A 115,343-nucleotide genomic window follows, 5' to 3' on the forward strand; every position below is an offset into this window, starting at 1 on the left:
CCGGCGGCTCCCGCCGTCAAGCCGCATCCCGCACCCAGCGCCGCTAAACACAAAACGGGCGACACCAGCATTCGTGTCGCGGTGGAAAAGGTGGATCAGTTGATCAACCTGGTGGGGGAACTGGTGATTACCCAGTCCATGCTGGCTCAGCGTTCCAGCGAACTTGATCCCGTCGCCCATGGCGATTTGCTCAATAGCATGGGGCAGTTGGAGCGCAACGCCCGTGATTTGCAAGAATCCGTGATGTCCATCCGTATGATGCCGATGGAATATGTTTTCAGCCGTTTCCCGCGTCTGGTGCGCGATCTGGCCGCCAAGCTGGATAAAAAGGTGGAGCTGACATTATTGGGCAGTTCCACCGAGTTGGATAAGAGTCTGATCGAACGCATTATCGACCCGCTTACCCACCTGGTGCGCAATAGCCTTGATCATGGCATCGAATCGCCGGAGAAACGCATCGCGGCGGGTAAATCGGAAGTCGGTAATCTGACGCTGTCTGCCGAACATCAGGGCGGCAACATCTGTATTGAAGTTATTGATGATGGCGCCGGGCTTAACCGCGAGAGAATTTTGGCGAAAGCGATTTCTCAGGGCTTAGCGGTAAGCGACAACATGTCTGATGAGGAAATCGGCATGTTGATCTTCGCGCCAGGTTTCTCTACCGCGGAGAAAGTGACCGATGTTTCCGGCCGGGGCGTCGGCATGGATGTGGTGAAACGAAATATTCAGGAAATGGGCGGCCACGTCGAAATCTATTTCCAGGCAGGAAAAGGCACGACGATCCGAATTCTGCTGCCATTGACCCTGGCCATCCTTGATGGCATGTCGGTGAAGGTTAGCAACGAAGTCTTTATCCTGCCGCTTAACGCCGTGATGGAATCGCTACAACCGCAGGCTGAAGATATATATCCTCTGGCCGGCGGAGAGCGTGTTTTGCAAGTGCGCGGCGAGTATCTGCCTTTGGTCGAACTGTTCCATATCTTTGATGTGGATGGAGCGAAAACCGATCCGACCCAGGGCATTGTCGTGATATTGCAAAGCGCAGGGCGTCGTTATGCGCTGTTGGTGGATCAATTAATCGGGCAGCATCAGGTTGTCGTTAAGAATCTGGAAAGTAATTATCGCAAGGTGCCAGGGGTTTCCGCCGCTACGATTTTGGGGGACGGTAGCGTTGCGCTGATTGTGGATGTTTCAGCGTTGCAGGCGCTTAATCGTGAAAAACGTGTGGTTGAAACCGCAGCTTAACAATAAATAGAAGGGTGATGAAAGGGTGGAAAACATGACTGGACTTGCAAACGTCACGAAACTGGCGGGTGAAACTGTAGGACAGGAGTTCTTAATTTTTACTCTGGGTGATGAAGAATACGGTGTTGATATCTTAAAGGTGCAGGAAATCCGCGGTTATGATCAGGTAACCCGCATTGCCAATACGCCTGAATTTATTAAAGGTGTCACCAATCTGCGCGGCGTAATTGTCCCCATCGTTGATTTACGTATTAAGTTCGCCCAGCAGGAAGTCGATTACGATGACAATACCGTCGTTATCGTTTTGAATCTCGGACAGCGCGTGGTTGGGATCGTCGTTGACGGCGTATCCGACGTGCTTTCCCTGACTGCCGATCAGATTCGTCCGGCGCCGGAATTCGCCGTCACGCTATCAACAGAATACTTGACCGGGCTGGGTTCTTTAGGTGAAAGAATGCTGATTCTGGTTGATATTGAAAAGCTGCTTAGCAGTGAAGAAATGGCGCTGGTCGACAGCGTGATGAAAGTCTGAGTTATTCGCTTATCCGTGGGGCCATCCGCCGGCCCCACGCTTTCCTTTCTTTATATATTCTCTCCGCGAAAAATCGTAAAGATATTCGAAACCATGCCGATATTACCAAGTGCTACTACTAGCGAAAGTTGATCTACTCAAGGGAAATGATATGTTCAGTCGTATAAAGGTTGTTACAAGTTTGGTACTTATATTGGCTTTTTTTGGAGCGCTTCAGCTGATTTCAGCCGGTTTATTTTTTAGCTCATTAAAAACGGATAATGAGATTTTTAGTTCAACGCAGGTTCTTAATCAAAAAAAATCAGAATTAGATGCTACATGGTCATTTTTGCTACAGACGCGAAATACGTTAAACCGGGCAGGTATTCGCATTGCGCTGGATAGGGAAGGACAGGGCGCCGGCGCGGCCTTTGATGAATTGCTCGCCTTGGCTAAATCACAATTGAATGCTGCAAACGAGCACTTTGCCAATTATGAGAAAACGGCGCTGGTTGCGCATCAGGATCCGGCTATCGCCCGCGAGGTGAAAGAAAACTATATGGCTCTGCATCAGGCTCTGGCGGAGCTGGCCCAATTTCTTTCCAACGATGAGTTTGAAAAATTTGTCGAACAACCTACCCAGGGATTTCAGGATAATTTTGAAAAGGCTTATTACGCCTATCAGGAAGACAGCGAGAAGCTATATCGCTTGGGCATCGCAGAAAACAGCGAAGCTTATGATTCCGCGCTTTGGATAATAGGCTCCATCATTGTTTTGGTTCTGCTTCTGGTGCTGATTGCCTGGTCCGGCGTGCAAAAGTTAATCATCCGGCCGCTTCATATTGTTGTTGAACATATTCGCCACCTTGCCCGAGGCGATCTGACGAAAACGATCGATTTTCACAGTAAAAATGAAATGGGGCTTTTGGCTGACAGTCTTCGGAATATGCAGAGCGAGTTTGTTACCACGGTAAGCGCGGTGCGTCAGGGAACGGACGCCATTTATACCGGCGCAACCGAAATTAGCGCGGGCAATAACGATCTTTCCTCTCGCACCGAACAGCAGGCGTCCGCATTGGAAGAAACGGCCGCCAGCATGGAGCAATTGACCTCGACGGTGAAACAGAATGCCGAGAATGCCCGGCAGGCTAGTCAACTGGCGTTAAGCGCATCGGAAACGGCGCAGAAAGGAGGGCGAGTCGTCGATAATGTCGTCAAAACGATGCACAACATCGCCGGCAGTTCGCAAAAAATTGCCGATATTACCAGCGTGATTGACGGCATTGCTTTCCAGACCAATATTCTGGCGCTGAACGCGGCGGTTGAAGCGGCGCGCGCCGGGGAACAAGGCCGAGGTTTCGCGGTTGTGGCCGGCGAAGTGCGTAATTTGGCGCAGCGTAGCGCTCAGGCGGCAAAAGAAATTAAAGGTTTGATTGAAGATTCTGTAAATCGTGTCGATGAAGGTTCTGTACTGGTTGAAAGCGCCGGGGAAACGATGGCGGAAATCGTCAGCGCGGTAACTCGGGTTACTGACATTATGGGCGAGATTGCCTCGGCTTCTGATGAGCAAAGTAAAGGTATTGATCAGGTCAGCCAGGCGGTTACGGAGATGGATAGCGTAACGCAGCAAAACGCCGCGTTGGTTGAGCAGTCTGCTTCCGCCGCCATTGCGTTAGAAGAACAGGTGAGAATTCTCAATCAGGCGGTTGCGGTATTCCGTATTGCTGACTCCAATGGGAGTGCGTACCAAACGCCGCAATCGTCACAAACGGAAAAACGTCAGAAACCCGCGCTGTTAGCCGTTTCTGAGGGGGCTGAGAAAAAGCCCAAAGAGAATCAGTCGGCCGGGAATTGGGAAACCTTCTGATAAGGCCATTGCTTTTAGGGACACGGAGAAAATGCCCGCCTTGGTTTTGTATAAGCGTTGGCGGCGCATTTGACGAGTTTGTCAGCCGTGTCCCGCATGGCTCTTTATGAAATTTTTTGTGGGTAATAGAGCAAGTCGTCAAGCTGTTGCTGAGATGGTTCGTACCACCCAACAAAATGCAGCATTAGTAGAATTTGTGTCGCGGTCGGCTCCGTTGGTGAACGGACCGCGACGCTGAGCAATACAGAGTCAGATTTTCAATCTTGCATCACGACAAGATGAACATCTGATAAATGAGAACAAAGACAAGCCTGCTATAGCTGTAAGGGAAGTTTAGATTGGAAAAGACCATAGCAAAAACAGAATGTTGGGCGGTTTAATATGAAAAGCACACCATCGCAGAATCGCCCCGAACCAGTTTCTATCTTGACGCAGATGGTAGACCGGTTGCCGTTGTCGGATGTTCATTTCCGGCGCATCAGCCAGCTAATTTATCAGCGTGCGGGGATTGTACTGGCCGATCACAAAAGAGAAATGGTTTACAACCGTTTGGTCAGACGATTGCGTTTGCTTGGAATTAACGATTTCGGCCAATATCTCGCGTTGCTGGAATCCGATCCGAACAGCGCCGAATGGCAGGCTTTTATTAATGCGCTCACGACTAATTTGACGGCGTTTTTCAGAGAGGCTCATCACTTTCCGATATTAGCCGAGCATGCCCGCAAACGTCCCAATGGTTACTCGGTCTGGAGTACTGCGGCATCGACGGGCGAAGAGCCTTATTCTCTTGCGATGACGCTTGCTGAGGTTTTTGGCAATCGGGCCGGCAGCAGTTGTCAGGTTGTGGCCAGTGATATCGATACGCAGGTGTTGGAAAAAGCGACGGCCGGTATCTATCGGCAGGAAGAGTTGCGTTCGCTTTCTCCGCAGCAGCTACAGCGATTCTTTTTACGTGGCACCGGCCCGCACAGCGGGCTGGTGCGAGTTAGACCGGAACTGGCGTCCATGGTGCATTTTCAACAGTTAAATCTGTTGGCTCCCGAATGGTCTATTCCGGCGCCATTTGATGCCATTTTTTGTCGTAACGTAATGATTTATTTTGATAAAGAAACGCAAGAACGAATTTTGCGTCGCTTTGTCCCGCTGCTTAAGCCAGGCGGATTGTTATTTGCCGGACATTCAGAAAATTTCAGTCAGATCAGTCGAGAATTCTATTTGCGCGGGCAGACGGTTTATGGACTGGCTAAGGAAAGATAATGAACAAAATTAAAGTGTTATGTGTTGATGACTCTGCCCTTATGCGTCAGATCATGACCGAAATCATTAATAGCCACCCTGATATGGAAGTGGTAGCGACGGCTCCTGATCCGTTAGTCGCCCGTGACTTAATTAAAAAATTTAATCCGCAGGTATTAACGCTGGATGTCGAAATGCCGCGTATGGATGGATTGGATTTTCTTGAGAAATTAATGCGTCTGCGCCCGATGCCGGTTGTCATGGTGTCCTCTCTGACGGGAAAAGGGTCAGAGATCACCTTACGGGCTCTGGAACTGGGCGCAATCGACTTTGTGACAAAACCGCAGTTAGGTATTCGCGAAGGCATGCTGGCATATAGCGAACTGATTGCTGAAAAGATTCGCATGGCCGCCAAGGCGCGGCTGCCGCAGCGCAGTAAAACCCATGAGCCGATGACGATTATTCAGCATACGCCGCTGCTCAGTAGTGAAAAACTTATCGCGATAGGCGCATCCACAGGGGGAACCGAGGCGATACGCCACGTGCTGCAACCTCTGCCGCCGACAAGCCCGGCATTGCTGATTACGCAGCATATGCCGCCGGGATTTACCAAATCCTTTGCGGAACGTCTGAATAAGTTATGTCAGATTACGGTGAAGGAGGCCGAAGACGGTGAGCGCGTTTTACCGGGGCATGCCTATATCGCTCCTGGAGCGCGGCACCTGGAACTGGCGCGCAGCGGGGCAAATTATCAGGTGCGGCTAAATGATGGCCCGCCGGTTAACCGTCACCGTCCATCGGTTGATGTATTGTTTCGTTCGGTCGCTCAGTTTGCCGGACGAAATGCAGTAGGGGTCATCCTTACGGGAATGGGAAACGACGGAGCTGCCGGTTTGTTGGAACTTCATCAGGCCGGTGCCTATACCCTGGCACAAGACGAAGCAAGTTGCGTGGTGTTTGGCATGCCGCGCGAGGCTATCGCTATGGGGGGCGTCGACGAAGTGGTGGATCTGCACCAGGTTAGTCAGCGGATGCTGACACAAATCTCTGCCGGACAGGCATTACGTATATAAGCAGCTCCCGGTGAGCAATAAATATTTTAGGAGTAGGTATGGCCGATAAAGAACTCAGGTTTTTAGTGGTGGATGATTTTTCGACGATGCGCCGAATTGTTCGCAACCTACTAAAGGAACTGGGCTTTAATAATGTAGAAGAAGCGGAAGATGGTGCTGACGCACTGAATAAGCTTCGTGCAAGTGCTTTCGATTTCGTTATTTCTGACTGGAATATGCCCAACATGGACGGCTTGGAGTTGCTGCAGACTATTCGTGCTGACGCTGCGCTCTCAAAGCTCCCGGTGCTGATGGTTACGGCGGAAGCGAAGAAAGAAAATATTATCGCCGCAGCACAGGCTGGTGCTAGTGGTTATGTTGTTAAACCATTTACTGCTGCTACCTTGGAAGAGAAGCTGGGTAAGATATTTGAAAAACTGGGTATGTAAGGGGATCTTATGAAGCCACATCCAATGCCGCCCGTAAATGACACCGCTTCTGCTACAGAGATTATTTCTCGTATCGGTCAATTAACCCGTATGCTGCGCGACAGCCTGCGGGAATTAGGTCTGGACAGCGCGATCGCGGAAGCGGCGGAAGCCATTCCCGACGCCCGCGATCGTCTTGACTATGTTGTCCAGATGACAGCTCAGGCCGCGGAGCGGGCGCTGAGCTGCGTTGAGGCAGCGCAACCGCGTCAGAACCAGTTGGAAGCCGATGCCAAGTCGCTGAAGTCTCGTTGGGATCAGTGGTTTGAGAGCCCGATAGAGTTGGCCGATGCGCGTGAATTGGTAACCGACACGCGTAAATACCTCGAAGGCGTGCCCGAACAGACTTCATTTACCAATGCGCAACTGCTGGAAATCATGATGGCGCAAGATTTCCAGGATCTGACTGGTCAGGTCATCAAACGCATGATGGATGTTATTCAGGAAATTGAGAAACAGCTGCTGATGGTGCTGTTGGAAAATATGCCTGAAAAACCGGCCGCCCCCAAACGCGCCAATGATGGCTTGCTGAATGGTCCCCAGGTCGATAAAAGCGCGGCAGGCGTTGTTTCCAACCAGGATCAGGTCGACGATCTGCTGGATAGCCTGGGCTTTTAATTCATTGCTATGTAGTGTACGGACTTTTTCTTACGGTGGCGGTCAGAGCATCTGTCCGCCATCTCTATTCATGCTCAATCCATCACTATCCGTGAAATAGTCGTTAGTTTCTCCTCTTTTTCTATCCATCGTAATCGCCGTGATTTGTCATGCTAGGCAGAAAATTGCTATCTCAATCCTAAAAATCAGGAAATTGTCGTGGCTGAAGAGAGTGACCTTGAGAAAACTGAAGCGCCCACAGCCCATCGAGAAGAAAAGGCTCGAGAAGAAGGTCAGATCCCCCGATCCAGGGAGTTAACCTCTGTATTGCTGCTGCTAACCGGCCTCTCGATCATGTGGTTCGGCGGTACGAACATGGCCCGTAAGTTATCCGCCATGATTGCTCAAGGATTCCGTTTTGAACATGAATTGATAAGCAATGATAAGCAAATGCTCATGCAGTTAGACATTTTGCTTAAACAGGCGGTTTCGGCTCTGCTGCCTTTTATGGGGGGCGCGGTTCTGGTGGCGATAGCGGCGCCAATGTTGTTGGGAGGCGTACTCTTTTCAACAAAATCGATCAAATTTGATTTAACCAAGATGAACCCACTCAGCGGCCTAAAACGCATGTTTTCATCTCAGGCGTTAGCCGAGTTGTTTAAAGGCATCCTGAAGGCTTTGATGGTGGGCGGAATTGCCGGCGGTTTTTTATGGAGCCACTGGCGCGAGATATTGCACCTGATTTCCGAACCGCCCATCACAGCGCTGGGCGATGCATTGGGCATGGTTTTCCTTTGTGGATTATTAGTCTTGATAGGATTAATTCCCATGGTCGCTTTTGATGTGTTCTGGCAAATCTGGAGTCATATCAAAAAATTGCGTATGACCAAGCAAGAAATACGCGATGAACACAAAGAGCATGAGGGGGATCCGCATGTTAAAGGACGAATTCGTCGGCAGCAGCGGGAAATGGCAAAGCGGCGGATGATGGCCGATGTCCCCAAAGCCCATGTGATTGTAACGAACCCGACGCATTATGCGGTTGCGCTGCAATATGACGATAAGAAAATGAGCGCGCCTAAATTGTTAGCGAAAGGTACCGATGAAATCGCATTGCGTATTCGCGAACTGGCAAAAGAACATCGTATCCCCATCCTGGAAGCGCCGCCATTGGCCAGGGCGCTTTATCGGCATACAGAGATTGGCCAGAATATACCGGCACAGCTTTATGCAGCGGTTGCTGAAGTTCTGGCATGGGTTTATCAACTTAAACGCTGGCGTCGGGAAGGCGGATTGATCCCGAAGAAACCTAAACATTTACCGGTGCCGGCTGAGCTGGACATTGCGAGAGAGAATACTACTGATGGCTAATTTGGCCGCATTACTTCGTTTACCCACAAACTTTAAAGATACGCAATGGCAGATTCTGGCGGGCCCGATACTGATCCTGTTGATTCTGTCGATGATGGTACTGCCATTGCCGCCTTTTATTCTGGATCTGCTGTTTACCTTTAACATTGCGCTATCGGTTATGGTATTGCTGGTGGCGATGTTCACTCAGCGTACGCTGGATTTCTCAGCGTTTCCAACCATCCTGCTGTTTTCTACATTATTGCGGCTGTCGCTGAATATCGCGTCAACGCGAGTGGTGCTGTTGGAGGGGCATACTGGCGGCGCCGCTGCGGGGAAAGTGATTGAAGCTTTCGGCCACTTTTTGGTCGGCGGTAACTTCGCCATCGGGATTGTGGTTTTCATCATCCTGGTATTGATTAACTTCATGGTTATTACCAAGGGCGCAGGCCGTATTGCCGAAGTGGGCGCGCGCTTCGTGCTGGATGGGATGCCCGGTAAACAGATGGCGATCGACGCCGATCTGAACGCCGGATTAATCGGTGAAGCCGAGGCGAAAAAGCGCCGGTCAGAGGTTACCCAGGAAGCGGATTTCTACGGTTCGATGGATGGCGCCAGCAAGTTTGTGCGCGGCGATGCGATTGCCGGGTTACTGATTATGGTGATCAATATCGTCGGCGGTTTGCTGGTCGGTATCCTTCAGCATGATATGACGTTAAGTCACGCAGCGGAAACCTATACCCTGTTGACTATTGGCGACGGATTGGTTGCGCAGATCCCGGCGCTGGTCATTTCCACTGCGGCCGGTGTTATTGTGACCCGGGTAAGCTCCGATCAGGATGTCGGACAGCAAATGGTCTCCCAGCTTTTTGATAACCCTCGGGTCATGCTGTTATGCGCCGCGGTTATCGGGTTAATCGGCCTGGTTCCCGGGATGCCGAACCTGGTATTCCTGCTGTTCGCCGCCGGGTTATTGGGGGGCGTCTGGCTGCTTAGAGGGCGGAATCTTGGCGTAAATAAAGCCGCGGCGGCGCCGGAAACTAAAAAAGAAAGTCAGCCGCTGGTTGATGCAACCTGGTCGGACGTACAACTAGAGGATGTGCTGGGCATGGAGGTAGGATACCGGCTCATTCCTATGGTCGATGCGCAGCAGAACGGCGAACTAATCGGCCGTATTCGCAGCATTCGTAAAAAGTTTGCCCAGGAAATGGGCTACCTGCCTCCCGTCGTACATATTCGCGATAATCTGGAATTGCAGCCAGCCAGCTATCGGATTCTGATGAAAGGCGTCGAAATCGGTCATGGCGAAGCATTCCCTGGGAAATGGCTTGCTATTAATCCAGGTAACGCGGTAGGAAAGCTAGACGGCGATGTGACCAAAGATCCTGCTTTCGGGCTACCGGCCTATTGGATTGACAGCGTGCTGAAAGAACAAGCGCAAACGCAAGGCTATACGGTCGTCGAGTCCAGCACCGTAGTCGCAACGCATTTAAATCACCTGATCACGCTTTATGCCAGCGACCTGTTTGGCCGGCAAGAGGCCCAGCAATTATTGGACCGTGTTGCTAAAGATATGCCGAAGTTGGTTGAGGATTTCATTCCTGATGTGGTTACGCTGACTACTTTCCACAAGGTATTGCAGAACCTATTGGCTGAGCGGGTTTCTATCCGTGATATGCGCACGATCATCGAAACCATTTCAGAACACGCGGCAGTGCAAAAAGATCCGAATGACTTGACGGTTGCAGTCAGGGTGGCATTGGGCAGGGCCATTACTCAGCAATGGTTCCCTGGCGGCGGCGATATCCACGTCATCGGATTGGGCGCTGGATTAGAAAAAATGTTGATGCAGGCATTACAAAATGGCGGCGGTTTAGAGCCAGGTCTGGCCGATCGTCTGTTGCAGCAGGCTCAGGAAGCGGTACAACACCAGAAAGATATGAATGCGCCGCCGGTGCTGTTGGTCAATCACGCATTACGGCCGCTGCTGTCGCGTTTTTTGCGGCGTAACTTCTCTGATTTGGTGGTTCTCTCTAATCATGAAGTCAGCGATAGCCGTCAAATCCGTATGACTTCAATCATTGGAGCAAATGCCAAGTGAGTCAGATGATGGAAGGCGTGCGTGATATCGCTGTCGTGGACGCCGTTATGCGGAAATGTTTGGGATATTTAAAACATCGCCGCTATGTGGTTCACGGAATATTGGCGGTACCTTTTCTCTTTACGATTGATGGCGTTGCGGCAAAGGAAAGAGGCGGCAGTTGGAGCGATGAGGGGAAGCAGTGGGTATTAAGCCAGCGCGGCAGGCCCGCGGCTTCCTTTGTTTTTAGCGCTGCGGAAAAACTTCCGCAGAGTGCGAGAATCACATCGGTACACTGGCAATACACATTGACGAGAAAGGCTTTCCCTTCGGGATTGAAAGTATTGCTATGTACGTCTATTCGCTGTATGGAATTACCAGGGGGGAAAGGAACCAGTTTGGCGTTTACCGGAGATTGGGCGGGAGATGAGTTTTACTTTTCGTTCTCTCTACCAGGCAAAGGGCCGATAAAACCGCCAATTCGCGTGCTCAACTCACAGTTGATCGTTAATTATCAGTATTAACGACCAAATTTATTGCTTTGATAGGACATGAATCGCGATGAATGCCCATCGGGACCGTACAGGCTATTATTACTTTTGGTTTTCAATAGCTCGAGCGTTTCGTTGGTATACTTCATATGCTGGCGCAACAGCAGAGCATTGCGGTGATTGTTTTGACTCAGTGCTTGAGTGAGCGCCTGAATATCTGACCACAGCATATGTAAATCACTTTGTTCAGCGTAAGGGGCGATCAGATTACTCTGTTGCTCTAATTCTTGCCGTTGGGTATCAAAATAACGCAGTGAGGTCAATTGCTCGCTCTTATTCTCGGTAATACGCTGCAAAAGCGCGCTATTGACTGCTCTGGCGCTAAGTTCGAGTTCTTCCTGTTTCAATGTTTCCTGTAACTGTTGCAGCAGGGCCAACATTTTCTGTAATACTGCGTTCATAGTCATATCGTGTATCAGTCTTGAGTTAAATCATCAGATAAAGAGATTAACTTATCGGCAATTTTGCCCACATCGATCTGTAATTCGCCTGCCTGAATGGCTTGCTTCAGGTCTTCGACTTTTTCCATATTGATGTCTTGTGTTCCAGGCCGCATGAGTTGCGCCTGAGCATCACTTAAGATGACCTGTGTTTCTTTTTCTGCCCCAGTGCTTACCGATGCCGCTTTACTTTTTTGCGTCTGAAAAGTATCAGCGTCTTTGTTTTGTATTGTCTGGGGGAAGCTACGGGTTTGGCGCCACTAATGCTCATAACATCCTCTCTATTATTCTGCTGTCGTAATCATGCAATAATTTTCTGGTTAGCACTAGTATCGACCGTTTTGGCGGCACCTTTAATTATAATTCATTGCACGACTGTCACCGCCCCCTCGCCGGTAACCACCCCCTCGATGATTTGCCCTGAATCCATCCTGATCCGGGTTTTGTCATTGATGGCGGCATTGTTCATGACCTTCCCTTGATTAGTAATGCTAAAACCTTCGCCGCTAATGGTAACCGAGACTGTTTGTCCGGAACTCACCGCCCAAGGATGACGCAGCATTCTATCGTTAATCGCCTGTCCCGCGCCGATTATCCGCTGGCTAATACTGCCAACGATCTGTTCTGTTTGGGTCATGGGCGCAACGGTCAGTTTATCTATTCTTCCTTCCCGCCATTTAATATCGGCGTCGGTAATTTTATGATTAATGGGAATACTCTTAGCCGCTACCAGATAGCGTCCGGTAATCTGGATTTCCGTAGCCAGGTAATATCTGGCGGCGCCGCACGTCATTTTTATATTGACGTTGCCGCCGGGCTTTTTGCGGGGAGGAAGGGTAAAATGCGGATTAGGGCAGTTGATGGCATTGTCTTTAGCGCTTTTTAATTTCACATCAACGACTGCTGAAGGAATGTTCACCTGCTGACGAACAAATGCAGTCACTTGCTCACTTAGCTCAATTGCGCTGGCTGTTGCATTAAGTGTGGTAAAACACAATATCGCTGTATAATATCGCGCAACGCAACGCATTAATCATTCTCCGCGGGTTTCCTGTGCAAAGTAGTTTACCTGCCTGCGTTTCCCACCAATGGCAAAAATAGCTCATCATTTCTTCTTTATTCCGGCGATAGGGTTTCCACCGCTACCTCTATGCTATCCACAACAAGATTTTAGCCTCACTTTATTCTGCTCTTGGGGAAGGGGATAGCATGCTTGATAAATTGGAGGAGAATTTTCGCTTTCAGCAGGAGGCGTTAAATCTTAGAGCCCAGCGCCAGGAAATTCTGGCGGGGAACATCGCCAATGCCGACACTCCGGGCTATCAGGCTCGCGATATCAATTTTTCCAGTGAGTTGACCAAAGCCATAGAACAGGGGCGCGCCGCCGGTAATTCATTGGCGATGGCAACCACTTCGGAGCGGCATATTCAAAATCAGACGACATCGAATATCGCCTTGGATCTGTTGTATCGGGTTCCAGACCAGCCGGCGTTGGATGGCAATACCGTGGATATGGATCGGGAGCGAACCAATTTTGCCGATAATAGCCTGCGTTATCAAACCGACCTTACGGTGTTAAGCGGTCAGATTAAAAGCATGATGTCCGTGCTAGAGGATAAATAGTTATGTCTTTGTTGAATATCTTTGAAATTTCGGGTTCTGCGTTGACCGCGCAATCACAGCGGATGAATGTCAGCGCCAGTAACCTGGCTAATGCGGACAGCGTGACGGGGCCAGACGGTCAGCCGTATCGCGCCAAACAGGTCGTATTCAAAGTGGCCGCCCCTTCAGGTCAGGAAGTCGGCGGCGTGCAGGTAGATAGCGTTATTGAAGATACATCCCCTGACAAGCTGGTTTACCAGCCGGGGAATCCGTTGGCGGATGAGCGAGGTTACGTGCGCATGCCTAATGTTGATGTCACGGCCGAGATGGTGAATTCCATCGCTGCCTCCCGCAGCTATCAGGCCAATGTCGAAGTGCTCAACACCACTAAAACCTTGATGCAGAAGACATTAACCTTAGGACAATAACAGGAGCAGGCCTATGTCAGTCGCCGTTTCACTTACTGAATCAACGAACACCAGCGCCACTACCACCACAAGCAGCTCCACGGCGTCAAGCAGCAGCGATCTGCAAAATGAGTTTCTGACGTTATTGGTGGCTCAGCTGCAGAATCAGGATCCGACCGATCCGATGGATAACTCCCAACTGACGACCCAACTGGCGCAAATCAGTATGCTCAGCGGTATTGAAAATCTGAATACCACACTTGGCTCCATCGGTACGCAACTTGATGAAAGCAATGCGCTGCAGGCGGCGTCGTTAATCGGCAAAGGGGTACTGATCGACGGCGACAGCATCGTGGTCGGTGAAGATGGCTCCAGCACGGCTTTTGGCGTTGAGCTTGAAGATAATGCCAGCAACGTAACGGTGACGATTTCCGATTCCAGCGGCAATGTTGTTCGCTCGGTGGATCTAGGCTCGCAGAGCGCCGGCGTTTTGGCCTATACCTGGGACGGCACCAATAATAGCGGGGAGAGCGTGGGGGCCGGTACCTATACCTTCTCCGTTTCGGCTACTTCGTCTTCCGGCGGTAGCGTGACAGCGACGGAGCTGACATATGCGCAGGTATATGGCGTCAGTACGGATGATTCTACGCTTAATCTTGGCCTGGCGGGAACCGCCACGTTGGATGATGTGAAACTGATTATCTAGCCTATTTTGCTAGAACAGCGGCATATCAACAGAATAATTTTAATCAAGGGGAACCAATATGGGTTTTTCACAGGCAGTCAGTGGTCTAAACGCGGCATCCAGTAACCTGGACGTTATCGGTAACAATATCGCCAACTCCGAAACAACGGGCTTTAAGTCATCAAGGACTTCATTTGCGGATGTGTTTGCCGCTTCTGACGTTGGTCTCGGGGTAAAGGTCGCCGCGGTAACGCAGGACTTTTCCGATGGCACGGTGGAAAGCACCAATGTGGGTTCCGATGTGGCGATTTCCGGTAACGGTTTCTTCCGCCTGACGGATGACAGCGGCAATGTGTATTACACCCGCAATGGCGAGTTTTCGCTGGATGCCGACAGTAACCTGATCAACACGACCAACGGTTATTATCTGACCGGCTATTCCGCCACCAACGGCGTGATCAATGCCGGGGCGGAGCCGACGGTGCTGTCAATCTCCACCGCAGGAATGGCGGCCTCAGCCACCAGCAGCGCGGATGTGGAAGTGAATCTGAACTCCAGTCTGAGTGCGTTGGATGCCGCTAATTTAGATACCACGGACTCAACTACCTATAACTACACCCAGACGCTGACCACTTATGATACCTTGGGCAATACCCATAATATCGCGATGTATTTTGTTAAAACTGCGGACAATACCTGGTCGGTATATGCTCAGGACACCAGCGACACCTCAGTAACTGAACCAACGAATATCGGCACCCTTAATTTTGATAGCAGCGGTGCACTAACAGGAACCACCGAACTTTCCGTTTCAACCAAGGCCCTTAATGGTTCCGACGGCAACACTTTTACCATCGATTTCAGCGGCAGCACCCAGCAGAACAGTTCCAATGCCACCAACACCAAAACGCAGGACGGCTATGCCGCCGGTACGCTGACTGAATATACCATCAACAATGACGGCACCATCAGCGGTACCTATTCCAATGGTAAAACCCAACTGATGGGGCAGATTGTGCTGGCTTCATTTACCAACACCTCCGGTCTGCAATCTAAAGGCGATAACACCTGGGCCGCAACCGCTTCATCCGGGGAAGCTATCCTGGGTTCGGCCGGCACCGGTACTTTCGGTTCTTTGACCAGCGGCGCGTTGGAAAGCTCTAACGTCGATCTCAGCGCGGAACTGGTGAATCTGATTGTTGCTCAGCGCAACTACCAGTCCAACGCGCAAACCATTAAGACACAGGATGCGATCCTGAATACGTTGGTTAACCTGCGTTAATTGATTAAAGAGGCCATATGGATCACGCGATATATACGGCGATGGGCGCCGCCAGCCAGACGCTGGAGCAGCAGGCTATTACCGCCAATAACCTGGCTAATTCGTCTACGCCGGGATTTCGTGCCCAGATTGCCGCAATGAGGGCCGTACCCGTAGAAGGTCTCTCATTGCCAACCCGCACTTTGGTGGTGGCTTCCACTCCGGGAGCGGATACTACTCAAGGGCCGCTTAACTATACATCGCGTTCACTGGACGTTGCCGTGCAGGATCAGGGATGGTTGGCGGTGCAATTGCCGGATGGCGGAGAAGCATATACTCGCAATGGCGCCATTCAGGTGAATGCCGACGGACAGATGCAGATTCAGGGGTATCCTGTGGTCGGCGATGGCGGTCCGTTGGAGGTGCCGGTGAATGCCAGTATCAGTATTGCTGCGGACGGCACGGTTTCTGCCTTGGGCAACGGGGATGATCCTAACACCGTCGCGGCTGTCGGAAGGTTGAAGTTGGTCAGCGCCACTAACGATCAACTGGTGCGTGGCGATGATGGACTGTTCCACACCACGACGACCGCCGATCAACAAGCCGGAGCCGCATTACCGCAGGATGATACGGTGCAGGTGATGTCTGGCGTGTTGGAGGGAAGTAACGTCAACACGGTAGAGACGCTGGTGGATATGATCAACAATTCCCGCCGTTTCGAAATGCAAATGAAAGTAATCTCGAATGCGGATGACAATGCTCAGAAAGCTAATCAACTGTTATCCATTAGCTAATTGGTTTGAGGAATAGAATATGATCCGCTCTCTCTGGATTGCTAAAACGGGCCTTGATGCTCAGCAAACGAATATGGATGTTATTTCTAACAACCTGGCTAACGTTAGCACCAACGGTTTTAAACGTCAGCGGGCCGTATTTGAAGATCTGCTGTATCAGACCATACGTCAACCTGGCGCTCAATCAACGGAACAGACTACGTTACCGTCAGGGTTACAGTTGGGTACTGGGGTACGTACCGTGGCTACGGAGCGTTTACATAGCCAAGGTAGCCTGGAACAGACTGAAAATAGCAAAGATATCGCGATTAACGGTCAAGGTTTTTTCCAGATCCAGATGACCGATGGTACAACCGCCTATACCCGCGACGGCTCATTCCAGCTCGATTCCAACGGCCAGTTGGTTACGTCCAGCGGTTATCCGGTTCAGCCGGCTATCACTATCCCCGATACCGCGCTGACCATGACGGTATCCAGCGACGGGGTGGTTAGCGTCACAACGCAGGGACAAACGGCAACGACTCAGGTCGGGCAACTGACGTTGGCGACCTTCATTAACCCGACCGGATTACAGAGTATGGGTGAAAACCTGTATCAGGAAACGGAGAGCTCCGGCGCGCCAACAGAATCAACGCCGGGTCAGAACGGCGCCGGGACGCTCTATCAGGGGTATGTGGAAACTTCAAACGTTAATGTAGCGGAAGAGCTGGTTGATATGATTCAGGTACAACGTGCCTATGAAATTAACAGTAAGGCGGTCACTGCATCAGACGCCATGCTGCAACGTTTGACCCAGATGTAACGGGCAATCGGACAATTCAGCCTGATGAATAAATAAAAAGGGTGAGGCATGTTGTGTTATCGCGGTCATAACTGCGGCTTTCTGCGCCAGCAGAAATGGATAATAGTACCGTTAGCGGTTATGACGTATATGGTTGGCGGTTGTGCGTATATACCACGTACGCCGCTGGTTGATGGTGAAACCACCGCTCATCCCGCGCCAGCATCGCTGGTAGCGACGAATGGTTCATTGTTCCAGTCCGCTCAACTAATGAACTATGGCTATCAGCCGTTATTTGAAGACAGCCGTCCGCGTAATGTGGGCGATATCCTGACGATTACCCTGCAAGAGGATGTCAGCGCGAGCAAAAGTTCGTCCGCTAATGCCAGCAGAAGCGGTTCGGCCTCGTCGGGGCTCACTACTTTGCCCAAGGCGCTTACGGGATTGCTGGGTAATGGCAAGGTGGATCTGGAAGCTTCCGGCGGCAATGATTTCGACGGTTCCGGCGGCGCCAGCGCTCAGAATACCTTTGACGGCACCATCACGGTGACGGTTAAGGAAGTGCTGGCTAACGGTAATCTGAGAGTGGTCGGGGAAAAACAGATCGCGATAAATCAGGGTACTGAATACATTCGTTTTTCCGGCGTGGTGAACCCGCGTACGATTACAGGTAGCAACTCTGTGGTTTCAACGCAGGTGGCGGATGCCAGGATTGAATATATTGGTAATGGTTATATCAATGAAGCCCAGAATATGGGGTGGCTGCAACGCTTCTTCCTCAATGTTTCGCCATTTTAAGGAGAATAGCATGAGAATTGTCAGCCTAATTGTGGCGTTATATTCAGTATTGCTGCTGATGACATCCCCAGCATCCGCTGAGCGGCTGCGTGACCTTGTCGATATTCAGGGCGTGCGCGACAACCCGCTAATTGGTTATGGACTGGTCGTCGGGTTAGATGGCACCGGCGATCAGACCACACAAACACCATTCACCACTCAGGGATTGAACAATATGTTGTCCCAGCTAGGGATTACCATCCCCAGCGGCACCAACATGCAGTTAAAGAATGTGGCGGCGGTAATGGTGACCGCCAACTATCCTCCTTTTGCCCGTGCCGGGCAGAAGATTGACGTCGTCGTATCTTCGTTGGGTTCGGCAAAAAGCCTACGCGGCGGGACATTGTTAATGACGCCGTTGAAAGGTGTGGATAATCAGGTCTATGCGTTGGCGCAGGGGAACCTGTTGGTTGGCGGCGCTGGCGCCTCGTCCGGCGGCAGTCAGGTGAAAATCAACCAACTGGCGGGCGGCCGGATTAACGGCGGCGGGATAATCGAACGTGAACTGGCCACCTCTTTTGGGGAGCATAATCGGCTGGTGCTTAACCTTAAGCAGGAAGATTTCAGCGTCGCCCAGCGCATCAGCGATGCGATTAACCGGCAAAATGTCTCCGGTGTGGCCCGTGCTCTGGACTCCCGTACGGTTGAAGTTTCGATTCCCGCCAATAATGACCAGCAGGTGCGTTTTTTAGCCCAGATTCAGGATCTCAACGTGGATGTAGGGGAAATAGATGCCAAGGTTATTATCAATTCCCGCACAGGCTCGGTAGTAATGAACCGCAATGTGATGCTGGATTCCTGCGCGGTGGCTCAGGGAAATCTGTCGGTGGTGGTCGATCAACAGCAGCAGGTCAACCAGCCTGACACGCCTTTCGCCGGCGGACAGACGGCCGTCACTCAGCAAACCGAGATTTCCGTTCGCCAGTCCGGCGGATCGTTGCAACGAGTCAACTCCAGCGCTAATTTGAATGCGGTCATTCGGGCGATGAATGCTCTTGGCGCGACGCCGATGGATCTGATGTCCATTCTTCAGTCGATGCACAGCGCTGGCTGTCTTAAAGCCGAAGTAGAGATAATTTGATGAAGAGCTGGGTCAACGTTGCCGAACCGACTTCCGCTGTATATGACGTCAATGCAGTAAATAGCCTGCGCCGCCAGGTCACGCAAAAAGACCCGGCGGCATTGGAAAAAGTCGCGCATCAGTTTGAAGGGCTGTTCGTTAACATGATGCTGAAAAGCATGCGTTCGGCATTGCCGCAGGACGGGATGTTAAGCAACGATCAGACCCGGCTCTATACCAGTATGTACGATCAGCAGATGGCTCAGGATTTATCGGCTAAAGGGTTAGGACTGGCCGATATGATCATGAAACAAATGGGGCGCCAGCATACCGACATTCCGCCTGATAGCGTGGGCAAAGTGCCGATGCCGCTGGATCAGGAACGACTGGCGACCAGCGCATTATCGCCCGCATTGATTGGCGAGTTTTTACGTCGTGAACAACGGCAAGATAATGCGGCTGAACAGCAATCGGCGGCGCCGCTGCGTCAAACGTCATCTCAATTCACCGATCGCCTTTCCATCCCTTCCATGATAGCCAGCTTACAGAGCGGTATTCCCCATCATTTGATTATGGCGCAGGCGGCGCTGGAATCCGGATGGGGGCGGCGGGAAATCACCACCGCTGACGGCAAGCCTAGCTATAACATTTTCGGCGTAAAAGCCAATGATAGCTGGAAAGGTAAAGTCACCGAGGTGATGACGACGGAATTCGAAAATGGTCGGGCATATAAGACTAAGGAACTGTTCCGGGTTTACGACTCTTATCTTGATGCGCTTAATGACTATATATCGTTGCTGACCAATAACTCTCGATATAAGCCGGTTCTGGACGCGAAGAGCGCGGAAGATGCGGCCTACGCGTTGCAACGTGCAGGCTATGCGACCGATCCGAACTATGGAGACAAACTGGTGCAGATCATCGGTCAGATAAAGCAGGCATCACAAAAGGCCATCAGCGCTTATACCCACGATTTGAGCAAATTATTTTAAAAATAATTAATTGCTGTGCTCTCAAGTTTTTGTTCAAACAGACGATAAAAAAATAAGTAAAAACGTTTATTCAGGCTGGCGTAGCCGCTTAGCCGATATAGAAGAATGAATAAGGAAACTTCATGGCGAGTTCTTTGGTTAATATTGCATCTTCCGGTCTGAAGGCTGCGCAGACGTTACTTAATACCACGGGTAACAACATTACCAACGCCCAAACAACAGGCTACAACCGGCAAACGGTTTCTCTTTCCTCGGCTATCGGCCAGTCTACCACTTATGGCGAAGTGGGAACCGGAGTGACGGTCAGTTCCGTCAACCGCGAATACGACAAGCTTACTGTTGCGCAATTGCGCGCTGCGTCGGCCAGTTATGCTGAAACCAGCGCTTATTACGATCAGCTTTCCCAAATTGATAGCCTGCTGGCGAGCAGCGTCACCAGCAGCACGACCTCTACGGCCTCCAGCATTGACAGCATGCTGTCAGACTTTTTCGCCAGCCTGAGTACGCTGAGCTCCGACGCCGGCAGTACGTCGTCCCGCCAGGCGGTGCTCAGTAGCGCAGAGGCGCTGGTTAGCCAGTTGCAAACGGCGGACAGCTACCTGTCGACGATGGATTCGGCTATCAATCAGGAGGTTACCAGCACGGTTGATACCATTAACAGCTATGCCGAACAGATCGCCAAGTTGAACTCCCAGATATCCAGCATGGGCAGCGCCGGCGCTTCGGCTAACTCGTTGCTGGATCAGCGCGATCAATTGATTAACAATCTGAACGACCTGGTCGGCGTGACGGTATCCACACAAGATGATTCGCTGGTGACGGTATCGCTTTCCAACGGCTTGACGCTGGTGCAGGGCGGTACTTCCTATGCGTTGGCGGCAGTAACCGACAGCGCCGATGCATCTCGTATCACTATCGCCTATGACAGCGGCAACGGCAGCTTGACCAGCATCAATGAGGATAACATTGATGGCGGCAGCCTGGCCGGCCTGTTTGCCGCCCGGGATGATATAGATAGCACGCGTAATGCACTGGGTCTGATCGCCCTGGAACTCGCTGGCAGTATGAACGAACTGCAAAGCGAAGGGGTGGATCTGAACGGCGATGTCGGTACGGATTTCTTCAGCTATAACGACCCATCGGTGTTAAGCAATAGTAAGAATACCGGCAGCGCGGAGCTATCCGCCTCTTATACCGATATCAGCAGCGTTACGGCCAGCGACTACAAACTGAGCTATAAAAACGGCAGTTGGAACGTGACGCAAGTTTCAGACGGTTCAACCGTCAGCTATACCACTTCCACCGACAGCGATGGTAATTCTACCCTTAGTTTTGGCGGTTTGACGGTTACCGTTTCCGGCGATGCCGCCGAGGGCGACTCGTTTAACGTGGAAACGGTGAGCGGTGTGATTTCCAGTTTGTCGGTCGCGTTAAGCGATGGCTCGCTGATCGCCGCCGGTCTGAATGATGCCGAAACCGGTGAAAGCGATAACCGTAACCTGGAATCAATGATTGATTTGCAAACGTCGAAGCTTATCGGCGGCAAATCGACGCTAGCGCAGTCTTATGCCAGCCTGATCAGTGAAATTGGGATTAAAACTTCATCGGCGAATAGTCTCAGTTCTTCCCAGTCGGCTATCGTGACGTCGCTGACCGAGAAACAGCAGTCGGTTTCCGGGGTAAACATTGATGAAGAATACATTAATCTTTATAGCGCACAGCAGTACTACACCGCCTGTGCCCAGGTATTGTCTACCGCGAATACCATTTTTGACTCCCTGTTGTCAGCAGTAAACAGCTAACTAATTCATGACAAATTATAAGGGTAAACATTATGCGTCTTAGCACTAGTGTGATAAATCAGAGACAGATCGCCAGTTCTCTGGAGATTCAGTCCGCAGTGACCACGGCCGCAGCTCAGGTGTCTTCCGGCTTTCGCGTCACCAAGCCCTCCGATGATCCCATTGCCGCCTCACAGGCGGTATTGGTGTCTCAGGCGCAGGCTGACAGTCAAAAATACACTACGGCGCGCCAGACGGCGGAAGCCAGTCTGAATCTGGAAGACACTACGTTGGATGAAGTCGTTACCACGCTCCAGAACATTCAGACGAAACTGATTCAGGCCGCTAACACCACTTATAGCGATTCCGACCGGGCCTCGCTGGCCACAGAACTACAAAGTTATAAAGATCAACTGGTGGCGCTGGCGAACACCACCGATAGTAGCGGTAACTATATTTTTAGCGGCTACGCCTCCGGCTCCGCGGCCTTTACCGTAGCGGACGACGGCACCGTGTCTTACAGCGGCAGCAGCAGCGCTGTTTCTATCAAAATATCCGACAGCCTGTCAGTGACTACCGGCGATACCGGTAATAGCGTATTTGGCGAAGATGGCAATAGTGTTTTTGACACCATCGATCAGGCGCTGGCTGCGTTATCCATGAGTCTGGATGACGGGGATTCGACGGAAGAGTACTCGTCGGCGATGGGGAGCGTGCTAAGCACTTTGTCGAATCAATTGGATGATGTATACACTGCGCAGACCAAGCTGGGCGGCAAACAGACGACAATTACCTCGTTGAAGAGCCAGCAGACTAGCATCGATGTGGTTTACTCCGATCGTAAAACCGATTTGGTGGAAGCCGATATTGTTGCCGCGACGGCGACTTACCAATCTTTGCAGGTAATGCTTCAGGCGAATGCCGCCGTGACCGCCAGCATGTTTTCCATGTCGCTATTCCAACTCAACGGCTAGTGGTTGGGACAACAGTTTAACGTGCTAAACCGGGCACGTTTTTTGGGTGTATCATTTGATTAATTTAATCATTGATGCACCATTTTTTATGGTCCTAATTTATCCTGCCGGCTGTATATCCTTATTGACCAATTTATTCTTGTGCAAGAAATTCTCTGATAATCATCGCAATCACATCAAATAACTCACTGAATATGTGCTCTGAAAATGGCGCAAACAGCGGCATCAGTAATCCGATGGTCAATATACCGATGGTGAGCGTAATTGGAAAACCGATCACAAAGACGGAGAGTTGCGGGGACATTCGGTTTAGAACGCCCAATGATATGTTAATAACCAACAGAAATGTGATTAAAGGAAGAGCGAGCATCAGGCCGTTAATAAAAATAAGGCTACCCGTTTGGGCAATGGACAGAAAAATATTGCTATTGATTAACCCCTGATTGATGGGAATAAGATGAAAGCTGTCGGCTAATAATGAAATAAGCCATAGGTGCCCATCAAATACCAGGAACAGCAGCATGGCAAACACATTGAAAAAACGGGATAGCACCGAGGTGTTGGCGCCGCTTGATGGATCGAAGAAGGTGGCAAAGGATAATCCCATTTGCAAACCGATAATTTCACCCGCCAGGCGAAATACGGCAAAAGCCAACTGCATAGTGAAACCTAAAGCAATGCCGATTAATACTTGCTTTATTAAAAGCCAAACACCGGGCACAGAAAAGATAGGCGTATTTTCAATTGTTATCTGGGGCGATATCAGGACGGTACACAGGAAAGCCAAACCGATTTTAACTTTACTATCGATTCCTTTTTCGTTAAATAGCGGTGCGGTGGCGATCAGCGCCAATAGCCGTACGAAAGGCCAAAAATACTGCCCTAACCAATAGGTTAAATCGGCGCTGGTGACTTCTATCATTATTATCCAATGATTATCGGTAAATTACTAAAAAGCGTTCGCATATAGTCTAATAGCAGATTAAGCATCCAGGGGCCGGCAATAACGATGGCGGTAAATACCGCCAGAATCTTGGGAATAAACGACAGCGTCATTTCATTGACCTGCGTAGCCGCCTGCAGCAGGCTGACGATCAATCCGGTCAGCAATGCGGCCAGCAATAAAGGCGCGGCAAGAGCCAGAGCGATTTTCATCGCTTCATAACCAAGGGCCATAACTGATTCAGGTGTCATGATAATAATCCTGGTCCGCGTTTCCTGATTGTAGAAACGCTAGCTGTAGAAACTCTGCGCGAGAGAACCGATTAGTAACTGCCAGCCATCGACAAGCACGAACAGCATCAATTTAAAAGGTAACGATACGGTAGCAGGCGGAACCATCATCATACCCAGCGCCATCAAAACACTGGCGACCACCAGGTCAATAATCAAAAAAGGAATAAATATGGTGAATCCAATTTGAAAGGCGGTTTTCAGTTCGCTGGTGACAAACGCCGGGATCAGTATCCGCATGGGAACGGATTCCGGCCCCTCCAGCGCGGGAATTTCCGCCAGCCGGGTAAAAAGCGCCAGATCGGCTTCACGCGTTTGCCGCAGCATGAATTCACGCAGGGGCTGCGACCCGGTTTCAAAAGCGGACTCCATGGTGATCTGGTTTTGACTGAAAGGGACATAAGCCTCTTGATAGATTTTGTTAAATACCGGCGACATAACAAAGAAGGTCAGAAATAAGCTTAAGCCCAGGATGACCTGGTTGGGCGGGGCCGTCGCGGTGCCGATAGCCGTACGCAACAGGCTTAACACGATTACGATGCGAGTAAAGCTGGTCATCATCAATAACACCGCTGGCAGAAACGTCAGCGATGTCATGAATACCAGCGTTTGCACCGGCAGGGACCAGCTTTGCCCTCCGTTAGGCAGCGGTTGACTGATAATGCCGGGTAATTGCGCCCATGCGGCCGGCATAATCAGAAAAGAAGCGCCAATCAGAATCTGGAATAACAATTTGAGGGGGAATCGATGAGCAATAACATTCATGCCGATGTATCCGGACGTTTTAATACTTTTGACAGCAGTTGGCGAAAATCCGTCGCTTTATCTTTATTGGCGTCGGAATTAGCGTCAGATGACTTGTCTATGGATTGAGCGGGTATGGTCAGTAATGGTGAAATATTCTGTGACGTTACACCCAGTATCAGCCAGTTTTTATCGACCTCAACAATAACGACCCGTTCCCGCTGACCAACCTGACAGGTCGAAATCACTTTTAATAAACGATTGTTATGCGAATAACCTGTTAAGCCCAATTTACGGATAATCCAGGCAATCAACAAAATAAACAATAGAATCCCAACCAGCATGCCGCCGACTTGAGACAGCAGCATCGTGTTGGATATCGGCGGCGCGGTAGCGATAGTGGATACGCTCTCGGTCGCCGCGGAGGTTACGGTTTGACTCATCAACGGCTCAATCGACGCATGCGCTCGGAAGGGGTAATGATATCCGTGATACGGACACCATATTTATCCGCAACCACCACAACTTCTCCCTGAGCAATCAGGTAGCCATTGATTAGAATGTCCAACGGCTCGCCGGCTAATCCCTCAAGAGGAACGACCGAACCTTGGGAAAGGTGTAAAAGTTCCTTGATGGTCATTTTCGTCCTTCCAAGCTCAACCGTCAGCTTGACCGGGATATCCATAATCATGTCAATGTCCTGCAGGGAATTAGCTCCTTGCTGGGCGGAGAGATTATCGAATACGCTATCGGCCGTGGCTGTGCCTTTTTCCGCAGTCTGTTGCTCATTAAATGCATCAGCCCACAAATCGTCCACGGATTCCTTTTCATCGGACGGTTTCTTGCTGTCACTCATTGGGCTGTTCCTCATCGTTCAGAGAATTCAATATAGGATTAATTAAATGTTCGACTTTCAAGGCGTACTGTCCGCCGGATGTACCATATTGGCAGGTCAGGACGGGGACGCCATCAACATGGGCGATCAAACGCTCGGGTTTGTCTATCGGCAGAATATCGCCCGGTTGTAATTGAAGGAGTTTGGAGATCCGCAAAGGAATATCCACAAAACTCGCCACCAGTTCCAGTTCCGAATGCTGCACCTGTTTCGCCAACGCTTCCCGCCAGTTATGATCTTCCTGACGAGAGTTTTCCAGCGGCGGATTGACCAAGAGTTCGCGCAGCGGCTCTATCATGGCGAAGGGAATACAGATGCTGAATTCCCCGGTTAATGAGCCTATTTCCACATGAAAAGGCGTGGTCACCACGATGTCGTTAGGCGAGGTGGTAATGTTGGTAAATTTTACCTGCATCTCCGAGCGGACATATTCTATATCCAGCTTATAGATAGCCTGCCAGGCATCGCTGTAGGCTTCCAGCGCAAGACGGAGCATGCGTTTAACGATTCTCTGCTCGGTATGGGTAAACTCCCGGCCTTCAACTTTGGTTGGAAACCGGCCGTCGCCGCCGAACAGGTTATCGACCGCAATAAAAACCAGACTGGGTGAGAAAACCAGCAGCGCGGTTCCACGCAACGGCTTCATGTGGATCAGGTTTATGTTGGTCGGAACCGGCAAATTTCGCGCGAATTCGTGATAAGGCAAAATTTTAATGGGGCCTACCGTAATATCCGGACTACGGCGTAAAAGATTGAATAGCCCCATTCTGAACTGGCGAGCAAACCGCTCATTGATAATTTCCAGCGCCTGCAAACGTTCACGGACAACACGGCGCTGCGTATTGGGATCATAAGGTTTTACGTCGCCCGCTACGGTGGCTACAGGGGTATCATCCCCATCGTCGCTGCTGCCATTTAGCAGAGCATCGATTTCGGCCTGAGAAAGAATACTGTCACCCATAAATAATTACCGTAGTATGAACGCTGTGAATAGAACGTCATTAATCGTTTGCTCCGCCTGCCCTGGAACTAAAGGGGGAGCAAGTACTTGTTTGATTTCTTCCACCAGCTGCTGTTTCCCTTGTTCTGTACTCAGGGAAGCTGAGTTTTGGCGGGATAATAGCAAAAGCAAACGACTACGCACTTCCGGCAAATAGTTACTGAGCTGTTGGTGTGTAGCTTCATCCGGCAATCTTAGGGTAAAGCCGACGTACAAAACCCGATCCAAATCGTTGTCGGGGTTCTGCAGGTTAACGGTAAACGTATCAAGCGGCATAAAAACCGGCGCCGGTGGCGGCGTAACTTTTTGAGTTTGAGCTGTGTCGGCCGGTTTATACAGAAACCACCAGGCAGCGCCTCCCGCAATGGCCGTCAGTAATGCGATAACGATAAGCACGACTAGCCAGATTGAACGCTTTCGTCCGGAGGTGAGAGCTTGTTCAGACATAAGTAAAGATAATTCCTGTTACGTATTTGAAGGATGGCATGAAAAAGACATCACCGACCTCATTTAACCCAAGGTCGATTATCCCGTCTATTTTCTTCATCAATAGGACGAATAGACAAGGAAAATTAGGCTACCTTGGGTATTTATTAGCATCTTAAGCGAAGATGTTAACCCCTGTAACGCCAGAAGCCATCTGTTGCAAAGATGTGGGTACGTTCAACGGCGTCGCTAATCCGTCTGATGATGAGCTATCAGACGGTTGAGCAAAACCTGGATCGGCGGTTTGCTGATCTTGCGCCCAACTCTGCGATGATTCGCTGCCCACGCTTGCCTGCCCTAAATCAATGCCGCTCTCCGCCAATGACGTGCGCAGATGGGGGAAGGCGGCTTCCAGAGCCGCTCTGACCTGACTATGCGCTGATACAAAGTGGAGCTGGGCTTCGTTGTCGTTATTCAGCGTCAGGCTAATCTGCAAGGAGCCCAGTTCTTCCGGGTGAAGACGGAGTTTGGCGTTCTGCTGGCCATCGCGGGCAAACATGATAATTTGCTGGCCGAGCGTCTGTTGCCAGGCTTCGCTACCCATTTGCGCGTTCAGCATGGCGGTTGATGTAGTAACCGTGCTAGTCGTCGCGCTTGTTGCCTGGGCCGTCGCCGGCACTGCATGGGAAGATGGAGCAACTAACGGCGATGTGTTGCTGGAGGCGTTGGCGGTGATAGACTCGCTGCTTCTGGCGGTGGTCGCCGCAAGCGCGGTATTGCTAGTAAAAGAGTCATCGCTGTCAGTGGATAGTTCGGTTTTCTTACTAACCGTATCTACCACTATATCATCCGCGCTATTCGCCTGGCGGCCACCCTTACCGGCGCCGGCCAAGGTAAACGGCGTTAATGGCGTATCCACTTCGCTTTCAGCCGTTGTATTCGGTGTTGCAAGTTGATCGCTCAGCGTTAAGGAAACGGCCGCGGATTGAGCCGGTGCCAGCGTACCGTCGATTACAATTGCATCGGCGTCAGGTGCCGTATCGGTTTTTGCCGTTTGCGTCTGGTTTATCATCGCCAACAATGACAGGGTAGCCGCATCAGGCGTATCGCTGGTAAAGTCGCTCTCGTCCTGGTGGACGGTCGTTTCTTGAACGCTTGATAAAAAAGCATCGTCAACGACGGGGTCGCTCGGTTCATCCAACGCCAACTGAATATCCGTCTCGGATGGAATGCTTTTTTCTTTATCCGTTATAGATGCATTGGCATTTTTTAATGCGGAGGAGCCGGGGAGCGAATCGGTTTCAGCAGAAGCACTTTCTGTTTCAGTGGCGTTGCGCTGGTCGTTATTGGCATTGTCCACGCCATCTTGATTTTGCTGAGAAGCTGTTTTATCCGCCGGCTGCTCTCTGGAGGGGGACTGCGCGGAGGCTGATTCTGTGGATTCTTTGTTGGCGACAGAAGAATCGGCATTGGATGCCGCGCTATTAGTCGCAGAAGAAGTCGTCGCTGTTGTTGATTGCGCGGTATCTCTGCGCGCTGATAACAATTGTTCAAAACTACTGCCGGACTCAGACTGGCGCGTAGACGATGAGTCTGCTGAGACATTGTTATTGACAACAACATTGTTGACGCCGGAAAGATTCATGGATGCTTCCTCAGTGAGGCGCGCTGTGCAAATTCGTCCATCAGTTTCTGATCCTGTCGGTTGGCATGTATCAGGGCTTTTTGTGCCGAGCGATCCTGTAAGGTGATAAAGGCATTCAACCTTTGATATTTAGATCGCCAGGTCTGGGTCGCTTGCTGCAGCTGCTGACTCCAGTGGGCAAGTTGTTTTCGATGCTGCTCTATCGCTTTTTCCAGCGTCAGCAGAAATTGTTGATAGTTATACCAGTTGGCGGAGTTAATACCGCTACTCATGGTAGATTGCAATTGCTGACGGTAATCTGTTTCGTAGCCGAGCAACATCTCTAACTGTTTTTGGACATTCAGATGCGACTGACGAATTTTTCCCAGCAGTACAGCAGCATCATCAGCTTCTTGTTGAGCTAAATCGCGTAATGTATCCAAAGGTGATTGCGTTTTCATCTGACCCCACAGTGAAATGTTAAGACTAATCCTAATAATTAACGTCAAAAAAATCCGTTAGCTTATATCTCCAGAAGAAAAAAGAGCAAAAAGCTGATTCTGGGCGTCTTCGTAGTTGCAACGTTCAAAAATTCCCTGTTTTAAAAACTTTTCCATGCTGGGATAGAGACGAATCGCACGATCGAGTAACGGATCGCTTCCCGCCGCGTACGCCCCCACGCTTATCAGATCATGATTGCGCTGATAGCTGGAAAGTAACTGCTTAAACTGTTGCACGATGGTGTAGTGCTTTTCATCCACCAATGCCGTCATTGCCCGGCTAATCGAGGCTTCAATATCAATCGCGGGATAATGGCCTGATTCGGCCAGATGCCGGGACAAGACAACGTGACCATCGAGAATCGCCCGCGCCGCATCGGCAATAGGGTCTTGCTGATCGTCCCCTTCCGTCAGCACGGTATAGAAGGCGGTAATGGAGCCGCCGCCATTAATACCGTTGCCGGCTCTTTCCACCAGCGAGGGGAGTTTGGCGAAAACGGAGGGCGGATAGCCTTTGGTCGCCGGGGGTTCGCCAATCGCCAGCGCGATTTCACGCTGAGCCATTGCGTATCGAGTGAGCGAATCCATAATCAGCAACACATGATGACCGCGATCGCGAAAATCTTCCGCAATACGCGTTGCGTAAGCCGCTCCTTGCATACGCAATAGCGGCGATACATCCGCCGGAGCGGCGATAACTACGGAACGGGAACGGCCTTCATCGCCGAGAATGTTCTCAATAAAATCTTTAACTTCGCGACCGCGCTCTCCGATGAGACCGACGACAATAACATCCGCCTTCGTATAACGGGCCATCATGCCAAGCAGGACGCTTTTCCCCACCCCTGAGCCTGCAAACAGGCCCATTCGCTGTCCGCGTCCCACGGTCAATAACCCATTGATGGCCCGAACGCCGACGTCGAGCACGCTATTTATCGGCGTTCGTTGCAAAGGGTTATATGGCGCAGAGGTTAACGTTGCCCGGTAGCCGGTTTCCGGAGCAGGCAATCCATCAAGCGGTTTGGCCGTACCATCCAGCACCCGCCCCAGTAGTTCCGGACCTAACGGCAACTGTTTCCCCTGCGTGCTTCCATCGGCTGACGGGCTTGCATACACTCTTGCGCCTGGCGTGATGCCTTCCATTTCTTCCAACGGCATCAGGAAAAGTTTTTGTCCGTTGAAACCAACAACTTCGCTTTCTAATTCTTTAATGTCATTGCCATTTTGACGTTCTATCAGGCAAGTCGCACCCAGCGGGAGATGCAAACCTGTAGCCTCCAGCACCAAACCGGTAGCGCGAACCAATTTGCCGTAATGCCGGACCGATGGCGTACTGGCAATGCGCTTTTCATAAGCATCGATGGTAGACAACCAGCGGGAGAGGCGTGATGTCATCATAGTTCTCCCGGTGCGGCCAAACGGCACAGCTCACGCCATCGGGTCGCCAGGCTGGCGTCGAGATCGCCCTCATCGGCGCTGACTTTGCATCCGCCCGGGTGTAGCTGATTATCTGCTAATAAACTCCACCCATGCGCGCTGAGCGTAGCGCCAAGGTGCTCTTCCACCTGCGCCAGATCGGAGGGATGAACCCGGAGTTGCGGCTTGCCGCTAAACATGGGTTCTTGCTGGATAAATTGTTGAATTTGGTTGAGTAGCGCCGTGCCGTCGCAAACAGGCGCCTGACCCAGAACCTGCTTGGCGGCGGTTAACGCCAGTTGCATTAGTCGTGCAGGAATAACCGTGTCCAATGAATCCAGCGTCTGTTGGAATTCAGTCACCATCTGTTGCAATTGGGCGACCATCGGGGATTGCTGTTGCTGTATTTCTTCCAGCCCTTGCTTTCTGCCTTCTTCCAATCCGCGTTGATAACCGGCGTTATACCCTTCCTGCTGACCCTGATTGAATCCGGTTTGCTGCGCTTTGTTCTCAACCCTCTGACGTAATTCAGCCAAATCCTCTTCGGTGAAGGATGGCGTAGCGTCAGCGGATGACGAAGCCTCGTCTTCTGCTGATGCCGGATGCAGTTGGAACTCCTCGCGTGAGGACAGATCGTCTAAAGACCAGGGTTGCCAGTTCATTCCTTTAATTGCATCAGACATAGGCATCCTCACCGCCGCCAATCACGATCTCCCCGCTGTCAGCCAAACGACGGACAATAAGCAGAATGGCTTTCTGCTCGCTTTCCACCTGAGACATACGGACCGGACCGCGAGTCGCCAAATCATCGCGCAGAATTTCAGCGGCACGCTGCGACATATTCTTGAGGAATTTCTCGCGCAATGGCTGTTCGGCGCCTTTCAGCGCAATAAGCAGGGATTCGGATTCCACTTCCTGCAACAGACGTTGAATACTGCGGTCGTCCACATCCACCAGATTTTCGAACAGGAACATTTCATCAATGATTTTCTGCGCCAGTTCGCCGTCGAATTCGCGTACGGCATCAATAACGGCTTCTTCCTGCTGGGTTTTCATCAGGTTAATGATCTCAGCCGCAGTACGGATACCGCCCATCTTACTGCGCTTGAGATTCTGACCGTCTAACAGACTATTCAATACTTCCGTCAGCTCGGCCAGTGCCGCGGGCTGTACCCCGCCGAAGGTGGCAATACGCAACATGACATCGTTACGCAGGCGTTCATCAAACAGCGCCAGAATATCGGCGGCCTGGGCCCGCTTCAGATGCACCAGGATAGTTGCGATAATTTGCGGATGTTCTTCCTGGATTAGCTCAGCCGCACTCTGCGGTTCCATAAAGTTGAGCGTTTCCATTCCGCTGGTGGTTTCGCGGCTTTCCAGAATATCTTCCAGCAGACTGGAGGCGCGCTCTTCGCCCAGCGCCTTGATCAGCACGGAACGCAGATAGTCGCCTGCATTAATACTCAGCGCCGCATACTGCTCGGCATCAGCTTCGAATTCTTTTAAGACTTCAGTCAGTTGCTGATTCGATACCTGCTTCATACTGGCCATCGCGGCGCTTAAGTGTTGTACCTCTCTGGTCGAGAGATGGGTAAACACATCAGCGGCCCGATCTTCACCAATGGTCATCAGCAGAATCGCACTTTTTTCGGTTCCGGTCAGACTCATATTTCACTCCCCATCCACTCACGGATTACCAGCGCAACAACTCGGGGGTCATTTTCTGCCAAGTCACGAATTTTCTGACTTTGAAGCTCGGCACTGACTCTCTGCTGAGAACGTTTCTGCTGTTCTTGTTCATCTTTGCTCAATTTTACGACGACATCATCGTCGTTGTTTGGCATCGCCGCCGCTGCCGGAGCGCCCGCTGCGGCAACCTTGTTTTTATTCACCAGCGGCTTGAGCAGTTTCCGCCACAGAATAAAGGCGACGAGGGCGACAAGCAGCCAGCGTCCCGCATTCATTAGGCGATCAAAGAAGCTTTGCTGTTGCCAGAAGGGGAGATCGCCCGCAACATTTTCCGTTTGCGTAAATGGCGTATTGGCGATATTCAGCGTATCTCCGCGTTCGCTGGAATAGCCCATTGCTTCCCGGGTCAGAGACTCGATCTGTTTAATTTGATCATCGGTCAACGCTACCGGAGTGCCTTCTTCCGACTGGCGATAGTTGACAACGACAGCAACGGAGAGCCGTTGCAGTGAGCCGGCGCTTTGTTTGGTATGGCGAATGGTGCGATCGACTTCATAATTGATGGTCGAGTCGTTCCGCGTGCTAGAAGGCGTAGCGACCGCGTTATTATTCGTTGCGTTGGTATTTTGCGCATTGCCCGCATTGGCGTTGTTGGCATTTGCATTCGCTGCATTGGCGTTATTAGCCGGGGCCGTTATCGGAGCCGTCGGGGCAGGGGCCGGTTGGTTTGAAAGCGCGCCTGGCACACCGCCTACCATACCGTTGCCGCGCTGCTCGCTGTTGCTGCTCTGTTGCGAACGTACTGCGGCTTGGTTAGGCGCCTGGTTCGGCTGATATTGTTCGTCGGTCTGCTCCCGGCTGGAAAAATCAAGTTGGGCGGTTACCTGAGCATGGACATTGCCAAGGCCGACGACCGGAGTCAGGATAGCTTCAATGCGGCGTTGATAAAGATTTTCAACGTCAGCGGTGTATTTCAACTGAGCGGTATTCAGATCTCGGCCGCTACTGTCGGATTGCGTCAGCAGACGCCCGTTTTGATCGACTACCGTGACATTGTCAGGGGGTAAGCCCGAAACGCTGCTGGCGACCATGTAGACGATGGCGTTGATTTGACCATCATCCAACGCTCGGCCTGGTTGCAAATTTAGCGTCACGGACGCGGACGGGGATTTCTGTTCGCGAACAAACAGCGACGGTTTGGGGATAGCCAGATGGACGCGCGCGTTGACGACGGGGCCCAGCGTCTCTATGGTCCGCGATAGTTCTCCCTCCAGCGCCCGCTGATAATTGATCTGTTCGCTGAATTGACTGATACCGAACTTTTCTTGATCGAGTAGCTCAAAACCAACGGCTCCGCCTTTAGGCAGTCCCTGTTGCGCCAGGCGCAGGCGGGTTTCATGTACTTTATCGGCAGGGATCAGCAATGCGCCGCCGTTATCCGCGAAGCGGTATGGAATATTCATTTGCCCAAGTTGAGCAACGATGCTTCCACCGTCACGATCGTTCAGGTTACTGTATAACACCCGGTAATCAGGGGATTGTGCCCATAATATCAATGCGGAAACAATGGCGAGCGCTGCAGCGGCAGCAACCAACAATGGGATTCTGGGATTAGCGCGCAAAGAGGAAAACATTGCAGTAAATCCGTTTTTGTTAGCCGCGTTCAAACTGCTTTTCACGGTGCTCATTCGTATTCCCTGCTAGAAATTGACAAATTGATAATGAATGTTGATAACAAAACAAACTCCAAGATGAGCAATGCCCCAATACGCATTAAAATGAATGTCACCTGTATGGCGTGGTTTTACATTATTTCCTCGGGCCGGAAAATTTGATTGCCGAATTAGCTGGGTTTTTCATAGCTATTTAACGGCTTAGAACCACCTTGATTCTGATATGTTATCCGCTGGTAATTTACATATGCGGAGGTGAGAGATGGCGGTGGAAGGCATTGCTTCGGTCGTGGCGCAATTACAGGCCACAGCGCTTCAGGCCACTGGCAGCGAGGCTAAGGCTCCGGTTGCCGCGGGCGCGGGGTTTGCGGCGGAAATGAAATCCGCGCTGGGCAAAATCAGCGACCAGCAACAGGCTGCCCGTACGCAGGCGCAGGACTTTGAATTGGGCAAACCCGGCGTCGCGCTCAATGATGTGATGGTCGATCTGCAAAAGGCCTCGGTTTCATTGCAAATGGGCGTTCAGGTTCGTAACAAACTGGTTACGGCGTATCAGGATATCATGGGTATGAGCGTTTGACGGTTGTGCATTTATATCTGAGACTCTGCTAATGAACGTATTAAGAGTTGCTACAGTTTGCGTGTCAGCCTCCCTGTTTTCTGCTGGTTGCGCCGCGGCGGATAGCCAGCAGTCAGTTACAAAAATCACCTCGGCCGTACAAAACGTAGCCACAGACTGGTGTGAGAAGAAAGGCGGCAAGGTGGTGACCATTAAAACAAACGTCAAGTCGGCCACCTCAACAGGCCGTACGACCAAGTGTTTGTTGCCGAGCGGCGAACTTATCGATCAGTGGAAACTCTACAAGCGTGATAATAATAGATAAGGAATTAATTGTATTTAGGCTGTCATCCTCAGCCTGTTGATTCCAAGGCTTTATTGTCCTTATTCTTCGTTTATCTTACCTGGCAACATGGATTGTCTGTCTGCGAACTTGTTGTAAGCGGAATTAACCGAGTGCTGTTGAGTTGAAATACTCATTAGGTCTTTCAGATCGCTCATCCTTGTTTGCAATAACTCTTTTACCTCTTGTTCATTACTCAGGATCCGCTGCAGGCTGATTTTGACTCTTTGCTGTTCATCGGTTGATAATTCGATAGAGTTACTCTCATTCAAATAAGAAAGTTTCTCAACTGTGGTGATATAGCGGTGCGAAAAATCGATCAGTTTGTCCCATTCGGCCTTTTTAGCCAGCAATAAACATTCATTACTTAAGGCAAGTAATTGCTGGTACAAAGATAATATCGGTTCGCTGGCATTCATCAACGTGATCTCAAAAATATTAGATAGACAATCAAAGGCTCTATGGTACTCAGGCTATAATCAACAAAAATTGAACAGATTGTTTGTTATAGCAACTGAATGATTATAAAAATATCCGCTGTATCATACTGCCTGGTCTGTATTGGCAATATCGGGTGATATCTGTTTCCATGAGTCGGCAATACCACGCAATAAACCAAGAACTTCATTTATCGCCTGCTCATCATTATGCAGATTGGCATGCAGCAATCTGCGCACCATATAGTCATACAAGGCGGCCAGATTATCAGCAATTTCACCGCCTTTTTCCCGATCCAGACTGGCAAGCAGCCCGTTGCTGATGATATTGACCGCTTTGGTAATGGCTTTACCTTTGGCAACAGTCTCTTTCTGTTGTATATGGATTCCCGCCCGAACAAGCGCGCTGATAGCACCCTCAAACAGCATGGTGATCAGTTTGTGGGGGCTGGCGCTCATCACGCTGCTTTGTAACCCCACCTGGGCATAGGCCTGCGTTCCATAAATCATCGTTGTCATAATCAGCTACTACTGGTTAGTTGGTCAAAGACATTGGTCAGATAGGTACTGGTGGAGTCCAGTTCCGAAACCAGCACATCCAGAGCGGTAAATTGCGTGGTATAACGCGCCATTATCGCTTCAATACGCGCTTCAGTCGCGGTTTTCTTGGCGGTCAGTTTTTCCTGGATCTCGGTAATACCGTCTAGGGCGTTATCAATAAGGCCGTCGTCCGCGGTGTAGGTTTGGATAGCAGATACCATCTGCGTGGCCAATCCGGTACTGGAACCATCGCCAACAAAAAACGCCTTAACGTCATCCGCATTTTCACTCAGCGCAGTGCTTAACTTGGTGGAGTCGATGGACAGCGTACCGTCGCTGTTGCTTACGGAGATCCCCAATTGGCTAAGCACCTGAAAAGTATCATTGCTTTGCCCTGAACTGAGCAGGGATTTCAGTTTGTTTTTCACTCCCCGTAAGAGTGAGTCGCCCACCAATGCGCCATTGTTCGTACTGCTATCGTCATCAGTAGCGTAGTCTTCATTGTAAGCCGTCAACGTGGTAAAAGTGCTCAGCAGACTATTATAAGAGTCTACCCAGGTTTGGATTGCTGTCGTAAGATCGTCGGTAGCGGCGCTGATGGTCAGGGTTTCGGTTGACGTAGACACGGCGGTCAGCGTTAGCGTAACGCCTTCGGAGGGCACATCGGTAACGGTATTGCTGCTGCGGGTAACGGTCACGCCGTTAACGGTGAGAATGGCATCCTGCGCGGCCACCGCCTGAGTCATAGCGCCGGAACCGGTGCTGCTGTCATAGCCAAGAATGCCGTTCAGCGTATCGTCAGTGCTGCTGATCGTCATTGTGGAGGCTTCACCAGTATCATTAGAGGTCAGCACTAACTGATAGCTGCTGTCGCCGGATTGGATCACACTGGCGGTAACGCCTGCATCGGCGCTATTGATGGCGCTGACTAATCCGTTGAGACTGGTTTGATCGGCCGTTAGGCTGATTTCGGTAGTGGTGTCTCCCACGCTGATGGTCAGCGTACTGTCTGAACTGCTGAGCGCGGTAGTTTTATCACTTTGCGTACTGCTCACCAGCGACTGGGCGGTGGCGAGTTGAGACACATTAATACTGTAGGTGCCGGTCGCCGCATCTGAAGTCGCGGTGGTTGAAAACGCCGTATTGGTGGACGTGCTCTTACTGCTGTAAAGATCGCTGCTGGTTAGCGCTTCTGTCGCGGTGGATAAGCTTTCCAGCGCGCTGTTGAGCGTATTATAGGCGGTGGTCTTGGCGGTATAAGCCGTTTGCTTGTTTTCGATCACCGTCACCTTCTGATCTTCGACAGCCTGTAGCTTTTCGAGAATAGAAGTGAGGTCCAACCCGGAACCGACGCCGAGTGAGGCGGTAACTGATGCCATAATCAATACCCTTTAGTTAATCGACCTTAAGGAATGCGTTTTTTGGTTATCGGCGCGATGCAATAAAAGTTTATGGTTTTTTACCTATATCTGTTTCTGCGGTTTTCTGCGGTAATGCAACAGTTATCTGATAAAATAGAACAGCGGTTCAATTGGTAATAATTGTATTTTGGCAGCAGCAAAAATTTTAAAAGAAATTGCTAAAGGTTGGATTAGGAGAGCCGATACATGTCAGTGACGGTGGTTGACACCGTAGGCAATTCGGCCTGAACCTTTAATTTTGAGCATCCGGTTTTCGCTGGGTGGATAAAAGGAACCTATTTTATGGCAATTTCAGTATTAACTAACAGTATTTCTCTGAGTGCACAGAACAACCTGAACTCCTCTCAGTCCAAACTGGGTCAGGCTATCGAACGTCTGTCTTCCGGTTTGCAGATCAACAGCGCTGCCGATAACGCAGCCGGTCAGGCGATCGCCAACCGTCTGCAATCCAGCATCAACGGTTTGAACCAGGCCGCTACAAACGCCAACGACGGTATCTCTCTGGCGCAAACCACCGAAGGCGCGCTGGACGAAATCAACGATAACTTACAGTCTATTCGTACCCTGGTCGTTCAGGCGGCTAACGGCACCAACTCTACCAGCGATCTGACCTCCATTCAGGAAGAAATTACCGCTCGTTTGGACGAAATCGATCGTATCTCTTCGCAAACCTCTTATAACGGTAAGAGCCTGTTGAGCGCAGATGGCAATACGATATCACTGCAGATTGGCACTAACGATGGTGAAACTATCAGCTTTACGCTGAATAGCGCTTCTTCGGGAGATCTGGGTGGCGGCGTTCGTGACATTGATGTCACCACTGCTGATTTTTCCGGCGGTACTACTTTGTCAGACATTGATGCTGCCATCGCTGAAGTCGATTCTCAGCGTTCCAGCCTGGGTTCTATCCAGAACCGTCTGGAATCCACTATCAACAACCTGACTTCCACCACGACTAACCTGAGCGATGCGCAGTCCCGTATCCAGGACGCCGACTATGCGACGGAAGTGTCGAACATGAGTAAGGCGCAAATTCTGCAACAGGCCGGCGCTTCCGTGCTGTCTCAGGCCAACGCCGTACCGCAGATCGCTCTGACTCTGCTGCAAGGCTAATCGGCTATACGCCCATAGCTTACATAAGACCCTGCTACGGCAGGGTTTTTTTTACATATAAAGACTGGCCGCAGGATGCAATCGGTTTACTGATGTTGGCGGATGACGATGCTTCGTATTGGTCGTTGAACCTTTGATTTAAGCCTGTAATAAACCACTAATCAGTGGATTATCGTTGCTCCCTATTTGTTATTTTAAACAAAATCTGTTTATCCCACTTAATGGCAAGGATATTCGCTTTTGTCTACCACTATACCGTCCTCCCCGCAAGCTGAAAATGATGTGGCGTCTTCTACTAGCGAGACCGAATCAATTTATCAATCGCTGGATTATCTTTCACCACAGGGGTTGCAAGCGGCTGCCTGGCTATATGGCGTACAGACGCCACCGCCAGCCAATTCCAGGATATTGGAGTTGGGGTGTGGTAATGGCGCCAATCTACGACCGTTTGCGCTGGCGCATTCCGGAGCAAAGGCAGTAGGCATCGATCTGAACGCTGAGGATATTGCCGAAGGCGAGCGCTGGTTGGCGCAACATTCGTTACCCAACCTGACGCTGGGTGTGATGGACCTCCCTACCTTGTTAGCAAGCGATCTCGGCGCGTTCGACTATATTGTGGTGCGTGGGATATTTAGTCTGGTCAGCGGAGAAAGCCGCTCCGCGCTGCTGGCTTTTTGCCGGCGTCATCTGTCGCCGCAGGGAGTGGCCTGTTTCGGTTATAACACCTATCCCGGTTGGAAAAGCGCTGAAGTTTTGCAGGATGCGCTGCAGGTGCATCTTTCACTGGCAAAAAATACGCCAGAGGCGCAAAGCGCCAGCGCCCGGGCGATGTTGGTGTTTATGTCGCTGGGGCTGGATAAACACAATCCGCAGCAAGCGGCGCTGCAGGAGTTTATCCATCAGGCGAAGCAGCTTTCCGATGTCGATTTGGCGCTAAACTACTATCAAGGGCTAAACCAACCCTGTTATTTAATGGATTTTCTGACATTAGCCAGCGAAGCGGACCTGGCCTGGCTGGGGGATGCGCAGCCCTATACAGAATTGGCCGAGCACTATAGTGACAATGTTGCGCAGCTTCATCAAACCATCTGTCCTTATGAGCATAAGCTGCTAAAGCAGCAGTATCTGGATTTTGCCGTCGGACGTAAATACCGTTACAGCCTGCTGGTGGCGCAGGCGCGCGCAGCCGAGGTTCTGCCCGCGCCAGACCTTGACCGCCTGGCGGATTTTCATTGGGCGGGGAGTTTTAGCCGTCGCCTAACGGAAAAAAATATAAATATAAATGCAGAGCATTTTCTGGCTGATGGGCGGTCAACTTTCATTTCTCAGGATGCATTAGCAAATAATTTGCTGGATGTGATAGGTGACGCATGGCCTAACAGCGTGTCGCTGGATCAATTAGTCTATAACACGCGTCCGCCAGAGGACGAGCAGCCCGATCATAAAGAAGCGGTGCTGAAATCACTCGGTTTTCTGTTTAGCAAAGGCGTGCTGGGGCTACATGGTTGTTTAGATGAGAGCGTCTATAACCGCCAGTCCTCGTCATCATTGACGTTGTTGCCGGGGATAATAACTGATTACCGTTTACGCAATGAAGCCGATGCCGCTTTCCGTTGCGTTAATTTCTGGTATGAACACCGTACCTTCACGCCTGGTGAGGATGAATTAGCTCATTTAGCTCTTATTGCGCAAGGGGGCGAATCCTCTTGTCAGGTCGATTATCCGCTGATGACGCGGTTGCGAGACTATGGACTGCTCTGGGGCGGCGTAGCAGCCTGGCGCAGCTGTTTACAGCAAAGTATTGTCTCGCTATCTCTGGATAAGGCGCTTGATAACATTCCCTCGCTGCTGTTTTATTCGACCAGACGAGAGAATGGCGGAGCATTACTGGCGCGGGATGTCGCCAGTACTTTAGGCCAGACCCGGAAGAGTGGCAAATTGGTTCCATTAGCGAAAAAAATGCATTCCCAATTGCAAGAACTGGTCGCTCAGGGAGCCTTTTCAGAAGCTCGGGAGATGGCGCAGAAATTAGTTGATAGTCAACCTCAAAATGTCTACGCATGGAATGCGCTAGTGAATATTTGTATGAGAACCACAGATAGGGAGAGTGCGCTCAAGGCGTTATTGCAAACGTTATCCCTCAACCCGCTATCTTGGGATCTCTATGAGACGCTGGCCGTGGTTCAGTATCGTCTAAATCGTACTTTTTATGCCGGAAACCTGATAAAAAAAGTGCTGCGTGCCTACCCTGACGGGCGTTATGCCTGGCAGTTGCTCTCGGCCATCTACGTCGATCATCGCAATTTCAGGTTAGCGGAAAAATGTGTAAGAGCGGCGTTGGCTATTGAGCCGAATCACCCGGAGCTACTGAATAATATAGCGAGTTGTCTTGATGGTCAGGGGAAACAGGCCGAGGCGCTGGGCTATTTTAAACAAATGGTGGATATAAATCCTGAAGCAACAGGGTTTCATAGCAATATGCTGTTTACCATGTTGCATGTCGGTTCGTTATCTCCTGAAGAGATCTTTCTTGCCCATCGCCGTTATGGCGAAGTGGTGGAGCGAATGGTCAATAGAGCCCCTATCCATTTGCCATTCAATAATATCAAAGATCCGTCCCGGCCATTGCGAATCGGCTTCGTATCGGCGGATTTACGCAATCATCCGGTGACCAACTTCCTTGAGCCTATCTGGCGTAATATCGATCGCGACGCTTTTAGTTTGTATGCCTATGCCAATAGTGAAGCTTATGATGCTAAATCACAGGAATTGCACGCGCTGAGCGCGGGTTGGTCCAAGGTGTGCAACCTAAGCGATATTGAGCTGGCGCAACAGATTAATCAGGATGGCATCGATATTCTGTTCGATCTTTCCGGCCATACCAGAGGCAACCGCCTGCCTGCGTTTGCTTATAAACCCGCGCCGATACAGATTGGTTGGATCGGTTATCCGGGAACCACGGGCTTAACGGCGATGGATTATTGGTTCTGCAATAATAATTTTGCTGAACCGGGCGTATTGGATAACCAGTTTACCGAAAAACTGATTTATTTGCCGTCAACCCAAATATTTGAACCGGTAAAAGACTGCCCGGAAATTAACCCATTACCGGCATTGTCAAATGGTTATATCACCTTTGGTAATTTCAATCGGCTAAATAAGATAAACGATGAAGTATACGTACTGTGGGCAAAAATATTGGTTGCGTTACCTTCTGCCCGTATGTTGATCGGCGCCATTGATGACTGGGATATGGAGAAAGAAATCCGGGGAAAAATGGCGGGATATGGTGTTAAACCTGAACAGTTGCTTTTTCAGAAAAGAACCTCAATGGGCGAATACTTAAAGCTGCACCATAAGGTAGATATTTTGCTGGATACTTTCCCTTACTCTGGGGAACCACCACCAACCATGCCGCCTGGATGGGCGTGCCGACATTGACGTTGGCGGGAAAAACTGCGGCTTCCCGACAGGGCGTTTCCGGGGAAGAGCCTGGGGACTGGATGAGTTTATTGCCTATTCACCGGAGGAATATGTGCAGAAGGCGCTTAGTTGGCCGCATGAGTTGGAGCGACTTTCCCAGCTCCGGGCTGGTATGCGGGAACGAGCTTCCGGTAGCCAAAAGAGTAGGGCTATCACCCCAGCGACCTATTTTGAAGAGGCATTGAGAACCGCATGGAAAATATATTGTAGCGGAGAATCTCCAAAAAGTTTCTCTGTCAAAGGGTAAGCGCTTTCTTTTATCAGAAGGCGTTGCCTTAGTGTTAAGAGCATCTGGTGGCGGTAAATCAGGAGCGGTAGCGTGCTTAAATTTGTTGCGGGGTATAAAAATAATTATGTCGAGCGATATAGAAAAGAATATATATGTTACCAGCCCGCTGCTTCCGCCGCTGGAAGAATTTATACCCTATCTTGAACAGATATGGGGCAATAAACAATTGACCAATGGCGGACCATTTCACCAACAGTTAGAACAGGCGTTAGCCGAGTATCTGGGCGTAAAGCATCTTTGTTTATTTGCCAATGGCACACTGGCGTTGCTGACGGCGCTGCAGGCTTTACGTATTACTGGAGAGGTGATCACGACTCCCTATTCATTTGTCGCGACGTCTCATACGCTGTTATGGAATGGTTTAAAACCCGTATTTGTCGATATTGATCCTGTTACCTGTAACCTCGATCCGGAAAAAATAGAACGGGCTATTACCCCGATGACATCGGCGATATTACCCGTACACTGTTATGGTATTCCAGCTAATGTGAAACGTATTCAGCAAATAGCGGATATCTATGGCCTGAAAGTTATTTATGATGCGGCGCATGCCTTCGGTGTGAAAGAGGACGGCGTCAGCATTTTAAACCATGGCGATCTCTCTATCCTCAGTTTCCATGCGACTAAAGTGTTCAATACCATAGAAGGTGGCGCCATCATTTGCCCGGATGCGAAAACTAAAAAACGTATCGATTACCTAAAAAATTTCGGTTTTGCCGATGAAGTGACGGTGGTTGCACCGGGAATTAACGGCAAAATGAATGAGGTTCAGGCTGCGTTCGGTTTACTGCAACTGCGGCACATAGATCGGGCATTGCAAGAAAGAGAGCGTATTTACGCCCGTTATAAACAGGCTTTTCAGAATATATCGGCCATTCGTTTGGTCGACGTGTCTGAAAACGTTAAATGGAATCACGCCTATTTTCCGATTTTTATCAATGGCGCTGATGCCGAAATTCGTGATGCGCTTTATGATGCGTTAAAGGCTGAAAATATTCTGCCGCGACGTTATTTTTACCCTCTTATTAGCACATTCCCCATGTATCGCGGACTTTCCAGTTCTCAAAATGAGAATCTTTCCGTCGCTATGAATATTGCTGATTCAGTACTGTGTCTGCCGATTTATCCCGGTCTTATGGAAGACGAGCAGAATAGGGTAATTAGCGTAGTCAACACTTTCATTACGGAACAGTTGCCGGCTGTAATGGTGAATTTTTTGGATAAATCGGCGTAATGCCAACGATATATCCAAAGTTAAATATGCTGCACCTTGCGATTTACACTTGGTTTGGTCGCATTCGTTCACACTCGCTTTCCCGTTATGATGGGAAAAGCGCTGATAATAACGTAATTACACATCGGAGAGCATCTTGCCTGATATTAATACATTGATCCTTGATGCAGGGTTCTCGGCTACTCCTATAATTCATTCTGCTATCGATATGGGCGCGATAGTTGGCGTGTGCAGCGGGAAAACCGCCGATCCCGGCCACCGTATTGCGCATCGCTCTTTCGTCATGGATTACTCTCAAGTAGATCAGATTCTATCGTTGGCGCGGCAAGAGAATATTTCTGCGTTGTTGCCCGGCGTGACGGATATCTCTTATTTGAGCGGGGCTAGTGTCGCCGCTCAACTGGGACTACCCGGCTTTGATGCCCCCGATACAGCGGATATCTTGTTTAAAAAGGATCGGTTCCGGCACTACGCCAAGCGCCAGGGGTTGCCGATTCCGAAAGCTGTAATGTCATTGGATCAGATTGACGAACTGAGTTTCCCTGTGCTGGTTAAGCCTGCCGATTCCTATAGCGGCCGCGGTATTGTCATGATTGACGATGCAGATTTGATTGGCGCGGCTTACCATTCTGCGCTGGCGGAATCAATGTCGGGCGAGGTAGTGGTTGAAGAGTTCAAGCAGGGGCAGTTGCATAGTCATTCCGCATTTGTGCGTAATGGTCGTATCGTTTGTGAGTTTTATGTTGATGAGTTCTGCACGGTATACCCGTATCAGGTAAATAGCAGTTGCCTGAGTGCTCAAATGAGCGAGTCGCTTAAGAGCCAAGTCAGTGAATGTATTCAGCACATTATTACCGATTTGCAATTGTGCGATGGTCTGGTGCACACACAATTTATTTCATTCGGAGAAGATTTTTGGCTAATAGAATTGACCCGTCGTTGCCCGGGGATTTATATAGCCTACTGATTCAATACGCGACGGGCATACCTTACGCAGCCCTGTTTGCTGCGCCGTTCCTCGGTCATGACTTACCAATTACTATGAAGCGTCCGCCCATAACGCGGTTTATTGCCAGACATACGGTGTCTGTTGCGGAAGAAACAACCTACATCTCACTACAGTGCCAGCATGAGTACGCTCAGGTTATCGCGGCCGTCCCTTTGAAAAAATGTGGCGAATCTTTATTAGAAGCGCCTTTTGACCGTGCCGCTATCCTTTTTTCAGAGTTTCCCGATGAAACACTCATGTTGCGCCATACGCCTTCCCTGAAAAAACACTTCACCATCAACCCCCGACTAACAGAGATACAGCCATGAGCGTGACTACAACTCGTCCTAAACTGAAATTAGGTTTTATAGGCGGTGGAATTAACTCTGCGATCGGCATGACGCATAAAATTGCGTGCCAGATGGATGGTCATTTTGAGTTGGCGGCTGGTTGTTTTAGCCGTAACAGAGAAATCAACCGGTTGACTGCGGAAAGTTGGGGTGTTGCACCCGAGCGCGCATACAACAGTATTGATGATTTTTTGCGTGCCGAAAAAGCGATATTGGATGCCGTTGTGGTACTTACTCCAACGCCGACACACACCGATATCGTTATTGCCTGTTTGGAGCAGGGGCTTACGGTCATTTGCGAAAAGTCGTTGGCAGCCAGCGTGGAAGATATTGAGTCGATTAACCGTACCCTGATTTCGACACAGGGTCAGTTGATGGTGACATTCAATTACACAGGTTATCCAATGATAAGGGAGCTGCGGCAGCGTATAGCCGATGGTGAGCTGGGGGCGATTTCGCAGATCATGATCGAGATGCCGCAGGAAGGCTTTTTACGACATACGTCGCTGGGGCAGGTATCCAAACCGCAAAGCTGGCGTCAGACAGATGGAAAGATCCCGACAGTTTCCCTAGATTTAGGCGTACATGTCCACCAAATCGTCCATTTCCTTATTGGCGAGAAAGCACTGGACGTTTATGCCGCGAGCAGCGCTTTTGGCGAGGTTACCAACGTTATTGATACCGTAAATTGCATCGCGCATTACACCGGCGGAGTGGTTTGCAATTACTGGTATGGTAAGGCGGCGCTGGGCTATCGTAACGGATTGAGGATACGTATCTTTGGTAGTAAAGGCGCAGCGGAATGGTTGCAGATGGATCCTGAAATTCTGCACATGAGCGACGTAAATGGTGGGTCATGGATCGTCGATCGTACTCATCCGAAAAACCGCGTGGCGAATCAGACGCGCTATTGCCGTTTTAAGGCTGGGCACCCGGCAGGGTTCATTGAGGCCTTCGCCAATTACTATGAAGATATTGCCTCGGTGTTGAAAGGTGAACATAACAAGATGGTGTTCGGCTTAAATGTGGCATACGAAGGACTCAGATTTTTGCACTGCGCTAATGAAAGTAGCATTACTCATGAGCGTGTCATAATCGGCAGTGAGTAAATAAGCCTAAAACCGGCGTTATGCAGAAATTATTATTGAATAGGGCAGTGTATGAAGATAGAAAACTATATTCCACATGAAAGTAAGCTTTTATTTTGTAAGGAGTTTATTGAATCTAAAAGGCCAAAATATGTCTTTGGCAGAAATGATTTTGCTGTGGAAATAAATAATACACTGAACATTACGGGATTTATTGATGAAACAAGTACGGATACGATTTATCTCGGTAAACCGGTTTCGCATAGTTTAGATGCGCTACCCGAAGATGCGATGGTGCTTTTCGTATCCTGTATGAGTCCGTTAACGGTTAGCAAAAAACTGTCCGATAAAAATATTGATTTTATCGATTATTTCTTTTTTCAGAAATATTCTGGGTTACTGCTGCCGGATATTCCTCATTGGATTGGTTTTGCTGATGACTATAGTCGAAATAAAGAGAAATACGATAGGCTTTATTGTTTGATGAGTGACGACCTGAGCCGTGAAACCTTACGTCGCCTGGTAACATTTCGCCTATATCGCGATCTGTCTCAAATGAGTATTTTCACTAACCGGATGGAAGATCAGTACTTTGAGGATTTTCTGAGGCTGGATGAGGAATCTTTCGTTGATGCCGGTGGTTATGATGGGCTAAATAGTTTGATTTTTGCTGAACGTTATCCCGATTATCATACCATTCATTTGTTTGAACCTAACCCTGACATCATTACGTTGGCCAAGAGAAAACTACATGCTCTGCCGAGAGTTGCTTTCTATGAATTAGGGTTATCTTACTGCGCGCAGCAGTTAAATTTCGACAGCAATGAAGGTGTCGCTTCGGCATCAAAAATCAGTGATAGCGGTAATACCGTCATTCATGTTGATGCTCTAGATAACGTCATTAAAGACAGAGTAACCTTTATCAAAATGGACATCGAGGGAGCGGAGTCAGATGCAATCGCTGGAGCAAAACAAACTATTTTGGCTCATCACCCGAAACTCGCTATTTGCGTTTATCACAAGCCAAATGATTTTTGGTATTTAGTTGAACAAATACTGTCTATTCGAGCTGATTACAAACTGTATTTTCGACATTACACAGAAGGTACTGACGAAACTGTAATGTATTTTGTTCCTGATTAGATGGTACGGGTTTTCTGTATATTTGATAAATTTTCAGTATGGTGTCAATATGATATCTGTTTGCATGATCGTTAAAGACGAAGCTCAATACCTAAAAAATACGCTTAGCAGTATTGCTGAATATTTTGATGATATCGTGGTGGTGGATACGGGATCGACTGATGATACTAGGGAGATCGCCGCGGGCTTTACCCAAAAGGTTTATGACTTTACATGGGCATCTGATTTTTCCGCCGCCAGAAACTATTCTTTATCGTTCGCAAAATATGATTGGGTACTGATTATCGATGCGGATGAGGAAATCGCTTCTATTGATATCAGTGCGTTGCATCAACTGATGCATGTTAACCCGGAAGCGATCGGCAGAGTTGTTCAGGTTAATCATATTGATGAGGGAGACGGTGTCGGGGTCGTCAAAGAACCGATTAGCCGTTTATTCAGGAAGGATCTTTATTATTATCAGGGCATTATCCATGAGCAAATTGTGCCTAAAAATAACGAGAATGTGTCTGGCAACAGATTTATGGTCCCCATTTCCTTAAATCATATCGGCTACAGAAAAGAAATCCTGCAAAGTAAAAATAAAATAGCTAGAAATATTAGCTTGCTTAAAAAAGCCCTTGAGTCAACGCCTGAAGAACCTTATCTGCATTATCAGATAGGAAGAAGTTATTTTTTGGACAAGAATTATTCTCTGGCTGCTGAGAGTTTTGAAACTGCGCTGGCTTTACAAAAAAACTTTTCCTATAGCTATAATGAAATTTTGATAGAAAGTTATGGATACTCCCTGATCAATGTGGGTGAATACAAAAAAGCGTTATCTATTCTGAAATATGAAGAATATTGTGATTCGACAGATTTTGTATTTTTAAAAGCGTTGATATTAATGAATAATGGTGAACTTCAGCGCGCGGTTGATACTTTTTTACTTTGCACGAAAATGAAGCCTGGAAGTAATGAAGGAGTGAATTCTTATAAGGCTAACTATAATATTGGCGTGATATTAGAGTGTTCGAAAATGTACCAGAAAGCCAAAGAACTTTACCATAAATGTGGAAATTATAATCCGGCGCTGGATGGGATCAGGCGTATTATGGATAAACAAATTGAATAGCATTTTGCTGCGAAGCGCCTCCACTCTTTTCCCTCTGCCGCTTCTCCGTTGGGGATAATCCGCTAAGGTAGCGGGCAATTACCACCACAGGGACGCGGTGCCATGCAGCCTCACGATGCTATCTTCAAACAATTCCTCGGGAATATCGATATCGCGCGGGATTTTCTTGCCATTCATTTGCCGCCGGAAATCCGAGAACACTGTGATTTCACCACGCTGCAACTGGAGTCGGCTTCATTTGTGGATGAAGAACTGCGCTCACGGGTGTCGGATATGCTCTATTCCTGCCATACGTCACAGGGGAAAGGCTATATTTATTGTGTCGTCGAGCATCAGAGCACCCCGGATAGGCTGATGGCGTTCCGGCTGTTGCGGTGTACGCTGGCGGCGATGCAGCAACATCTGTCTCAGGGGAATAAAACCCTGCCGCTGGTGGTGCCGCTGCTGTTCTATCACGGCGAGCGCAGTCCGTATCCCTATAGCCTGAACTGGCTGGACGGTTTTACCGATCCGTTACTGGCACAACAGGTCTATACCACCGCCTTTCCGCTGCTGGACTTGACGGTGACTTCGGATGAGGAAATTAAAACCCATCGCCGGGTCGCCTTATTAGAGCTGGTGCTGAAACATATTCGCACGCGGGATATGCTGGAGCTGGCGCGGGATATCGGGCTATTGATGGAATTATGGGCACTGCCCTTGACGCCGCAGCGGGCGTTGATGTTTTATATACTGAAGGCGGGGCAGACATCCGATTATCGGGCCTTTCTTGATGGGGTAACGGAACCTTTAACCGGTGAACGGGAGGAGAATATGGAAAGCATCGCGAACCAATTGAAACGTGAAGGTTTTGAGAAAGGGCTTCAGCAAGGGATCGGTCAGGGCATGGAACAAGGTTTAGAACAAGGCATGAGGGCCAGTGCGTTACGCATCGCCCGCCAGATGCTGAAAAACGGTATACCGTCGCAGCAGGTTCAACAGATGACCGATCTGTCCAATGACGATATGCAAACGGTGATCTCTTCTAAGGACGAGTGATTTTCTGCGAGGCGCTTTCACACTTCTTACTGTGCCGCTTCCCTGAGACCGTCAATCCGCTAAAGTAGCGTGCAATCACCACCACAGGGAAGCGGCGCCATGCAATCGCACGCGATCTTTAAATTGCCGGCGAGATGACATCTCTCAAATTAACATTCCAACAATTCAAAATAAGTAAGTGAACTCTGTTTGCCTGCGGCGTTATCATGTCGTCCAGAATCCGTAGCTGTTTGATTTTTTGACTAATAATCACTTAACGGAATGAGGTATACCATGACTGATAGTGCTTTCACATCCATAGATAAGGTGCCGGCGCGCAAAGGGGCCGAAATTCTGCTCGAGATACTGGCCAGCGAAGGGGTTGAATATATTTTTGGTAATCCGGGCACGACCGAATTGCCGCTGATGGATGCGTTGGTGGGCAATTCCGATATCAGCTATATCCTGGCGTTGCAGGAGGCGAGCGCCGTCGCCATGGCGGACGGTTATGCTCAGGCCGCCCGTAAGCCCGGTTTTCTGAATTTGCATACGGCAGGCGGGTTGGGACACGGCATGGGCAACTTGCTCAACGCTAAGATTTCCCATACGCCGCTGGTGGTGACGGCCGGCCAGCAGGATCTGCGCCACGCCATTACCGATCCGTTGTTATTCGGCGATTTGGTGCAGTTGGCTCAACCGGCGGTAAAATGGGCGCAGGAAGTGTCGCATCCCTCGCAGTTGCCGGTTTTGCTGCGCCGCGCGTTTCACGATGTGGTGGCGCCGCCGCCAGGGCCGGTGATGTTGTCGCTGCCCATGAACGTCATGGAAGAGATGAGCGATACGCCGCTGTTGTCGCGCTCAGTGATTGATACGCATAGCGTGGCCTCATCGCTGGAGTCGTTGGCTGAAGAGCTGACTCGTCTTCCGCCCGGACGGCTGGCGATTATCGCCGGCGATGAGCTGTACAGCAGTCAGGCGGCGCGGCAGGCCGTCGATCTGGCCGAAATGCTGGGCGCGCCGGTGTACGGCTCTTCCTGGCCGTCGCGGATCCCGTTTCCGACGTCGCACCCGCTGTGGGCGGGGAATTTGCCTACTCAGGCCGCGGCGATTGCGGACGTGCTCAGCAACTATGATGCGATTTTCGCCTTGGGCGGGAAATCGCTGATTTCCATTCTGTATACCTCGACATCCGCGGTGCCGGACAACTGCGCGGTCTATCAATTGTCTTCTGATGTGGGCGATCTCGGCAGAACCTATCCCACGCGCCTTTCGCTGGTCGGCCATTTGCGCGCGTCGCTTGACGCCCTGTTGCCGATACTGGCCGGGCTCACGCAGCCGACCCGCTCGGACAGAAACGCTAACCGCGACGCCTTGCGAGCACAGCGCGATGCGGACAGAAAAACGTTATACGAGCTGGCTGAAAATGACTATACGTCGGGCGTTATTTCGCCGCTGGTGGCGGCCCGCGAGGTGATGCGGGTTATCGGACACGATGTCGCCATCGTCGACGAAGCGATCGTCACCTCTTCCGCGGTGCGCCAGTTTTTGAACAGCCCTTCGTATGAACAATACTCCTTTTTAAGAGGCGGGGCGCTGGGGTGGGGCATGCCGGCGGCGGTCGGCTGTTCTCTTGGTCTGGGGCGTGCGCCCGTCGTTTCGCTGGTGGGGGACGGCGCTGCGCTATATTCGCCTCAGTCGCTGTGGACGGCGGCGCATGAGAATCTCCCCGTCACGTTTATCGTCATGAATAACCGGCAATACAATGTGCTGAAAAATTTCATGCGCAGCCAGCAGCATTATCTGGCAGCCCAAACCGAGAGGTTCATCGCCATGGATTTAGTCAATCCTGAAATCGATTATCAGGCGCTGGCTTGCTCAATGGGTGTAAACGCCAGACGCATCACCCGGGCTGACGATATCGCGCCCGCGGTGGAGCAGGGCATCCGCTCAGGTCGGGCGAATCTGATCGAGATCGTGCTTGCCTAATCCCATATCCTTAATACCCGTCATCCTGCAAATTACAGTATGACGGGTATGCGGATCTTCAATAGCCGATGGCGGTCATTATGGCCGCAGCCGGTATAACCGATGACCGATCTGTCCGATGACGATATGCAAACGGTGATGTCATCTGCTGACGAATAATTTTCTGCGAGGCGCCTTCACACTTTTTCCTCTGTCGCTTTCCTGTTGATGATTATCCGCTAAGGTAGCAGGCAATGACTGCCATAGGGAATCGGCGCCATGCAGCCTCACGATGCCATCTTCAAGCAATTTCTCAGTAATATCGATATTGCACAGGACTTTCTTTCCATCCATCTGCCGCCGGAGATTCAGGCGCTCTGTGATTTCACCACCCTGCAACTGGAATCGGCTTCATTTGTGGATGAGGAACTGCGTTCGCGTATATCGGATATGCTCTATTCCTGCCGCACCACGCAGGGGAAAGGCTATATTTATTGTGTTATCGAGCACCAGAGCACCCCGGACAAGATGATGGCGTTTCGGCTGTTGCGCTATAGTTTGGCGGCGATGCAACAACATCTGTCTCAGGGGAATAACACGTTGCCGCTGGTGGTGCCACTGCTGTTTTATCACGGCGAGAGCAGTCCGTACCCATACAGCCTGAACTGGCTGGACAGCTTTCACGATCCGTCGCTGGCGCAGCAGGTTTATACCACGACCTTCCCACTGCTGGATTTGACGGTAACTTCAGATGAGGAAATTAAAACTCATCGCCGGGTCGCCTTGTTAGAGCTGGTGCTGAAGCATATCCGCACGCGGGATATGCTGGAGCTGGCGCGGGATATCGGACTATTGATGGAATTGTGGGCACTGCCCTTGACGCCGCAGCGGGCGTTGATGTTTTATATACTGAAAACGGGGCAGACATCCGATTATCGGGCCTTTCTTGATGGGGTAAAGGCACCTTTAACCGGTGAACGGGGGGAGAATATGGAAAGCATCGCGAACCAACTGAAACGTGAAGGCTTTGAGAAAGGGCTTCAACAGGGAAAAGAAAAGTGGTTGGCTAAAGGCTTGGAACAAGGCATAGAACAAGGTATGAAGGCCAGTGCGTTACGTATCGCCCGCCAGATGCTGAAAAACGGCATGCCGTCGCAGCAAGTGCAGCAGATGACGGATCTGTCCGATGATGATATGCAAACGGTGATGTCAGCCGCTGACGAGTAATTTTCTACGAAACGCCTTCACACTTTTTACTGCGCCGCTTTCCTGAAATTGCGAGCGATCACCACCATAGGGAAGTGGCGGTATGCTGTCCCACAATGCCGTGTTCAAACCGTTTTTCAGTGAAACCGATATCACGATTGCACGGCAGTTCAGACGGCGGCGACAGTCTGGCAAGTCAGCGTGATTTGTAGCACCAGACCGGGCAACATGTCGCCCGGCACCGGCCTTAACGGTGGGTCGTTTCGAACCCCTGCAACACGTTCACCGCGTTCACGCCAATCTCTTCCACCGCATAACCGCCTTCCATGACGAATAGCGTCGTCATGCCCAGCGCGCCAAGCTGCTCGCCCATACGCAGGTAGTCTTGGTTTTGCAGCGTAAAGTGCGAAATGGGATCGCCCTGATAGGTATCCACGCCGAGCGACACGATTAGCACGTCCGGCGCATAGGCGCGTATCTGGCGTATAGCGCTTTGCAACGCCTGATTCCATATTCGCCAGTCACTGCCGGCGGCCAGCGGATAGTTGATGTTGTAGCCTTCTCCGACGCCCACTCCTTTTTCGTCCGCATAGCCCAGAAAGTAAGGATATTCGAAACGCGGATCGCCATGAATAGAGACGAACAGTACATCGGCGCGCTGGTAAAAAATATCCTGCGTGCCGTTGCCGTGGTGGTAATCGACATCCAGCACCGCCACTCGCCCCGCGCCCCGGTCAAGCAGCGCCTGTGCGGCGATCGCCGCGTTGTTGAAGAAACAATATCCGCCCATATAGTCCGCTGCGGCGTGATGCCCTGGCGGACGGCAAAGTGAAAACACCGCGTGGGCGCCGCGGCCGAGCTCGGCCTGTCCGCTCAACGCCACATTCGCCGATCCGGTGATCGCCTGCCAGGTGCCGGCAGTGATTGGCGCGCTGGCGTCCAGCGAGTAATAACCAAGCTGTCCGTCGATGCTGTCCGGCGCCTTCTGGCGCAAACGGCGCACCGGCCATGCCAGCGGCAGCATGTCATGATCGCGGCCTAGCGCTTGCCATGCCTGCCAGGCGCCTTGCAGAAAACGCACAAACTCTTCGCTGTGTACGCGTAAAATCGGCTCCAGGCCGAAATCGTCGGGGGTTTTGATTTCACCCAACTCTACCTGTTTTACGCGCGCCAGAACCATGTCGGCGCGGCTGGGTTTTTCGTAACAAGGGGTAAATTCTCCCCCCATCAGCTCATACTGACCGTGATGCAGCCGGTGCGTATCGCTGTAAATCGTTAGCATTCATTTTCTCCGCAGTGAGTTCAAAGCGATTCGGAAAAGCTGGCTCCGGGCGCCTTGTGACGAAAGCCGTGCGTTTGCACCATCAGGTAGATAATGCCCGCCGCGAACCAGCTCAGACCGATGATTAGCGTCATCCCCGATAGGCTGGTCCACAGCCATAGCGTCATGCCCATGCCAATGGCGGGGATCGCGCCATAGAGCAGCAGGTCGCGCGCGCTGCGGCGTTTTTCCACTATCAGATAGCTGCGGATCACCGCCAGATTGACGGCGGAAAAGGCCACCAGCGCGCCGAAGCTGATCATCGAAGCCAGCGTGGTCAGGCTGAGCACTATCGCCAGCAGGGAAATCAGCGACACCACCAGGATGGCGCCCACCGGGGTGCTAAAACGCGCCGACAGGATGCCAAACAGCGGCTTTGGCAAAATGCCGTCGCGACCCATACTAAAGAGTATGCGGGAAACGGACGCCTGGGAGGCCAACGCCGAGCCAATCGACCCGGCGACATAAGCCGCTGTGAACAGGCTGCTCAGCAATGCTCCGCCCGCAGTGCCCATCACTTCGGTGGCGGCGGATTCGGCATCTTTGAAAACGCTGCCGGGAAACACCAGTTGGCTGACTACCGCCAGCGCGGTGAACAACACCCCGGCGACCAGCGTGGTGATCACGATAGCGCGCGGAATATCACGCTGCGGCTGGTGGGTCTCTTCCGCCAGCGTCGATACCGCATCAAAGCCGAGAAACGACAGACACAGCACCGCCGCGCCGGCCATCAGCGGCGCAAAGCCGGGCTGACTGCCATCGCCGACGAAAGGCGCGCTGAAATCCAGCGCCGGCATAGCGTACAGGTGACGGACGGACATCGCGACAAACACCACAATAAACAGGATCTGCGCGCCAACGATAATATTGCTCATGCCGGACACCGAATTAATACCGATCACATTCAGTACGGTGACCAGCGCTATCGCCGTCACCACGAATACCCAGGCGGGCACCATAGGGAAAGCGATATTGAGAAACAGGCCGATCAGCAGATAGTTGATCATCGGCAGGAACAGATAATCCAGCAGCAGCGACCAACCGGTGAGAAAGCCAATCCCCGGCCCGAAGCTGAGACTGGTATAAGAATAAGCGGAGCCGGCGATAGGGTGCTTTCTCACCATGAAGCCATACGACAGCGCGGTGAACAGCATGGCGGCCAGCGTAATCAGATAGGCGCTGGCGGTGCGTCCGCCGGTTATCTCCGTCACTACGCCATAGGTGGTGAACATCGTCAGCGGCACCATGTACACCAGGCCGAAAAACACCAGCGCGGGCAGTCCCAGAACGCGGCGCAGATGCGGCGTTTGAGCGGTATCCGGCTCATGACCGCTTGCGGCCGCTTTGTTATTTACTGCCGATTGACTACACATAAATTCATCCTTCTTAACCCTATGGATGCCTCTCTCTTTAGCGTCGGAGAGGCCGACCGATTGATAATTTTCTATCCTAACCAAGGCGGGCGGCGGGCGGATAATAGGAAATCCTTACGGTTGGGGGCTGTAATTCTTTTGCAAAACAAATGGTAGTGTTAATTTAAACGGAGGATAGGCGGTCTCATCTATAACGGGATTTAATGCTAATCCATCTAATTTATGGCGGTTGATAGCCGTAAGGCAAAATCCCAGGTAACGCTAATTCATCCAATATCTATGATGTTGGTGATTTGCCTATTTGGGCTGTCGCTGGAAAGAGGTTTTTGCGCTTTGGGTAAGCGTGTAAACGTCATTTTTCTGCGCAGCGCATTCACACTTCTTCTTCTGCCACTTCCCTGTTGATGATAACGCGCTAAGATAACGGGCCATCGCCATCATATATCCACAGCGATAGTTTTATTTTCCCGACCCGCTTTCATCTTTTTTATGGGATAAATAACGTGTATTGGTAATAGGTCTGCGTTGTCGGGGGCTATGGCGATTGCCGTTTTACGTCATGGCGATAGCAGGTGTTCAACCACGCCGATGTCGGCATACCTTAATTAGCCTTCCTTTTCTTGCGCTATTCAAGCGATTGGCAACCCTCATCAAAAGCATAATAGTGACGATAACATTATCATCGTAGGTATTTGTCACTGTGAGCGATCTGTATACCGCCGAAGGCACAATGGATAAAAGCGCGCTTTGGAAGCGCTATGTCCCTTTAGTACGCCATGAAGCATTGCGGCTACAGGTTCGTCTTCCTGCGAGCGTTGAACTCGATGATCTGTTGCAGGCCGGCGGTATCGGTTTGCTCAGCGCCGTTGAGCGCTACGATTCGTTGCAAGGTACGGCGTTTACCACCTATGCCGTTCAACGGATACGTGGCGCAATGCTGGACGAGTTACGCAGCCGCGACTGGGCTCCGCGCAGCGTGCGGCGTAACGCGCGGGAAGTGGCACAAGCGATGCAGCAGGCTGAACAACAGCTTGGCCGGGCTCCAACTGAACAGGAAGTTGCGCACGCTCTGAATATTACGCTGGAAGATTATCGTCAGATTTTGCTGGATACCAATAATAGCCAGCTTTTTTCTTACGATGAATGGCGTGAAGAGCATGGCGATAGCGCAGAAGCATTGTTGGAGGGCAGCGAAGATTCCAATCCATTGCATCAACTGATGGAAGGTAATTTACGCCATCGGGTCATGGAGGCGATAGAAAACCTGCCCGAGCGCGAGAAGCTGGTGTTAACGCTTTATTATCAGGAAGAGCTGAATTTAAAAGAGATCGGCGCTGTTCTGGAAGTAGGCGAGTCACGGGTCAGTCAGTTGCATAGCCAGGCGATAAAGCGCCTGCGCGTGAAATTAATGAATGACGTTTAAATTTGTTCGCGCAGGAATAATGTTATCTCGGTATACCCATCTTATGGGGTATATTATTGTCATGGAATGGATTCATGTCTCAATCAACCCGGAAGAAACAACGCCTTAGTCGTTATCTGAAAGATTTTAAACATAAGCAAACCCATTGTTCTCACTGTCGTAAAGAGCTTGATCGTGTTTCATTGGCATTCCGTCAGCAGCTGGTTAATAAAAAAACAATCGGCGGCATCGACGACCTGATTGATGATAATACATGGTCAAACATTCAACAGGATTTCGTTCCGCTTTGCCGCTTCTGTAGCGAAATAATATGTAATACTCACGCCAACTATTTCGATATCAAAGCTTTTACCCAATATCTGATCGAACAGACGGAAATCAGGCATAGCACGATGCGTGAATATGTTATTCGATTGCGGCGGTTGGATGAATTGCTGGCGGCGAAAAAGCATCCAAAGGAAGACTTCGCCATTGATAACATCCAGCAGCATATTTACGATTATCTCCCCGATATTAAACCTGATATCTACAGAAGCGCGTTGCGAAAATATGATCAGTATCTGGATTGGTATAAATACTACCGATAACATGCCGTTTTTATTTTTTCTGGGTTAGTTACCTCTGTTTTACTTTGAAAAAGCGCGCCGGAGAGGGATTGCTCTGGTTGTTGCTATTGGCAACGCGAGTGATATGAGTTCCGGCAAATAATAAGATCTCAAGCATATGTAAAAATTATACCTGTGTAAAAAAACTTGCAAAGTAGAGGCAAAGTATTGCACTGTCATACTACTGCAATCATCCGGCACTAATTTTTTAGTCTGATGACTAGCGGTAGTTCTTAATATGGTCAATCATTATTCATAGGAATAGTTGTTGTCACAGTGAGGAACGCGGATGGTAGTGTCCTTTTTGGGACTAAGTAGTCAAAATCAATATCCTTGTCTACGGACTCGCCGATGCGAGGGATTTCCCCGCCACCAATTTCCAACACTGCGCCACTCGTTGTTAACCCCACTTTCTCTCTTATCTGTTCGGTCTGTTTACTCCTCGTTAATTACTCTGCCCATCCGGTGTTTATGTTATTCCGGCTTGAGCGTTATTTATTCTGTTCTTCATCGGCTTAATAAGGAAGCCAAACCTCGTTGTGAGTGAAACGTCACGCGCTGCCAGGCAGTGCGGTAAGTGAAACAAACTGTAAGGTGCCACTATGGGAAGACAAAAAGCAGTGATCAAAGCACGTCGTGAAGCGAAACGCGTTATTAGACGTGAGTCGCGTAGTCATCGTCAGCGTGAGGAAGAATCGGTCACTTCTCTGGTACAAATGGGCGGGATTGAATCGATAGGGATGGCGCGGGAAAATCGCGACACCTCGATCATTGAAGCCAGAACAGCCGCCCAGGAGCATTACTTGTCTGCAATAGAGAATAAACAGTTAATCTTTGCCACCGGTGAGGCGGGTTGTGGCAAAACGTTTCTAAGTGCGGCCAAAGCGGCGGAAGCACTTATTCATAAAGAGGTCGATCGTATTATTGTGACCAGGCCGGTATTGCAGGCCGATGAGGATTTGGGCTTTTTACCTGGCGATATAGCCGAGAAATTTGCGCCTTATTTTCGTCCGGTTTATGACGTGCTGTTACGGCGATTAGGCGCGTCGTTTATGCAGTATTGTTTGCGGCCGGAAATAGCCAAAGTGGAAATCGCGCCATTTGCCTATATGCGCGGTCGGACATTTGAAAACGCGGTGGTAATTCTGGATGAAGCCCAGAATGTGACGGTTAACCAGATGAAGATGTTCCTTACTCGTCTGGGTGAAAATGTGACGGTAATCGTGAATGGCGATATCACTCAGTGTGATTTACCCAGAGGGGTTAAATCCGGGCTGCGTGATGCGCTGGAGCGTTTTACGGAGGATGACATGATTGGCGTCGTGTCGTTCGGTAAAGAGGATTGTGTGCGCTCGGAACTGTGCCAGCGTACGCTCATTGCGTATGGATAATAGTTAAAAACCCAAAAACACAGGGAGTGTTTTTCAACGTTGCGCAGCAACGGCCCGAAGGGGGCGGGCAGGATAGCCCGCCATAAAAAAACGCCGCGAAAGCGGCGTTTTTTCTCCCGGCGTCCCGGAATGACTTCGGCGTGATTAAGCGCGGACGAAGTCGATATGAGTCAGCTTGGGCTTGAACGGATGACGTTGTACAGCCTGAACTTTAGCTTTGACTTCTTTGCCATCGATGGACAGAATCACCACTTCACCGTAGAAACCGTCTTTCAGTTCCTGGTTTTTTACTACATCGTGATCCAGTTCGATAGCAATCGGCGCTTCCGAACCACCGTAAACGATGGCTGGGAATTTACCAGCATGACGCAGGCGGCGGCTCGCACCCTTACCCTGATCTTTACGTGCTTCTGCTTTGATAGTAATCATTTTTTACTCTACTTAATATAAGTAATCCTGCTACAGGCGACCCAGCAGCAAGTTGGGTTATTCAGCTTCTGCGGTGCAAAAGCGGACGGAATTCTAACGGAATATGGTTCGCCGGGCAAATAAAACCGAGAAATAAGTTATCCCCGCAGCTCGTTTGCCCGCCGGAAACGGCCTTGATAATCGAATATTTTTTCCCGCAGCTGCCAGAATTTTCCCTGACGACGCGCCACAACAAAGTCTGGCGCCCGTAACAGATGTTGCTGCGCCGGAATATCCGCGGCATTTTGCCAGACGAAGGGAACACCGGGCGCCCGTTGATGAATGCGTAAGAAATTTAGCTGGAATACGTGGCGTTGGGCGGGCGTTTGCAGGCGAAAACGTTCGCTTACGTCTGCGCCGTCCTCGTCATAGTAGGTAATGTTAAGCCATTCCCCTTTGGCATCCCGGCCCGGCGTCAGGCTCATTCCGCTACAGCGCAGCACCAGCGCATCTTTTAGTCTTAATGCCGCTTTCAGCATGTCGTCCGGATCGACGAGTACGTTTTCGCACTGATGGCAGCGCCGTGCGGCAATGTCGTTTTCCGCGCCGCAGTGAGGGCAGGTTTTAAAGCGAAAGCGGAAGTCACATTGTCGGCGCTGGCCGTCGTCCTGCATTTCCCATCCTTGACAGCGCCGGCCGTAATGTTCGATTACGCTGCCGTCCGCAGCGGTTTTTCCCCAGAAAAGATTGGCAAAACCGCATTGCGGGCAAAAAACCTGTACCGGTTGACTGTCGCCGTGAGGTTTGCTTCTGCCGACTTCGGGCGTATAGAGATCGTGGGGGTTTCCTGCATAATCCAGGATCAGACACGAGGTTTTGCCGGGAAACAGACGTAAGCCGCGACCAACGATCTGTTGATATAAGCTTACGGATTCGGTCGGGCGCAAGATGGCAATCAGGTCAACGTGCGGCGCGTCAAAACCGGTCGTCAGGACGGCGACGTTGACCAGATAGCGTAAGCGTTGCTGTTTAAAGGCGTCGATAAGCGCGTCGCGCTCTGTCGTCGGCGTGTCGGCGCTCACCAGCGCCGCTTGACCTTCCGGCAGCAGCCGATGAATTTCACCGGCATGTTCAACCGTGGCCGCGAAAATCATCACGCCCCGGCGCGTCTGGGCATAGTCGACTATCTGACTGACGATGTGCGGCGTAATACGCTGTTGGCGCTTTAACTCACGATTAAGGTCAATCTCGCTGAACAGGCCGTTGCTTCTGGCCGCCAGTTTGCTGAAGTCATATTTTACCACGGGCATATCCAGCCGCTCCGGCGGCGCCAGAAACCCGTGTTTGATCATATAGCGTAGCGGCAGCTCATAGATACAATCGCGGAACAGGCAGCGTTCATCACCGCGAATCATACCGTGATAGTGATACTGATAAATCCAGCCTTTCCCCAGACGATAGGGCGTCGCCGTCAGTCCCAGCAGGCGCAGTTGCGGATTGGTTTGCTGCAGGTGTTGGATAATCTGCTGGTATTGGCTGTCGTCGGCATCGTTGATGCGGTGGCATTCATCAATGATCAGCAATGAAAACGCCTGTTCGAATTGCGCCAGATTGCGGGCGACGGACTGAACGCTGCCAAACACCACCTTTCCTTGACTTTGCCGCTGCTGTAGCCCGGCGGCGAAAATATCCGCTTCAAGCCCCCAGGCGCAGTATTTGGCGTGGTTCTGCGCCACCAGCTCTTTGACATGCGCCAGTACCAGCACGCGGCCGCGGGCGAGTTTGGCCAATTCGGCAATGACCAGACTTTTTCCCGCTCCCGTCGGTAGCACAATGACCGCCGGTTGGGTATGGCGGCGAAAATATTCAAGCGTTGCGGATACTGCCTCACGTTGGTAAGGGCGTAAGGTAAAAGGCATAACTCAGTGCTGACAAATTTTACTGGCGCTGGTGGTGAAACCGGCTTCAAGCGGAATAAATTTGCCCCGATCGGCGAGAAACTGAACCAGCGCCGCTGCCGTCATGTCTGAGGCCGAGCAGGTGTGGAAACGGGCATCATGGCCGAAACGCTTTTCAATAGCGGCAATTAGCTGCTCAGTAGTAAAAGACCCGCCGGCGTCGACCATCATTTGCAAAACTTCATGACCGTGGATAGAAGACATTTCTTAGGCTCTCAAGGTAAACGATTAACGTATTATGCCCCTTGATCATATCCGGCGCGAGGGAGGCTAGCGATATATTCGCAGATACCGTGCTAACCGACCGTAGTCAAAACGTTTCCCTCGGTCATGATCTTCACTCCCTTGCTTTTACTTCCGAGCATTCCCGCTTACCGCGCGCGGACGACGGGGATGTATACATGTGGAAGACAAGGAGAGTTTTCGGCCAGGATAACGGAGATTGCCGGGATGACAAAAAACCGTGAATTCTAGGATGTCGGCCAAAGCCCCGTTATACTGAATCATTCCGGCGGCGGTTTACGCTGATCTTCTTCATCTTCATGAGTCTTGGCGCGTTGGCGTATCGCCCTACGTGTATCGGGTTCGTGGTTTAAAAAGGCAGTTGGTTTGTAATGCGATTGGACAAATTTTTATCTCAGCAACTGGCTATCAGCCGTTCGCTGGTGGCGCGTGAACTGCGTGCGCAACGGGTTACCGTTGATGGTGAGGTGGTAAAAAGCGGCGCTTTTAAACTGCTGCCTGAACATCAGGTCGCATTCGACGGCAATCCGCTGGCGCAGTTCCATGGGCCGCGCTATTTCATGCTGAATAAACCGCAGGGCTATGTGTGCTCGACGGAAGATCCCGATCATCCGACGATTCTTTATTTTATGGATGTGCCGGTCGCCCACAAGCTGCATGCGGCGGGACGCCTTGATATCGATACCACCGGTTTAGTGCTGCTAACCGACGACGGGCAGTGGTCGCATCGTATCACTTCACCTAAACATCACTGTGAAAAAACTTATCTGGTGACGCTGGAGCAGCCATTAAGCGAGGATACCGCCGAACAGTTTGCGGCCGGCATTCAGCTCAATGGCGAGAAGCATTTAACCAAACCCGCCGCGCTGGAGAAGATAACGGAGTATCAGGTACGTCTGACCATCAGTGAAGGGCGATATCATCAGGTGAAAAGGATGTTCGCCGCGGTAGGCAACCGCGTCGTGCAATTACATCGTGAACGTATCGGCGGCATTAGTCTGGACGGCGGATTGGAACCGGGGGAATACCGGGAACTGAGCAGTCAGGAAGTCGCGAGCATCGGGCAGTAACCAGGAGTCTTCTCTGTGCAACAGAACCAGCCTTCTCATATTGGGTTGATTTTTATCCTAGGCCTGATTTCCATGCTCATGCCGCTGGCGATTGATATGTATTTGCCGGCATTGCCGACCATTGCGACGGAATTCAGCGTTGATGCCGGTCGTGTCCAGATGACGCTCAGCACCTATGTTCTGGGATTTTCTCTCGGTCAGATGTTCTATGGACCCATGGCCGACAGTCTGGGACGTAAACCGGTCATTCTGGGCGGAACGCTGGTTTTCGCCATTGCGGGAGCGGCCTGTGCGCTGGCGCAGAGTATCGAACAGCTGATTTATCTGCGCTTCCTGCACGGGATGTCTGCGGCGGCGGCGGCCGTGGTCATCAACGCATTGATGCGTGATATGTTCACCAAAGATGATTTCTCCCGCATGATGTCGTTTGTCGTGCTGGTGATGACCGTGGCGCCGCTGGTGGCGCCGATTCTAGGCGGCGCGCTGCTGGTATGGTTCAGTTGGCATGCGATTTTCTGGGTGATGTCGGGCGCCGCCTTGCTGGCGACGGCGTTGGTCTTCTTCTTTATTCAGGAAACGCTGCCGCCGACAAGACGACAGAAGTTTCATCTGCGCACGACGGTCGGTAACTTTGTGAGCCTTTTCCGTCACAAGCGGGCTTTTAGCTATATGGTGGCCGGGGGGTTCTCTTTCTGCGGGATGTTTTCTTTCCTGAGCGCCGGCCCGTTTGTTTACATCGACCTGCATGGCGTTTCCCCGCAGGATTTTGGTTATTACTTTGCTCTGAATATTGTTTTCCTGGTTCTGATGACGTTGTTTAACAGCCGAAATGTCCGGCGTCTGGGCGCGGTAACGCTGTTTCGCATCGGGTTGACGATTCAGTTTTCCATGGGAATATTTCTGCTGCTAGTCTGTGCATTTGATCTGGGTTTTCTCGCCCTGGTGTTTGGCGTCGCAATATTTGTTGGTTGCACGGCGATGGTGGGCTCCAATGCGATGGCGGTGATTCTGGATGAGTTTCCTCATATGGCGGGTACGGCATCGTCCCTGGCGGGGACGCTCCGTTTCGGTTTTGGCGCGGTAACGGGGAGCATCCTGTCGCTGATGATGTTTAACAGCGCCTGGCCGATGGTGATTTCCATGGCGCTGTGCTCGATGGGGGCTCTGCTGGCCTATCTTTACGCCAGCCGTCCCGCTAAATCCTGATATTCATAACGGCGGGCGCGGCGCGCTGTTTTCCTTCCGCAAAACCTTGCCTCTGTAGTCAAGTCGCTCTCTATTCATCATGCTCGCGCCAGCGGGGATCTTAAACCGCGCAGCGCCGTGCAATGGCGCGATCGCCGCTTGCGCGCGAATCGGGTGAGTGACGAGATTAATCGCTTTATTTGTTTTGTATATGTAAAACATATAAAACAAAAGTGAATAGATGGAGTGAAATGGGTTGAGATATTTAATGGAAAGAGTTACATATAACCCAAAGAACAGTAGTAATTTGTGATCGTGTTGACATTAATTGTCCATATAGTGGCCTATATCAGCTATGGGTAGATAGTGATGCTCAATATAAGTCGTTACATCGTTTTTTTATCTAGAAATGGTGGAGCGCTCAGGCTACCATGATAAAATGTTATTTATTTGTGAATTCTAAGTAAAACATACCCTGAGGGAAAACCGTCGTGAATAGTCTCCAACTTTCGGTAGTGCATCGTTTGCCGCAAAGTTATCGTTGGTTATCGGGTTTTGCAGGTATAAACGTTGAGCCCATTCCGCTAAGTGGCAGAGATGAAGACAATAACCTGATTGGCTTGAAATTATTGAGCCATGATGGCGATGATGCATGGAAGGTTATGCGTCACCTGAATCAGTCCCTGAATGAAATTCAGGTCGAGAGTTCCGTGTTGGAATGGGAAGGCGAGCCTTGCCTGTTTTTACACCGGAATGATGAAAGCACCGCCATGTGCCGTTTGAAAAATATCGGCGTGGCGATTGCCGAGCCCGTGTCCGCGCAATATCCGTTTTAAGCAGCAATATCACTCCTGACGTTGCTGCGCTTTCTGATATCCGTCGATGACTGATTGACGCTTCATCAATAAAATTCAGCGTGCGTTTAATCCAGCCTTAAGATGACAACTGCAGCAGTTCGCGCGTGTAGTCTTGCGCGGGATGAGTAAATACTTCCCGGCAATCCCCTTGCTCCACGACTTCGCCTTGCTTTAACACGATCACCTGATGACATAATGCCCGCACGACCTGAAGGTCGTGGCTGATAAACAAATAAGCCAACTGGCGTTTTTGCTGCAGCGATTTCAGCAAGGCCAGGATCTGAGCCTGAACGGTTCGGTCCAAGGACGAAGTCGGCTCGTCAAGGATGAGCAGCTCGGGTTGCAGAATAAGCGCCCTGGCGATGGCGATACGCTGGCGCTGTCCTCCTGAAAATTCGGAAGGGTAGCGATGGCGAGTCGATGGATCCAGGCCAACTTCCCGCATCGCTTCAATTACGCGTTGCTCCCGCTCTTGATTGCTCAACTTCTGATGTACGGTCAGCCCTTCCGAAATAATTTGCTCGGCATTCAGCCGCGGGTTCAAGGCTGAGTTGGGATCTTGAAATACAACCTGAATCCGGCGGCGGAAGGGCAACATCTGCTTGCGGGTAAATTCATGCAATGGCTGATTATCGAACCAAATTTTCCCGCGTGAACGCAGTAAACGCAACAGCGCCAGTCCAGTGGTGCTTTTCCCCGAACCGGACTCGCCGACCAGACCGATGCTTTCACCGCGACGCAGGGTGAAGCTGATGTCTTTGATAACCTGCTTTTCATCGACGATGCGTTGCAGCAGTCCGCGTTTGACAGGGAAGGACACCTGCAATTGTTCAACGCGTAAAATCGGATGGATATCGCTGGTGAGCGGTTCCGGCTCGCCAGCGGGGTCGGCGTCCAGAAGCTGACGGGTATAAGGGTGTTGCGGAGCGGAGAACAATCTATCGCAGGCGTTATATTCCACACGCTGACCAGATTTCATCACTGCAACGTTATCGGCCAAGCGGCGAACAATATTCAGGTTGTGGGTAATGAACAGCAGGCTCATGCCCAGTTCCTGTTTCAGCTCATCCAGCAGCGCCAATATTTGCGCCTGTACGGTAACATCCAGCGCGGTGGTGGGCTCATCGGCGATCAGCAGGTCGGGCTGCGTCAGCAGCGCCATGGCAATCATCACCCGCTGGCGTTCCCCGCCGGAAAGCTGGTGGGGGAAATCACCCAGCCGGCTTTTTGCCTGCCGGATGCCGACGCGATCCAGGCAGGTGACCACCTCGCTGCGGGCGGCGTCATTGCGCATGCCGCGATGCAGCGCGAGCACTTCGATTAGCTGTTTTTCGATGCTTTGCAACGGATTGAGCGAAACCATCGGCTCCTGAAAGATCATGGCGATGCGATCGCCGCGGATCTGGCGTAGCGTTTTTTCATCCGCATGCAGCAGCGACTGACCGGCAAAGATGATATCGCCTTGTTGATAGACCACGGGAGGCGAAGGCAGCAACCGCAGGATGGAGAGGGCGGTCACGCTTTTCCCTGAACCCGATTCTCCCACCAACGCCAGCGTTTCGCCGGCATTGACCGTAAGCGAGATCTGGTCGACGACTCGCTGCTCGCGCTCTCCGCTGCGAAAGGCGACGCTAAGGTTTTCAATCTGTAATAACGGTGAAGTAGCCATATTAATGCGCCTTGCTGGGGTCAAAGGCGTCGCGCACCGCTTCGCCGATAAAAATGAGTAAAGACAGCACGATAGACAGCACCATAAATACGGTGATCCCCAACCAGGGGGCCTGGAGGTTATTTTTCCCCTCCAGCAATAATGTACCTAATGAAGGGGAACCCATCGGCAAACCAAATCCCAGGAAGTCCAGCGAGGTTAGCGTGGTGATCGAACCGCACAGAATAAACGGCAGGTAGGTCAAGGTGGCGACCATCGCATTTGGCAGCATGCAGCGATACATGATGACCCGATCGCTGACGCCCATCGCCTGCGCGGCGCGGATATAGTCGAAATTCCGTGTACGGAGAAACTCCGCCCGCACGACCCCCACCAGACTCATCCAGCCGAATAGCACCGTAATGCCCAACAGCCACCAGAAATCGGGCTGAATCACGCTGGAAAGCAGAATAATCAGAAACAAGGTCGGCATACCGGACCAGACTTCAATAAAGCGCTGACCCCACAAATCCAGCCGGCCGCCGTAATATCCCTGCGTGGCGCCGACGGTAATGCCGATCAGACTGGAAAGTATGGTCAGCGCCAGACCGAACAATAACGAGATGCGGAATCCGTACAACACCTGAGCAACCACATCTTTCCCCTGACTGTCGGTTCCCAGCAGGTTTTGCCGCGATGGCGGGGAAGGGAAAGAGACGGTCGTGGCGTAGTTAATCGTGTCATAGCTGTAGCGGATCAACGGCCATAATGCCCAGCCGTGATTCGCGATACGTTGAGCGATATAGGGATCGCGAAAGTCTGTCGTGGTGTCAAACTGGCCGCCGAACGTCGTTTCGCTGTAGTTGACGATAAAGGGCGTATAGATCTGGCCGTCGTACTTCACTAACAGCGGCTTATCGTTGGCAATCAGTTCTGAGAACAGGGAGACGATAAACAGCGCAAGAAAAATCCACAGCGACCAGTATCCACGACGGTTGCTTTTAAAACGCGCCCAGCGCGCCTGATTCATGGGGCTCAGTCGGCTCATTGGCGTCCCTCGAAATCAATACGCGGGTCAACCAGCGTATAGGTCATATCGCTGATGATATTCAGCAACAGGCCGATCAGCGTAAAAATATAGAGCGTACCGAACATCACCGGGTAATCGCGTTGCAGCGTGGCGTCGTAGCCCAACAGTCCCAGACCGTTTAATGAAAACATCACTTCGATTAACAGCGAGCCGGTAAAAAACATGCTGATAAAGGTGGCGGGGAAACCGGCAATCACCAGCAGCATCGCGTTGCGGAATACGTGACGGTAGAGAATGCTTTTTTCATCCAGCCCTTTGGCTCTCGCCGTCACCACATATTGCTTACGGATTTCATCCATAAATGAGTTTTTGGTCAGCATGGTCAGCGTGGCAAAACCGCCAATCACGGTAGCGAAAACCGGTAAGGCGATGTGCCATAGATAATCGGTGACTTTGCCGTACCAGGGCAGCGTATCGAAATTGCTGGAGACCAGCCCGCGCAGCGGGAACCAGTCCAGATAGCTGCCGCCGGCGAACAAAACGATCAGCAGGATAGCGAACAGGAACGCGGGAATGGCGTAACCGATGATAATCAGCGTGCTGCTCCAGGTATCAAAGGCTGTGCCGTTTTTGACCGCTTTTTTGATTCCCAGCGGGATGGAAACCAAATAGATAATCAAGGTGCTCCACAGTCCAAGCGTAATGGAAACCGGCATACTCTCTTTGATCAACTGTATTACGGAAGAGCCCCGGAACAGGCTATCGCCGAAGTCGAAACGCAGGTAGTCCCACAAGAGTTTGAAGTAACGTTCGTGAATCGGTTTATCAAAACCGTAGCGTTTGGTGATTTCTTCGATTACCTCGGGATCCAGACCGCGGGCGCCGCGATAGGTATTCTCGATATTGGGGGCGCCCGAACCGCCCGTCCGGGCCATGCCTGCGTCGATGCCGCTGCCGCCGGGAAAACCGCTGCCATGACCCATTTCAATGTTGGCGATCGCTTGATCGACCGGCCCGCCCGGCGCGATTTGCACGATAAAGAAGTTGATGGTGATAATCGCCCACAGCGTCGGGATCACCAGTAAAAGGCGGCGTAATAGATAAGTTCCCACGTTGACTCCTTAACTTAACGTCGCTCTGCCGGCAGCGTAGCCGCCTGTTTAACATCGTACCACCAGCCGTCAAAGCCTAATGAATAAGCCGGGCGAATCGCAGGCATGGCGAACTTATTCCAGTAGGCGAAACGGTCATGATTGGAATACCACATCGGGATCATTAACTGATTCCAGGTCAGTACCCGGTCCAGCGCTCTTCCTAACGACAATAGCGGCGCTTCCTGTCCAAGATGCCGGGTAATTTCGTCAACCAGCGAATCAATCGCCGGATCCTGTACGCCGGATGTGTTGTAGGTGGAGTCGATATATTGCGAGTGCCAATACATTTGCAGGCTGTCATTCGGATAGAGAAAGGCAGGGTACAGCGTCGCCGTCATATCAAAGTCGCGTTTGCGCAGGCGGCTGTTAAACTGGGTGCTGTCGATGTTTCGTATGTTCATCGTGATGCCGAGCTTTTTCAGGTTTTGCTGAAAAGGCAGCGCGTACTGCGAATTGCCCGCGGTAGGCAACAAGAGTTCGAACGTAAACGGCTTACCCGTTTGACGATTGACCAAGCGCTGATTTTTCAATTCCCATCCGGCCTGTTCCAGCAGTTTCAGCGCCTTCAGCCAGTTTTCCCGATCGTAACCGCTGCCGTCGGAAGCGGGCGGTTGGTAGCTGGGGCCGAATACTTCCGGCGGCACTTTGTCCTTCAGCGGCGTCAGCCAGGCCAGTTCTGCCGCGCTAGGCTCTCCTTTTGCGGCATAGATCGTATTCTGAAAATAGCTATCGACGCGCTGATAGGCGTTGTAATATAGCGCCTTATTCATCCAGTTAAAATCAAACGCCAGCGTCAGCGCCTGCCGAACCCGCCGGTCGCTAAAGATCGGCCGTTGAGTATTAAAAGCCAGCCAACGGGTATCTTGCGCGGACTGATTTGTCTGATCCTGCTTGATGATATAACCACGGTCAAAATTACCGCCCTGGTATTGCGTCGCCCAATGTTTCGGCGAGCCTTCAACTTGCAGATCAAATGCACCCGCTTTAAACGCCTCCAGCGCGACGCTGTCATCCAGATAGTAGTCATAGCGGATTTGATCGAAATTATACTGTCCCTTATTTACCGGCAGGTCGGCGGCCCAGTAATCTTTAACCCGTGAATAGGTGACATACTGCCCTGTACGATACGCGGTAATGCGATAAGGGCCGCTGGCGGGCGGCGGATAGGGCAGAGGTTCATTTAATTTCTGATTTTTCCAGAATTTCTCCGGCATGATGGGCAGCGTCAGCAGGCTGAACATGCGGTTTTTATCCGGCGTGGGGAAGTCAAAACGGACCGTAAGCGGCGCCACGGCTTTTGCGGTAACGCCTTTAAAATAGATGCGAAACTGCGGCACGCCCTGCGTCATAAACATGTTATAGGTGAATGCTACGTCGGTCGCGGTAATCGGCGTGCCGTCATGAAAACGCGCTCGGGGATTCAGATCGATTTCTATCCAGTGAAAATCAGCGTCATGGCGGGTGGATTGGGCCACTAACGGATAGTAGCTGCCCGGCTCATCGTCAGAGGTGACGAACAGGGAATCATAAAGCCGCTCGGTCCGGGCTGCCGCCACGCCGCGCAAAGCAAAACGGTTAAAGTTATCGAATGTCCCGAGAGCGCTTAGCGTAATACTGCCGCCTTTCGGGGCATCGGGGTTCACATAGTCGAAATGATGGAAATCCGCATGGTATTTAGGTTCCCCTAAAACAGCGAAAGAGGCGCTATGTTCGATGGTTTCTGCATACAATCCCAGCGGCATGATGGAAAACAATACAGCAGTAATAACGCGTTTTAACATCTTGACGGCATTCTCCCGCAGTCTGACTGGCTTTTGCATGATGGCTGATTTTTACAGCATAAAGTTTTTGAAATTATTAGCATTACATTGATTAGCCCTAGTTTTCTCTTTTTACCATGAAATAGGCCGATTAACCTACCATAATCACCTTATTCCCAAGAGTCATCCCAGGGGCCGTAACATATTGTTAGTAATCTTTTTTAACACAGTTGGCGGCAAGGCTGCGAATCACGCCATAAAAAAACGCCGCTTATTACTAAGCAGCGTTTTTTTATCTCGTTTGGCATTTACCTTCGCATATCAAGGAAAGGGTGCTGAATTAGCTGTTGGTCCCTTTATCCAGCACTCGGCGGGCCTCGTGATAGCGTTTTTTCCAATAGGCTTCGTCCAGATTGGAAATCATGACGCCGCTGCTGGTCGAGGCGTGAACAAACTGGTTATTGCCGAGATAAATGCCGACATGGCGCCCGGTTGAACCCGCGCGGAACATAACAAGGTCGCCCGGACGCAGTTTAGCGCGCTGAATTTTTTGTCCGACTTCCTGTTGTTCATAGGTTGAGCGGGGCAAATCCATACCGAACTGTTCACGGAAAGTCCGGCGAACAAATGCGGAACAATCAATACCGCCTTTGCTGTCGCCGCCTAAACGGTAACGAACGCCTTTCCAGCTGGCATATTGGCTAAGTAATTTGGATTTGATATCCACATTACGCACTAATGCTTCAAATTCATCCTGAGAGGCTTGCAGTAAAAGGCCATCTTTATCGTTAACTGCATGCATCTCAGTTTGTGGGTTTTGGTGATTAGATACATTGTTACTACTACATGCGGAAAGCGTTAACGCTATCGCAACAGCAGGCAACGCCCGCCAGATATATCTCAGAATCGGTTGAGATTTGACCATTGTTGTTATGTTTCCTTGAAGTCCTTAACGATAAATATCGTTATAAATGCCAAACGACAAAACGAGATCCAGCCTAAAACAGAGCTCGCGCTTCTCCAAACACGGGGTAATGGAAATGTGTTGGAATGCACAATTATTTTCTTTTGCCCTAGCCTAAAGAGAGACAAAAAGCAAACTTTAGTGAGACTACCGTATAGATAAACAGATTGCGAGTAGTTTTAACTATTTTATTTATAAGATTTAATGATGTGGTTAGTGAAAAAACGGCGATGTAAAAAATCTTAACCGGAAGGCGTTTTCCTTAAAAAAATGTGTCAGAAAAGAGAGCGGAGTCTGACGCGCGGATACGAATACTTTGATAATAAGGAAAATCACTCGCGGAATAGCGCCGACCGCGACAGCGGCCGGCAAGAAATCGGCGCGGCAGTCAATGTTATGACGGCTTTTGCCCTGATTGGCGCCGATTGGGTAAATAGCGATGCAGCACATTAATTAATGCGTCGCTGGCGGGCGTGAGCAGCAACCAGCTCAATCCAACCAGGACGACCGATAGCGAACCCACCGCAATGTCGGTAAACCAGTGAGCGCCGATCATGAGGCGCGGCAGTGAAAAAATAATTACGATCGCCACGCTCGCGGCGAATGCGGCGCGGGTGAAGTAGCGCAGCATAAAGGCGGCGAATACCATCAGCATCATGCCGTGATCGCCAGGAAAACTGTCTTTAGAGGCATCTTTCGCCGGAATGCCTGTCAAGTCGCTAACCCGGTTAATATCATGAAAGTAGAGCGTCGGGCTGGCATGTTGGACCGGCAGCAAATGACCCAGTTGATTCAGTACCAGGGCGCTGAACAGCATAACGATACCGATAATCACCAAACGCCGCCGTCCGGACTGTGTCGCTTTTAGATAAAACGACAGATATAGCAACCCCATCGCAATCAGCGCGCAAGCATCAAACGCCCGGAGGTTGGTTATCGCCACCAGCTTTAGAAACGCCGGGCTTTGGGCTAGCAGGCGATTAAAATAGAAGAAGATATGGCTGTCTATGCTAAACCAAAAGCCGTGGTCTGGCGGTAAATACCAGGACAAAAAAAGCCCAATACCTAATATATTGAGCAGTAAAATAGTGAAATTATTACGCCGTGACATGAAATAGGTAACTCAAGATATAAATTTAACCAAATAACGATTTTATCCCGCGGTAGTTAAACGAGCCTTTAACAACACTGATTGTAGATTATTCCATTCGGCCGGCGTTTCATTGATGAGTTCGATCCGGCTATCGATCGGCGCGACGGGTTTTGTTTCAATATGCAGGTCCAAACCCTGACGATTGACGATTAATGTCCCTTCTTTGATGCGCATAACCCCTTTAACCCGGCTGACCGGCGACAGACGAACCCAGTCCAGCAGCGCCGCGGTATCAAAGATGGTTTCCGCTGCGAAAATCCAGCCGCAGGCGTGGTAGCCCTGACCCTGATTCAATGAACGCCGCCAGGGATCATTGGCCGGTAGCCGCAGCGCCGCCAGACCTTGAGCGGCCTTATGCTGGTGATGGTGGGCGCCGTCAGGCAGTTCACGCTCGTTCAGGCGCGGCTGATCCAAGATTTGCCGGTCTACCTGGCCCTGACTGGTCATCACGATTTGACGCGTGTCGTTATTGTCCTGGCGCCACTTCTGCAACGCGGCTCGGTCTGCATCGAGGTAGGTATCCTGCTTGTTGGCGATAACGATGTCGGCGGCCGCCAACTGGTCGCGGAAATTTTCATTCTCGGTATAGCGGGATTCACGCAGTTGGCGCGCGTCCAGCAGGCATAATGTCGCCTGCAACGTCAGCCAGGGCCGGTAACTGTCGCCAGACAGCAACGAGAGAATCTGCTTCGGATGACCCAGACCGGTAGGTTCGATTAATAAGCGATGCGGCTTTTTTTGCTGCAAGAGCATATTCAGGCCGACCTGCATGGGCAAACCGTTTACGCAGCACATGCATCCACCGGGGATCTCTTTCAATACCGCGCCGCTATCCTCCAGCAATGCGCCGTCAATTCCGATCTCGCCAAATTCGTTAACCAATACGGCCCAGACCTCATCTGCGGGTTTCTGAGAAAGAAGGTGGCGGATCGTTGTGGTTTTCCCGCAACCGAGAAAGCCGGTGATGAGATTAACTTTGGTTAGCAACATAGACTCCTGATTTAAATAGGATCACATTGTGATGTGAACAGATTTACTTATGCTACATCAGAAATAATATCAAATTAATTAATGTTCACCCTGTTTGTTGTCGATACCTATTAGGTATTCGGCAATTGATAGGGGGGACTTATGAGTAGTTTAAGCAAATGGGTGTTATTCGGTGGGGTTGCGCTGTGCTCACTCACATCAGGCATTGCGTCCGCCAGCGATGCGGCTTCGGGCATTATCCGATTTACAGGGCAGATTGTTGCGTCGCCCTGCGTCGCCAGCGCGCAGCAGGCGGTCGTCAATTTCTCTTGTTATCAAGAGGGTAAGCAGGCTAACTATCGTTACAATACGAATTCAGCGACGGCGGCTAACCACGTATTGCCGGACCTGATAGAGGAAACTCGCATGGATTGGGTCAACGCTGAACGTACGGCCAGGCTTTTGACCGTAACCTACCGGTAGTTGAACAATGTGCATTCGCAAGTAACACCGCTTCGAGAGGGTGTTACCCGCGAACGGCGACGACGCTTACTCCGCGCGGCCCATGTAACGGCGTTCTGGAATATGAATGCGGATTTTTTCCCCGGCGCTCAGATATTCAGGCACCTGAATAGTGAGGCCGGTAGCCATTGTCGCCGGTTTGTTGCGGGCGCTGGCCGAGGCGCCTTTGATGCCGGGAGCGGTGTCAACGATTTCCATATCTACCGTTTGCGGCAACTCAAGCGCAATGATTTCGCCATCCCACGTCAGCACCTGAATGCCGGGCATGCCGCCTTCAGGAATGAACAGCAACTCTTCTTCTATCTGCTCTTTTTTGAAGTTGTATGGCGTGTAATCTTCATCATCCATAAAGACATACTCGTCGCCATCAATATAAGAGAAGGTGACCGTCCGGCGGGTCAGGGAGATGGTGTCGAGAATATCATCGCCTTTAAAACGCTCTTCAACTTTTAATCCGGTGCGGACGTCGGAAAAGCGCATTTTGTATAGCGTACTGGCGCCGCGGGCGCTCGGACTCTGGATATCGATGTCCTTCACCAGCAGCAATTTGCCATTATAGTTAACGGCCATACCGCGTTTAATTTCGTTCGCTCTTGCCATAAAGAATACCTGTCTATGCGGAGTGAGATTTTTGTGGCGACACGTTACTCGCGCCGCGGGATTCAGGCAAGCAGGAAATCATGCAACGCGCATATCGTCAGCATTAATTGTAGGTCGCGCGCGAACAAGATGAAGAAGCGTTGGTGTTTGTCCGCATGGCTGTTATGGTGACTGACTATCTTATCGTCGGCCCAGCGGAGAGCCTGCTGATGGAGTGTCGTTCCGATTGCGGCGCATGCTGCATCGCCCCTTCAATATCCAGCCCGTTGCCTGGCATGCCGAATGGCAAGCCGGCCAACACGCCGTGCATTCATCTGGATGCGCGAATGCGCTGCGGAATATTTCATTCTCCGCTCAGACCGGCAGTCTGTTCGGGGTTACAGGCGCGAGCCGATATGTGCTTCAGCCATCGTGACGAGGCGCTTATTTACCTGATTAAACTGGAAGCCGACACCGCGCCGGATAACGGCCTATCTACGCGTCTTTAATGCGCCACATGCAGTAACCCGCGCCTGCGATCATAAACAGCGCGATAAAGAATACGGCGTGATAACTCCATATTTCCGCCACAATGCCGGCCAGCGAACCAGAAATAATCCAACCTACGCGGCCGGTATTGGTAAAGAGCGTGGTTGCCGCGCCGGCCTGGCCCGGCATCAGATCCTGAAAATACAGCATGCCGATTCCGGCGAGAATGCCGATAAAAATAGCGTTCAGCAACTGTAAAGCCAGCAGAGCGATTTCGCTGTCGAGAAACAATAATCCCACATAAAAAAACAGCCCGGAGAAGACGGCCAGCCGCATCAGAAAGCGCTTGCCGAAACGCTTGGCGACATAACCCGCCAGCAGCATGGACGGGATCTCTAATCCGGCCGCGGCGCCCATCATAATCCCCGCCAATTTTTCCGGCAGATTGAGCTCATGAACCAAATAGAGCGGCATATTGATGATGTAGATACCGTTGCATGTCCACATCAGCGTGCAGGCGGCGAACAACAGCAGCGTGTCCCGGCGGTTATGGCGGGGCGCTTCAAGGGTAGCCGTGGTTTTGACCGCAGCCTTCGGCATCGACGGAAGAAAGAATCTGACCAATATCCCGCAAAGCACAAATACGGCGGCGGCCGTTAGATACATTGAGGTAAAGCCGAAACCCAACGCCAGAGCGAAGGCAATCGGCGGGCCGACCACCCAGGAGAGCGAAACCTGGGCGCGCAAAATGGAGCTGAACATGGCGGCTTCGCGGCCTGTACGGTCGGCATGTTCCCGCGCCAGTGCGAATAACTGGGGGTTCGCCGTCGAACCGAAGCTGCTGAGCAGTACGCCAACGAACAGCAGAATAAAGTAGTTGCGGTTCCAGGCGAACAACAGACAGGCCAGGGCGCCGAGCAAACAGCACTGGAATATCAGCGTTTTGCGATCGCCTTGCCGGTCTGAACGCGCCGCCAGCGCCTGGCTGACGATGATGCCAATCACGGCGCTGCCGGTATAGAACATCCCCACCAGGAAAGGGCGCACTTGTACTTCATTTGAAAGGAACAGACTGAGCGTCGGGAGCTGTAACGCCCCGGCGATGCCGGTCAAAAAAGCGATAACCAAAAAAGCGGGCGAAGTCAGATCGGGCTGACGGCGAGTTGTGCTGACGGATGTGTGCATACGGTGTGTGATAACGCTTAAAAAGCCGACAGAAAACGAGAGGGACGCGTCATATTACGCCGATTTATAAAAAACGGAAAACCTGTTTTATTATTTTTCTTCAGCAGCGCTTCAGCTTGATGTGTCTTTTTGTCATCAGACTGTGTCACATAACGGCTAAAATGTGCGTGACGTCATAAATTCGTTACGTAAATAGTGCAGAACACTTGCATAAATGGCGTAATGGAAACAGACTCATTGAAACGTTTCAGCGAAGTTTTTTTTGAAACGCCTTTCTCAATAGACACATTTTTTCTCATAAAAGCTGAAACGATTCAACTTTCAGCAAGAGAGGAGAGCCATGTTCCAGTTGTCACAACAAGATATTCATTTAGGCGCGGTAGCCAGTAGCAAGCAGGAAGCTATACAGCTTGTTGCTGCAGCTCTGACTCAGGCCGGGTGCGTCAGCGCGGCGTATGTCGACGGCATGCTGAAGCGCGAGACGCAGACATCCACTTATTTGGGGAACGGCATCGCTATCCCCCACGGCACCACGGATACCCGCGATCTGGTGCTGAAAACGGGCGTACAGGTGTTTCAATTCCCTCAGGGCGTCAACTGGGGCGAAGATCAAACGGCCTACGTGGTTTTGGGGATTGCGGCCAGCTCGGACGAGCACCTGGCGCTATTACGCCAGTTAACGCATGTCCTCAGCGACGATCGCGTCGCGGCGCGTTTGGCGAGCACCACGTCGGCGGAAGAATTGCGCGGCCTGTTGATGGGCGAGCAGCAGATGCCGGAGTTCCGTTTCGATACCTCGCTGATTTCGCTTGATGTCGCAACGGACAATCTGCTGACGCTGCAGGCGCTGAATGCCGGCCGCCTGCAACAGATTGGCGCGGCGGATGCCGGTTTCGTCAGCCATGTCGTGAGCAATAAGCCACTGAATCTGGGACAAGGTATCTGGTTCAGCGACAGTGCTGAAGGCAACCTTAGCAGCGCCGCCGCCGTCGCCCGTCCTGCCGCGCCTTTCGATGCCGATGGCGAATCCGTCGCGTTGCTGGTGACGGTTTCCGCGGCCGACGATCAGGCTTACGCGCCGATCGACTACCTGACCAAACTATTGACCGAGCAAAAAGCTGAACGCTTGCTGAAAGCTGATGCGGCTACCTTGCTGGCTCTGCTGACCAGCGATGTGCCGGAAGAGAGCGGGGTGCTGACGGCGGAATTCACCATTCGCAACGAGCACGGTCTGCACGCGCGTCCGGGTACGACGCTGGTTAATGTGATCAAGCAGTTCAGCAGCGAAATTACCGTCGCGAACCTTGACGGCACGGGCAAACCGGTGAACGGCCGCAGCCTGATGAAAGTTATCGCATTGGGTGTGAAGAAAGGTCACAGACTCCGTTTTACCGCCAGCGGCAACGATGCTGAACAGGCATTGGCCGCTATTGGCGAAACAATTAATTCTGGCTTAGGCGAGGGGGCAGCATGAGCAGGCGAGTCGCCACCATTACCCTGAATCCGGCTTATGACCTGGTTGGCTATTGTCCTGAAATTGAAAAGGGCGAAGTAAACCTGGTTCAGACAGCGGGTCTGCACGCAGCTGGCAAAGGTATCAATGTTGCCAAGGTGCTGAAAGATCTTGGGATTGATGTCACGGTGGGTGGGTTCCTGGGTAAAGACAATCAGGATGGTTTTCAGCAGTTGTTCAGTGAGCTGGGCATTGCCAACCGTTTTCAGGTTGTACCAGGACGTACGCGCATCAATGTCAAGTTGACGGAAAAAGACGGGGACGTTACCGATCTCAATTTCTCCGGCTTTGAGGTGACGCAGCAGGACTGGCAACGTTTTGTCAATGATTCCCTGAGCTGGCTCGGACAGTTCGATATGGTCGCCGTCAGCGGTAGTTTGCCTGCCGGCGTCGATCCCGACGCCTTTACTGATTGGATGTCCCGGCTGCGTAGCCATTGTCCGTGCATTATTTTTGACAGCAGCCGCGATGCGCTGGTGGCGGGCTTGAAGGCTGCTCCCTGGCTGGTTAAACCGAATCGCCGGGAGTTGGAGATCTGGGCGGGGCGTAAATTACCTACATTGGATGATGTGGTTGATGCCGCGCATGCATTGCGTGAACAAGGGATCGCTCATGTTGTTATCTCACTGGGGGCGGAAGGCGCTCTGTGGGTTAATGCTTCGGGCGCGTGGCTGGCAAAACCGCCTGCCTGTGAAGTCGTTAGTACGGTGGGCGCGGGTGACTCCATGGTCGGGGGACTGATTTATGGATTATTAATGCGTGAGTCCAGTGAACATACTTTGCGTTTGGCAACGGCGGTGGCGGCACTTGCCGTGAGCCAAAGCAATGTTGGTATTACCGATCGTCCTCAGTTAGCCGCGATGATGGCGCGTGTCGATCTTAAACCCTTTAACTGACAGCAGGAGATGAATAATGAAAACGCTGCTGATTTTAGACAAATCACTGGGCCTGGCGAGAAGCCATCTGGTGAAAAATCTACTCGGCGCTGCCGCTGCTAAAGCAGGGCTGACGTTTACAGAACAGGCTGATGAAGCCGAACTGGCAATTATCCTGGGCGCCGCCGCCGCGGCGGACTCGGCGCTGAACGGCAAACAGGTTTTTGTTGGCGATGTTGAACTGGCCGCGAGTCAACCGGAGGCTTTTCTTGATAAGGCCAAGGCTGAGGCGACCACTTATCAGGCTGCCGCCGCGGCGCCTGTTCAGCAAGGCTCGTCAGCAACACCCAAACGCATCGTCGCCGTAACGGCGTGTCCGACAGGCGTGGCGCATACGTTTATGGCGGCGGAAGCTATTGAAACCGAAGCGAAGAAACGCGGCTGGTGGGTGAAAGTTGAAACCCGCGGTTCCGTCGGGGCGGGCAACCCCATTACGCCGGAAGAAGTCGAACAGGCGGATGTGGTTATTGTCGCGGCGGATATTGAAGTCGATCTGAGCAAGTTCGCCGGTAAAAAAATGTACCGTACTTCTACCGGTCTAGCGCTGAAAAAGACCGCGCAGGAGTTGGATAAGGCGCTGGCGGAAGCGACGGTTTATCAGCCCAACGGACAGAGCGCCGGCGGCGCCGAGGCGACCGGCCAATCGAAAAAAGGCGGCTCTGGGCCATACAGCCACCTGTTGACCGGCGTGTCGTACATGCTGCCGGTGGTGGTGGCCGGCGGTCTGTGCATCGCACTGTCGTTTATGTTTGGTATCGAAGCCTTTAAGGAACCGGGCACGCTGGCGGCAGCGCTGAAAACGGTCGGCGACTCGGCGTTTATGCTGATGGTGCCGGTGTTGGCCGGATATATCGCGTTTTCCATTGCCGACCGTCCCGGTCTGGCGCCGGGCTTAGTCGGCGGCGTGTTGGCGAATACCATGGGCGCCGGGTTCATCGGCGGCATCATCGCTGGTTTTCTGGCGGGCTATATCGCCAGAGCCATCAACAAGCATGTCCACCTGCCGCAAAGTATGTCGGCGCTGAAACCGATCTTGATTATCCCGCTATTCGCGACCTTGATTATGGGCTTGATCATGGTATACGGCATCGGTACGCCGGTTGCCAAGATTCTGACCGGTTTGACCGACTGGCTGCAATCCATGGGTACGGCGAATGCGGTGATCCTGGGCGCTATTCTGGGCGGCATGATGTGTACCGATATGGGCGGGCCGGTCAACAAGGTGGCTTACGTATTCGGCACCACATTGTTGAGTAGCCAGATTTATGGCCCAATGGCCGCTATTATGGCGGGAGGGATGGTTCCGCCGCTGGCGATGGGGCTGGCGACGCTACTGGCCGGCAAGAAATTTAACGCCACCGAACGCGAGGGCGGTAAAGCGGCGATGGTTCTGGGGCTGTGCTTCATCTCCGAAGGCGCCATTCCGTTCGCAGCCCGGGATCCTATCCGCGTATTGCCAAGCTGTATTATTGGCGGAGCGGTGACCGGCGCGATTTCGATGGCGGTAGGGGCTAAACTGATGGCGCCGCACGGCGGTCTGTTTGTGCTGCTGATCCCAGGTGCGATTTCTCCGGTATTAGGTTATCTGTTTGCGATTATCGTCGGAACCGTGGTAACAGGCGTGCTGTACGCGTTCCTGAAGCGTCCGGATGAGCAACTGGTGAAAACGACGGCTTAACAGGACGAGCCGGGATACAGGGAGGTAATGAAAAAGAGCCGGTTGGTGATACCAACCGGCTCTTTTTCGTTTTATGTTGATGATTGAGGCGCCTGCGACTTGAGCCAGGCGATCTCCTCTGCCCAGATGTCTGGATTCACGGTTTCCAGAATCAGGGGAATACCATCGAAACGATCGTCCCCCATGATGTAGCTGAAGGCCGTTTTGCCGATGTTGCCTTCTCCCAGACTGTTGTGACGGTCAACCCGGCTGTTGAATTCGCTTTTGGCATCGTTCAAGTGCATACCGCGTAAATAATGAAAGCCGACGACTTTATCGAATTCGGCAAAGGTTTTATCGCACTCAGCCTGGGTGCGTAAATCATATCCTCCGGCAAAGGCGTGACAGGTATCGATGCAGACGCCGACGCGGCTTTTATCTTCAACATCGTCGATAATGGCGGCCAGATGCTCAAAGCGGAATCCCAGATTGCTGCCTTGTCCGGCGGTGTTTTCAATAACCGCCGTGACGCCTTCGGTTGCCGCCAGCGCAATATTGATCGACTCGGCGATACGCGCCAGACAGCGATCTTCATCAATCTGTTTTAGATGGCTGCCGGGGTGGAAATTAAGCAGGGTCAGTCCCAATTGCTGGCAGCGCGACATCTCGTCAATAAAGGCGGCGCGTGATTTTTCCAGCGCCTCCGCTTCCGGATGTCCGAGATTAATCAGGTAGCTGTCGTGCGGCAAAATCTGTGCCGGGGTATAACCATAGGTTGCGCACGCGGTTTTAAATCGTTCAATCACCTCAGGCTCCAGCGGCGCAGCCTGCCATTGACGCTGATTTTTGGTGAACAGGGCGAAAGCCGTCGCTTCCAGCTCATGAGCGCGTATAACCGCCTGATCGACTCCGCCGGCCGCACTGACATGGGCTCCTACGTATTTCATGATGTTCTCCTCTTGATGACGAGGCATTATGGCATTGTCGGTCAGGTTAACCAGCGGTTAAGCGATAATTTATTTACGGCTAGCTGAATAAGTGGTCAAAAGCCAGGTTAATACATGCGCCGCCCATAATTAGCCAGACAAATAAAATCAGCGCCAGCAACAGCGGTTTGGGGCCGGCATTACGGATATCGCTAATCCGGGTGGTTAGCCCTAATGCCATCATTGCCATCGCCAGCAATACATTATCCAGCCGGGTTAAATCGCCGGTCAGCGCGGGGGGAAATAGCCGGGTTGAGTTTAGAGCGGCGGCGGCCACAAACCATAATGCAAACCAGGGGAACGCGAGGGATACGGGCTCTGCTGCCGATGCCGCTGTTTTGGGGCCCATTTTTTTAAGCGCAATACCAAGAGCCAGCAGGAAAGGCGCCAGCATCATAACGCGCAGCATTTTTCCTATGACGGCAATATTTTCTGTTTCGCCCCCAATCGCATGGCCGGCGGCGACAACCTGGGCAACCTCGTGTACAGTTGAGCCGAGATACATGCCGAATGTTTGCGGATTGAAGGCCAACCAGTGATAATAAAGGTTGAGTTGATACAGCCAGGGGTAGAAGAACATGGCTGTCGTGCCGAAAATAACAACGGTTGATATTGCAATGGCGATTTTGTTCCCTGGCGCTTTTATCACGGGAGCCGTAGCCATAACCGCCGCCGCGCCGCAGATGCTGCTACCCGCGCCAATAAGGATGACGGTTTCGGCGTCGAGTTTGAGTATCCGGCGGCCAAGCCAGCAGGCGAGCAGGAAGGTTGATGTCACAATGGTAAAGTCAATGGCGATGCCTGTGACGCCAATTTCGGTAATTTGTTGAAAACTAAGTCTAAACCCGTAAAGTATAATTCCCCATCGCAGCAGATGGTGCTTTGCCCACTGTGCGCCTGGGTCGCAGAATGAATGCAGCCATGGATATACCGTATTCCCAAGTATGATACCTGCCACGATAGCCAGTGTTAATGTGCCTGGCCCCACTGTATGACTTTTGGAATATTTGCCAACCAAAGAAGGATGCAAGTCATTAAGCCTATTATTAATAGACCGGGAAGGATTTGTATTGTCCGGTCGCGGCACGTTATTAAGTGCTGACCGACAGGGATATCCATCATTTTATTACCTATTCTGAGAATAATGAACTGATGGCTAATCCTATAATCGGTGTAGTTAAAAGAGTAATTGATTATATATTTATAACCTATAAGTATTTCAGATAAAGAGCTAGTTATGCATATCACATTACGTCAGTTGGAAGTGTTTACTGAAGTCCTGAAAAGTGGCTCAACCACTCAGGCTTCGGTCGTACTTGCTCTTTCTCAATCAGCAGTCAGTGCCGCGCTGGCTGATCTGGAAGGGCAACTGGGGGTCCAATTGTTTGACCGCGTCGGCAAACGGTTAGTCGTAAATGAGCATGGCCGCTTGCTTTACCCCAAAGCATTATCGCTGCTTGAACAATCAACGGAGATTGAACAGCTTTTTCGCCGTGATAACGGCGCATTACGTATTTATGCCAGCAGCACTATCGGCAACTATTTACTGCCGGCCATGATCGCCCGTTATCGGCAGGATTTTCCTGAAATCCCTCTGGAGTTGCACGTCGGCAATACTCAAGATGTGATTACCAGCGTGTCTGAATTTAGAGTCGATCTCGGGTTGATCGAAGGGCCGTGTCATCACCCTGATTTGGTGACGCAACCCTGGCTGAAAGATGAGTTGGTGGTCTTCTGCGCTCCGACGCACCCGCTTAGCCAGCAGAAGCTCTCTTTATCGGCGTTGGCCGAAGTTCCCTGGATTTTGCGCGAGCAAGGTTCAGGAACTCGCGAAGTTCTGGATCACCTACTTCTGGCGCACTTGCCGCGTTTTCGCTTAGTGATGGAGTTGGGCAATTCCGAGGCGATTAAACACGCGGTTCGTCATGGTATTGGTATTAGCTGTTTGTCGCGTCACGTTATCGCCGAACAGTTGGAAAGCGGTTCACTGATCGAATTGCCCATTCCGTTGCCTAAATTTACGCGCACGCTCTATATGGTTCACCATCGCCAGAAGCATCTCTCAAATGTATTACAGCGTTTTCTGAGTTATTGCCGCGAGGCGTAACGCGAGAGATATATTCTATTGCTAATGATCGGGCTTGAGTTATGAAGCTCACTTATAATTTGGCAATCCTGACTATCGTGACTAACGCTATTTGTTACAATCCCGCCTCGATTTTTTAGTAAGAGCAATCAGGATAATAATGGCTCAGCAAGACATTCAAAATTCTGTTCCGGGCAGAAATTCTCTGCGCCGTGAACTTAAGGCGCGTCATTTGACGATGATCGCGATAGGCGGTTCGATAGGCACCGGTTTGTTTGTGGCTTCCGGTGCAACGGTTTCACAGGCCGGGCCGGGTGGGGCGTTACTGTCTTACATTCTGATTGGCGTGATGGTCTATTTTCTCATGACCAGTCTGGGGGAACTGGCGGCATTTATGCCGGTATCCGGATCGTTTGCCACCTATGGCTCCCGCTACGTTGAAGAAGGCTTCGGTTTCGCGCTGGGCTGGAATTATTGGTACAACTGGGCCGTAACGATTGCGGTCGACCTGGTCGCCGCCCAATTGGTGATGGGATACTGGTTCCCGGAGGTTCCCGGTTGGATATGGAGCGCGCTATTTTTAGCCGTGATGGTGCTATTGAACATCATTTCGGTAAAAGGGTTTGGCGAAGCGGAATATTGGTTCTCGCTGATTAAAGTCGTGACGGTGGTGATTTTTATCGCCGTCGGCATCCTGATGATTGTCGGGATCTTGCGCGGAGCTGAAAATGCGGGGATACACAATTGGCAGATTGGCGATGCGCCGTTTGCCGGTGGTTTTTCCGCCATGGTGGGCGTGGCGATGATTGTCGGTTTCTCGTTCCAGGGAACGGAGTTAATCGGCGTGGCCGCCGGGGAATCAGAAAATCCGCGGGAAAATATTCCGCGCGCCATTCGTCAGGTGTTTTGGCGTATTCTGCTGTTTTATATCTTCGCTATTCTGATCATCAGCCTGATCATTCCATACACCGACCCGAATCTGCTGCGTAATGACGTAAAAGATATTGCCGTCAGCCCGTTCACGCTGGTATTCCAACATGCCGGTTTGCTTTCCGCGGCGGCGGTGATGAACGCGGTTATTCTCACCGCGGTGCTGTCTGCGGGCAACTCCGGGATGTATGCCTGCACCCGCATGCTGTTTACGCTGGCGTCTGAGGGGAAAGCGCCGCGTCTTTTCGCCAAACTGTCAAAAGGCGGCGTACCCCGCAATGCGCTATATGCGACCGCTGTGATTGCCGCATTGTGCTTTTTGTCGTCCATGTATGGCAACCAAACGGTCTATCTTTGGTTGTTAAACACCTCAGGCATGACCGGCTTTATCGCCTGGCTGGGCATCGCCATCAGTCACTATCGTTTCCGTCGCGGTTATGTCAAGGCCGGACTCGATCTGAACCGTCTTCCATACCTTTCCCGTTTCTTTCCGCTGGGGCCGTTGTTCGCCTTTGTGCTTTGCCTGGTTATTACATTGGGGCAGAACTACCAGGCTTTCCTGGAAGATAAGATCGACTGGTATGGCGTCACGGCAACCTATATCGGCATTCCGCTGTTTCTGCTGATCTGGTTCGGCTATAAATTCTCTCGGGGGACGCGCTTCATCAAATATCAGGATATGACGTTCCCGGAACATAAATAAGCGCGGTTGTTATCGGGTTGTCCCTCCGCGCAGGGACGGCCCGGTTTACGCCGTTAATCTACTCTTTACCTTGTCTGCTTTTTGTCTGCTTTGCGTTTCTGTTTCCCTTTGCCCGCCATCGCTTCTCCTCTTTTAATCATAAAAATTGAATAAAGTTGTTTACCTAATCCTTACGAATGCGTTTCATTTCGTCTGCAATCGTTCAGCATGTTCACTGTAATATCATGTTTTATATGTTGTTTTTTATAAAATATTGTACAGGCTAATGATTATGTAAATGATAGTTATTTATATTTACAATTATTTCGAATTAATTACACTGTATTTGGCAAAAAAACTCAACGTAACCCATCCGTTTTTAGAAGGGCAAAAACATGGCAATCAGTATAAGAAAATCAGTCGCGCTGGCTCTGGCGGCAACCGCTTCTACATCCGTGGTCGGCGCCACGCAGCAGGATGTGATGGTGGTAACGGCTTCCGGCTATGAACAAAAGATCGAGGATTCCGCCGCCTCTATTTCCGTTATTTCTCGCGAACAGCTGGAAACCAAGGCCTACCGTGATGTTACCGACGCGCTGAAAGATGTACCCGGCGTTGTGGTAACCGGCGGCGCCAGCAGCAGCGATATCAGTATTCGCGGTATGTCGTCTAAATACACCCTGATTCTTGTGGATGGGAAACGAGTTGATACGCGGGGTACGCGCCCGAACAGCGATAACTCCGGGATTGAACAGGGATGGCTGCCGCCGCTTGCCGCCATTGAGCGGATCGAGGTGGTTCGCGGCCCGATGTCTTCGCTGTATGGTTCTGATGCGATGGGCGGGGTAATTAACATCATTACCCGGAAAACGCACAGTGAATGGACGGCGTCGGTGCGCGGGGATGCGACGATTCAGGAAGATCGCGATTCAGGCGATATCTATCAATCGAGTATCTATGCCGCAGGTCCGCTGATTGACGGTCTTTTAGGCGTTCAGGTTAATGGTCTGCTTTCGCATCGCAGCGAAGATAGAATCGTTAACGGCTATAACGAGCAGCGTATGCGTAATGGCGGGGTGACATTCACGCTAACGCCCGATGAAAAGAATACGCTGGACTTTGATTTATCCCATTCGGTACAGGACAGAAACGTCACGCCGGGTAAATCGATTGAAGTCTCGGACACCGAGTCCGATGTTCGCTATGAGCGTAATAATTATGCGATCACCCACAACGGAATCTACGATTTCGGCATAACAACCAGCTATATCCAGCGCGAGGAAACCCGTAATCCGAACCGTGAAATGAAACTGGATAATACCGTTTTCAATACTCAGACATCCGTTTACCTTGGCGACCATACCTTGAGTCTGGGCGGACAGTATCGCTATGAGTCTTTAAACGATAAGGGCAATCAGCTGTCGACGGCGCAGGATCTGGAGAAACTGACGCGCAAGAGCTGGGCGCTGTTTGCCGAAGACGAATGGCAAATGACCAACGATTTTGCGCTGACCACCGGTCTGCGGATGGATAGCGATGAAAACTATGGTTCGCATTGGACGCCCAGAGCCTATGGCGTATGGCACCTGGCGGAGCAGTGGACGTTGAAGGGCGGGGTGTCGGCCGGGTATCGGTCGCCCGATTTGCGTCATACGGTTAAAAACTGGGGGCAGGCAACCGGGGGCCGGGCGGGTAATGCGATCATTCTGGGAAATCCGGATCTTAAGCCGGAAAAAAGTCTGAGCCAGGAAGTCGGTATCATCTGGGATAACCGTGAAGGGATGAATTTCGGCGTAACGCTCTTTAATACGGATTACAAAGATAAAATCACCGAGGCCCGTGAATGTGAAACTCCTACCGGCCAAACGGCCGCCTGTCCGTATGACGGCCATAACTATCGCTTCATCAGTCATCGGATCAATGTTGATAAAGCGATCATGCGCGGGGTTGAATCGACGTTCAACTGGGACATTACCGACGATTTATCGCTAGCCTCCAGCTACACCTATACCTATTCGGAACAGAAGAGCGGCGAGTTTAAAGGCAAGCCGTTAAACCAGATGCCGAAGCATATGTTCAATAGCACATTGAACTGGAAAGCCACCGAGGATCTGGGCGCCTGGGCGCGGGTGAATTATCGCGGGAAGACTTCAGAATATTTAGGCCGCACCACTATGTCTTCGCCTACGCCGTCCTATACGTTTGTCGATATCGGGGCGACGTATCAGGTAACCAAAGACGTGCAGTTATTGGGCGGCGTCTACAATGTGCTCGATAAACGCGTTGATTATGAAACCTATGAAACGGTTTTGGACGGACGCCGTTATAACGTGGGCGTGAATGTCACCTTCTGATCGCCGATAAGCATCTGATACGGGTTGCTGAACCCGTATCAGTTTATTTTTTGTCACACGGCGGCAATCATCAGCGTTTCTGGATATAGGTCATGGCGAGAGCCAGCGCCAACACCAGACCTTTTATGATATCCATGGCGTAGTACGGAACGGAAAGCATGACCAACCCGTTTTGCAGCACGCCGAGAATGACCGCGCCCACCAGCGTTCCCAACGCGTTCGGCTTGCCGGAACCCGCCAGCGAGAAACCGATATAGGCGGCGGCGACGGCGTCCATTAAATAGCCGCCGCCGGCATTGACCTGTGAGGAACCGATACGGGAAGCCAGTAAAATCCCCCCTAGCGCCGCCAGCAGCGAAGACAGAATATACGCCTGAACCCGATAGCGCGCCGTCCTGATCCCGGCCAGACGCGCCGCCTCAGGATTACCGCCGATGGCGTACATGCGGCGGCCATGTTTGGTCAGCGACAGATAGAGCTGAACCACCAAAGTGACGACCAGCATGATGACGACGATGACCGGCACCTGTCCCAGCGTGGCGAAGAATTCCGGAATGACGCCCTCGGCCATTTCGCCGCTCGGCAGCACCATATTCTGCGTGATGGAGCCACCGTAGCTGTAGGTCATGGCCACGCCCTGAATGACAAACAGGCTGGCGAGCGTCGCCAGCATATCGGGAATTTTCAGCACCACGATAAGGAAGGCGTTGAATAGACCGACCAGCGTACACAGCAGCAAAGTCAGTACGATGGCTTCGGTGGTGCCAAAGCCATGCCAGACAAACAGCGAAATCACCAGCGCGTTAGCCAGCGAGGCGGTCGAACCGACGGAAAGATCGAAGCCGCCTACCGACAGGGAGATGGACACCCCGATCGCAATTACGGTCACGATGGCGATCGAACGCAGGATATTGATGATGTTATAGGGATCGAGAAAATTGTCCGATGCCAGACCGAAGAGCGCGATCAGCGCGACGACGGTGATCAGCATGCCCCAGTTGTACAGGAATTCAAAAAAACGGTGACGCAAGGGGAGAACCCCGTTAGGTGAAAGTTGGTGACTCACGCGGGAGTTCCTCCAGTTGAATACAGTAACAGTGTTTCTTCATCAATGGTTGATGCATCCAGTTCGGCGACGATACGCCCATCCCACAATACACAGATGCGATCGCATAGCCCGACGAGTTCGGAAAACTCGCCCGAGGCGTAGATAATGCCTTTTCCCTGCCGGGCCAGGCCGTCAATCAGCGAGAACAGATCCTGTCTCGCTTTGATATCGACGCCTTTGGTGGGTTCATCGAAGATCAGCACCTGCGCCTCGCTGCGCAGCCATTTGCCGATAGCCACTTTTTGCTGATTGCCGCCGGATAGCCGGGCCAGTTTTTGCATCGGCCCGGTAGTGCGAATGGCTAATTGGCGAATGATTTGTTTCGCCCAGGACAGCGCCTGACGGTGGCTGAATACCCCCCAGCGGGAAAAGCTGTTGCTGGCGCTGACGCTAAGATTCATGGCGACGGATTCTTCAATAAAGATGCCTTCCTTACGGCGTTCTTCGGGCACTAATGCGATGCCCTGTTCGACCGACCGGTATGGCGAATGGGGACGCCATGAGCCGCCTTGATATTCGCCTTGTTCAATTTGGCAGGGGGCGGCGCCGAACAACGCTTTACACAGTTCGGTTTTGCCTGCGCCCGCCAGCCCGGCGATCCCGAGAATCTCGCCTTTACGCAACGTCAGCGAGATGTCCCGCAACAGGGTTTCATCGTGCAGTCCTTTAACCTTTAGCAAGGGATCCTGTAATGCCGCGCGACGCCGCGGCGGGAAAATATCATCCAGCCGGTGCCCCAGCATTCTTTCAACGATTTGCTCCCCGCTTAGCCCCTGCATCGGGCCGCTGCTGACGAACTCGCCGTCTCGCAGCACCGTCAGCGTATCGCAGATTTCACTTAATTCATGGATGCGGTGAGAAATGAAAACGATGCCGATGCCTGTGGCCTGTAAACGGCGGACCACCTGGAACAGCCGGGCGCTTTCCGCCTGATCGAGCGGGGCAGTCGGTTCATCCAGAATTAAAAAACGGCATTCATGAGATAGCGCTCTGGCCAATAGAATTTGCTGTTTTTCCGCCAGCGAGCAACGGTCCAGCCGCCGCCGCACATTCAGACGGATGCCGAGCTGATCGAGCAACGCCTGCGCCTGGCGATAAACCTGCGGCCAGTTGAGAACATGGCCGGTCTGGGCCAGCGTATCCAGCATAATATTCTCTGCGACGGACAACGTCGGCACCAGGGCGACATCCACCTCCTGCTGCACCAGATGGATGCCATGCTGTTTGGCTGCGCGCGGGGAATGAATATCAACCCGCGTGCCATCAATAATAATATCGCCGCTGTAATGACGGTAGGCGCCGGACAGGATGGTCATCAGCGTTGATTTGCCCGCGCCGTTGGCGCCGGTTAATGCATGAATAGAGCCGCCCTCTAGCGTGAAATCAACCTGCTTCAGCGCATGAAAGCCGGAAAAAGAGATGGAAATGTTGCGCATTTCCAGCCGTGTTCGTTGGGCGGTGGAAGTCATGTTCAGTAACGCTCTTGGCGGTGAATATCATCAGAAAACTGGCCTGAAATGTAACACATAACTAACATGATTCAATTCGGATTCAGCGCCGGAAGGGCGCTAAACTACGAATGAAAAAGAATAAGTTAAGCAAAAAAATTCTTAAACCCTGTTTGGTAAGTGAATAAGATAGCGTTATTAGCGCATTCTCCTTATTACCGCCATTTCTCGTATCGGCATGGCACCCTGAAGGACATCAGAATATGAATACAACGGCAATCCGCGTACAGGTCGGTCCAGCCAACTATTTTTCCTTTCCTGGCGCAATCGATAAGCTGCTGGAGTTTTATCCGCCCGCGGTGCTGAACAACGCGCTGTGGATCTACGGCGAACGGGCGTTAGCGGCCGCCAGGCCTTATCTTCCGGCTGAATTCGAGTCGCCGTCCGCCCGGCGCGTCTTGTTCGGCGCGCACTGCAGCGAAGGCGAAGTGGCGAAGCTGGTGGCCGAGGCCGGGGATAGCTGTCAGGTTGTGATCGGTATCGGCGGCGGCGCGGTGCTGGATACGGCAAAAGTCGTGGCGCGCCGAGTGGGCGCGCCGCTGGTGGCGATCCCGACGATTGCGGCCACCTGCGCCGCCTGGACGCCGCTTTCCGTCTGGTACACCGATGAAGGTCAAGCGCTGGGGTTTGAAATTTTTACCGACGCCAACCATCTGGTGTTGGTGGAGCCGCGCATTATTTTAGCGGCGCCGGCGGAATACCTGTTGGCCGGGGTGGGGGATACGCTGGCGAAATGGTATGAGGCAGTGGTGCTAAGCCCCCGGCCGGAAACCTTGCCGTTGACGGTTCGGCTTGGGCTGCAAACCGCGCTGGATATTCGTGACGTATTGCTGCAAAAAAGCGCCTCCGCGTTGGACGCCGCGGCCAGCGGTGCGCTGACGCAGGATTTTCTTGATGTCGTCGATGCCATTATTGCCGGCGGCGGCATGGTCGGCGGGCTGGGAGAGCGCTACACGCGGGTTGCCGCCGCGCATGCGGTTCATAATGGGTTAACGGTATTGCCGCAGACGGAGCGGTTCCTGCATGGAACCAAGGTGGCGTATGGCATTCTGGTGCAAAGCGCGCTGCAAAAGGATCTCGATACGCTACGGCAGTTGAAGGCCGCATTCAAGGTATTGGGATTGCCGACTTCGCTGGCCGAACTGGATGTGGATATTAACGATCGCGCGTCTATTCAAGCGGTGATTGAGAGGGCCTTGCAGCCGAGCGAATCCATTCACTATTTACCGTTAACGCTGAATGAATCGGTGCTGCTGGATGCGCTTAACACGGTGGAGACGGCGGCGGGATAAACCGGATGAAGAATTAGGAGACTGCCGGGAACAACGCCTAATTCTTCCGTTTTATTACTGCAATTTCTCATAGGGAAATGAGCTTTTAATATAACGAGCGTAGTACCGGTGTTTGGCCGTACTCGACATTAGCTCTTCATAAATCATCCGCGCTACGCCGATATATTGATATATGCTGCCGTTCAGCAGTTCTATTTCTAATACGCTATTTTCGGCGTCGTATCCGACGGCGAACAATTCTGATGATGAAACCCGTTTTCTTTGCAAAATCAACTACTCCCAGCCGAATTATTTGAATTATTTGTCAGGCGGTCATGATTGCACGGCAATAAGGTGCCTTGTGCAACGGCAATTATACGCCTTTGCAATAGTATTTTATCGGCATACCGTTTTTTTTCTTTATTCAGAAAAAATCAGGAACCAGCGAGGCCGATTCCCGATTTGCGGTTAAAAATAGAGCGTAACGCACAGGGGCGCTACGCTATTGCCGATGTAAATACCGGGCGTGAAAGCGGAGGTGATCTTCAATAAAGCTGGCGATGAAGAAGTAGCTATGGTCGTAACCGGGCTGCATTCTCAGCGTGAGCGGCCAGTCGTGCAGGCGTGCCAATTCGGCCAGTTTCGCCGGTTGCAACTGATCGGGTAAAAAGTTATCGCCATCGCCCTGATCGACAAGCATAGGTAGTTTGCTCTGGCTGTTTGCCAGTAGATGGCAACTGTCATACTGCAGCCACTGCGTTTCATCCTCGCCCAGATAGGCGCTGAGCGCTTTGCGTCCCCAGGGGGTCTGGCTGGGGTTGACGATAGGCGCAAAGGCGGAAGCGGACAGGTAGCTGCCCGGATTCCGTAACGCAAGCATCAACGCGCCGTGCCCGCCCATGGAGTGTCCGCTGATGGACTGGCGGCGGTTAACGTTAAAACTCTGCTGAATCAATGCCGGCAGTTCCTGATATATGTAGTCATACATCCGGTAGTGTTCGGCCCAGGGTTGCTGGGAGGCATTGACGTAAAATCCGGCTCCCTGACCAAGATCGTATCCGGCGTCATCCGCGACGTCTTCCCCCCGCGGGCTGGTATCCGGCATGACCAGAACGATACCCAATTCAGCGGCAGTGCGTTGAGCGCCGGATTTGGTGGTGAAGTTTTCATCATTACAGGTCAGCCCCGATAGCCAGTAAAGCACCGGCGATGGGGCATCATCCGGCATCGGCGGTATATAGATGCTGAACGTCATACTGCAATTCAGCGTGTCGGATGCATGGCGATAGCGCCGTTGCCAACCGCCGAATAGGCGGTGCTCTTCCAGAAGTTCCAGTGATGAATTCATCTCTGCGCGGCCTCCGTGACGGCGTTTAGCTGAAATGGATAACAGAACGGATCGACTTGCCTTCATGCATTAAATCGAATGCGTTATTGATCTCTTCCAGGCCCATGGTGTGAGTAATAAAATCGCTGAGCGGGAATTCGCCATCCATATAGCGCTGTACAATGCCCGGCAGCTGGCTGCGGCCTTTCACTCCGCCGAACGCCGAACCGCGCCACACCCGGCCGGTTACCAGTTGGAACGGACGGGTGGAGATTTCTTCCCCCGCGCCGGCCACGCCGATAATCACCGATTCGCCCCAGCCCTTGTGGCAGCACTCCAGCGCCGAACGCATCACGTTGACGTTACCGATACATTCAAAGGAGAAGTCAACGCCGCCGTCGGTCAGTTCGACGATAACGTCCTGAATCGGCTTATCGTAATCTTGGGGGTTAATCAGATCGGTGGCTCCCAGCTTGCGCGCCAGATCGAATTTGCTGGTATTGATATCAATGCCGATAATTCGTCCGGCGCCGGCCATCTGCGCGCCGATAATCGCCGATAGCCCGATGCCGCCGAGGCCGAAAATGGCGACGCTGTCGCCGGGTTTCACCTTGGCGGTGTTGATCACCGCTCCCATTCCTGTGGTTACGCCGCAGCCAAGCAGACAGACCTCTTCAAGCGGCGCTTCCTTGCTGATTTTAGCCAGCGAAATTTCCGGTACGACGGTATGCTCGGCAAAAGTCGATGTTCCCATGTAATGAAAAATCGGCTGACCGTTCTTAGAGAAGCGGGTGGTGCCGTCGGGCATTAACCCTTTGCCTTGTGTGGCGCGAATCGCCTGACACAGGTTGGTTTTTCCTGAACGGCAGAATTTACATTCGCCGCATTCCGGGGTGTACAACGGAATAACGTGATCGCCGACGGCTACGCTGGTCACGCCTTCGCCGATGGCTTCAACAATGCCGCCGCCTTCATGACCGAGAATGGCCGGGAAAACGCCTTCGGGATCTTTGCCTGAAAGGGTATAGGCGTCGGTATGGCAAACGCCGCTGGCGACAATACGTACCAACACTTCGCCCTTTTGGGGCGGCATCAGATCCACTTCTTCAATGGAAAGCGGTTGGTTAGGGCCCCAGGCGACGGCGGCGCGGGTTTTTATCGTTTGCATGGTGAGACTCCTATTGCGGCGTTATGTTGCGAAAAAGTTTATGATTGGCTGTTAAGTAATTTTAGTGAATATTCTTCTGGCTGGAGATGCGCTCGGCGCTGAGCTTTTTCAGAACGGCGATATTGGGGCCGAAGGCATCACGCCGCCAGATGAGCCTGGCCGACGTATCGGCTATTTCCCGTGGTAATTAAAGGCCGGCTCCCAAATCCTGCCCAAGCCGCCGCAGGCGGGTAGTGAGGTTCGATGGCGCCTGGTGAAGGCGTTCTGCCGTACGGACGACCGAACCGGTTTCGGTGACCAGGCAGAACATGCGTGACTGAATCGGATCCATGCATTCTCTTTTTGTAATTAACTTTGTCTTAATTATTCACTTCCGTGAGTTTAACGATAGGCCACACCATTGGCAACGTTCATGTAACAAGCAAGGCGTTTAACATTGTGTTACGTGGTTTTCTAGTGTCGGCCGACGCTGACGCACGGTCTTGAATCGGCGCTTTATATTGCCGGCGGCGGATTAATCATCGCCGGGATGTTGGTCCGGCGGCCTGAAGGCGTAAGCGTTCGGCGGATGATAACCTGAAGCTATTTCAGCTATCATGACGCACTATCACTGGATAATTGTTTCTCTCTCAACTACAGTGGTGCCGGCGTTTCGGTTCGACCGACGTCAATATTAGGAACCTATTCCAATCGGCGTCATTGGCGCAGACAGTTTGAGCGCGATGCGCAAGGTATATACGGCACTGAGGATATGCACCCTCCCGGACCGCTCGCTCTGCCGGGCGTTCACCCGCGATAGCGTCTTGCAACGCTGCTCAGGTTCAACAAAAATATTCTGAAAGAATAAGTTCTAAGTAGTAACACCTGCTGGAGAAAATAATGTCATCTTTAAGTAAAGAAGCCGTCATGGTTCACGAAGCGTTGATGGCGCGAGGCCTGGAAACGCCGCTGCGTGGAGAATTGTTAGATCGAGAAACGCGCAAGCAGCGGATTACCGAGCATATGACGGCGATCATGAATCTGTTAAGCCTTGATTTGCAAGATGACAGTCTGGCGGAAACGCCGCATCGCATTGCGAAAATGTATGTTGATGAAATATTTTCCGGTCTGGACTACTCCAATTTCCCTAAAATCACCATCATCGAGAATAAGATGAAGGTGGATGAAATGGTGACAGTCCGGGACATTACCTTGACCAGTACCTGCGAACATCACTTTGTGACGATTGATGGTAAAGCGACCGTTGCCTATATTCCGAAAGACGGCGTGATCGGTTTATCGAAGATCAACCGGATCGTGCAGTTCTTTTCTCAGCGCCCGCAGGTTCAGGAGCGGTTGACTCAGCAAATCCTGATTGCCTTGCAAACGCTGCTGGGCACCAACAATGTCGCCGTATCGATTGATGCCGTGCATTATTGCGTTAAGGCGCGCGGTATCCGCGACGCAACCAGCGCGACCACTACCACGTCGCTGGGCGGGCTGTTTAAATCCAGCCAGAATACCCGTCAAGAGTTTTTGCGCGCGGTTCGCCATCACAACTGATGCATTTGTATGCGGGCCGAGTCAGTGCCCGCATATCCCCGTGAGACTTCAAGTCGTATGCGCGTTGGCGGGGCAAATTCGCTCCCGGCGAATTTGTCTCTGCCGCCGGCTTTCCGCAACGCGAATTAGCCAGGGTACAAATAAAATGCGTATTATTTCCGCCCATCTGTTAATACAATCATGATCCCGATGACCTGATACGTAACATCTATGCCTGCTAACCCCATTTCGTCACCACGTATCGCAACGCTGGATTTTGCGCGCGGCGTTGCCGTACTCGGTATTTTATTACTCAACATTACGGCATTCGGTTTACCGAAAGCCGCCTATCTCAATCCCGCCTGGCAGGGGACGCCGTCACTGACCGATGCCTGGACCTGGGCCGTTATGGATCTTACGGTGCAGGCGAAATTTCTGACGCTGTTTTCTCTTTTGTTTGGCGCGGGGCTACAGCTTCTGTTGACCAGGGGAACCCATTGGACCCATGCCCGGCTTTTCTGGCTGATGGTGATAGGGCTGATTCATACCATTTTCTTCTGGGATGGCGACATCCTGCTGGATTATGGCCTGATCGGGCTGGTGTGTTACGGCATGATCCGCCATGCGGAGGGAAGCCGGGTCTTGCTGCGCAGCGGCGCGATAATGTATTTCGTCGGGGTGTGCGTTTTGCTGGTGTTAAGCCAACTGCTCAGCCTGCAGCCGGGACGATTCTGGCAGCCGGGAGCGGCTGATATCGCCTATGAGGTTCACTGGCAGACGTCGGGAGGACCGGAAGCGTGGCGTAACCGGGTGGATTTACTTATCGATAGTTTATTGTCGCTGGGCGTTCAGTACGGTTGGCTATTGGCCGGCTCGATGCTGTTTGGCGCGGGATTGATGCGCAGCGGTTGGCTAAAAGGCGAGTTCAGCCTGATGCATTATCGCAGACTTGCCCTCTGGATAATTCCGCTGGCGTTATTCATTAATGGCATTGGGGTCGTGGCGCAATGGCTGGTTCATTGGGAATATCGCTGGAGCGGCCTGTTGTTACAGATCCCTCGTGAATTGAGCGCGCCTTTACAAGCGATGGGATATCTGGCGCTGTGTTATGGCTTTTGGCCAACGCTGAGCAAATGGCGCATTACCTACTGGATTACGGAAACTGGCCGTATGGCGCTGACAAACTACCTGTTGCAAACCTTGGTGTGCACCACGCTGTTTAACCACCTGGGGCTGTTTATGCGTCTTGATCGCCTGCAACTGGCGGCTGTCGTTCCCGTCATCTGGGGAATAAATCTGGCCTTTTCCCACTACTGGCTGAAATATTTCCGCCAGGGACCGTTTGAGTGGCTGTGGCGCAAGTTAACCGCAGCAGTTGCGAAAACCGCGCCGTGACGGCAGCGGGCGAAGCCGGGCCGTCGGCGCGGCCTGAGGCGATTTCGGTTCAACTGCGGAAGCAGGCGGAAAAGGACGCTATTGCGCCGCTTTCTCCGTAGACGCGTCTGTGGGGCGCTCGGAAGAGGAGACGGCCGTTGCGGCGGGATTATTGGGAACCTGCTCCGGGAGAACCGCAGGATAGTCCTGCGCATCGTCAGGAATTTTATGCTGTGCCGGAATGGAGATTATCGGTCCCAGAAAACGCGGCTCCCGTTTCAAAATATACAGATCGAACAGCGCTCCCAGTCTGGCGCCGAATTCCCGCATGCGAACCATCATTATGTTTTTAGGCGATGGAACCGCATAACATTGCGCCTGAATGCCAAGATGCAAGGCAATAAATAACGCCCGTTCGCAATGAAAACGTTGGGTAATGATGGTGAAGTCATTAGTATCAAAGACTTTTCGGGTTCTGACGATCGAGTCCAGCGTGCGAAATCCCGCATAATCCAGCACGATATTCGCTGGTGGTACGCCAGCGGCGATCAAATCGCGGCGCATGGTCATCGGCTCGTTGTAACTTTGCTGGGCATTGTCGCCGCTCAGCAGCAGGTAGCTGATTTTCCCGCTGTTATAGGCATTCATCGCGCCTTGAATACGGAACAGATAATACTGGTTGATGACGCCGGTACGATAATATTTGGCGGTTCCCAGTACGACGCCGACCTGCCGCGACGGCAGATCCTGCAGTTCGTCATAGACGTAAGGAGCGGTTTTCCAACTGATCCAGCGGTCGAGGACAAAAGCAGACAGCAGCAGTAAGCCAATAATTGTTAATAGGCTGTATATCAAGCGCTTCCACATGCTTATGCCTCGGATAAGGCGATTGGAGTAATCATGCTCCAAGGCTACTTTACCTGAAAGTTGGACGCAAGGAGCAGGTGCCGCCGGGAGTGATTATTGGTGTATTTTATCGCGTTTGCATGAAATTCGGATGGTTGAATAACATGCCGGCCCCTTGCTGGGCAAAAGACCGGCTGACGATCGGAGAGGTCAGACCCGGCTGCCCCACAGATCGTATTCGTCCGCATGCTCTATTTTTACGCTAATGATATCGCCGACCTTAACGTTGGTTTCTCCGTTCAGATAAACCGCGCCGTCGATCTCCGGCGCATCGGCCATGCTGCGGCCAATCGCGCCTTCATCATCGACTTCATCAATCAACACCAGCAACCGGCGACCAATTTTTTCCTGTAGGCGCTGTGCGGAGATAACTTGCTGAAGCTGCATGAAACGATGATAACGTTCTTCTTTTATCTCTTCCGGCACCTGATCGGGCAACTGATTGGCCGCGGCGCCCTCCACCGGGCTGTATTTGAAACAGCCGACACGATCCAGTCTGGCTTCTTGCAGGAAATCCAGCAGCATCTGGAAATCCTCTTCCGTTTCACCAGGGAAGCCGACGATAAACGTCGACCGTAATGTCAGTTCCGGGCAGATTTGCCGCCAGCGTTTGATGCGTTCCAGCGTTTTTTCGATCGCGCCCGGACGTTTCATCAGCTTGAGGATGCGGGGGCTGGCGTGCTGTAAAGGAATATCCAGATACGGCAGGATTTTCCCTTCGGCCATCAGCGGAATGACATCGTCCACGTGCGGATAGGGGTAAACGTAATGCAAACGAACCCACGCGCCCAGCGAAGCAAGCTGTTCGCACAGGCTGACCATACTGGTTTTGACCGGTTGCCCGTTCCAGAAACCGGTACGTTGCTTAACATCGGCGCCGTAGGCGGAGGTATCCTGGGAGATCACCAGCAATTCTTTGACGCCGGAATCGACCAGCCGTTTCGCTTCATCCAGCACCGAACCGATCGGGCGGCTATCCAGATCGCCACGCATGGATGGAATAATGCAGAACGTGCAGCGATGGTTGCAGCCTTCCGATATTTTCAAGTAGGCGTAATGACGCGGCGTCAGCTTTACGCCCTGGGCTGGCACCAGGCTGGTGAACGGATTGTGTTCCGGTTTGGGAACATATTGATGTACGTGCGACAACACCTGTTCGTAGCTGTGAGGGCCGGTGATTTCCAACACTTTGGGATGAACTTCCCGGATTTGATTCTCCTTCGCGCCCAGACAGCCGGTGACGATAACCTTGCCATTTTCATTCAGCGCTTCACCGATGGCTTCCAGCGATTCCTGAACGGCGCTGTCAATAAAACCACAGGTATTGACGATCACCAGTTCGGCGTCGTTGTAGCGCGGCACCACCTGATAACCTTCAGTACGTAATTCGGTCAGGATCCTCTCGGAGTCCACCAGATTTTTCGGGCAGCCGAGTGAAACGAATCCAATTCGTGGTTGTTGCATGTTATTTGCTCACAATTCATTCAAAAAAGAAAAACCGCAGGATTCTACACCATAGTTGTTGCGCCTTATAGTCACAGTTTAAAACTTGACGCGATGACTATGTTGATATCTGGTCTGCTCATCGCAAGATGTTAAAAAGGCTGCCTGGAATGGCGGCTTCCGGTAGCATCTTGGAAAACATAGTTAATGTATTATTAGCAGTTTATCCCAACTTGAGATAGTTGTTTTTTGCATGGCTATTATTACTGAGGAAATAATGTACTAGATATAACGAAAATATATATAACCACATTGGGATTTACTCGCGTCATATCTATGATAAACGATGTTTCATGAAAAAAATATAAAGTGGATGGAGGTTGTTACAGTAACGAATAGTCTAAAATTAAATAAAATATCGCATACCACTGCTATTCATAATATAGTAATTAATGCATATATCCCTATTGATATTGCATAATGTACGAAAATAGGAACCCATGATTCTGTTGTAAATAAAAATTTTATTATTTCACCAGAGTAAGGACGTAAGTTAACAAAATATCCTTATTTTAAAAATAAGGATAAGTTATTTTTTTTGCTGGCAAATTTTTTGTGAATGGTTAATTTATTCAAGTGTAAATTAATTTGGTGTCCGTAGTTCAGTTTTTATACCCTAGTTTGGAAATTAAAATTTAACAAAAATGAATTTATACTCTTATTCCGTATTTATATTAAATTTTGCTTTTATAAGAATATAATAAAATATATCTATTAATATTAAAGATAACCGGATTGGTCGAACGGTCTAACTTTGTTAATTAATAATTTACACTGCAATTATTATCAGGTAATTATAATGATTTAGGCTAAATGGATATTGACAATATTAATGCATATTTTAATATGGCTAGGCAGGTATTCACTACTAATTGGATGATAATATGGCATTACATGGAAAGTTTGAGATAAATAACGGTGCCGATTTTTCATTACTAACACTATATGGCGTGGGGGGGGGCAAGCATTCTCTGGTGATGGGGCATACCGTAATCAAGGTGGGTGTACTACTATCCCTGACAATGGATCCATACCAGCCGGAAAATACTGGATTGTAGATCGGCCTGCAGGTGGCTTAGGAACACAGGTACGAACATGGTTCTATGACAAATGGAATTACTATGCAAAGGATATTCCGGTAGGAAGGGGAGAATGGTTCGCCCTCTATCGCGATGATGGAAGCATAGATGATTACACATGGATTAATGGTATCAAGCGAGGTAATTTTCGATTGCATCCTGGAACAGTGTCAAAAGGGTGCATAACACTACGAACTATCACTGATTTTCAGATTATACGAAATAACCTGTTACGGACTTCCATGGTTCCCGTTCGCTCCACTAGCCTAATGGCTTATGGTTCTATTGAAGTATTTGCTCATGGGGATAAATGTCTGGTATGAAAATTATACTTTATATTACCTTATTCCTGGTTATTTCAGTACTAGTTGGCGTAGTCATGCCATATGATTTTTTAATACGAAATTATATAGTAAGTATCGTAAATATTGACACTGCTATTAAAATAACAGACATTGTGTTGGGCGGAGATCCTGAGCCATACGATGGACTTACTTTTATAATAGGTTTAATAATCAACTGTATAGTTTCGGTGTTATTATGTTGTGTTATTATGAATATATGGAGAAGATTAAAGTTATCAAGTAAATAATTGAGGTGATGCGTTTGAGCTGTAGGTTTGTGTAAAATGCGCTTTTCATCTGATTATCCTATTATGACAAAGATTTCTGTTGCTTGTCGATACTGTGGTCAAACGCATCCGGTACGCAGATATGGCGCTGGCCGTGCCGGATATTTGCGTTTTCGTTGTCTTGAATGGCGTAAAAGCTTTCAATTTGAGTATGTCTACGAGGCCTCATGAGCCCGGTGCAAAAGATCAAATGGTCGATACGGAGATGAATGTTTCCGGGAGCAGAGATACGTACGAACACTCAAAGTCGGCATCAATGCAATCACCGAACGTTAAAAACTCATGCATTAAACGGCTGGCAAGAAAAACAATGTGTTTTCCCGGTTCATTTGAAGTCTATGAAAAAGCGATCGGGGCGTATGTTGAAAAACAGCGTTACAACTGATTGGAGTCATGACCATTTTCCTCTTATCAATAGAAAAATACACTCGTTATACACCGTTATTATTGTTCCCCTGATCCTTCTTTTCTTCAATAAATGTAAACCTGCCGCCGTTTTTTTGCACAAATATCACTCGACGCCTAGAGTTACAGAACTTCTGTTGAGTGGAGACAACGCGATGCCTCGTAACTCGTCGCCTGACGACTCTTCGTTATCGTCACGCTTGAGCCGCCTGTTATTAAGCGGCGCGGCATTGTTGCTTTCAGTTTCAGCTTCCCTGTTCGCCGCGCCGCTCAAGGTAACGGAATTGCAGGATAAACTCGATCATCCGTGGTCGCTGGCCTTTTTGCCGGACGATCAAGGGCTATTGATTACCGAGCGAGCCGGAAATCTGCGCCGCTGGCTACCGGGCGTTGGGCTTTCCGCGCCGATTGCCGGGGTTCCCCGCGTATATGCCAGATCGCAGGGCGGGCTGCTTGAAGTGACGTTGTCGCCTGATTTCGCGCAAAGCCGGCGCATTTATTTGAGTTTTGCCGAGGAAGGCAGTGATGGAAAAGCCGGAACGGCCGTCGGCTATGGCCGCCTGTCGGACGATTATACGCAACTGGAGAATTTCACGGTTTTCTTCCGTCAGGAGCCCAAACTTTCTACCGGCAATCATTTTGGCGGCAAACTGCAGTTTGATCGTCAGGGATATCTGTTTATTGCGCTAGGCGAGAATAACCAACGACCGACGGCGCAGGATCTGGACAAGCTACAGGGCAAAATCGTCCGTCTGACCGCGGAAGGGCAAGTTCCGCCGGATAATCCGCTGGTTAACCGCCCCAACGCGCGGCCGGAAATCTGGTCGTACGGCCATCGCAACCCGCAGGGCATAGCGATTAATCCGTGGTCCGGCGCGCTGTGGGAGAATGAGCATGGCCCGCGGGGCGGCGATGAGATAAATATTCCCCAAGCCGGAGAAAACTACGGTTGGCCGATAGCGACCTACGGCATTAACTATTCCGGGGAGAAAATTCCTGAAGCCAAAGGCGGGCAGGTGGCCGGGATGGCGGATCCGATTTTTTACTGGCAAAAATCCCCGGCCGTTAGCGGCATGGCGTTCTATAACAGCGACCGGTTTCCGCAGTGGAAAAACTCGCTGTTTATTGGCGCGTTGGCCGAACGGAATCTGATCCGATTGACGCTGGACGGCGATAGCGTTGCGGCGGAAGAACGTTTATTGACTGAACGCAACGAACGTATCCGCGAAGTACGACTGGGGCCGGACGGCTATATCTATTTGCTGACCGATCACGATAACGGCAAGCTGTTGCAAGTAGGGCCGGAATAACAGGAAACGACAGGCGCCCAGCGGCGCCTGTCAGCTCAGGATAACGGTATCATTACGTGTTGTTGGTAAGCCGGCCGCTCGCTTAATTGCCGATACCAGCGCTCCAGATTGGGGCGCGGCTGAGGTTCGATGGGCATGTTAAGCCAGCCATAGACAACGCAGCCCAGCGGAATGTCGCCGATGCCGAATTGGTCGCCCGATAGCCACGGTTGGTTCGCCAGAGCCGCATCGACAATGCCGAGCAGCCGCTCGCATTCCATTATCGCTTTTTCCACCGATGCCATATCTCGGTTTTCCGGTTTGGTCCGCACCAGATTAAACAACGCCACGCTAAACGACGGCATCAGCATCATCGTCCAGTCCATCCATTTCTCGGCGCTGGCCCGCGCGCCGGCATCTGCGATATATAGCGAGCCGTCTCCGTATTGCGCGGCCAGATAACGCACGATAGTGTTTGATTCCCACAGCACCAGTTCACCGTCTTGTAAACAGGGGATCAGTCCGTTGGGGTTCATCGCCAGATAGTCCGCATCGTGGTTGCGGCCGAATTGCCCGCCGGCCGGGATATGCTGGTAAGGCAGCGCCAATTCCGCAGCACACCAAAGCACTTTCTTAACGTTGGTTGAATTGTCACGACCCCAAATCGTTATCATTTAGAACCTCGTCATACACGCTACAGAAAGAAGGATATGGAACAGTTAGACTACACGCTGAATGATAGATGCGAAATAATGATATGCCTTTTTAATCTTTATGATTTAACTTGTTACTCTCAATAATGACGGAAAGCCGTGTTTAGACAGGAAATATATTCAATGAAATTGACGCATTCTCTTCGTGCAACGTTAGGTATCGCGCTGCTGGCCGCCGGGATCCAACTGGCTTGCGCCAGCAGCGATCCGCAAACTATCGTATTCGGCGTGGCGCCGGGGCCTTATGGCGATATGGTCAATCAGGCGATTAAACCTGAACTGACGAAGAAAGGTTATAAGGTGGTGGTTCGTGAATTTAGCGATTATGTTCAGCCTAACCTTGCGCTCGCCAACGGCAGTATTGACGCCAATCTGTTTCAGCATTCGCTGTATCTGGAAAAATTCGCCGCCGATAAGAATCTGAAAATCAGCAGACTGATTATCGTTCCTACGGCGAGCATGGGACTTTATTCCCATAAAATCAAATCATTGGATGAGTTGAAAAAGGGCGATGTCATCACCTTATCGAATGATGCGACCAACCTGGCGCGCGGTTTGCGGTTTCTGCAATCGCTGGGCCTGATCACCATCAAGCCCGATATCGATCCAACCAAAGCATCGGAAAAAGATATTGTCGAAAATCCGCGCGGCCTGGTGTTCAAACCGTTGGAAGCGGCGCAACTGCCCAGAACGCTGGATAGCGTGACCGCTTCGCTGGTTAATGGTAATTTTGCCTTTGCGGCGGGGCTGAAGCTTTCGACTGCGATCAAGCTGGAAACGCTGGATGAAAATCTGAAGAACGTGATTGCGGTGCGGACAGAGGATCTGGACAAGCCGTTTGTCAAAGATACCAAAGCCGTCGTTGAATCGCCCGCCTATGCCGCGGTGATTAACCAACCGGGCTCAATGTTCAGTGAATTCCAGAAACCAGAATGGATGCAGGCGAAAACGCCAGCTCCCGCCCAGTAAACGCGGACCGGTAATAACGGCAATCAACGTGTTTTATTGGTCTGGCCGGTCTGTGACCGGCTTTCTTTTTTTTCCGCTTATGCCAGGAGTTTGCGGATAATGATTCAGTTAGAGGATGTTTGTGTTGACTTCCCGCAGGGGAAGCAACAGGGAAATCGAGCCGTTGATAATGTGACGCTGCATATCAAACCGGGAGAGGTTTTCGGCATAGTGGGGACCAGCGGCGCGGGGAAAAGTACGCTGCTGCGGACGATTAACGTGTTGCAGCGTCCCACGGCCGGCGTCGTTCGGGTCAATGGCGTCAAGGTCAACGATTTGCAAGGCAAAAGCCTGCGCGAGCAGCGCCAGAAAATCGGCATGATCTTCCAGCATTTTAATTTGATGCAGACGCGCACCGTGGCGGAAAACGTTGCGTTTAGCCTGAAGTCGGCGGGAAAATCCAGCGCTGAAATCGCCCAGCGGGTGCCGGAGATTCTTAATCTGGTCGGATTGAGCGATAAGGCGCGGGCGTACCCTTCCCAGCTTAGCGGGGGACAAAAACAGCGGGTGGGGATTGCCAGAGCCATAGCCAATCACCCGGAAGTGCTGTTGTGCGACGAACCGACTTCAGCGCTTGATCTGGATACCTCGGCGGCAATCCTCGCGTTGCTCAAAGAAATCAACCAGAAGCTGGGTATCACCATCGTACTGATTTCACATGAGATGAGCGTTATCAAGTCGATCTGCGATCGGGTCGCGGTGATGACCGGCGGTAAAGTGGTGGAGCAGGGCGATGTATTTGATGTTTTCGCTTCGCCGCAACATCCATTTACCCGCCAACTGGTGGCGCATACGCTGAATCTTGAGCTTCCGCCTCGCCTAATGGAGGATTTACAGGGAACGTTGCTGAAAATCCTGTTTGTGGGCGATTCTGCGGAACAGCCGGTGTTGTCTGACGTGGCGACCCGCTATGGCGTCTCCGTTAATATTCTGCATGGCAAAATTGAGTATATAGGCAATCGCGCATTGGGAATTTTGGTCGCGCTGCTAACCCATCCCGCCGAACCGGAGAAAGTGGCGGAAGCGGTAGCGCACATTCAGGCCAGAACCGCGCAGGTGGAGGTGTTACATGGCTGATTTATGGATCGATCTGGTCGCGGCATTCGGTGAAACATTCCAGATGGTCGGTATTTCAACGCTGTTTGCGATAATCGGCGGGTTGCCGTTGGGTTTCCTGATCTATGTTACCGATCGTCACCTGTTTTGGGAGAACCGGGCGGTATATCTGTTCAGCACCGTGCTGGTGAATATCATTCGGTCTATTCCGTTTGTGATTTTGCTGGTGCTGTTGCTGCCGCTAACGCAGATTCTGTTAGGCAATACCATTGGGCCGGTGGCGGCGGCGGTGCCGATGTCGGTGGCGGCCATTGCATTCTATGCCCGCTTGGTGGATAGCGCGCTGCGCGAAGTGGAGCCCGGTATTATTGAGGCGGCCGAAGCCTTTGGCGCCAGCCCGATGCGTATTATCTGCACCGTATTATTGCCGGAGGCCAAAGCCGGTTTATTACGCGGACTAACCATTACGCTGGTCAGCCTTATCGGATACTCGGCCATGGCGGGCATCGTCGGCGGCGGCGGCGTCGGCGATCTGGCGATCCGCTTTGGTTACTATCGTTATGAAACCGAGGTTATGATTATCACCGTTATCGCGTTGGTCATTCTGGTTCAGATTGTACAAACGCTGGGTGATTGGCTGTCGAAACGGGCTGATAAGCGCGAACGCCGCTGAAGATCTTTACCGTATCAATCAACACGCGGCGCCGTATCCGGTGCCGCATCGATCTGTTCGGCCTGGCGTAGCCGGCGCTCTTCCCGTTGTCTGATTTTTTTCTCCGTCCGTAGCCGTTTTTTTTAGACCTTTTCGTTTCTTTGATTATTTTTACAAAATGAGTTGTTTCCTTGAGCGGGATGAACGGCTACCTTGGGATGTTGCTAAAGTTTTCGAAACATATTGAAAGTTAAATCTTTTAAATGAATTGTGGATATCCGGCGATCTCATGAAGAAAACTACTCTCTTTTCCAATCTAAAATTTTTCACGGCGGGCGCGGCATTACTGGCGGGAGCGATCTCGCCAGCTCATGGCGAGCAGATTCCAGCGGCGCCTCAGGTTGATGCTAAAGCCTTCATTCTAATGGATTATCACAGCGGGAAAGTGTTGGCCGAGTCTAACGCGGACGAACGCCTTGATCCCGCCAGCCTGACGAAAATGATGGCGAGCTATGTCACCGGCCAGGCTATCAAGGCCGGGAAAATTCGGCCGACGGATGAAGTCACGGTCGGGAGAGACGCCTGGGCCACCGGTAACCCGGTGCTGCGCGGTTCATCGCTGATGTTTCTCAAGCCAGGCGATCGCATTCAGGTTGCGGAACTGAATAAGGGTATCGTCATACAGTCGGGGAATGATGCCAGTATTGCGCTGGCCGATTACGTGGCCGGCAGTCAGGATGCGTTTGTCAGCTTAATGAACAATTATGTTAAGGCGTTGGGGTTAACCAACACCCACTTTCTTACCGTTCATGGGCTGGATGCGGCGGGACAGTATAGCACCGCGCGCGATATGGCGTTGCTGGGCCAGGCTTTGATCCGCGATGTGCCGGACGAGTATGCGCTGCATAAAGAAAAAGAGTTCACCTTCAATAATATTCGCCAGCCCAATCGCAATCGTCTGCTGTGGAGCGCCAACCTGAACGTGGACGGGATTAAAACCGGCCATACCAGCGGGGCCGGACATAATCTGGTGGCGTCCGCCACCGAAGGCAATATGCGCCTGATCTCCGTCGTGCTGGGGGCGCCAACGGACGCGGTAAGGTTCCGCGAAAGCGAGAAGCTGCTGACCTGGGGATTTCGCTTCTTTGAAACGGTAACGCCGATCAAGGCGGGGACGTCGTTTACCACGCAGCGGGTCTGGTTCGGCGCGCAGAAGGATGCCCGGCTCGGAGTGGCGGAAGACGCCGCATTGACCATCCCCAAAGGCGAGATGAAAAATCTGAAGGCCAGCTTTACGCTGCTTCAGCCGCAGTTAACGGCGCCGCTGGCGAAAAATCAGGTGGTCGGCACTATTGATTTTCAGCTCGATGGTAAAAGCATCGCTCAACGTCAGCTGGTAGCGCTGGATGAGATCCCCGAAGCGGGATTCTTTAGCCGGCTGTGGGATTCAATAATGATGAAACTTCAACAGTGGTTTGGCGGTTTATTGGGTTAATGGCCGATATCCATTAACCTAATGCCATTGTCGCTGAAGTAGCGTAGATAGTCTGCGGTTGGCTTACGATCGGTTATCAGCGTATCGAACAGCGTGAGTGAGCCAATGCAGGCCGGTTTGATCTGACCGAACTTGCTGCCGTCGGCAACCAGCACGGCTCGTTGCGACATCGTCAACGCGCGGTGTTTCATGCTTAATTCCGCAAAGTTAAAACAGGTCGCTCCGGCGGTAAGGTCGATGCCCGCCGCAGAAATGAACGCCTTGTTCGGGCAGATGTTATCAAGCTCATTGTGTTGGCTGAGCGGGGTAAAAATGGCGTTGTCCGGGTGAAATTGACCGCCGCACAGGATCACTTTGCAGGCGTTTTTCCCCTGTAATGCCAGAAAAGTATTCAGCGAATAACAAATACCGGTAAACGGCAGATCGTCCGGTATGGCTTCAATAATAAACGGTGTGGTGGTTCCGCAATCGAAAAAAACCGTATCGTTCTCATCAATCAGGCGGGCGGCGGCATCTCCGACGGTGCGTTTTTCTGCCACATGTTTGGTTTGTTGGTCGGAAACAAAATAATTGGTGACGTTGTTATTTTTTAAATCACTGACGACATAGCCGCCGAGTAATACCACGGCCGCTGACTCGGCGTTCAGATCGCGACGAACGGTCATCTCGGAAACGCCCAGTAGCTGGGCCGCATCTTTAAGATGAAGTTTGTCCGCCGTTTTCAATGCCTGGGCAAGTTTGTTAATCCGTTCTTCGCGCCGCGTTTCCATGTGATGTCCTGATAATGAGCCTGCATAATCGGATAATGCCGTTCAGTCGCTTACTATTGATATACCCAGGTGTCACGGGGTGAGGCGCCCCAGGGGAACCTCATCCACACGTTCTGTCTATTACCGCCGCCAAGTGAACGATATCGGGACGTGATTAGTAGCTTCCCGCCGTTGCCGACTCGCCGGAAACGATGGCCACGCCGGAACTGGTGCCGATACGGGTAGCGCCTGCGCGGATCATGATTTCCGCCGTTTGGCGATCGCGAACGGCGCCCGAAGCCTTCACGCCGACCTCCGGCCCTACCGTTTGGCGCATCAGTTTTACGTGTTCTTCACGAGCGCCGCCGGTGCTGAACCCGGTGGAGGTTTTAACGAAGGCCACGTTCAGTTCACGGCACATTTCACAAAGCAGCACGATTTGTTCATCGTTAAGCAGACAGGTTTCCAATATTACCTTCAACGGTATAGCGGCGCAAACCTCGCGAACGGCCTGAATATCGGCCTTAACCGCGTCAAGGTTACCGCTTTTCAGCCAGCCGATATTTATCACCATATCTATTTCTTCAGCGCCGGCCTCAATGGCGGCTTTCGCCTCAAACACTTTGGCCGACGTCAGGCATGCTCCCAATGGGAAGCCGATCACCGAGCACACATGGACCGGCGAGGCTTTTAACTGGCTGGCGGCCAACGGTACGTAGCCTGAGTTCACACAGACCGCATAGAAGCGGTGCGTTTTGGCTTCCTCACACAGTTTGATGATCTGTTGTTCGGTGGCGTCGGCGGCCAGCAGCGTATGGTCAATATAGGGGGCGTAATCGCGTGTTTCGGTGGTCATCACTGACTCCTTTGACGGTTCAATAAAATCGGAATGTTATAATAATAACATAAATCACGCTTTATCAAGCTTATTTGTTTCTTTATGCGCATTAAGCGCCTTTTTACATGCGATCAATGTCACATTAATAACATATTATGGTTGTTATTGTTAATAATATAACATTGAATGATTGAAAAGCCATCTGGGGAAGAGAGTTATGGATATTGCAGTCATTGGTTCAAACATGGTGGATCTCATCACTTACATTGATGAGATGCCTAAAACAGGCGAGACGCTGGAAGCGCCCGATTTCGAGATAGGTTGCGGCGGGAAAGGGGCGAATCAGGCGGTCGCCGCGGCTAAGCTGGGCGCCTCCGTGATGATGGTCAGCCGGGTCGGCGACGATCTTTTTGCCGGCAATACGGTAAAGAATTTTCAGCATTTCGGCGTGGACGCGCGCTATGTCACTTCCGTTCCCGGAACATCAAGCGGGGTTGCGCCGATCTTTGTTGATAAGTCATCACAAAACCGGATTTTGATTATCAAAGGCGCGAACAATCATCTGTCGGCTCAGGATATCGACGCGGCGGCCGAATCGCTCATGCAATGCAAGTTGATTATTCTCCAGTTGGAAATCCCGCTGGAAACCGTCTATTACGCCATTGATTTTGCCCACCGGCATAACATTCAGGTCATTTTAAATCCGGCTCCGGCCTCTCGCGAGCTGGATATCGGCTATGCCTGCCAGTGTGATTTCTTTATGCCGAACGAAACCGAGCTGGAAATTCTGACCGATATGCCGGTCGATACCGAAGAGAACATTCTTGCCGCCGGATGCTCGCTGCTGGCCAGAGGGTTGAAAAACCTGATTATTACCATGGGACAGCGAGGTTCGGTATGGATGACGGGCGAACAGACGCAACATATTAAGCCTGTCAGTGTTAACGCCATTGATACCAGCGGCGCCGGCGACGCGTTCATCGGCTGCTTCGCGCATTACTTTGTGAAGGACGGAAATATAAAACGGGCGATGGAATATGCCTCTGCCTTTGCGGCCTATAGCGTTACGGGAAAAGGCACCCAGCGCGCCTACCCGGATGCGGCGCAATTTCGTGATTTTCTTGCCAGTCATCCTTTTGCCAATTAACCGGGGAAAACATCATGCGTCAGGACATCATCCAAATGCCAGATGGCTATCTGAATAAGACGCCATTGTTTCAGTTTATTTTGCTGTCATGCCTGTTTCCGCTATGGGGATGCGCGGCCAGCCTGAATGATATTTTGATTACTCAGTTTAAAAGCGTGTTTGAGCTCAGCGATTTCGCCAGCGCGCTGGTGCAAAGCGCGTTTTATGGCGGTTATTTTCTGATAGCGATCCCGGCATCGGTAGTGATCCGGAAAAGCAGTTACAAAATCGCCATTCTAATCGGCCTTACGCTGTATATCGCCGGATGCAGCCTGTTTTATCCGGCATCGCACATGGCGACCTATACGATGTTCCTGGCGGCGATTTTCGCCATCGCCATCGGTCTGAGCTTTCTGGAAACGGCCGCCAATACCTACAGTTCCATGATTGGTCATCGCGACTATGCCACGCTGCGCCTCAATATCAGCCAAACGTTCTATCCTGTCGGCGCGTTGATGGGGATCGTGCTGGGCAAATATCTGGTATTTCAGGAGGGCGATAGCCTGCAAAGCCAGATGGCGGCCATGACGCCGGATCAAATCCATGCGTTCCGGCTGCAAATGTTGGAACACACGCTGGAACCCTATAAATATCTGATTTTCGTGTTACTGATTGTCTTTTTCCTGTTCCTGCTGACTAGCTATCCAAAGTGCAAGGCGCAGGCCGACGAGCAGAGCAAGCAGCCATTGCCGTCGCTGGGCGAAACTTTGCGTTATCTGGCGGGCAATAGCCACTTCAAGCGCGGCATCGTAGCGCAGTTTCTGTATGTCGGCATGCAGGTCGCGGTATGGTCTTTCACCATTCGGCTGGCATTGACTTTAGGCGCAGCCAACGAGCGCGATGCTTCCAACTTCATGATTTATAGCTTCATCTGCTTCTTTATCGGCAAGTTTGTGGCGAATTTCCTGATGACGCGCTTCAGCGCCGAAAAAGTGCTGATCGTCTATTCGGTGCTGGGCGTGGCGACGCTGGCCTATGTTGCCATGGCGCCGAGCTTCACCGCCGTTTATGCCGCCGTTTTCGTCAGCGTACTGTTCGGGCCGTGCTGGGCCACGATTTATGCCGGTACGCTGGATACCGTCGATAAGAAATATACCGAGGTCGCCGGCGCTATCATTGTTATGTCGATCGTCGGCGCGGCCGTGGTTCCGGCGATCCAGGGATATGTGTCCGATCACCTTGGCTCTATGCAGAAAGCGTTCGGCGTATCTCTACTGTGTTTCGCTTACGTCGGCTTCTATTTCTGGGGCGAAATGCGTAACAAGCAGCGTCTCGCCGCCGGCCAATCCGTGGCTAAGAATGAAGCCTGAATGGAGGAGAATTCGATGAATACGCAGATTCATTTATCACGTTCGATGTTTGCCGACCAGCCCCGGCTATTGCTGGAGAGTCCGGATTTTTCGCTAACCGCTTTTCGCTACGCATCGGGAATTGAAGCCATTAAGTTACAGAATGCGCGCGGGTACGCTATCGTACTGCCTTTCTACGGACAGATGATTTGGGATGCCGAGTTTGACGGCCATTCGTTGACGATGAGCAATCCATTCCCGGAGCCGAAACCGGGCAGCAGCATTATTGATACCTACGGTTGTTTTGCCTTTCATTCCGGCTTGCTGAGTAATGGTTGTCCCGCTGAGGACGATCAACATCCTCTGCACGGGGAAATGGCCTGCGCGCCAATAGATAGCGCGCGTCTGATTATTGGCGACGGCTTCCTGACGCTGACGGGGGACTATGAATATGTGAAGGGGTTCGGTCATCATTACCGCGCCGCGCCGGCGGTAACCATGAGGGCAGACAGTACGCTGCTGGACATTGATATGGCGGTGACGAATCTGGCGAGCGCGCCTATGCAGCTACAGTACATGTGCCATATGAACTATGCCTATGTGGCGGGAGCGTCCTTTAGCCAAAATATTCCCGATCGGGCTTTCGCCTTACGCGCCTCCATTCCGGGCCATGTTCATCCAACGCCGCAATGGCTGAATTACACGGAAAAACTGGCGCAGTCGCCCGAAAGTTTCAGGACGCTGGATGAGCCTGAATTTTACGATCCTGAAATCGTCTTTTTTGCTGATAATCTGTCTCAATATACGCAGCAGGCGGAGTTCAGTATGCATGCGCCGCAGGGGCATCGTTTTGTTACCCGTTTCTCTACCGCGGAACTGAATTACGCCACACGCTGGATTTTGTACAACGGCGATCAAAAGGTCGCCGCGTTTGTCCTGCCTGCGACCTGTCGGCCGGAAGGGCGCAATGCTGCTCGTCGCGCAGGTTCACTGATTGAAATGGCGGCGGGCGAAACGCGGCGTTTCCATGTGGAAACCGGATTGGCTTGATATCAGTTGAGGGCATTCAGAAAAGAAAACGCCCATCGTTCTTGAACCTCAAAGGCGGGAACGACGGGCTCCTCAATATGGGGATAACAAAGAAAAGCAGTGGCAATAATTCAGACTCTACCCCTAAGAAAAAGTTCTGCCTTTTCTAAGAAACATTGATGATTTTTTATATTTTCTTTTATCCGGGTAATTCAGGCCAGATAATAATGATGAGCGAACCGGCTAATGTCAGTAACACATTGGCGATGGCATAGGTTCCCGCGTAGCCCAGCGCCGGAATATTACTGCGGGCGGTATCGCTGATAATCTCCATTGCCGGGGCGCAGGTTCTGGCTCCCATCATGGCGCCGAACAGCAGCGCGCGGTTCATCCGCAATACATAAGCTCCGAACAGGAAACAGATAATCACCGGCACCAGGCTGACAATTAATCCCGATACCAGCATCTGCGCCCCGATTTCACCGAAGCTGCGGCCGATACTGCCGCCGGCGCTTAATCCGACGCCGGCCATAAACACCATCAGACCGAATTCTTTCACCATATTCAGCGCCCCTTGCGGGATATAGCCGAAAGTCGGGTGGTTGGCGCGCAAAAAACCAAGCATGATGCCGGCAAACAGTAGGCCAGCGGCATTGCCTATGCCAAAGGTGAAATTACTGAATTGAATGGTGATCAAACCGACCATAATGCCGATGATAAAGAACGCGCAGAAGGCCAGCAGATCCGTTACCTGGCTGTGAATGGAAATAAACCCGATTCTGTCCGCAATGCTTTTTACCCGCCGGGCATCGCCGCTTACCTGCAATACATCGCCTTTATTCAGCACGACGCCGTCATCAATGGGCATTTCAATCTGGCTGCGGATAATGCGGTTAAGAAAGCAGCCGTGATCGGTTAATTTCAACTGGCTGAGGCGCTTGCCGACGGCATTGTGGTTTTTCACCACGATCTCTTCGGTTACGATGCGCATATCCAGCAGATCACGATCGAAAACCTCTTTCCCGTCGCGGAAGTTAGGATTAAGGCGGGCGTGGGCGTCAGGGTAGCCGACCAGGGAAATTTCATCGCCGAGTTGCAGTACCGCATCGCCATCGGGACTGGCCAGAATGCCATTGCGGCGGATTCGTTCAATGTAGCAGCCGGTCTGGCGGTAAATGCCCAATTCCCGCAGATTTTTGCCGTCCGCCCAGGCGACCAGTTCCGGCCCGACGCGGTAGGCGCGGATAATCGGCAGGTAGACTTTTCTTTGGCTATCGGTATCAAGACCGCGTTCGCGGGCGATTTGCTGGGCGCTGGTGGGTAAGTCCTGATGCTGTAATTTGGGCAGGTAGCGCGCGCCAAAAATCAAACTGACTAAACCAACCAAATATGTGAGCGCATAACCCAGGCTCAAGTTATCCTGCTCAACGCCGATCTGCGTGCCAAGACTGGACATCGTTCGCAAGGTATCCCCGGCGCCGACCAACACGGGCGTTGACGTCATCGAACCGGCGAGCATACCGGCCGTCAGTCCGATCCCCCAACCGAATAATTTTCCTAACCCCAGCGCTAAAAGCATGGCGCTGATAACCATGACCGCGGCAAGCATCAGGTAATTTTTGCCGTCGCGAAAAAAAATGGAAAAGAAATTAGGCCCGGCCTCAACGCCGACACAAAAAATAAACAACATAAAGCCGAGGCTGAGTGCTTCAGTATTAATCGAAAAATGCTGTTGGCCGAGTAATAACGATACAACTAAAACACCAATAGAATTACCGAGTTGTACTGGACCCAGGCGTAATTTCCCCAGGCAGAGTCCTAATGAAAGAACCACGAATAAGAGCAGAATGTAATTCCCGTTTAACAAATCAGCGACGTTTATATTCATGGGATGTAACTTGTTATTTACCAGTAAGTGCTTGATATAAATGGTTATATGGGCTAAGTTTAGCCATTGACTACATCAGTTCCACTGACATCATAAATAACTGGCAACTGAAAGGAATCAGCCTCGACCAGTATAATTTACTCAGTACAAATTGTTCATCGCAATTATTGTGGAGCCGCTATTCTAGATGTTTGTTGGTCGTACAACCAGTATTCGCTGAATAAATAGTGGTAATGCCTCACTTTGTGTCATATCGGGGATATTTCGCCATTCATATTTACCGTGTCGGATTTAAATCTATTAGATCTTCAAGGTGCCGCCAGCCGGTAATAAATTGACTCTCCAGAAGGTTAGAGCGGGAGAGCCGGCGGGATCCACCATGAAAATGAAGAAAAGGGCTTCGGATAGATATGATGCAGATGCATATCAAGAGAGGAAACATAATGGCAAGCGATAAGGGTTGGGGAGGCGCGGCCTGCTGTTTTTTGCTGTTTACCGTGGTCTTTTTAAGCCAAAAAATAAGTGTGCTTGATGTGGTCACCGAAGATGAACTGAGCGGCAATCCTGGCATGTTGCTCTTTTTATTACCTGGCTTGGCGGCAAGCTGTCTGTCTGCGCGCGGCCGGTTGCTGTATCCGCTGATTGGCTCGTTGCTGGCGATGCCGGTGTGTCTATTGGTTCTGCACTTCGGCCGCACGCCGAACCACTCTTTCTGGCAGGAGTTGGCTTATATATTAAGCGCGGCGTTCTGGAGCGTATTGGGGGCGTTGACGTACTTATGCTTTCATGCGATCTATCGCCGGTATTTTCGCTGAATCGCCTTCGATCGTCTATCGCGGGCAAAGATGAAAAAAAAGACGCGGCGCGCGTCTTTTTTACCTTACCGTTCCGATTATTTCTGGAACAAATTCAAATGTTCTTTCGCGTAGGCTTCAAAATCCGTACAACCGCCGATGTGTTTGTCATCAAGGAAAATTTGCGGCACGGTTTCAACGGGTTTGCCCGCGGTTTTCGACAAATCTTCTTTCGTGATGCCTTCCGCACGGATATCCACATAGCGGAAACTGAAGTCATCACGCTGCTCCGTCAGTTTTTCAGCCAACTCTTTAGCGCGCACGCAGTATGGACAACCAGGACGCCCGAAAATAACAGCGAACATGCAAACTCCTTAGTAAAATGAGAAAAAGGTCATTGTTCTAAAATTTTTGGCGAAGCGCCTATTATTAATGCGGTTACTATGCGCGCATCAGCATATGAAAAAAAGCAGTCATTACCTGTCACAGCAATTCACGATATCTATCATATACTCTTTATTCATAGGTTTCAGCCGCGTTGGCTTCCCCGCCCGGAAGCAATGACGTGGCGGCATGTGCGGAGGATCGTTGGTCTGGTGCGGCGGCTGACATATAATAACCCGCTGTGCTATGCAGATTGTTATTGCCTGCCCGTTGTCTGCTCGCGTTGAGAGCCCGGACAGCATACTCATCGGTGAAGTTCTTTATTCCTAAGGATACCCAGAGTGACGCCCACCATTGATCTATTACGACATCATCGTTCCATCCGCGCTTTTACCGCACAACCGCTGACGGATGAACAACGCAGCGCGATCGTCGCCGCGGCCCAGAGCGCCTCCAGCTCCAGTTTTCTACAGTGCAGTTCAATTATCCGCATCACCGACCCTGCAATCCGGCAGGCGCTGGTTCACTATTCCGGCGAACAGAATTATGTCGCGCAGGCCGCGGAGTTTTGGGTGTTCTGCGCGGATTTCCATCGTCATCTGCAAATATTCCCGCAGGCTGAAACCGGGATGGCGGAACAGTTGTTGATCGGCTGCGTCGA

General features: G+C 51.3%; 109 protein-coding genes and 2 pseudogenes (2 of these 111 running past the window's edge). 63 read left to right on the forward strand and 48 right to left on the reverse strand.

What is annotated here, in order from left to right; genetic code table 11:
* The 10 genes from cheA to HC231_RS08500 form a co-directional block, all read left to right on the forward strand.
* A protein-coding gene (cheA, locus tag HC231_RS08455) for a chemotaxis protein CheA (RefSeq protein ID WP_208230575.1) crosses the window boundary here: on the forward strand, window positions 1-1,245 show its 3' portion. It extends 771 nt beyond the left edge of the window; only the last 1,245 of its 2,016 coding nucleotides appear in the window; its start codon lies off the left edge, out of view; it ends in the stop codon at window positions 1,243-1,245.
* Between the two features lie 34 nt (window positions 1,246-1,279).
* Window positions 1,280-1,777 carry a chemotaxis protein CheW gene (cheW, locus tag HC231_RS08460; RefSeq protein ID WP_208230576.1) on the forward strand — a complete coding sequence of 166 codons (498 nt, stop codon included), beginning with the start codon at window positions 1,280-1,282 and terminating at the stop codon, window positions 1,775-1,777.
* 151 nt (window positions 1,778-1,928) lie between these two features.
* Window positions 1,929-3,623 (forward strand): methyl-accepting chemotaxis protein, encoded by a 1,695-nt coding sequence (locus HC231_RS08465; RefSeq protein ID WP_208230577.1) that lies wholly within the window; start codon window positions 1,929-1,931, stop codon window positions 3,621-3,623.
* A gap of 381 nt (window positions 3,624-4,004) precedes the next feature.
* Window positions 4,005-4,880, forward strand: a complete 876-nt coding sequence (gene cheR / locus HC231_RS08470) for a protein-glutamate O-methyltransferase CheR (protein ID WP_208230578.1) — start codon at window positions 4,005-4,007, stop codon at window positions 4,878-4,880.
* Window positions 4,880-5,932 (forward strand): protein-glutamate methylesterase/protein-glutamine glutaminase, encoded by a 1,053-nt coding sequence (locus tag HC231_RS08475; protein ID WP_208230579.1) that lies wholly within the window; start codon window positions 4,880-4,882, stop codon window positions 5,930-5,932. The genes cheR and HC231_RS08475 overlap by 1 nt, the downstream gene beginning before the upstream one ends.
* A 38-nt stretch (window positions 5,933-5,970) precedes the next feature.
* Window positions 5,971-6,360, forward strand: a complete 390-nt coding sequence (gene cheY / locus HC231_RS08480) for a chemotaxis response regulator CheY (RefSeq protein ID WP_208230580.1) — start codon at window positions 5,971-5,973, stop codon at window positions 6,358-6,360.
* 9 nt (window positions 6,361-6,369) lie between these two features.
* Window positions 6,370-7,017: a protein phosphatase CheZ gene (gene cheZ / locus HC231_RS08485; RefSeq protein WP_208230581.1), complete on the forward strand. Its 648-nt coding sequence runs from the start codon at window positions 6,370-6,372 to the stop codon at window positions 7,015-7,017.
* Between the two features lie 198 nt (window positions 7,018-7,215).
* Window positions 7,216-8,367 (forward strand): flagellar biosynthesis protein FlhB, encoded by a 1,152-nt coding sequence (gene flhB, locus HC231_RS08490; protein ID WP_208230582.1) that lies wholly within the window; start codon window positions 7,216-7,218, stop codon window positions 8,365-8,367.
* Entirely contained in the window at window positions 8,360-10,447 is a 2,088-nt protein-coding gene (gene flhA / locus HC231_RS08495; protein WP_208230583.1) for a flagellar biosynthesis protein FlhA, read from the forward strand. Before flhB ends, flhA begins: the two co-directional genes overlap by 8 nt.
* A 5-nt stretch (window positions 10,448-10,452) precedes the next feature.
* The gene (locus tag HC231_RS08500; RefSeq protein WP_208230584.1) at window positions 10,453-10,950 is read left to right on the forward strand and encodes a flagellar protein FlhE; all 498 of its coding nucleotides are present in this window, start codon (window positions 10,453-10,455) and stop codon (window positions 10,948-10,950) included.
* Here the strand turns inward: HC231_RS08500 and HC231_RS08505 are convergent.
* The 3 genes from HC231_RS08505 to flgA form a co-directional block, all read right to left on the reverse strand.
* Entirely contained in the window at window positions 10,947-11,378 is a 432-nt protein-coding gene (locus HC231_RS08505; protein ID WP_208230585.1) for a flagella synthesis protein FlgN, read from the reverse strand. The two genes, HC231_RS08500 and HC231_RS08505, sit on opposite strands and share 4 nt — an antisense overlap.
* 14 nt (window positions 11,379-11,392) lie before the next feature.
* The gene (gene flgM, locus HC231_RS08510; protein ID WP_208231262.1) at window positions 11,393-11,647 is read right to left on the reverse strand and encodes a flagellar biosynthesis anti-sigma factor FlgM; all 255 of its coding nucleotides are present in this window, start codon (window positions 11,645-11,647) and stop codon (window positions 11,393-11,395) included.
* A 134-nt stretch (window positions 11,648-11,781) separates the two neighbouring features.
* Window positions 11,782-12,447: a flagellar basal body P-ring formation chaperone FlgA gene (gene flgA / locus HC231_RS08515; RefSeq protein ID WP_208230586.1), complete on the reverse strand. Its 666-nt coding sequence runs from the start codon at window positions 12,445-12,447 to the stop codon at window positions 11,782-11,784.
* Between the two features lie 179 nt (window positions 12,448-12,626).
* On the opposite strand from flgA, the gene flgB reads away from it, so the two are divergent.
* The 11 genes from flgB to flgL all read left to right on the forward strand — a co-directional run bounded on the left by flgB (window position 12,627) and on the right by flgL (window position 22,591).
* Window positions 12,627-13,040 carry a flagellar basal body rod protein FlgB gene (gene flgB, locus HC231_RS08520; RefSeq protein ID WP_208230587.1) on the forward strand — a complete coding sequence of 138 codons (414 nt, stop codon included), beginning with the start codon at window positions 12,627-12,629 and terminating at the stop codon, window positions 13,038-13,040.
* Between the two features lie 2 nt (window positions 13,041-13,042).
* Complete coding sequence (flgC, locus tag HC231_RS08525; protein ID WP_208230588.1) at window positions 13,043-13,447, forward strand: flagellar basal body rod protein FlgC; 405 nt, start codon at window positions 13,043-13,045, stop codon at window positions 13,445-13,447.
* Window positions 13,448-13,460: 13 nt separating this feature from the next.
* Window positions 13,461-14,132, forward strand: coding sequence for a flagellar hook assembly protein FlgD (locus tag HC231_RS08530; RefSeq protein WP_208230589.1), 672 nt, complete (start codon window positions 13,461-13,463; stop codon window positions 14,130-14,132).
* Between the two features lie 58 nt (window positions 14,133-14,190).
* Window positions 14,191-15,393, forward strand: a complete 1,203-nt coding sequence (gene flgE / locus HC231_RS08535) for a flagellar hook protein FlgE (RefSeq protein WP_208230590.1) — start codon at window positions 14,191-14,193, stop codon at window positions 15,391-15,393.
* Window positions 15,394-15,410: 17 nt separating this feature from the next.
* The gene (locus HC231_RS08540; protein ID WP_208230591.1) at window positions 15,411-16,166 is read left to right on the forward strand and encodes a flagellar basal body rod protein FlgF; all 756 of its coding nucleotides are present in this window, start codon (window positions 15,411-15,413) and stop codon (window positions 16,164-16,166) included.
* A 19-nt stretch (window positions 16,167-16,185) separates the two neighbouring features.
* Entirely contained in the window at window positions 16,186-16,968 is a 783-nt protein-coding gene (gene flgG / locus HC231_RS08545; RefSeq protein ID WP_208230592.1) for a flagellar basal-body rod protein FlgG, read from the forward strand.
* 120 nt (window positions 16,969-17,088) lie between these two features.
* A complete protein-coding gene (locus HC231_RS08550; protein WP_246494804.1) occupies window positions 17,089-17,745 on the forward strand; it encodes a flagellar basal body L-ring protein FlgH in 657 nt (218 codons plus the stop codon).
* A gap of 10 nt (window positions 17,746-17,755) precedes the next feature.
* Entirely contained in the window at window positions 17,756-18,865 is a 1,110-nt protein-coding gene (locus HC231_RS08555; RefSeq protein ID WP_246494744.1) for a flagellar basal body P-ring protein FlgI, read from the forward strand.
* Entirely contained in the window at window positions 18,865-19,836 is a 972-nt protein-coding gene (flgJ, locus tag HC231_RS08560; RefSeq protein ID WP_208230594.1) for a flagellar assembly peptidoglycan hydrolase FlgJ, read from the forward strand. Before HC231_RS08555 ends, flgJ begins: the two co-directional genes overlap by 1 nt.
* Before the next feature lie 122 nt (window positions 19,837-19,958).
* Complete coding sequence (gene flgK, locus HC231_RS08565; RefSeq protein WP_208230595.1) at window positions 19,959-21,638, forward strand: flagellar hook-associated protein FlgK; 1,680 nt, start codon at window positions 19,959-19,961, stop codon at window positions 21,636-21,638.
* 32 nt (window positions 21,639-21,670) lie between these two features.
* Window positions 21,671-22,591, forward strand: coding sequence for a flagellar hook-associated protein FlgL (gene flgL, locus HC231_RS08570; RefSeq protein ID WP_208230596.1), 921 nt, complete (start codon window positions 21,671-21,673; stop codon window positions 22,589-22,591).
* 133 nt (window positions 22,592-22,724) lie between these two features.
* Here the strand turns inward: flgL and fliR are convergent, their stop codons facing one another.
* The 13 genes from fliR to fliF form a co-directional block, all read right to left on the reverse strand.
* Entirely contained in the window at window positions 22,725-23,513 is a 789-nt protein-coding gene (gene fliR / locus HC231_RS08575; protein ID WP_208230597.1) for a flagellar biosynthetic protein FliR, read from the reverse strand.
* A gap of 2 nt (window positions 23,514-23,515) precedes the next feature.
* Entirely contained in the window at window positions 23,516-23,785 is a 270-nt protein-coding gene (fliQ, locus tag HC231_RS08580) for a flagellar biosynthesis protein FliQ (protein ID WP_208230598.1), read from the reverse strand.
* Window positions 23,786-23,824: 39 nt separating this feature from the next.
* Window positions 23,825-24,517, reverse strand: coding sequence for a flagellar type III secretion system pore protein FliP (gene fliP, locus HC231_RS08585; RefSeq protein WP_246494806.1), 693 nt, complete (start codon window positions 24,515-24,517; stop codon window positions 23,825-23,827).
* A 68-nt stretch (window positions 24,518-24,585) separates the two neighbouring features.
* Window positions 24,586-25,011: a flagellar biosynthetic protein FliO gene (fliO, locus tag HC231_RS08590; protein WP_246494746.1), complete on the reverse strand. Its 426-nt coding sequence runs from the start codon at window positions 25,009-25,011 to the stop codon at window positions 24,586-24,588.
* On the reverse strand, window positions 25,011-25,424 hold the full coding sequence (fliN, locus tag HC231_RS08595) for a flagellar motor switch protein FliN (RefSeq protein WP_208230600.1): 414 nt from the start codon (window positions 25,422-25,424) through the stop codon (window positions 25,011-25,013). The genes fliO and fliN overlap by 1 nt, the downstream gene beginning before the upstream one ends.
* Window positions 25,417-26,424, reverse strand: a complete 1,008-nt coding sequence (fliM, locus tag HC231_RS08600) for a flagellar motor switch protein FliM (RefSeq protein ID WP_208230601.1) — start codon at window positions 26,422-26,424, stop codon at window positions 25,417-25,419. Before fliM ends, fliN begins: the two co-directional genes overlap by 8 nt.
* A 6-nt stretch (window positions 26,425-26,430) precedes the next feature.
* Entirely contained in the window at window positions 26,431-26,910 is a 480-nt protein-coding gene (gene fliL, locus HC231_RS08605) for a flagellar basal body-associated protein FliL (protein ID WP_208230602.1), read from the reverse strand.
* Window positions 26,911-27,064: 154 nt separating this feature from the next.
* On the reverse strand, window positions 27,065-28,534 hold the full coding sequence (locus HC231_RS23915) for a flagellar hook-length control protein FliK (RefSeq protein WP_246494748.1): 1,470 nt from the start codon (window positions 28,532-28,534) through the stop codon (window positions 27,065-27,067).
* Complete coding sequence (fliJ, locus tag HC231_RS08615) at window positions 28,531-28,974, reverse strand: flagellar export protein FliJ (RefSeq protein WP_208230603.1); 444 nt, start codon at window positions 28,972-28,974, stop codon at window positions 28,531-28,533. The genes HC231_RS23915 and fliJ overlap by 4 nt, the downstream gene beginning before the upstream one ends.
* Before the next feature lie 57 nt (window positions 28,975-29,031).
* Window positions 29,032-30,408 carry a flagellar protein export ATPase FliI gene (gene fliI, locus HC231_RS08620; RefSeq protein WP_208231266.1) on the reverse strand — a complete coding sequence of 459 codons (1,377 nt, stop codon included), beginning with the start codon at window positions 30,406-30,408 and terminating at the stop codon, window positions 29,032-29,034.
* Window positions 30,408-31,112, reverse strand: a complete 705-nt coding sequence (gene fliH, locus HC231_RS08625; protein WP_208230604.1) for a flagellar assembly protein FliH — start codon at window positions 31,110-31,112, stop codon at window positions 30,408-30,410. The genes fliI and fliH overlap by 1 nt, the downstream gene beginning before the upstream one ends.
* Entirely contained in the window at window positions 31,105-32,097 is a 993-nt protein-coding gene (gene fliG, locus HC231_RS08630) for a flagellar motor switch protein FliG (protein ID WP_208230605.1), read from the reverse strand. Before fliG ends, fliH begins: the two co-directional genes overlap by 8 nt.
* Window positions 32,094-33,806, reverse strand: a complete 1,713-nt coding sequence (gene fliF, locus HC231_RS08635) for a flagellar basal-body MS-ring/collar protein FliF (protein WP_425490521.1) — start codon at window positions 33,804-33,806, stop codon at window positions 32,094-32,096. Before fliF ends, fliG begins: the two co-directional genes overlap by 4 nt.
* A gap of 247 nt (window positions 33,807-34,053) precedes the next feature.
* Here fliF and fliE point away from each other — a divergent pair, with 247 nt between their 5' ends.
* Entirely contained in the window at window positions 34,054-34,371 is a 318-nt protein-coding gene (fliE, locus tag HC231_RS08640; RefSeq protein WP_208230606.1) for a flagellar hook-basal body complex protein FliE, read from the forward strand.
* A gap of 31 nt (window positions 34,372-34,402) precedes the next feature.
* Window positions 34,403-34,675 (forward strand): DUF333 domain-containing protein, encoded by a 273-nt coding sequence (locus HC231_RS08645; protein WP_208230607.1) that lies wholly within the window; start codon window positions 34,403-34,405, stop codon window positions 34,673-34,675.
* A 59-nt stretch (window positions 34,676-34,734) separates the two neighbouring features.
* Here the strand turns inward: HC231_RS08645 and fliT are convergent, their stop codons facing one another.
* From fliT to fliD, 3 genes are all read right to left on the reverse strand, one after another.
* Window positions 34,735-35,112, reverse strand: a complete 378-nt coding sequence (gene fliT / locus HC231_RS08650) for a flagellar protein FliT (RefSeq protein WP_208230608.1) — start codon at window positions 35,110-35,112, stop codon at window positions 34,735-34,737.
* A gap of 123 nt (window positions 35,113-35,235) precedes the next feature.
* Window positions 35,236-35,640 (reverse strand): flagellar export chaperone FliS, encoded by a 405-nt coding sequence (gene fliS, locus HC231_RS08655; protein WP_425490551.1) that lies wholly within the window; start codon window positions 35,638-35,640, stop codon window positions 35,236-35,238.
* 11 nt (window positions 35,641-35,651) lie between these two features.
* Window positions 35,652-37,049, reverse strand: coding sequence for a flagellar filament capping protein FliD (gene fliD, locus HC231_RS08660; protein WP_208230610.1), 1,398 nt, complete (start codon window positions 37,047-37,049; stop codon window positions 35,652-35,654).
* Between the two features lie 324 nt (window positions 37,050-37,373).
* Between fliD and HC231_RS08665 the strand changes: the two genes are divergently transcribed.
* From HC231_RS08665 to HC231_RS08725, 11 genes are all read left to right on the forward strand, one after another.
* Window positions 37,374-38,204, forward strand: coding sequence for a flagellin N-terminal helical domain-containing protein (locus HC231_RS08665; protein WP_208230611.1), 831 nt, complete (start codon window positions 37,374-37,376; stop codon window positions 38,202-38,204).
* A gap of 240 nt (window positions 38,205-38,444) precedes the next feature.
* Entirely contained in the window at window positions 38,445-41,645 is a 3,201-nt protein-coding gene (locus HC231_RS23920; RefSeq protein WP_246494750.1) for an O-linked N-acetylglucosamine transferase family protein, read from the forward strand.
* A 395-nt stretch (window positions 41,646-42,040) separates the two neighbouring features.
* Window positions 42,041-43,210, forward strand: a complete 1,170-nt coding sequence (locus tag HC231_RS08690; protein WP_208231268.1) for a DegT/DnrJ/EryC1/StrS family aminotransferase — start codon at window positions 42,041-42,043, stop codon at window positions 43,208-43,210.
* A 136-nt stretch (window positions 43,211-43,346) separates the two neighbouring features.
* The gene (locus tag HC231_RS23925) at window positions 43,347-44,177 is read left to right on the forward strand and encodes an ATP-grasp domain-containing protein (RefSeq protein WP_246494752.1); all 831 of its coding nucleotides are present in this window, start codon (window positions 43,347-43,349) and stop codon (window positions 44,175-44,177) included.
* Window positions 44,126-44,527 (forward strand): hypothetical protein, encoded by a 402-nt coding sequence (locus HC231_RS23930; protein ID WP_246494754.1) that lies wholly within the window; start codon window positions 44,126-44,128, stop codon window positions 44,525-44,527. The genes HC231_RS23925 and HC231_RS23930 overlap by 52 nt, the downstream gene beginning before the upstream one ends.
* On the forward strand, window positions 44,524-45,657 hold the full coding sequence (locus HC231_RS08700; RefSeq protein WP_208230612.1) for a Gfo/Idh/MocA family protein: 1,134 nt from the start codon (window positions 44,524-44,526) through the stop codon (window positions 45,655-45,657). Before HC231_RS23930 ends, HC231_RS08700 begins: the two co-directional genes overlap by 4 nt.
* Before the next feature lie 51 nt (window positions 45,658-45,708).
* Complete coding sequence (locus tag HC231_RS08705; RefSeq protein WP_208230613.1) at window positions 45,709-46,779, forward strand: FkbM family methyltransferase; 1,071 nt, start codon at window positions 45,709-45,711, stop codon at window positions 46,777-46,779.
* Between the two features lie 49 nt (window positions 46,780-46,828).
* Window positions 46,829-47,893: a glycosyltransferase gene (locus tag HC231_RS08710; RefSeq protein WP_208230614.1), complete on the forward strand. Its 1,065-nt coding sequence runs from the start codon at window positions 46,829-46,831 to the stop codon at window positions 47,891-47,893.
* A 102-nt stretch (window positions 47,894-47,995) separates the two neighbouring features.
* Window positions 47,996-48,931: an Rpn family recombination-promoting nuclease/putative transposase gene (locus HC231_RS08715; RefSeq protein WP_208230615.1), complete on the forward strand. Its 936-nt coding sequence runs from the start codon at window positions 47,996-47,998 to the stop codon at window positions 48,929-48,931.
* Window positions 48,932-49,204: 273 nt separating this feature from the next.
* Window positions 49,205-50,896, forward strand: coding sequence for a thiamine pyrophosphate-binding protein (locus HC231_RS08720; RefSeq protein WP_208230616.1), 1,692 nt, complete (start codon window positions 49,205-49,207; stop codon window positions 50,894-50,896).
* 258 nt (window positions 50,897-51,154) lie between these two features.
* A complete protein-coding gene (locus HC231_RS08725) occupies window positions 51,155-52,102 on the forward strand; it encodes an Rpn family recombination-promoting nuclease/putative transposase (protein WP_208230617.1) in 948 nt (315 codons plus the stop codon).
* Between the two features lie 226 nt (window positions 52,103-52,328).
* Here the strand turns inward: HC231_RS08725 and HC231_RS08730 are convergent, their stop codons facing one another.
* Window positions 52,329-53,363: a histone deacetylase family protein gene (locus HC231_RS08730; protein WP_208230618.1), complete on the reverse strand. Its 1,035-nt coding sequence runs from the start codon at window positions 53,361-53,363 to the stop codon at window positions 52,329-52,331.
* A 20-nt stretch (window positions 53,364-53,383) separates the two neighbouring features.
* A complete protein-coding gene (locus HC231_RS08735; protein WP_208230619.1) occupies window positions 53,384-54,775 on the reverse strand; it encodes an APC family permease in 1,392 nt (463 codons plus the stop codon).
* Window positions 54,776-55,475: 700 nt separating this feature from the next.
* Between HC231_RS08735 and HC231_RS08740 the strand changes: the two genes are divergently transcribed.
* The 3 genes from HC231_RS08740 to phoH all read left to right on the forward strand — a co-directional run bounded on the left by HC231_RS08740 (window position 55,476) and on the right by phoH (window position 58,194).
* Window positions 55,476-56,198 carry an RNA polymerase sigma factor FliA gene (locus HC231_RS08740; protein WP_208230620.1) on the forward strand — a complete coding sequence of 241 codons (723 nt, stop codon included), beginning with the start codon at window positions 55,476-55,478 and terminating at the stop codon, window positions 56,196-56,198.
* Between the two features lie 74 nt (window positions 56,199-56,272).
* Window positions 56,273-56,785 (forward strand): flagella biosynthesis regulatory protein FliZ, encoded by a 513-nt coding sequence (gene fliZ, locus HC231_RS08745; protein ID WP_208231269.1) that lies wholly within the window; start codon window positions 56,273-56,275, stop codon window positions 56,783-56,785.
* Window positions 56,786-57,405: 620 nt separating this feature from the next.
* Complete coding sequence (gene phoH, locus HC231_RS08750; protein WP_208230621.1) at window positions 57,406-58,194, forward strand: phosphate starvation-inducible protein PhoH; 789 nt, start codon at window positions 57,406-57,408, stop codon at window positions 58,192-58,194.
* A 144-nt stretch (window positions 58,195-58,338) separates the two neighbouring features.
* Here the strand turns inward: phoH and rplY are convergent, their stop codons facing one another.
* From rplY to HC231_RS08765, 3 genes are all read right to left on the reverse strand, one after another.
* On the reverse strand, window positions 58,339-58,623 hold the full coding sequence (rplY, locus tag HC231_RS08755; protein ID WP_208230622.1) for a 50S ribosomal protein L25: 285 nt from the start codon (window positions 58,621-58,623) through the stop codon (window positions 58,339-58,341).
* A 137-nt stretch (window positions 58,624-58,760) separates the two neighbouring features.
* Window positions 58,761-60,521, reverse strand: coding sequence for a DNA repair helicase RadD (radD, locus tag HC231_RS08760; RefSeq protein ID WP_208230623.1), 1,761 nt, complete (start codon window positions 60,519-60,521; stop codon window positions 58,761-58,763).
* A gap of 3 nt (window positions 60,522-60,524) precedes the next feature.
* Complete coding sequence (locus HC231_RS08765; RefSeq protein WP_208230624.1) at window positions 60,525-60,764, reverse strand: YecH family metal-binding protein; 240 nt, start codon at window positions 60,762-60,764, stop codon at window positions 60,525-60,527.
* Window positions 60,765-61,174: 410 nt separating this feature from the next.
* Here HC231_RS08765 and rsuA point away from each other — a divergent pair, with 410 nt between their 5' ends.
* The 3 genes from rsuA (at window position 61,175) to HC231_RS08780 (ending at window position 63,894) form a co-directional block, all read left to right on the forward strand.
* A complete protein-coding gene (gene rsuA, locus HC231_RS08770; protein WP_208230625.1) occupies window positions 61,175-61,873 on the forward strand; it encodes a 16S rRNA pseudouridine(516) synthase RsuA in 699 nt (232 codons plus the stop codon).
* Between the two features lie 15 nt (window positions 61,874-61,888).
* Complete coding sequence (locus HC231_RS08775) at window positions 61,889-63,079, forward strand: Bcr/CflA family multidrug efflux MFS transporter (protein ID WP_208230626.1); 1,191 nt, start codon at window positions 61,889-61,891, stop codon at window positions 63,077-63,079.
* Window positions 63,080-63,549: 470 nt separating this feature from the next.
* Window positions 63,550-63,894, forward strand: a complete 345-nt coding sequence (locus HC231_RS08780; protein WP_208230627.1) for a YejG family protein — start codon at window positions 63,550-63,552, stop codon at window positions 63,892-63,894.
* Window positions 63,895-63,991: 97 nt separating this feature from the next.
* On the opposite strand, the gene yejF is transcribed toward HC231_RS08780, so the two are convergent.
* The 7 genes from yejF to HC231_RS08815 all read right to left on the reverse strand — a co-directional run bounded on the left by yejF (window position 63,992) and on the right by HC231_RS08815 (window position 72,611).
* Complete coding sequence (gene yejF, locus HC231_RS08785; protein ID WP_208230628.1) at window positions 63,992-65,584, reverse strand: microcin C ABC transporter ATP-binding protein YejF; 1,593 nt, start codon at window positions 65,582-65,584, stop codon at window positions 63,992-63,994.
* 1 nt (window position 65,585) lies between these two features.
* A complete protein-coding gene (locus HC231_RS08790; protein WP_208230629.1) occupies window positions 65,586-66,611 on the reverse strand; it encodes an ABC transporter permease in 1,026 nt (341 codons plus the stop codon).
* The gene (locus tag HC231_RS08795) at window positions 66,608-67,705 is read right to left on the reverse strand and encodes a microcin C ABC transporter permease YejB (protein ID WP_208230630.1); all 1,098 of its coding nucleotides are present in this window, start codon (window positions 67,703-67,705) and stop codon (window positions 66,608-66,610) included. The genes HC231_RS08790 and HC231_RS08795 overlap by 4 nt, the downstream gene beginning before the upstream one ends.
* A gap of 14 nt (window positions 67,706-67,719) precedes the next feature.
* Window positions 67,720-69,528 (reverse strand): extracellular solute-binding protein, encoded by a 1,809-nt coding sequence (locus tag HC231_RS08800; protein WP_208230631.1) that lies wholly within the window; start codon window positions 69,526-69,528, stop codon window positions 67,720-67,722.
* A gap of 319 nt (window positions 69,529-69,847) precedes the next feature.
* Complete coding sequence (mepS, locus tag HC231_RS08805; RefSeq protein ID WP_208230632.1) at window positions 69,848-70,432, reverse strand: bifunctional murein DD-endopeptidase/murein LD-carboxypeptidase; 585 nt, start codon at window positions 70,430-70,432, stop codon at window positions 69,848-69,850.
* A gap of 433 nt (window positions 70,433-70,865) precedes the next feature.
* Window positions 70,866-71,582, reverse strand: coding sequence for a phosphatase PAP2 family protein (locus HC231_RS08810; RefSeq protein ID WP_208230633.1), 717 nt, complete (start codon window positions 71,580-71,582; stop codon window positions 70,866-70,868).
* Window positions 71,583-71,624: 42 nt separating this feature from the next.
* The gene (locus tag HC231_RS08815) at window positions 71,625-72,611 is read right to left on the reverse strand and encodes a CobW family GTP-binding protein (protein WP_281397416.1); all 987 of its coding nucleotides are present in this window, start codon (window positions 72,609-72,611) and stop codon (window positions 71,625-71,627) included.
* Between the two features lie 144 nt (window positions 72,612-72,755).
* Here HC231_RS08815 and HC231_RS08820 point away from each other — a divergent pair, with 144 nt between their 5' ends.
* Window positions 72,756-73,076 (forward strand): fimbrial protein, encoded by a 321-nt coding sequence (locus HC231_RS08820; protein WP_208230635.1) that lies wholly within the window; start codon window positions 72,756-72,758, stop codon window positions 73,074-73,076.
* Between the two features lie 66 nt (window positions 73,077-73,142).
* Here HC231_RS08820 and yeiP read toward each other — a convergent pair whose 3' ends face one another.
* Entirely contained in the window at window positions 73,143-73,715 is a 573-nt protein-coding gene (gene yeiP, locus HC231_RS08825; protein WP_208230636.1) for an elongation factor P-like protein YeiP, read from the reverse strand.
* A gap of 209 nt (window positions 73,716-73,924) precedes the next feature.
* Between yeiP and HC231_RS08830 the strand changes: the two genes are divergently transcribed.
* Window positions 73,925-74,203, forward strand: a complete 279-nt coding sequence (locus HC231_RS08830; RefSeq protein ID WP_208231270.1) for a YkgJ family cysteine cluster protein — start codon at window positions 73,925-73,927, stop codon at window positions 74,201-74,203.
* Here HC231_RS08830 and HC231_RS08835 read toward each other — a convergent pair.
* Entirely contained in the window at window positions 74,190-75,368 is a 1,179-nt protein-coding gene (locus tag HC231_RS08835; RefSeq protein ID WP_208230637.1) for a sugar efflux transporter, read from the reverse strand. The two genes, HC231_RS08830 and HC231_RS08835, sit on opposite strands and share 14 nt — an antisense overlap.
* A gap of 340 nt (window positions 75,369-75,708) precedes the next feature.
* Here HC231_RS08835 and fruB point away from each other — a divergent pair, with 340 nt between their 5' ends.
* The 3 genes from fruB to fruA are packed head-to-tail and all read left to right on the forward strand — an operon-like array spanning window position 75,709 to window position 79,494.
* Complete coding sequence (gene fruB / locus HC231_RS08840) at window positions 75,709-76,842, forward strand: fused PTS fructose transporter subunit IIA/HPr protein (RefSeq protein WP_208230638.1); 1,134 nt, start codon at window positions 75,709-75,711, stop codon at window positions 76,840-76,842.
* Window positions 76,839-77,777, forward strand: coding sequence for a 1-phosphofructokinase (gene fruK, locus HC231_RS08845; protein ID WP_048639278.1), 939 nt, complete (start codon window positions 76,839-76,841; stop codon window positions 77,775-77,777). Before fruB ends, fruK begins: the two co-directional genes overlap by 4 nt.
* A gap of 16 nt (window positions 77,778-77,793) precedes the next feature.
* A complete protein-coding gene (gene fruA / locus HC231_RS08850) occupies window positions 77,794-79,494 on the forward strand; it encodes a PTS fructose transporter subunit IIBC (protein ID WP_208230639.1) in 1,701 nt (566 codons plus the stop codon).
* Between the two features lie 71 nt (window positions 79,495-79,565).
* Here fruA and nfo read toward each other — a convergent pair whose 3' ends face one another.
* Both nfo and HC231_RS08860 read right to left on the reverse strand, forming a co-directional pair.
* Complete coding sequence (gene nfo, locus HC231_RS08855) at window positions 79,566-80,420, reverse strand: deoxyribonuclease IV (RefSeq protein ID WP_208230640.1); 855 nt, start codon at window positions 80,418-80,420, stop codon at window positions 79,566-79,568.
* Between the two features lie 79 nt (window positions 80,421-80,499).
* Window positions 80,500-81,578 (reverse strand): annotated as a pseudogene (locus tag HC231_RS08860) (YeiH family protein).
* Window positions 81,579-81,696: 118 nt separating this feature from the next.
* On the opposite strand from HC231_RS08860, the gene yieE reads away from it, so the two are divergent.
* From yieE to HC231_RS08875, 3 genes are all read left to right on the forward strand, one after another.
* Window positions 81,697-82,566: a DNA-binding transcriptional regulator YeiE gene (gene yieE / locus HC231_RS08865; RefSeq protein WP_208230641.1), complete on the forward strand. Its 870-nt coding sequence runs from the start codon at window positions 81,697-81,699 to the stop codon at window positions 82,564-82,566.
* A 139-nt stretch (window positions 82,567-82,705) separates the two neighbouring features.
* Window positions 82,706-84,178, forward strand: a complete 1,473-nt coding sequence (locus tag HC231_RS08870; RefSeq protein ID WP_208230642.1) for an amino acid permease — start codon at window positions 82,706-82,708, stop codon at window positions 84,176-84,178.
* 374 nt (window positions 84,179-84,552) lie between these two features.
* The gene (locus HC231_RS08875; RefSeq protein WP_208230643.1) at window positions 84,553-86,511 is read left to right on the forward strand and encodes a ligand-gated channel protein; all 1,959 of its coding nucleotides are present in this window, start codon (window positions 84,553-84,555) and stop codon (window positions 86,509-86,511) included.
* Window positions 86,512-86,581: 70 nt separating this feature from the next.
* Here the strand turns inward: HC231_RS08875 and HC231_RS08880 are convergent, their stop codons facing one another.
* Together HC231_RS08880 and HC231_RS08885 are read right to left on the reverse strand one after the other, a co-directional pair.
* The gene (locus HC231_RS08880; RefSeq protein WP_246494808.1) at window positions 86,582-87,502 is read right to left on the reverse strand and encodes an ABC transporter permease; all 921 of its coding nucleotides are present in this window, start codon (window positions 87,500-87,502) and stop codon (window positions 86,582-86,584) included.
* A 71-nt stretch (window positions 87,503-87,573) separates the two neighbouring features.
* The gene (locus HC231_RS08885; protein ID WP_208230645.1) at window positions 87,574-89,088 is read right to left on the reverse strand and encodes a sugar ABC transporter ATP-binding protein; all 1,515 of its coding nucleotides are present in this window, start codon (window positions 89,086-89,088) and stop codon (window positions 87,574-87,576) included.
* A gap of 242 nt (window positions 89,089-89,330) precedes the next feature.
* On the opposite strand from HC231_RS08885, the gene HC231_RS08890 reads away from it, so the two are divergent.
* Entirely contained in the window at window positions 89,331-90,419 is a 1,089-nt protein-coding gene (locus HC231_RS08890; RefSeq protein ID WP_208230646.1) for an oxidoreductase, read from the forward strand.
* Window positions 90,420-90,473: 54 nt separating this feature from the next.
* Here the strand turns inward: HC231_RS08890 and HC231_RS08895 are convergent, their stop codons facing one another.
* The 4 genes and pseudogenes from HC231_RS08895 to HC231_RS08910 all read right to left on the reverse strand — a co-directional run.
* Window positions 90,474-90,686: a KTSC domain-containing protein gene (locus HC231_RS08895; RefSeq protein WP_208230647.1), complete on the reverse strand. Its 213-nt coding sequence runs from the start codon at window positions 90,684-90,686 to the stop codon at window positions 90,474-90,476.
* A gap of 214 nt (window positions 90,687-90,900) precedes the next feature.
* Window positions 90,901-91,746 carry an S-formylglutathione hydrolase gene (fghA, locus tag HC231_RS08900; protein WP_208230648.1) on the reverse strand — a complete coding sequence of 282 codons (846 nt, stop codon included), beginning with the start codon at window positions 91,744-91,746 and terminating at the stop codon, window positions 90,901-90,903.
* 25 nt (window positions 91,747-91,771) lie between these two features.
* Window positions 91,772-92,893: an S-(hydroxymethyl)glutathione dehydrogenase/class III alcohol dehydrogenase gene (locus HC231_RS08905; RefSeq protein WP_208230649.1), complete on the reverse strand. Its 1,122-nt coding sequence runs from the start codon at window positions 92,891-92,893 to the stop codon at window positions 91,772-91,774.
* A gap of 190 nt (window positions 92,894-93,083) precedes the next feature.
* Window positions 93,084-93,224: pseudogene (locus HC231_RS08910) on the reverse strand (LysR family transcriptional regulator); the annotation flags it as partial.
* A gap of 548 nt (window positions 93,225-93,772) precedes the next feature.
* Between HC231_RS08910 and folE the strand changes: the two are divergent.
* Window positions 93,773-94,435 (forward strand): GTP cyclohydrolase I FolE, encoded by a 663-nt coding sequence (gene folE, locus HC231_RS08915; protein WP_208230651.1) that lies wholly within the window; start codon window positions 93,773-93,775, stop codon window positions 94,433-94,435.
* A 210-nt stretch (window positions 94,436-94,645) separates the two neighbouring features.
* On the forward strand, window positions 94,646-95,809 hold the full coding sequence (gene yeiB / locus HC231_RS08920) for a DUF418 domain-containing protein YeiB (protein WP_208230652.1): 1,164 nt from the start codon (window positions 94,646-94,648) through the stop codon (window positions 95,807-95,809).
* Window positions 95,810-95,887: 78 nt separating this feature from the next.
* Here the strand turns inward: yeiB and sanA are convergent, their stop codons facing one another.
* Together sanA and rimO are read right to left on the reverse strand one after the other, a co-directional pair.
* Complete coding sequence (gene sanA, locus HC231_RS08925) at window positions 95,888-96,655, reverse strand: outer membrane permeability protein SanA (RefSeq protein ID WP_246494757.1); 768 nt, start codon at window positions 96,653-96,655, stop codon at window positions 95,888-95,890.
* A gap of 189 nt (window positions 96,656-96,844) precedes the next feature.
* Window positions 96,845-98,158 (reverse strand): 30S ribosomal protein S12 methylthiotransferase RimO, encoded by a 1,314-nt coding sequence (gene rimO, locus HC231_RS08930; protein ID WP_208230653.1) that lies wholly within the window; start codon window positions 98,156-98,158, stop codon window positions 96,845-96,847.
* Window positions 98,159-99,209: 1,051 nt separating this feature from the next.
* Between rimO and HC231_RS08935 the strand changes: the two genes are divergently transcribed.
* The 3 genes from HC231_RS08935 (at window position 99,210) to HC231_RS08945 (ending at window position 101,622) form a co-directional block, all read left to right on the forward strand.
* Entirely contained in the window at window positions 99,210-99,599 is a 390-nt protein-coding gene (locus HC231_RS08935; RefSeq protein WP_343073019.1) for a DUF2778 domain-containing protein, read from the forward strand.
* A gap of 390 nt (window positions 99,600-99,989) precedes the next feature.
* Window positions 99,990-100,292, forward strand: coding sequence for an IS1 family transposase (locus HC231_RS08940; RefSeq protein WP_208230654.1), 303 nt, complete (start codon window positions 99,990-99,992; stop codon window positions 100,290-100,292).
* Between the two features lie 175 nt (window positions 100,293-100,467).
* On the forward strand, window positions 100,468-101,622 hold the full coding sequence (locus HC231_RS08945; protein ID WP_208230655.1) for a PQQ-dependent sugar dehydrogenase: 1,155 nt from the start codon (window positions 100,468-100,470) through the stop codon (window positions 101,620-101,622).
* Between the two features lie 35 nt (window positions 101,623-101,657).
* On the opposite strand, the gene HC231_RS08950 is transcribed toward HC231_RS08945, so the two are convergent.
* Window positions 101,658-102,275 carry a glutathione S-transferase family protein gene (locus HC231_RS08950; RefSeq protein ID WP_208230656.1) on the reverse strand — a complete coding sequence of 206 codons (618 nt, stop codon included), beginning with the start codon at window positions 102,273-102,275 and terminating at the stop codon, window positions 101,658-101,660.
* Window positions 102,276-102,437: 162 nt separating this feature from the next.
* Here HC231_RS08950 and HC231_RS08955 point away from each other — a divergent pair, with 162 nt between their 5' ends.
* From HC231_RS08955 to HC231_RS08970, 4 genes are all read left to right on the forward strand, one after another.
* Window positions 102,438-103,283: a MetQ/NlpA family ABC transporter substrate-binding protein gene (locus HC231_RS08955; protein WP_208230657.1), complete on the forward strand. Its 846-nt coding sequence runs from the start codon at window positions 102,438-102,440 to the stop codon at window positions 103,281-103,283.
* Between the two features lie 99 nt (window positions 103,284-103,382).
* On the forward strand, window positions 103,383-104,399 hold the full coding sequence (locus HC231_RS08960) for a methionine ABC transporter ATP-binding protein (protein ID WP_208230658.1): 1,017 nt from the start codon (window positions 103,383-103,385) through the stop codon (window positions 104,397-104,399).
* Window positions 104,392-105,051: a methionine ABC transporter permease gene (locus HC231_RS08965; protein ID WP_208230659.1), complete on the forward strand. Its 660-nt coding sequence runs from the start codon at window positions 104,392-104,394 to the stop codon at window positions 105,049-105,051. The genes HC231_RS08960 and HC231_RS08965 overlap by 8 nt, the downstream gene beginning before the upstream one ends.
* Window positions 105,052-105,319: 268 nt before the next feature.
* On the forward strand, window positions 105,320-106,525 hold the full coding sequence (locus HC231_RS08970) for a serine hydrolase (RefSeq protein ID WP_208230660.1): 1,206 nt from the start codon (window positions 105,320-105,322) through the stop codon (window positions 106,523-106,525).
* Here HC231_RS08970 and deoR read toward each other — a convergent pair.
* Both deoR and deoC read right to left on the reverse strand, forming a co-directional pair.
* Complete coding sequence (deoR, locus tag HC231_RS08975; protein ID WP_208230661.1) at window positions 106,522-107,295, reverse strand: DNA-binding transcriptional repressor DeoR; 774 nt, start codon at window positions 107,293-107,295, stop codon at window positions 106,522-106,524. The genes HC231_RS08970 and deoR overlap by 4 nt on opposite strands.
* Before the next feature lie 154 nt (window positions 107,296-107,449).
* A complete protein-coding gene (gene deoC, locus HC231_RS08980; RefSeq protein ID WP_208230662.1) occupies window positions 107,450-108,130 on the reverse strand; it encodes a deoxyribose-phosphate aldolase in 681 nt (226 codons plus the stop codon).
* 199 nt (window positions 108,131-108,329) lie between these two features.
* Between deoC and rbsK the strand changes: the two genes are divergently transcribed.
* The 3 genes from rbsK to HC231_RS08995 are packed head-to-tail and all read left to right on the forward strand — an operon-like array spanning window position 108,330 to window position 111,637.
* The gene (gene rbsK / locus HC231_RS08985; protein ID WP_208230663.1) at window positions 108,330-109,259 is read left to right on the forward strand and encodes a ribokinase; all 930 of its coding nucleotides are present in this window, start codon (window positions 108,330-108,332) and stop codon (window positions 109,257-109,259) included.
* Between the two features lie 14 nt (window positions 109,260-109,273).
* Window positions 109,274-110,608 (forward strand): L-fucose:H+ symporter permease, encoded by a 1,335-nt coding sequence (gene fucP, locus HC231_RS08990; protein WP_208230664.1) that lies wholly within the window; start codon window positions 109,274-109,276, stop codon window positions 110,606-110,608.
* A 15-nt stretch (window positions 110,609-110,623) separates the two neighbouring features.
* Window positions 110,624-111,637, forward strand: coding sequence for an aldose 1-epimerase family protein (locus tag HC231_RS08995; protein ID WP_208230665.1), 1,014 nt, complete (start codon window positions 110,624-110,626; stop codon window positions 111,635-111,637).
* Window positions 111,638-111,815: 178 nt separating this feature from the next.
* Here HC231_RS08995 and HC231_RS09000 read toward each other — a convergent pair whose 3' ends face one another.
* The gene (locus HC231_RS09000; RefSeq protein WP_208230666.1) at window positions 111,816-113,504 is read right to left on the reverse strand and encodes an aspartate:alanine antiporter; all 1,689 of its coding nucleotides are present in this window, start codon (window positions 113,502-113,504) and stop codon (window positions 111,816-111,818) included.
* Window positions 113,505-113,947: 443 nt separating this feature from the next.
* On the opposite strand from HC231_RS09000, the gene HC231_RS09005 reads away from it, so the two are divergent.
* Window positions 113,948-114,319 carry an inner membrane protein YbjM gene (locus HC231_RS09005; protein ID WP_208230667.1) on the forward strand — a complete coding sequence of 124 codons (372 nt, stop codon included), beginning with the start codon at window positions 113,948-113,950 and terminating at the stop codon, window positions 114,317-114,319.
* Window positions 114,320-114,396: 77 nt separating this feature from the next.
* Here HC231_RS09005 and HC231_RS09010 read toward each other — a convergent pair whose 3' ends face one another.
* Window positions 114,397-114,663 carry a GrxA family glutaredoxin gene (locus tag HC231_RS09010; RefSeq protein ID WP_208230668.1) on the reverse strand — a complete coding sequence of 89 codons (267 nt, stop codon included), beginning with the start codon at window positions 114,661-114,663 and terminating at the stop codon, window positions 114,397-114,399.
* Between the two features lie 360 nt (window positions 114,664-115,023).
* On the opposite strand from HC231_RS09010, the gene nfsA reads away from it, so the two are divergent.
* A protein-coding gene (gene nfsA / locus HC231_RS09015) for an oxygen-insensitive NADPH nitroreductase (RefSeq protein ID WP_208230669.1) crosses the window boundary here: on the forward strand, window positions 115,024-115,343 show its beginning. 400 nt of this gene lie beyond the right edge of the window; only the first 320 of its 720 coding nucleotides appear in the window; it begins with the start codon at window positions 115,024-115,026; the stop codon falls past the right edge of the window.

Origin of the sequence: Brenneria izadpanahii (genome assembly GCF_017569925.1) — a bacterium.
GTDB lineage: Bacteria > Pseudomonadota > Gammaproteobacteria > Enterobacterales > Enterobacteriaceae > Brenneria > Brenneria izadpanahii.

Coding starts and splice junctions, on each gene's coding strand:
- cheW (WP_208230576.1), top strand. CDS start 1,280: ATGACTGGACTTGCAAACGTCACGAAACTGGCGGGTGAAACTGTAGGA.
- HC231_RS08465 (WP_208230577.1), top strand. CDS start 1,929: ATGTTCAGTCGTATAAAGGTTGTTACAAGTTTGGTACTTATATTGGCT.
- cheR (WP_208230578.1), top strand. CDS start 4,005: ATGAAAAGCACACCATCGCAGAATCGCCCCGAACCAGTTTCTATCTTG.
- HC231_RS08475 (WP_208230579.1), top strand. CDS start 4,880: ATGAACAAAATTAAAGTGTTATGTGTTGATGACTCTGCCCTTATGCGT.
- cheY (WP_208230580.1), top strand. CDS start 5,971: ATGGCCGATAAAGAACTCAGGTTTTTAGTGGTGGATGATTTTTCGACG.
- cheZ (WP_208230581.1), top strand. CDS start 6,370: ATGAAGCCACATCCAATGCCGCCCGTAAATGACACCGCTTCTGCTACA.
- flhA (WP_208230583.1), top strand. CDS start 8,360: ATGGCTAATTTGGCCGCATTACTTCGTTTACCCACAAACTTTAAAGAT.
- HC231_RS08500 (WP_208230584.1), top strand. CDS start 10,453: ATGATGGAAGGCGTGCGTGATATCGCTGTCGTGGACGCCGTTATGCGG.
- HC231_RS08505 (WP_208230585.1), bottom strand. CDS start 11,378: ATGAACGCAGTATTACAGAAAATGTTGGCCCTGCTGCAACAGTTACAG.
- flgA (WP_208230586.1), bottom strand. CDS start 12,447: ATGCGTTGCGTTGCGCGATATTATACAGCGATATTGTGTTTTACCACA.
- flgB (WP_208230587.1), top strand. CDS start 12,627: ATGCTTGATAAATTGGAGGAGAATTTTCGCTTTCAGCAGGAGGCGTTA.
- flgC (WP_208230588.1), top strand. CDS start 13,043: ATGTCTTTGTTGAATATCTTTGAAATTTCGGGTTCTGCGTTGACCGCG.
- HC231_RS08530 (WP_208230589.1), top strand. CDS start 13,461: ATGTCAGTCGCCGTTTCACTTACTGAATCAACGAACACCAGCGCCACT.
- flgE (WP_208230590.1), top strand. CDS start 14,191: ATGGGTTTTTCACAGGCAGTCAGTGGTCTAAACGCGGCATCCAGTAAC.
- HC231_RS08540 (WP_208230591.1), top strand. CDS start 15,411: ATGGATCACGCGATATATACGGCGATGGGCGCCGCCAGCCAGACGCTG.
- flgG (WP_208230592.1), top strand. CDS start 16,186: ATGATCCGCTCTCTCTGGATTGCTAAAACGGGCCTTGATGCTCAGCAA.
- HC231_RS08550 (WP_246494804.1), top strand. CDS start 17,089: ATGACGTATATGGTTGGCGGTTGTGCGTATATACCACGTACGCCGCTG.
- HC231_RS08555 (WP_246494744.1), top strand. CDS start 17,756: ATGAGAATTGTCAGCCTAATTGTGGCGTTATATTCAGTATTGCTGCTG.
- flgJ (WP_208230594.1), top strand. CDS start 18,865: ATGAAGAGCTGGGTCAACGTTGCCGAACCGACTTCCGCTGTATATGAC.
- flgK (WP_208230595.1), top strand. CDS start 19,959: ATGGCGAGTTCTTTGGTTAATATTGCATCTTCCGGTCTGAAGGCTGCG.
- flgL (WP_208230596.1), top strand. CDS start 21,671: ATGCGTCTTAGCACTAGTGTGATAAATCAGAGACAGATCGCCAGTTCT.
- fliR (WP_208230597.1), bottom strand. CDS start 23,513: ATGATAGAAGTCACCAGCGCCGATTTAACCTATTGGTTAGGGCAGTAT.
- fliQ (WP_208230598.1), bottom strand. CDS start 23,785: ATGACACCTGAATCAGTTATGGCCCTTGGTTATGAAGCGATGAAAATC.
- fliP (WP_246494806.1), bottom strand. CDS start 24,517: ATGCCGGCCGCATGGGCGCAATTACCCGGCATTATCAGTCAACCGCTG.
- fliO (WP_246494746.1), bottom strand. CDS start 25,011: ATGAGTCAAACCGTAACCTCCGCGGCGACCGAGAGCGTATCCACTATC.
- fliN (WP_208230600.1), bottom strand. CDS start 25,424: ATGAGTGACAGCAAGAAACCGTCCGATGAAAAGGAATCCGTGGACGAT.
- fliM (WP_208230601.1), bottom strand. CDS start 26,424: ATGGGTGACAGTATTCTTTCTCAGGCCGAAATCGATGCTCTGCTAAAT.
- fliL (WP_208230602.1), bottom strand. CDS start 26,910: ATGTCTGAACAAGCTCTCACCTCCGGACGAAAGCGTTCAATCTGGCTA.
- HC231_RS23915 (WP_246494748.1), bottom strand. CDS start 28,534: ATGAATCTTTCCGGCGTCAACAATGTTGTTGTCAATAACAATGTCTCA.
- fliJ (WP_208230603.1), bottom strand. CDS start 28,974: ATGAAAACGCAATCACCTTTGGATACATTACGCGATTTAGCTCAACAA.
- fliI (WP_208231266.1), bottom strand. CDS start 30,408: ATGACATCACGCCTCTCCCGCTGGTTGTCTACCATCGATGCTTATGAA.
- fliH (WP_208230604.1), bottom strand. CDS start 31,112: ATGTCTGATGCAATTAAAGGAATGAACTGGCAACCCTGGTCTTTAGAC.
- fliG (WP_208230605.1), bottom strand. CDS start 32,097: ATGAGTCTGACCGGAACCGAAAAAAGTGCGATTCTGCTGATGACCATT.
- fliF (WP_425490521.1), bottom strand. CDS start 33,806: ATGAGCACCGTGAAAAGCAGTTTGAACGCGGCTAACAAAAACGGATTT.
- fliE (WP_208230606.1), top strand. CDS start 34,054: ATGGCGGTGGAAGGCATTGCTTCGGTCGTGGCGCAATTACAGGCCACA.
- HC231_RS08645 (WP_208230607.1), top strand. CDS start 34,403: ATGAACGTATTAAGAGTTGCTACAGTTTGCGTGTCAGCCTCCCTGTTT.
- fliT (WP_208230608.1), bottom strand. CDS start 35,112: ATGAATGCCAGCGAACCGATATTATCTTTGTACCAGCAATTACTTGCC.
- fliS (WP_425490551.1), bottom strand. CDS start 35,640: ATGATTTATGGAACGCAGGCCTATGCCCAGGTGGGGTTACAAAGCAGC.
- fliD (WP_208230610.1), bottom strand. CDS start 37,049: ATGGCATCAGTTACCGCCTCACTCGGCGTCGGTTCCGGGTTGGACCTC.
- HC231_RS08665 (WP_208230611.1), top strand. CDS start 37,374: ATGGCAATTTCAGTATTAACTAACAGTATTTCTCTGAGTGCACAGAAC.
- HC231_RS08690 (WP_208231268.1), top strand. CDS start 42,041: ATGTCGAGCGATATAGAAAAGAATATATATGTTACCAGCCCGCTGCTT.
- HC231_RS08700 (WP_208230612.1), top strand. CDS start 44,524: ATGAGCGTGACTACAACTCGTCCTAAACTGAAATTAGGTTTTATAGGC.
- HC231_RS08705 (WP_208230613.1), top strand. CDS start 45,709: ATGAAGATAGAAAACTATATTCCACATGAAAGTAAGCTTTTATTTTGT.
- HC231_RS08710 (WP_208230614.1), top strand. CDS start 46,829: ATGATATCTGTTTGCATGATCGTTAAAGACGAAGCTCAATACCTAAAA.
- HC231_RS08715 (WP_208230615.1), top strand. CDS start 47,996: ATGCAGCCTCACGATGCTATCTTCAAACAATTCCTCGGGAATATCGAT.
- HC231_RS08720 (WP_208230616.1), top strand. CDS start 49,205: ATGACTGATAGTGCTTTCACATCCATAGATAAGGTGCCGGCGCGCAAA.
- HC231_RS08725 (WP_208230617.1), top strand. CDS start 51,155: ATGCAGCCTCACGATGCCATCTTCAAGCAATTTCTCAGTAATATCGAT.
- HC231_RS08730 (WP_208230618.1), bottom strand. CDS start 53,363: ATGCTAACGATTTACAGCGATACGCACCGGCTGCATCACGGTCAGTAT.
- HC231_RS08735 (WP_208230619.1), bottom strand. CDS start 54,775: ATGTGTAGTCAATCGGCAGTAAATAACAAAGCGGCCGCAAGCGGTCAT.
- fliZ (WP_208231269.1), top strand. CDS start 56,273: ATGTCTCAATCAACCCGGAAGAAACAACGCCTTAGTCGTTATCTGAAA.
- phoH (WP_208230621.1), top strand. CDS start 57,406: ATGGGAAGACAAAAAGCAGTGATCAAAGCACGTCGTGAAGCGAAACGC.
- rplY (WP_208230622.1), bottom strand. CDS start 58,623: ATGATTACTATCAAAGCAGAAGCACGTAAAGATCAGGGTAAGGGTGCG.
- radD (WP_208230623.1), bottom strand. CDS start 60,521: ATGCCTTTTACCTTACGCCCTTACCAACGTGAGGCAGTATCCGCAACG.
- HC231_RS08765 (WP_208230624.1), bottom strand. CDS start 60,764: ATGTCTTCTATCCACGGTCATGAAGTTTTGCAAATGATGGTCGACGCC.
- rsuA (WP_208230625.1), top strand. CDS start 61,175: ATGCGATTGGACAAATTTTTATCTCAGCAACTGGCTATCAGCCGTTCG.
- yejF (WP_208230628.1), bottom strand. CDS start 65,584: ATGGCTACTTCACCGTTATTACAGATTGAAAACCTTAGCGTCGCCTTT.
- HC231_RS08790 (WP_208230629.1), bottom strand. CDS start 66,611: ATGAGCCGACTGAGCCCCATGAATCAGGCGCGCTGGGCGCGTTTTAAA.
- HC231_RS08800 (WP_208230631.1), bottom strand. CDS start 69,528: ATGTTAAAACGCGTTATTACTGCTGTATTGTTTTCCATCATGCCGCTG.
- mepS (WP_208230632.1), bottom strand. CDS start 70,432: ATGGTCAAATCTCAACCGATTCTGAGATATATCTGGCGGGCGTTGCCT.
- HC231_RS08810 (WP_208230633.1), bottom strand. CDS start 71,582: ATGTCACGGCGTAATAATTTCACTATTTTACTGCTCAATATATTAGGT.
- HC231_RS08820 (WP_208230635.1), top strand. CDS start 72,756: ATGAGTAGTTTAAGCAAATGGGTGTTATTCGGTGGGGTTGCGCTGTGC.
- yeiP (WP_208230636.1), bottom strand. CDS start 73,715: ATGGCAAGAGCGAACGAAATTAAACGCGGTATGGCCGTTAACTATAAT.
- HC231_RS08830 (WP_208231270.1), top strand. CDS start 73,925: ATGGAGTGTCGTTCCGATTGCGGCGCATGCTGCATCGCCCCTTCAATA.
- HC231_RS08835 (WP_208230637.1), bottom strand. CDS start 75,368: ATGCACACATCCGTCAGCACAACTCGCCGTCAGCCCGATCTGACTTCG.
- fruB (WP_208230638.1), top strand. CDS start 75,709: ATGTTCCAGTTGTCACAACAAGATATTCATTTAGGCGCGGTAGCCAGT.
- fruK (WP_048639278.1), top strand. CDS start 76,839: ATGAGCAGGCGAGTCGCCACCATTACCCTGAATCCGGCTTATGACCTG.
- fruA (WP_208230639.1), top strand. CDS start 77,794: ATGAAAACGCTGCTGATTTTAGACAAATCACTGGGCCTGGCGAGAAGC.
- nfo (WP_208230640.1), bottom strand. CDS start 80,420: ATGAAATACGTAGGAGCCCATGTCAGTGCGGCCGGCGGAGTCGATCAG.
- yieE (WP_208230641.1), top strand. CDS start 81,697: ATGCATATCACATTACGTCAGTTGGAAGTGTTTACTGAAGTCCTGAAA.
- HC231_RS08870 (WP_208230642.1), top strand. CDS start 82,706: ATGGCTCAGCAAGACATTCAAAATTCTGTTCCGGGCAGAAATTCTCTG.
- HC231_RS08875 (WP_208230643.1), top strand. CDS start 84,553: ATGGCAATCAGTATAAGAAAATCAGTCGCGCTGGCTCTGGCGGCAACC.
- HC231_RS08880 (WP_246494808.1), bottom strand. CDS start 87,502: ATGCTGATCACCGTCGTCGCGCTGATCGCGCTCTTCGGTCTGGCATCG.
- HC231_RS08885 (WP_208230645.1), bottom strand. CDS start 89,088: ATGACTTCCACCGCCCAACGAACACGGCTGGAAATGCGCAACATTTCC.
- HC231_RS08890 (WP_208230646.1), top strand. CDS start 89,331: ATGAATACAACGGCAATCCGCGTACAGGTCGGTCCAGCCAACTATTTT.
- fghA (WP_208230648.1), bottom strand. CDS start 91,746: ATGAATTCATCACTGGAACTTCTGGAAGAGCACCGCCTATTCGGCGGT.
- HC231_RS08905 (WP_208230649.1), bottom strand. CDS start 92,893: ATGCAAACGATAAAAACCCGCGCCGCCGTCGCCTGGGGCCCTAACCAA.
- folE (WP_208230651.1), top strand. CDS start 93,773: ATGTCATCTTTAAGTAAAGAAGCCGTCATGGTTCACGAAGCGTTGATG.
- yeiB (WP_208230652.1), top strand. CDS start 94,646: ATGCCTGCTAACCCCATTTCGTCACCACGTATCGCAACGCTGGATTTT.
- sanA (WP_246494757.1), bottom strand. CDS start 96,655: ATGTGGAAGCGCTTGATATACAGCCTATTAACAATTATTGGCTTACTG.
- rimO (WP_208230653.1), bottom strand. CDS start 98,158: ATGCAACAACCACGAATTGGATTCGTTTCACTCGGCTGCCCGAAAAAT.
- HC231_RS08940 (WP_208230654.1), top strand. CDS start 99,990: ATGGCGCTGGCCGTGCCGGATATTTGCGTTTTCGTTGTCTTGAATGGC.
- HC231_RS08945 (WP_208230655.1), top strand. CDS start 100,468: ATGCCTCGTAACTCGTCGCCTGACGACTCTTCGTTATCGTCACGCTTG.
- HC231_RS08950 (WP_208230656.1), bottom strand. CDS start 102,275: ATGATAACGATTTGGGGTCGTGACAATTCAACCAACGTTAAGAAAGTG.
- HC231_RS08955 (WP_208230657.1), top strand. CDS start 102,438: ATGAAATTGACGCATTCTCTTCGTGCAACGTTAGGTATCGCGCTGCTG.
- HC231_RS08960 (WP_208230658.1), top strand. CDS start 103,383: ATGATTCAGTTAGAGGATGTTTGTGTTGACTTCCCGCAGGGGAAGCAA.
- HC231_RS08965 (WP_208230659.1), top strand. CDS start 104,392: ATGGCTGATTTATGGATCGATCTGGTCGCGGCATTCGGTGAAACATTC.
- HC231_RS08970 (WP_208230660.1), top strand. CDS start 105,320: ATGAAGAAAACTACTCTCTTTTCCAATCTAAAATTTTTCACGGCGGGC.
- deoR (WP_208230661.1), bottom strand. CDS start 107,295: ATGGAAACGCGGCGCGAAGAACGGATTAACAAACTTGCCCAGGCATTG.
- deoC (WP_208230662.1), bottom strand. CDS start 108,130: ATGACCACCGAAACACGCGATTACGCCCCCTATATTGACCATACGCTG.
- rbsK (WP_208230663.1), top strand. CDS start 108,330: ATGGATATTGCAGTCATTGGTTCAAACATGGTGGATCTCATCACTTAC.
- fucP (WP_208230664.1), top strand. CDS start 109,274: ATGCGTCAGGACATCATCCAAATGCCAGATGGCTATCTGAATAAGACG.
- HC231_RS08995 (WP_208230665.1), top strand. CDS start 110,624: ATGAATACGCAGATTCATTTATCACGTTCGATGTTTGCCGACCAGCCC.
- HC231_RS09000 (WP_208230666.1), bottom strand. CDS start 113,504: ATGAATATAAACGTCGCTGATTTGTTAAACGGGAATTACATTCTGCTC.
- HC231_RS09005 (WP_208230667.1), top strand. CDS start 113,948: ATGGCAAGCGATAAGGGTTGGGGAGGCGCGGCCTGCTGTTTTTTGCTG.
- HC231_RS09010 (WP_208230668.1), bottom strand. CDS start 114,663: ATGTTCGCTGTTATTTTCGGGCGTCCTGGTTGTCCATACTGCGTGCGC.